The organism is Tateyamaria sp. ANG-S1, assembly GCF_000814025.1.
GTDB lineage: Bacteria > Pseudomonadota > Alphaproteobacteria > Rhodobacterales > Rhodobacteraceae > Tateyamaria.
Genome location: NZ_JWLL01000003.1, coordinates 280,969 through 394,998, shown reverse-complemented (window position 1 = coordinate 394,998; position 114,030 = coordinate 280,969). Strand labels below are relative to the sequence as shown.

Here is a 114,030-nt window from a genome sequence, read left to right as displayed (position 1 = left end):
GTGTTCCAATCCTACGCGCTCTATCCGCAGATGACGGTTGAGGGGAATCTGTCCTTTGGCCTGAAAAACGCGCGGATGCCGAAGGATGAGATCCAGAAGCGCGTCGCGCGGGCGGCTGAAATTCTACAGATCGAACCACTTTTGCAACGCAAACCCGCCGCTTTGTCCGGCGGGCAGCGTCAGCGGGTCGCCATTGGCCGGGCCTTGGTGCGTGATGTGGATGTGTTCCTGTTTGACGAACCGCTGTCGAACCTGGATGCCAAGCTGCGCGCTGACCTGCGGGTCGAGATCAAGCGCCTGCACCACAGCCTGAAAAACACGATGATCTATGTGACGCACGATCAGGTGGAGGCGATGACACTCGCTGACCGGATTGCGATCATGAAGGGTGGGATCATTCAGCAACTCGACACCCCAACCGAGATCTACAACCGGCCCAAGAACAAATATGTGGCCGGGTTCATCGGCAGCCCCGAGATCAACTTCTTTGAAGGCGTGATCGAGGGAGATGCTTTTGTCACCGGGGGCGAGCGCTTGTCGCTTGAGGGGTATGCGTTCCAGGGCACAGCAACCAGCGGTCCGGCCTGGCTGGGCATTCGTCCCGAACACATCGTGTCGGGCGAGGCGGCTGCGTCATTGCCTGTGACAGCAGAAGTCACAATCGATCTGGTTGAGCCGATGGGCTCAGATACGCTGGCGTGGGCATCCTTGGCGGGTATGCCGGTGCGCATCCGCATGGACGGGCAGGCGGCTGTATTACCCGGAGATCGGATCACGATCGGTTTTGATCCTGCCCGTGCCTCGCTGTTCGACAAGCAGACTGAGGAAAGGCTCTGAGCCGATGCTGGATCTGAGCGGCCCATGGCACCTGTCGGATGAGACAGGCCAATACACCGCGCCTATGGTGCTGCCCGGTGACGGGATCAGCGCCTTGCGCGATGCAAGGGTCATTCCGGATCCATATTGGGGCCGTAACGAACATAATCTGCGCTGGATCGGCGAACGGGATTGGCTGTTGACCCGCACCTTCCGCGCGACGGATCGGCATATGACGCTGGTTCTGTCGATGCTGGATACAGTGGTGGATGTGTCGCTGAATGGTCAGACCGTTCTGCGCGCGGACAGCATGTTCCGCGCCCACCGCGTCGATGTGTCGGACGCTTTGGTGCTGGGCGAAAACGTCATCACCCTGCACTTCAGATCCGCCCCGAGGATCGCCAAAGACCGGGCCGAGGCGCAGCCGTTTCCGGTGCCTTTTCAAGCGGAGAACTGCCCAATCCCGCACGGCAACATGCTGCGCAAACCGGAGTGTGATTTCGGTTGGGACTGGAACATCGCGCTGGCGCCCTTTGGTCTTTATGGCGACATCCGGCTTGAGCCGAAGGGGCCGCGTATCGCGGATGTGATCGTGGCGCAGCGCCATGGCGACGGCCATGTCGCAGTCGATTGCACCGTCCTGGGCGATGGGATCGCGGATGGAACCGAGGTGTCGGTTTCGTTGTGTGGGGTAAGTGCTCCCGCTCTTATGGACGCGGGCGAGGCGAAAGTGTCGCTGGAGATCGAAGCGCCGGAGTTGTGGTGGCCAGTCGGTCAGGGTGCTCAGGTTCTTTACGACTTGGTCGTCTCGGTCGGGCCAGCACAATCGACATATCGCATTGGCCTGCGTGACATCCGGCTTGTGACCACGCCGGATGATGCCGGTACAAGTTTTGCCCTTCACATCAATGGGCGTCCCATTTTCATGAAGGGGGCAAACTGGATACCGGCTGACGCGCTGGCCGGTGCGATCACGCCCGAGGCGTGCCGTGATCTGCTGCAATCGGCCGTCGATGCGAACATGAACATGATCCGCATCTGGGGCGGGGGGCGGTATGAGCCGGATTGGTTCTATGATCTGTGTGATGAGATGGGGTTGCTGGTCTGGCATGACTTCATGTTCGCTTGCCACCTCTATCCGGCGACCGAAGCGTTTCTGACCGACATCGACGCGGAAGTGCGCGAACAGGTCGCGCGTCTTAACCATCATGCATGCATCGCACTGTGGTGCGGCGACAATGAATTGCTGGGCGCGCTGACGTGGTATGAGGAAAGCCGGAACAACCGGGACCGTTACCTTGTGTCCTATGACCGGTTGAACCGCACCATTGAGGCGGCCCTGCGCGACACCGCACCGACAGCAATCTGGTGGCCGTCCAGCCCGTCGCCTGGGCTGATGGACTTCGGCAGCAACTGGCATGACGACAGCTCGGGCGACATGCATTTCTGGTCGGTCTGGCACGAGGGGCGCGATTTCGAGCACTACCGCGACGTGCGCCCGCGCTTTTGTTCCGAGTTCGGGTTTCAGTCCTATCCATCGATGGACGTGATCCGACGATTTGCCGACCCAGACGATTGCAACATCGCATCTCCGGTGATGGAGAGCCACCAGAAGAACGCTGGCGGCAATGCACGGATAGCCGAGACGATGTTTCGGTACTTCCGCTTTCCCAACGGGTTCGAGGATTTCGTCTATCTCAGCCAAGTGCAGCAGGCGCTGGCCATCAAGACAGCCGTGACCCATTGGCGTGGGCTGAAACCGCATTGCATGGGCACGCTTTACTGGCAGCTCAACGACACGTGGCCCGTGTGCTCTTGGTCCAGCCTGGATCACGGGGGTGGGTGGAAGCTGCTGCACCACGCGGCCCGACGGTTCTATGCGGACGTGACAGTGGTTGCTGTTCCAATGGGGGACGAGATTGAGCTGCGCATCGTTAACGACATGGCATCGGCTTGTGACGTGGTTGTTGCAGCTTTCGCCGTCGCCCCATCGGGAGAGTTGCGCCCGCTTGGGCAGGTATCGGCGAACGCAAAGACCGTTGAATCGTTCCGCGCCATGTCCATCGCGAGCGAAAAACTGGGCAAAGACGAAATCCTCTGGTTCGACTGGTCCGTAAATGGTGGTCCTACCTGTTCGGACCACTTCGCGCCGCATCGCTACAAGTCCTATCCTTTGGTCGCGCCGCAAATGACCGCTGATATCACACAGGACCAAGATGGATGGCAGATCACGCTGACAGCGCAGCATCTGGCGCTGTTCGTCGCTGTCGAGGCCGATCAGCCGGGTCGCTTCAGCGACAACTGCTTTGATGTGATCCCAGGCAGGCCCGTCACCATTCATTTTCAACCCAGCAATGCAGAAGCTCCCCCAAACTTCACGCTGCGCGATCTGCATTCTGCCACTTACCACACCTGAAAGGCCCCGACATGACCGCTTTGTCCTATCAGCTCTACAGCTCCCGTATGTTTCCGCCGCTCGAAGACACGCTCAGCATGCTGGCGGGGATCGGCTACGCGCATGTCGAAGGCTACGGCGCCCTTGTCGCCGATGCCGATGCCATGGATGCGCTGGAGCGTGGGCTTCAGGCCACTGGGCTGACGATGCCCAGCTGTCATGTGGGTCTGGCCATGTGCGAAAGCGATCCGGACGGCGTTCTACGCATTGCAGAACGCTTCGGCATCGAAACGGTTGTGATCCCATTCATCATGCCGGACGATCGCCCAACAGATGTTTCCGGGTGGCTGGCCTATGGGGCAAGGCTCTCTGCCGTGGCCGACAAGTTGGCCGCAGCCGGTCGCGGGCTCGCCTATCACAACCATGACTTCGAGTTTGTGCCACTGGCCGATGGCAGCCTGCCTATGGATCTGATCCTGGAAACCGCACCCGAGGTATTGTTCGAGTATGACGTTGCCTGGGCTGTGCGCGCCGATGCTGATCCAATCGCACCCATTGACCGCTACGGCGCGCGCATCGCCATCGCCCATCTCAAGGACATCGCGCCCGATGGCGAGGCCGCGGACGAGGACGGTTGGGCCGACGTCGGCCACGGCACCATGGACTGGCCCACGCTGTTCAATGCGCTCAAGGCTGCGGGCACCCGGTACTTCGCCGCCGAACACGACAACCCAAACGATCACCGGCGTTTTGCCCAACGGTCGTTTGACGCGACCCAGACGTTTTGAAGGAGACCGCCATGCAAGGCATTGGCATCATCGGATGCGGCAACATTTCGACCGCATATCTCACCCTAGCGCCCCTCTTCAAAGGGCTGGAGGTTCGCGCTGTCGCGGACATGAACCCTGCTGCGGCACAGGCGCAGGCGTCTGCATTTGGTGTGCGGGCAAATACGGTCGACGGTTTGCTTGCCGCCGATGACATCGACATCGTGGTCAACCTGACCATCCCGGACGCTCATTTCGAGGTGACGCGCGCCATATTGCGCGCGGGCAAGCATGCCTATTCGGAAAAGCCCATCGTGCTGACGCAGGAACAGGGTGAGGTCCTGCGCAGCCTTGCGGCCGAGAAGAACCTGCGTGTCGGTTCTGCCCCGGATACCTTCCTTGGCGGTGCACACCAGGCGGCACGCGCGGCCATCGATGCGGGCGAGATCGGCGAAGTGGTGGCAGGCACCGCCCATGTGATGAGCCACGGCATGGAACACTGGCACCCGAACCCTGATTTCTTTTTCCTTTCGGGGGCCGGGCCGATGCTGGACATCGGGCCCTACTACGTGACGAACCTTGTTCAGCTCCTCGGCCCCGTGAAGCGTGTCGGCGCGCTGACTTCGACACCGTCGAAGACGCGCACCATCCTGTCGGAACCACGGCGGGGCGAGGTGATCCCCGTCAAGACGCCGACCAACATCCACGCCCTGCTTGAGTTCGTGAACGGTGCGACCATCACGCTGTCGACCTCATGGGATGTCTGGGCGCATCGTCACGGGAACATGGAACTTTACGGATCAGAGGGCACGATGTTCCTGCCGGATCCGAACTGGTTCTCTGGCACTGTTGAGGTGACGGGCAAGGACGGTGAGACACGTGCGCTTGAGACGGAGAAGCATCCGCTCGGCGTGCCCAACCAGGACAACAACGGCGTGGCCAAGGCGAACTATCGCGCGGCGGGTTTGGCCGACATGGCTGCTGCCATGAACGAAGGGCGTCCGCACCGCTGTTCGCTGGAACTGGCGCTGCATGCGGTTGATGTGATGACCTCGGTCCTCAAGGCTGGTGAGACGGGCGAGATGGTCACGCTGAGCACCACCTGCACACGGCCGGAGCCGTTGACCGAAGACGACGCGAAAGCGTTGCTCAAGTAAGAGCAGGGGCGCGTCAGGCGCCCTTGCCCAGGTACTGGCCAAGGGCGGCGTCCACGCCCTCTGCCCATATCAGGGTGAGCCAAGCCGCGAAAGATGTACTGAACGCCTCTTCATTCTCAAGCTCTTGATAATACTGGTTTTGCGCGAGCCATGCCTGCGGGTCGGCTTTGGCCTGTTCGGCTGCCGTGACCAGCGTGTCCCAATGCGGGTCGTTCGGTTCGATCCGGCTTCCGTCCTGACGGGTGCCTGCACACATGCGCGCCCAGAGCGCTTCGACCAGGCTTAACCCTTCGACGCTGCCACCTGCTGCCCGCGCGTCGCGTAAAATCGGGAGCACAAAGCCCGTGTGGCGGGATGAGCCATCGAACGCCACGCGCCGCGTGGTGTCACGAATCTCCGGGTTAGAAAAACGGGCTTCAATCAGATCCACATAGGCACTGGGCGTAAAGCCCGGCACATCCGAGACATAGGGCGCGATCTCTTCCATTTGCACCTTGCGAAAGAACGCGCGCATCAGGCGGTGCGACATGCAGTCGGCAATCGTCGGTAGGCCCAGCAACTCACCCGCATTGGCAAGGACCTGGTGGCCCGCGTTCAGGATACGGATCTTCATCGCCTCATAATCGTGGACGCGGTCGGTGAAAATCGCACCGGCCTTGTCCCAATCCGGGCGGCCCGCGCAGAACGCGTCTTCGATCACCCATTGGCGGAAGTTCTCGTGGGTGACCGGGGCCGCATCGGCAATTCCGAACTGCGCTGCCAATGCAATCTCGCTGGGCCCTGTGGCGGGCACGATGCAATCCACCATCGAATTGGGAAAAGCTGCGTGCTTGGTGAGCCAATCGGCAAGGTCAGGTTCCGTTGCCCGTGCCAGCGAAACGATTACCTCCCGCAGGATGTCGCCGTTGCCCTGCAGGTTGTCACAGCTTTGGCTGGTGAACGGCGCGTGACCCGCCGCCATACGCCGCGACAGGGCTGCGACCATGGCGCCGAAGGCCGTGATCGGCGCACCGGGATGTGCGATGTCGTGGGCGATGTCCGGGTGTGTCAGGTCCAGCCTGCCCGAGGCTGCGTCGATGCAATAGCCGCCTTCAGTCACCGTGAGGGCGACAATGCGGATATCGGGCCGTGCCATGGCGTCGATCAGCGCGGCGTTGTCATGCTCAACAGGCAGGAAGTCGATCATGGAGCCGACGACCTCTGCCGAGGTGCCGCTGGGGTCCAGTTCGATCAACGTGGTCAGGCAATCCTGCGCCAGCAGCTTGTCCCGCATCACCGCATCACCGGGGCGCACGCCCGCGCCGATGATCGCCCAGTCCTGCGCCAGCCCCTCCTGCATCAACCGATGCAGATACCACGCCTGATGCCCACGATGAAAATTGCCGACGCCAATATGGACGATACCGGGGCGTAAGGCGCTCCGGTCATAGGTGGGACGCAGCACGCTTTCGGGCAGCGTCGCCAGGGTCGCCTCCGACAGCGGAAGGGCGGGGCGCTTTTCGGAACCATCTGCCATCAGCTCATCCATTGTCCGCCATCGACGTTGTAGCACTGCGCGACGATATACTCGGCCTCGTCACTCGCCAGAAACACGGCCATGCCGGTCAGATCCTCGGCCGTGCCCATACGACCATACGGCACCGCCTCGCCTACTTCACGTTTCTTCTGGCCCGATGCCTTGCCTTCGTATTTGGCAAAAAACGCATCTACCCCGTCCCAATGCTCGCCATCGACCACACCCGGGGCGATGGCGTTCACGTTGATGCCGTGCTGGATCAGGTTCAGACCGGCCGATTGGGTCAGGCTGATCACGGCCGCTTTTGTCGCGCAGTAGACAGCCACCAGTGGCTCGCCCCGGCGGCCTGCCTGGCTGGCCATGTTGATGATGCGCCCCTTGGTGCCCGTGTCGATCATGTGCTGCGCGACGGCTTGCAGGGTAAACAGGGTGCCCTTGACGTTGATGTCAAAGCAGCGGGCAAAGTCGTCTTCCGTGATCTCTGTGATGGGCGCTGCGGTAAAGATCGCGGCATTGTTGATCAGGATGTCGATCGGGCCGAAGCCCGCCGCTTCAACCGCGCCGATTGCGTCACGAATACTGCCGGTGTCAGTTACATTCATACGAACGGCCAGCACATTGTCCTTATCGATAGACGCAGCAGTTTCAGCGGCTCGGTCTACATCAATATCCGCGATGACGACGCGAGCGCCTTCGCGCACGTACGCCTCGGCAAAGGCTTGACCGATCCCGCGTGCGGCCCCTGTGATCAAAGCTGTCTTACCCGCAAGCCGGTTCATGCGATCCGCAACCCTTCAGCGTCAAAGCGATGGATCACATCCTCGCGCGGGGCGAGGCGCACGCGGTCGCCGTGCTTGAACCCGACCTCGCCGTCCGCTCGCACGGTGATGGTCTCTGCCAGGCCCGAGTTGTGGATGTGAAAGAACGTGTCCGACCCCAGATGTTCCGACACGCCCACGGTGCCTTCCCACGGGCCTGTATCTGCAGATACCGTGATGTGTTCAGGCCGGATGCCGATGGTCTTGGCGCCATGCTTCTCGGCCTCCGCCCCTTCGATAAAGTTCATCTTGGGCGATCCGATAAAGCCCGCCACAAACAAGTTCCGCGGCGTGCGGTAGAGGTCGAGAGGCGAGCCCACCTGTTCGATATGCCCGGCCCGCAGCACGACGATCTTGTTGGCCATGGTCATGGCCTCAACCTGATCGTGCGTCACGTATATCATCGTGGTCGCCAGCCGGTTGTGCAGCTCGGAAATCTCCAACCGCATGCCGACGCGCAGCGCTGCATCGAGGTTCGATAGCGGTTCGTCAAACAGGAATGCCGCAGGCTCGCGCACAATGGCCCGACCGATGGCAACCCGCTGGCGCTGACCGCCAGAGAGTTGCCCTGGCTTCTGCTCGAGGTAATCGGCGAGGTTCAGTATCTTGGCGGCCCCTTCGACCTTCTTGTCGATCTCGGCCTGATCCATCTTTGCCATCCGCAGGGGGAAGGCGATGTTCTTGCGCACGGTCATGTGCGGGTAAAGCGCGTAGGACTGGAACACCATGGCAAGCCCACGCTTTGATGGCGGCACTTGCGTGGCATCCTCGCCGTCAATCAGGATCTGGCCCGATGTGGTTTCCTCAAGCCCAGCAATCAGACGCAGCAGCGTGGACTTGCCGCAGCCCGATGGGCCGACAAAGACTGCGAACTCGCCATCCTCGATGGTCAGGTTCAGAGGCGGGATCACTTGCGCATCCCCGAAACTCTTGGTCACGTTTTCAAGTACGATACGTCCCATTGGTTTTCCTTTTATGCGGTTCCGCGTTGCGTGATGCGCGCGGGCATTCCTATTTCACGGCGCCGAAAGTCAGCCCTTGGACCAGTTGTTTTTGACAGAACCAGCCAAGCACGATGATCGGGCCAACGGCGGCGGCAGAGACGGCGGACAGGCGGCCAAAGAACAGCCCCTCGGGCGCGCGGTTGCCTTCTATCAGCTTGGACAGAGTGGCAGCCTCGGTCGTGGTCAGGCGAACCGTCCAATAGGCCTCGTTCCAGCAGAAGATGAAGCAGAGCAGAGCCGTCGAGGCGATGCCGCCCCAGGCCAGCGGGATCAGGATTTCCTTCACTTCACCCCAGGTGCTCACCCCGTCCATTTGGCCCGCTTCAATGATGTCCTTGGGGATTTCTTTGAAGTAGGTGAACAGCATCCAGATCACGATGGGCAGGTTGATCAGCATCAGCACCAACACAATCAGGAAATGGGTGTCGAAGATCCCTAGGCTCTTGGTCAAGAACGTCATCGGGTACAGCACCGCAGCTGCTGGCAGCATCTTGGTCGACAGCATCCACATCAGCACGTCCTTGGTGGAGCGCGACGGGTTGAAGGCCATGGCATAGGCGCACGGGATACCGACGGCGAGGGCAAAGATCGTTGCAAAGACAGAGGTGATGACCGAGTTCGTGGCAAAGCGCCAATAGTCGTAGTTCTCGGTCATGTTCAGGTAGTTCTCCAGCGTCGGCGTGAAGAACAACAGGAACTCGGGCTTCACCGCATCCGCGTCCGTCTTGAAGCTGGTCAGGATCATCCAGAAGATCGGGAAGAAGAACAGCAGACCTACGATCCAGGCCAAAACAGGCCGGCTGAGCTTTGAGAAGCGGGAGGTTTCAGCAACGATGGCCATAGTGCTTACTCCATCAATGTCTTGCCGATCATCCGCAGGAGGAAGATGGCAACGATGTTGGCGAGGATGACGGCGAAGATGCCCGTGGCGCTGGCCGCGCCAATGTTGTTGTTGGCAAATTCACCGATCAGATAGGGCAGGTTCTTGTTCCCGTTGCCGCGACTGACGATCTCGATCTCGGCATAAAGCGACAGGTGGAAAATGGCCTGGATCATCACCACGATAGCGATGGGCCGCGACAGGTGGGGCAGGGTAAGGAACCGGAATTGCGACCATAGCCCGGCGCCGTCCAGCACGGCGGCTTCCTTCTGCTGCTGATCCTCTGATTGCAGCGATGTCATGAAGATCAGGACGGCGAAGGGCGTCCACTGCCACGTCACCATGATGATGACCGCATAGGCCGAGGTTTGCGTGGCGCGAAATGAAATCGGCTCAAGCTGCGGCCACAGGGAGAAGAACCACCCGACAAGCGGCGCGTTCTGAAGCGAGGCGATCATCCCGTTGATGCCGTTGACGGCAAGGCCCTGCAGGCCCAGCACCGGGTCCAGGATCATGTTGATCCACAACACCGCGTTCACCGCAGGCATCACGAAAAAGGGCGAAATCAACAGAACCCGCACGATGCCGCGTCCCGGGAATGCTTTGTTGATCAGAACGGCGATCAACACGCCCAGGATTACGGTCAGGAACAGGATGCTGCACACGATCAGCAGGCTGTTCTGGATGGCAAACAAGAAATCCTTGTTGTTCAAGACAAATTCGTAGTTGCCAAACCCGCGCCAGTTGCTAAGCGACGGCGTCGTCCATTCCGGGCGGCGCAGGCTGTTCAGCACATAGCGGATGAACGAGAAGTAGAGCGTCATCCCCAGCGGGATCAGCATCCAGATCAGCAGCAGCAGAACGGCCGGTGTTTGGAGCAGGCGAGGAAGCTTTCTATCGGACATGACCCTAGACCCCGGCGCCGCGCGTCTCATGCGGTGCCAATTGAAATGAAGATGCGGTATCAGAGTGCCAGCTTAGGCCAATTCAGGTTTTGCGAAACCCGCTTGAGCACGTCGCTGGGAGGGTGGGAGGCCCGAACAGGCGGACCCCCCGTAAGTCTGGGAAGACTTAGTAGTAACCGGCTTCGCGCATGATGGCGTTGGCCGCATCCTGCGATGCCTCCAGCGCCTCATCCACCGACTTGGCACCGGACAGGGCCGCCGCCATTTCCTGAGCGACGGCGGAGCCGACCTCGGGGAATTCCGGGATCGCTGCGAACTGAACACCGACATAGGGCTTCAGATCAGTCGCTTCCGGAGCAGCGGATTCAATGGCTGCCAACTCCGCCGCAGCAAAGCCTGCTGCTGCCTGGAAGTCAGGGTTCGCGTAGGTGGACGCACGCTGACCGGTTGGAACGCTGCCCCAGCCAAAGTCAGGGTGATCCGCCACGGCCTGCACGTACTCTTTCGACGTAGCCCACTCGATAAAGGCTTTCGCCTCGTCCGCATTCTCGGTCCCCGCGGGCACGGCCATGGCCCACGCCCACAGCCAGTTCGCGCCAACCGGGTTCCCGGCATTCGGCGACTGCGCATAGGCCACACCGTCCACTTCCAGGAAAGACGCCGCGATTGTGGCGTCGATCCACATGCCGCACTTGCCTTCGTTATAGAGGGCAAGGATCTCGTTGAACGAATTGCCTTCGGATCCGGGCGGGCCATAAGTGCCCAGCAGATCAACGTAGAAGTTGATGGCCGCACGCCATTCGTCGCTGTCGATGGTCGGCTTGTAATCCGCATCGAACCATGCGCCGCCAAACGAGTTCACCATGGTCGTGATGAACGCCATGTTATCGCCCCAGCCCGGCTTGCCGCGCAGGCAGGCACCGTAGACACCGTTGTCGGGGTCGTGGATGGCTGCGGCTGCGGCCTTGACGTTGTCCCAGCTGTCATTGTCGGCGATGGTGACGCCAACCGCGTCGGTCAGGTCCTTGCGGTACATGACCATCGACGATTCGCCATAGAAAGGTGCCGCATACATCGTGCCCTCATGAGACAGACCTGCGCGCATGGCGGGTAGGATGTCGTCGACGTCGTACTCGGCACCGAACTCAAGCGGTTCGATCCAGCCTGCGGCCCCCCAGATGGGCGCTTCCTGCATGCCGATGTTGATGATGTCGTACTGACCGCCACCTGTGGCTGTATCGGAGGTCACTTGCTCGCGCAGCACGCCCTCTTCCAGCGACACCCAGTTCAGCTGCACGCCGGTTTCTTCGGTGTAGGCCTCGGCGACCTTCTGCATGTTGATCATGTGACCGTTGTTCACGATCGCGATGGTGAGTGATTTTGCGTGGCCGTCTGCCAGTGCGCCCGTTGCCGTGACCAGCGACAGCGCTGTCGCCGCACGAAGTGCGTTCTTAAGGTACATCCGACTCCTCCCTTGATTGGATGTTGTTCACAAACGCTACTGTCAGATCTGTCGCCGCGTCAAATAATTTTTTACGCGCGTAAAGAAATTAGGAGAAAGTATTCGCAGCCAGTATCTTAGGCGGAATCGCGCATGATAAGGCGTGCGGAAAACAAGGTCTCTTCCCGGGTCTGAAAGCGTCCGCCCGATTCGATCAGGCGGAACAGCGTCTCGACCGCATGGCCCGAGACATTGGCATAATCATGTGCCGCCGTGGTGAGTGACGGGCAGGTGTAGCGCGAAAACGGATGATCGTCATGCGAGGCCACGCGCAGATCATGCCCGGCCCCGCGGCCAACCTTGCGCCCAGCCTCGAAGCAAGCTGACATAAACCCGATGGCGAGCCGGTCGTTGCTGCACAACACTGTATTGGTGGGCAACGCATCCCGGCTTAGAACGTCATGCCCGCCCTTGCGCCCGATCTCTTCAAACGCCCAGCCGCTGCCGTCAATCTGCAACACATGCGGCTCCAGCCCCAGCCGTTCCATCATGTCCAGATAGGCGCGCCTGCGTTTGTTGGCATTGGGGTTCGCGGGGGTCTTCATCTCAAAGAATGAGGGCGGCTCACCGGTGCGGCTCAGATACTCTACAGTCTGGGATACAAAGCTGTAATTGTCCGATCCGACAAAGGCTTCGCCCATGCCGTCGATGTTGCTGTCGAACAGCACTGTGGGCACATCCCGGCAAAACGCCTCAATCGCCGACTTGTCTGACAGGCGTCCCAATGGCGCCAGCAGGACACCAGCGGGTTTCAGCGACCGTAACGTGTCAAGGATGTCACGTTCTTGCTCGGCTTCGCCATGCGAGCTGAAGAGGGATGGAGAAAAGCCCGCCTCGATACACCGTCGTTCAATGACACGCACAATCTCGCCAAAGAACGGATCCGCCAGATAGGGCACAACCACGCCGATGTTTTTCGTCAACTGCCGGTTCTGGTTCATCGCATAGATGTTGGGCCGGTACCCATACTGCTCGATAGCTGCCTCGATCCGCGCGCGGGTCGAGGCACGTACGCTTGTCGGGTCGTTAAAGTATTTCGAAACGGTCGGCCGTGAAATCCCACTGACAGAGGCGAACTCCTCCATGTTTTTGATCTTGCGTTCGCCCATGCTCTCCTCCGACCCGTGCCACTGCAGGAACAGGGTCACGATAAGCAAGAAAGTTTTCGCGCGCAAACTTTGCCGTGACTGGTCTTGCACGCATCACCGCACCATCCCCCTTGCAGAATTGCGCCTTTTCCAGCCGTGCCGCGCGTGCGTATCGTTTCTGTGTACGAACAGAGGGATGCTACTCATGCGGACGATCAACGATATTTTGGCCATCAGCGCTGAGCGCAAGGGCGGCGAAGCGGCAGTTTTGGAAAGTGTCGAGCTGTCAGCGGATGCTGCAACTTTGGCCGCGATCCCGGATGACAGGTGGCTGTCGCAAATGACCCGTTCGATCTTTCAGGCCGGGTTCAATTGGCGCGTTGTCGACAACATGTGGCTAGGATTCGAAACCGCATTCCACGGCTTCGACATCGGGCGCTGTGCGATGATGAGCGACGATTGGTTCGATGCGCTTTGTCGTGACACCGCAATTGTCCGCTACCCGCAAAAGATCAGATCCGTGCAACAAAACGCAGTTTTCATTCAGGAGCACAGCGCCAGACATGGCGGTTTCGGTCGCATGATCGCGGAATGGCCGGCCAGCGACTATGCCGCGCTGCTGGAATTGCTGAAGAAGGAGGGCAACCGGCTGGGCGGCAGCACGGGGCAATATTTCCTGCGCTTCATGGGCGTCGACGGTTACATCCTGTCCCGCGATGTCGTCGCTCGTCTCATTGCCGAAGGGGTGATCGACAAGCCCCCGACATCCAAGTCCGCAATGCGCGCGGTGCAAGCGGCGATGAACGAATGGCAGGTCCAGTCTGGCCGTTCGCTGAAAGAGATCAGCCGCATTCTCGCGACAAGCTGCGGCTAGGCGCCCGGATCGCCGGATCCGAAAATTTGAATGCAACCGGTTGCAAAATGCGGCGACTCGCATATCATCCTCCTCGTTGCCAGCCGAAGACTCAGCCCAGACAGAGGCGGTTTTCGGTCGGCAGTCCGGCGAAAAACGGCGTGATCCGGACACGCAACTTGGGAGGAAACCATGAAGAATTTTGTGACAGTGGGCGCGCTTGCCATGCTGATGGGTGGTACGGCCATGGCTGAAACCATCGGTGTGTCCGTGGCCCGGTTTGACGACAACGGCCTGACCATCATGCGCAACGGCATGACCGAGCACGTTGAAACGCTGGATGGTGTTCAACTGATCATGGAAGACGCGCAAGACGACGTGGCGCGCCAGCTTGACCAGATCAACAACTTCATCGCATCGGGTGTGGACGCGATCATCGTGAATGCGGTCGACACCAACGCGACCGAAGCGATGAGCCAGGCCGCCGCCTCTGCCGGTGTGCCAATGGTCTATGTGAACCGCCAGCCGATCAACATGGACACGCTGCCCGAAGGGCAGGCGTTCGTGGCATCGAACGAGATCGAAAGCGGCACGCTGAAAGCATTTGAGATCTGCAAGAACCTGCGCGCTGCGGGCAAGTCGGGTGGGGCAACCGCCTACATGCTGATGGGCCAGTTGTCGAACCAGGCGGCGGTGCAGCGTTCCAAGGATGTCGAGGATGTGCTTGGCATGGATATGTGCAACTTCATCACCCTGATCGACAGCCAGACGGCCAACTGGTCCCGTGACCAGGCGCAAGACCTCATGACCAACTGGATTTCCTCTGGTGAGCCCTTCGATGCCGTCTTTGCCAACAATGACGAAATGGCCATCGGCGCGATCCAGGCCATGAAGTCTGCAGGCATTTCGATGGATGACGTTCAGGTGGGCGGCGTGGATGCTACGCCCGACGCGCTGGTATCGATGCAGGCCGGTGACATGGATGTGACAGTTTTCCAAGACCTCGCAGGTCAGGGCGCAGGCTCCATCGACACGGCGATCAAGCTCGCGAATGGAGAGGATGTCGACAAGACCGTCTTCATCCCATTCAAGCTGGTCACGCCGGAAAATGTGTCCGAGTTCCTCCAGTAACTCTATGATCGGTCGGGCTGCGGTGATGCAGCCCGACCACCCGACACCCTGATGACAGAAGCGGCACTTTCGGCCGCTCAAACGGGAGGCATCCATGGCCGACGCATCGCATGGCACGGGCGGGCTGACATTTGACAGCAAGCGACGGGCCTGGCCAAACGAGCTCAACATCTTCTTCGCGCTGATCCTGATCATCTTCGCCTTCGAGGCGGCAGGGCAGCTTCTGCCTTACATGAACGGGCAGAGCTTTCTCTTCGACACGCGCGACCGGTTCGACAGCATCTTCAACGAAGCACGTCTGCGCATCATCATCCTGCAGGTTGCGATCATTGGCATCATCGCGCTGGGCGTGACGCAAGTCATCATCTCGGGCGGCATCGATCTCAGTTCCGGCCCCCTTGTCGGGGCGACGGCCATGATCGTCATGTCCTTTGCGCAAACCGAACTCGTTAACGGTGGCCCCAACCCGAAGGCGGTGTTCGGCCCTTGGGCGTTCGACTTGCCCGTGATCATACCGCTGCTCGTCGGTCTCAGTTTCGGCGCCCTGATCGGAGCCATCAACGGCAGTCTTATCGCCTATACCAAGATCCCGCCCTTCATTGCGACGCTGGGCATGTTCCTGATCTGCCGGGGCATCGCGCAAGCATGGACGCGGGGGCAGCCGGTGTCGTTCCCCACCGAAACCTATGCGTTGATCGGCAAGGGTATGATGCCCGTCTACCTCTTCCTCGCTCTTGCGATCCTCTTTCACTTCATCCTCAAATACACGGTCTACGGCAAACACACCTATGCCATTGGCTCGAACGAGGATGCAGCGCGCATGTCCGGCATCAACGTCAAACGGCACAAGGTGCTGGTCTACATGATCGCGTCGATGCTCGCTGCCTTTGCCGCCATCGTGTTGAGTTCCAAGAACCTCACGGCGCAATCCGGCATGGGCATCTTCTACGAGCTCTACGCCATCGCCATGGCCGTCATCGGCGGCGTCAGCCTGACCGGCGGACGCGGCTCGATCATCGGGACGGTGCTGGGTGCCATGGTCTTCGGCGTCATCCAATCCGGGTTCACATACATCAAACTCGACGCCTTCTACCAATTGATGGCGATGGGCGCGATCATCATCGGCGCTGTGGTGCTGGACAAGGTCCGGCAAGAACGCGCGGCCTTGCGAAGTTGACGGGGGAGATACCAATGAGCGACGACATCGTACTCGAGACGCGCGGGCTGACCAAACACTATGGCGGTGTGCATGCCCTCAACGACGCCAACTTCACTCTGAAAAAGGGTGAGCACGTGGCAATCATGGGCGACAACGGCGCGGGCAAATCCACCTTTGTCCGCCAGATCACCGGGGTCGAACAGCGCACGCGCGGTGACATCATGTTCTACGGCGAGCCGGTGAATTTCACGGGTCCTCTGGACGCACGTGAGGCTGGAATCGAAACCGTATTCCAGACGCTGGCTTTGGCTGATGACCTGGACGTCCCGGACAACCTGTTTCTTGGCCGCGAAAAGACCAAGTTCGATTGGCTCGGCCCCTTTCGCCTGCTGGACTACAAGGCAATGCGGCAGGCGACTATGGACGGGCTGGAAAAAACGGCCGTGAAAATCCCCAACATCCGCAACACCATCCGCAACATGTCGGGCGGTCAGCGGCAATGCGTGGCCATTGCGCGCACGGCGACCTTCCACTCGCGCCTGACTATCATGGATGAACCGACTGCGGCGCTGGGCGTTCAAGAAACCGCACAGGTCGAAAACATCATCCGCACGCTCAAGGAACAGGGCGAACCTCTGATCCTCGTTAGCCACAACATGCGGCAGGTGTTTGACCTTGTGGACCGGATCGTGGTTTTCCGACGGGGGCGCATCTGTGCGAACCTTCGCAAGGAAGATACCGATGGGCAGGACGTGGTGGCCTACATCACTGGTGCCAAGACGCAGGAAGGGTACGAGGACGCGGCCTGAGGCCGCGCACTCATGGACCTCGATCACGATTTTTTTGCTCAAGCCTGGCGACGGTATCTTACCGTCGCCGTGTGCATCTTTTGGGGACTGTTCGAATTGTCCACCGGCGCTGTCGGATGGGCTCTGTTCATCTTCGGCATTGGCGGCTATGCGCAATGGCAGTTTTCAAAGGTGGATTGGTCCAAATATGACGACGACGGGGCCTGAGCAGTGGCCGTAACCCTCAAAGATGTGGCCGAACGGGCAGGGGTATCGCGCTCCGCCGTGTCGCGCTGTTTCACGCCCGGCGCGTCGATCAGCGGCAAGACACGGGAGAAGGTCGAAAAAGCAGCCGCTGAGTTAGGCTACAGCCCCAATGCGCTCGCGTCCTCACTCACCACTGGGCGGACCAAGCTGGTGGGAGTCATTTCCAACAACTTCCACAACCCGATCTTTCTTGAGGTGTTCGACCTCGTCACGCGCGAGTTGCAAAAACGCGGTTTGCGCCCCTTGCTGGTGAACCTTTCCGACGAAACCGACCCCTCAAACTCCGTGCGCCTTCTCCGGCAATACTCGGTCGATGCGGTCATCGTAGCGTCATCTACCCTCCCAGTCAGCTTTGCCGAGAGCTTTCACGAGGCGGGCATGCGCGTCGTCCATTCCTTTGGTCGCCTTACCGACGCCCCCAAGATCAACGTGCTGGGCATTAACAACATCGAAGCGGGCCGTATCGCCGCGCGCGAGCTCATCAAACGCGGCTACCGGCGTGTCGGCTTTCTCGCCGGTCCGCTCAGCGCCACCTCGACCCGCGACCGCCACACTGGCTTTGTCGAGGAACTCAGCCGGCATCCCGACGTTGCCCTGTCTGTCAGCTATGCCAAGGCATATTCCTTCAACGCCGGGCGGGAGGAGATGGCGCGCTTGCTCGCCATGGGCCCGGCCGAGGCATATTTTTGTGGCGATGACGTCCTGTCCATCGGCGCCTTGTCCGCTATCAAGGATGCGGGCCTGTCGGTGCCGGATGACGTCGGCATCCTTGGTCTCAACAACATGGAAATGGCCGCGTGGGAGCTGATTGACCTGACCACTATTCACAATCCCATCGACGATATCGTGCGCACGTCCGTCGATCTGGTCGAGGCGATGCTCGACGGGGAAGAGACGATTGCCCAGTCGCTCAGTTTTGACTGCCACGTGGTCGAGCGTGGCACGCTGCGCCCCGTGCCCGGCTGATCTGGCAAAGCGTCGCCAATCCTTCGTCCAGTCTTGGTTCGGGTGTTGCCTGACAGTCCTGCAGCTGTCCTAAGTGGCTTATGGGATACGCGCCCCGATTGACCACGCAACGCCTTGTCCTGCGCCACCTGGCTCGGGATGATCTTCGGTTCTATTGCGAACTGGTCGCGCACCCGGACGTACGCCGTTACCTGGGCGGACCAGTGCAATGCAGCGCGGCCGTTTCCCGCTTTCGGCACAGTGTCGGTGCGCAGGGCAGATGGGTTGCGTGCTTGCGCGACATCGGTCAGCCGGTTGGTTTGGTGGAACTCGGCCCCCACAAGGACGGGCAAGACATCGAACTGTCTTACCAATTCCACCCGCGCGCCTGGGGTCAAGGACTGGCCCGAGAAGCAACAGCCCGTGTGGTCTCACACGCTTTCAACGACATGCAAGTTCCACGTCTTGTTGCAGAGACGCAGGCCGCAAATGCACGATCCTGCACTCTGTTAAGGCGTCTCGGATTTACAGAACACATGCGCCTTATGCGATTTGGGGCCGAGCAAGTGATTTTCTCTACCTCAGTCTCGCAGCAGGGAGTTGTCCTTTCAAAATAGCTTTGGCGACGTTCTACCTACCGAAACATCGGTGGCCGCGCATCCAGCCAAGCGCCGTCCTGCTTGCCGCTTTCAGCCACCGCAAAGACCGCTGCCATGGACCGCAACCCATCCTCGGCTCGCGGATACAGGTTTGCCGCCGGATCCATCAACCGCCCCTCCTTGCGCGCCCGGATCGCCTCGGCCAGATCTGTGTAGATGTTTGCAAAGGCCAGCGGCATCCCTTCGGCATGTCCGATAGTGACGCGCGTCGTCCGGTCGGCTTCGGGCGACAAATTCGCCTCGCCCCGTTCGATGACTTGCAGGCGGTCGTTCAGCGGCATGTAATACAGCTGGTTCGGCTGCTCCTGCGACCATCGCAACCCGCCGGTTTCGCCAAAGACCTGAATCCCCAACCCGTGCTGCCGCCCGATGGCCACGGACGAGGTCCAGAGCCGCCCAACGGCGCCGCCATCCGTGCGGAAGTTGACCATCGCGTCGTCTTCCAAGGTCCGCACATCGATGCAGGACACGGTATCAGCGCTCAGCTTCTCAACCTCTTGGCCCGTCACAAAAGACGCCATGTGCAGCGCGTGAATCCCGCAATCCGCAAACTGGGCTGACACCCCCGCCTGAGCCGGATCGTAGCGCCAGCGGACACGCGGATTGTCGGCATCTGTGGCGTCGGCATGGTGGCCGTGCGCAAACTCTGCCACCACGAGCCGCACCTTCCCGATGTCACCGCGCGCCACCATCGCGCGCATATGCCGGACCAGCGAGTAGCCGGTGTAGCCATAGTTCACGGCGCAGATGTTGCCGGTTTTGCGTGCGATCTCGACGATTTCTTCGCCTTCCTCGACCGTCATGGTCATCGGCTTTTCGCAGAGCACGTGAAAGCCGCCTTCGAGGTAGGCTTTGGTGATTTCATAGTGTGTGGCGTTTGGTGTGGCGACTGTGACCAGGTCGATTTTGTCGTCGCGCTTTTGCTCGCCCTCCAGCATCTCCTGCCACGACCCATAGGCCCGGTCACCAAGGCCCAGCCGCTGACCATAGTCACGTCCTTCCTCGGGTCGGTGGTCGAGTGCGCCTGCGGAAAACTCAAACAGCCCATCCAAGCCTGCGCCCAAACGGTGAGCCGGTCCGATCTGACTGCCTTCACCGCCGCCAATCATGCCCCATTGTAGCTTTGCCATGCTCAGGCTCCTTCAAATCCGATGGATTGCAGATAAGCGCGGTTCAGTTTCGCGTCGTCGATGGGCGAGGTGTCGCCCGCCGGGTCGCAATCCTGTTCGACCGTACACCAGCCGTCGAACCCGTTGTCCAGCAGCACCTGACGAACGGCAGGAAAGTCCACATCACCGTCGCCCAGATTGCAAAAGATCCCCTGTCCGCAGGCGTCGTAGAACCCGGTTCGGTTCGCGATCACGTCGGCTTTCACTTTGGGATCGATGTCCTTGAAATGCATGTAGCTGATGCGGCCAATATGCTTCTTCATAAAGGCCACCGGATCGAAACCCGCGTAGGAGTGATGCCCGGTGTCAAAGCAGATTTTCAGGATGCTCGCGTCCACCTCGTCCAGCAAGCGCTCCAATTCCGGCTCGAAGTCGATGAACCCTGCTGCGTGGGCGTGCATGCCGACTGTCAGCCCGTATTCCTCGGCTCCGATCTTGGCGACGGTTGCGATGCGGTCGCGAAAGGCGGTCCATTCGGACTTGTCCATCTGCTCGGCCTCATCGGCCCGACCGGCGGTAGGTGCGCGCCGTTCAGAGATGGAGTCGATCAGCACCAGATGCTCCGCCCCGTGTGCTTTCAGCGCCTTGCAGGTGCGCACTGCGCCGTCCATCACGTCGTCCCACTGATCCGGGTCGTGGAAGGGGCGGAACACGACGCCGCCTACGAGGTCCTGCCCGAACTCTTCAAGCGCGGCGCCCAGTTTGCCGGGGTCTTCGGGCATGAAGCCAACCGGTCCCAACTCGATCCCGGTGTAGCCTGCATCCGCGTTCTCCTGCAGCACCTTGCGCCACGATGGATTGCGCGGGTCGTCCGCGAACTCCACGCCCCACGAACAGGGGGCATTGCCGATTTTGATCATGTCTTGAACCTTTCAGAAATCCGCCACGTTGACCCACGTCTCCGCCCGAGACGATGCAAGGGCCGCAGCCACAACTTGATTGACGCGCAAGCCTTCCTCGAACGTTGGCCAGACGGGCTGCCCCGTATGGATCGCGGTGAGGAAGTCCTTGGCCTCTATGATGATCTGGTCCTGATAGCCGGTGCCATGACCGGGGCCCTGACAGAAGGGCAGGTAGTCGGGATGGGCGGGTCCGGTCAGGATCTTGCGGAACCCGCGCTCGGCCTCCGGCCCCTCGGCGGTGTAGAGCCAGAGGGTGTTCTGGTCTTCGCCATCAAAGCGGATCGCACCGCCGGTGCCGTAGATGTCGTAGGCATAGCCCATCTTGCGCCCCGTCGCGACGCGGCTGATGAACAGACTGCCGTTGATACCGGACGCAAAGCGCAGGGTCAGATAGGCTTGGTCATCGTTCGTGACCTCGACCCCGCCGCGCACGGGATGTACTGTTTCAACACGGGCAAAAAGCGCCTCGATCGGGCCCATGAGGGCCTGAGCGCAGTTGATGGGGTGGGGGGCCAGATCGCCCATGCAGCCATTGGCATCGCCTTGGGCGCGCCAGGTGCCCGGATCGTCGGGATCTGCAAAGAAATCCTCGGTCATCTCGCCGCGGAATGACGTGACCTGCCCAATGCGCCCCTCGGCCAACAGCTTGCGGGCGTATTGGGTGGCAGGGGTCTTGGCATAGTTGAAGCCGACCATGTTGGCGACACCCGCGGCCTTGGCCGCTGCCACCATCTCGCGGGCATGATCGGGTGTTTCAGCCAGCGGCTTTTCGCAGAGCACCGGCTTGCCTGCGGCAAAGGCCGCAAGTGCAATGTCGCGGTGGGTGTCCTGAGGAGAGGCGATGACGATGGCCTCCACCTTCGGGTCATCTACCAGCTTGCGCCAATCGTCGGTTGCGCGTGCGAAACCATAGGCGGCGCGGTACCGTTCTGCAGACGCCTTAGACGTCGCACAGATCATTTCCAGCCGTGGGCGCAACGCCGTGTCGAACACTGCGGCCACTGCGCCAAACGCAACCGAATGGGCCTTGCCCATATAGCCACCGCCAACGATACCTATCCCGATCTCGGCCATCCGGGCTCCTCCCCAAAAAGTGTTTGCAACCGGTTGCAATACCGGTATCGTCATTGCAACGGACGGGTCAATACAGAATCGTCGATAATTGAAATCGCGCAGCCATGGGAGGATTGAAATGGCGGGCAGCGACACGGTGCGTCTGACGACAGCGCAGGCGATCATCCGCTATCTTGCGGCACAGTACATTGAGATTGACGGGCAGGAGTGGCGCCTGTGTGGCGGCGGATTTGGCATCTTTGGCCATGGCAATGTGACCTGCCTCGGCGAAGCGCTTTACGACCACAAAACCGAGCTACCGCTGTATCGCGGTCAGAACGAACAAAGTATGGGATTCGCCGCAGCGGCCTACGCCAAGACTTGGCTGCGCCAGCGGTTCATGTTCTGCACGGCAAGTGCGGGGCCAGGCACCGCGAACCTGTTGACGGCCTCGGCCTTGGCCCATGCCAACCGGTTGCCCATGCTGATGCTGTGCGGTGATACGTTCATCACCCGCCTGCCGGACCCGGTGCTGCAACAGCTTGAGCATTTTGGCGATCCGACTTTTGGTGTGAATGACGCCTTCAAGGCGGTGACGCGCTATTGGGACCGCATCACGCATCCCGCGCAGATCATCCAGTCTCTGCCCAATGCAATTGCGACCATGCTGGACCCTGCCGATTCCGGCCCAGCTTTCCTTGGTCTGCCGCAGGACGTGCAGGGCTGGGCCTATGACTATCCGGTGGAGATGTTCGAGAAGAAGCTTCATCGCATCCGCCGTCAGTTCCCGGACGCGGCAGAGGTGGCTGATGCCGCCGCCGCGTTGAAAGCTGCAAAACGGCCCATGATCATCGCAGGCGGCGGTGTGCAGTATTCCCGCGCGGTCGAGGAGTTGACCACCTTTGCCGAGGCGACGGGCATTCCAGTGGTCGAAACCATCGCTGGCCGGGCCAACATGGTGGACACGCATCCGCTGAATTGCGGCCCCATTGGCGTGACCGGATCGGACAGCGCCAATGCGGTTGCCGAAAAGGCGGACGTCATCCTGTCGGTCGGGTGCCGCCTGCAGGACTTCACCACCGGGTCGTGGACGGCTTTTGCCAAAGACGCACAGATCATCGGCTTGAACGTGGGCCGCCATGATGCAGGCAAGCATCGGTCGCTGCCCGTGGTGGGTGATGCCAAGTTGGGGCTGGACGCGCTGGACGCTGCGCTGACGGGATATACGGCGCCGTCAAGTTGGTGCGACTTTGCCAAGGAAGAACGCGCCAAATGGGTGGCCTATGTCGCCGACAACGTGGCTCACGGCAACCGTCCCAACTCTTATGCGCAAGCCATTGGCGTCGTGAATGCAGCTTGCGATCCGCGCGACCGCGTGGTGGCCGCCGCAGGAGGCCTGCCCGCCGAAGTCACGGCCAATTGGCGCACGCTGGATATCGGTACGGTCGATGTCGAGTTCGGATTTTCCTGCATGGGCTACGAGATCGCGGGCGCCTGGGGCGCGCGCATCGCGCAGGCCGAACGCGAGCCGGATCAGGATGTGATCACCTTTGTCGGTGACGGGTCGTACCTGCTGATGAATTCGGACATCTACTCCTCTGTTCTGTCGCAGAAGAAGATGATCGTTCTGGTTCTCGACAACGGCGGTTTCGCCGTCATCAACAAGTTGCAGAACAACACCGGCAACGAAAGCTTCAACAACCTGCTGAGCGATGCGCCGACCATACCCGAGGCATTTGCCGTGGATTTCGAAGCTCATGCCGCCAGCATGGGAGCTACAGCCGAAACTGTGGAAAATCCTGCTGAACTGGGCGAGGCGTTCAAGCGGGCCAAGGCCAGTGACAAGACCTATGTCATCTGCATGAAGGTCGACGCATACGAGGGCTGGACCACCGAAGGTCACACATGGTGGGAAGTGGGCACGCCCCATGTAACCGACAACGAAAAGGTTGCGGCCGCCCATACAGACTGGGAAGCGACCCGGCCCAAGCAGCGTAAGGGCGTGTGATGAAGACCTTTACAGCTGACACCGCCGATCCTGTCGCGATCTGCGATGAGCTTTTGAACGGCCCCGGAGCGGTGCGGATCACCGGCCTGTTTTCGGCCGACCAGATCGCTGATGCCCGCACCCGCATCATGGCGCATTCGGATGGCGAAGCTGACAAGGTCACGCATTTCCAAGGCGCAGCTATGGAAGATGGCCGTGCCAACCTGCAGCGCCGGGTGTGGAACCTGCTGGCCAAGGGGGCGGTATTCTCGGACATGGCGACGCACCCGGTCATCATGGCCGTGCTGCGCCGCTGGCTGGGATCAGAGTTCATCATGGGCTCCATCGCCGCCAACCGTATCCTGCCCGGCGGGCCAGGACAGGAGCCGCATATCGACTTTCCCTATTGGGACTTTCACCAGCCCGACACGCATCCCATGGGCCTGAACGCCAGCTTCCCGATGAACGCGCAAGTGACCATTGCGCTTGACCCGTTCACTGAAGAAAGCGGGGCGACGGCCTATCTGCCGGGCACGCAGAAGGACATGCGCTATCCGACGGCACAGGATCACGACCACTTCTACGCCAACTGCGCGCGAATGACGGGCGCGCCCGGCGACACGATCATTTTCTTCGGAGCTGCTTGGCATTGTGCGATGCCCAACACCGCCGACCACGACCGCAACGCAGTGCTGATCAACTACATCCCGAAATTCGTCAAACCGCTGGAGGATATGCCGGGCGCGCTGCCTCAATCTTTTCTTGATGCGGCCAGCCCCAAGATGCGTCAGCTCTTGGGCTTCAACTACAAATACCCTGAAATCCTGGACGAGGCGGATGCCGTGAACGCTGAGGGCATCACATGAGCGCGCTTCTGGACGGGATCAAGGCCAACGACTTTGTCATTGTGGGGCGCGCAGGTATCGACTTTTTCACCGATGTCGGCGTGCGGGCCGAGGATGTGGAACGCTTGACCGTGGACCTTGGTGGGTCGGCGGCGAACATCGGAGCGGGCATTTGTAAGCTCGGTGGCAAGGCCGCATTGGTGACATCCGTCAGCGACGACTCGGTCGGCAGCTACTGTGTGAACCGATTGCAGCACTACGGCGTGAACACCGACCATGTGAGCCGTGTGGGGGGCGAATACCGTAACTCGCTTGCCTTCTACGAAAGCGTGCTCGAAGGGCACAGGAACGTCATCTACCGCAACGGCGCTGCCGACTTTCAGATGGCGGTCGAAGACGTGGAGGCTGTGGACTACGCCAAATACGGTGCGCTGATCACGGCTGGCACCGTCTTTGCCGCAGAACCCTCGCGCTCCGCCACCTTCCGAGCGTTCGAACTGGCCAAGGCTGCGGGTCTGCCCATTATCTTCGACGTGGATTATCGCCCTTATTCCTGGCCGTCGGCCGCGGTTGCCGCCGATGTTTTGAGCCGCGCGGCAGAGGCATCTGACATGATCGTCGGCAACGACGAAGAATTCGGCTTCATGGCCGGTGGCATGGAAAAAGGGCAGACCAAGGCCCGCGCCCTGTCCGAGACGACCGCCGAGATCGTCGTCTACAAAATGGGTGAAAAGGGCGCAGTGACCTATGCGGGGGGCGAAGAGATTGCCACCGGGATCTACCCTGTCACCGCTGTCAAACCCAACGGGGCTGGCGATGCATTCATGGCGGGGCTGATGACCTCTATTGCCGACGGACACGAGCTGAAAACGGCCATCCTGCGCGGGTCGGCTTGCGCGTCCATCACCGTCTCGCAACCAGGCTGCGCGCCTGCCATGCCCACACCCGATCTGCTGGATGATTTCCTGACCAATCATCCCGGCCCGACAACACCGTAAAAGGAGGCTCACCGATGCACATCGCGCCTTATGACAACCAGAACAAACCCATCGTGGACGCGGACGATCCGACTGTCCCGCTCAACTACTTCAATATCGTGAAGCTGAAAAAGGGCGAGGCGTTCGAATACGCCGTGCCCGGCTATGAGACGTGCATCGTCCCCGCGACGGGCACCGTTGACGTCAATGCTGAGGGGTTCAAGGCCGACGCCATCGGCGGGCGTGGTGTAGACGTCTGGGATGGTGAGCCAGAGGGCGTCTATGTCCCTACCGCCGCGAAGGCCGAGATGGTCTGCACCTCGGACGAGGCCGAGATTTTCGTGGCCGGCGCCAAATACGACAAGGTGCTCGACGCCTTCGCCGTCCGCAGTAACGAATTGGACCTCATCCAATACGGCTCGGACGACACGAAAACCCACCGCAAGATCAAGCACATCCTTGGTACCAAGTACCACGACAAGGTGGGCCGTCTGCTTGTGTCCGAACTCTTCACGGTCGGGCAGGGCGGGTGGTCCGGTTTCCCCAGCCACAAGCATGACACGGACCGGTCCGAAGGCGGCGAGATCATCGAAACCCGCCATGATGAGACCTACAACTTCCGCTTTCGCCCCAACCACGGCTCTGGCGTCCAGATGCTGCAGCGCGAAGACGGGAAAGCGGGGGATGCGTATCACATCGTCGATGGCTCCACGATCTGCCTCGACAACGGCTACCATCCCTGCGCGGTGCTGCCGGGGTATGAGATGTACTACTTCACCATCCTCGGGGGGCTCAGCCAGCGCAGTCTGGTGCAGTACTTCCAGCCCACCCATGCCTACCAGATCGAAACGATCCCTGGCATCAAGGACATGATCGCGAAGTTTAAATGACCCTGGCAACACTCGCAGAAGTGCTGGGTCCGGCCAAGGCCCAAGGCTATGCCGTGGCGGGTCTGGTCACGCTGGGCTGGGAAGATATGCGTGCCTACGTGGCCGCGGCAGAGGCTGAAGGGTGCCCGGTTATCTTACAAGCCGGTCCGTCCTGTCGGGCGCACACGCCGCTGCCCATCCTGGGCAAGATGTTTCGGCATTTGGCTGAAGGGGCTTCAGTCCCCGTCGTGGCTCATCTGGACCATGGCTACACGTTTGATGAATGCAAAGAAGCGCTCGACAGCGGCTTTACCTCGCTCATGTTCGACGGCTCGCGCAAACCACTGGCCGAGAACATTGCCGAGACCAAGGCCATCGTCGATGTGGCGCATGCGGCAGGCATCTCATGCGAGGGCGAGATTGGGTTCGTGGGCTACGACAACGGCGAAGCCTCTGCCGGGACCGACCCTGCGGAGGCTGCGCAATTCGCGGCGGAGACGGGCGTGGACGCGATGGCGATCTCGGTCGGCAACGTGCACCTGCAGACCGATCAGTCCGGAGGTCTGGACGAAGAGCGTATCGCGGCGATCCAGGCCGTTACGGACGTCCCGCTGGTGATCCACGGCGGGTCTGGCGTACCTGCTGCGCAGCGCCGCGCCCTCGCCACCCAAACCAGTATATGCAAGTTCAACATCGGGACCGAGCTACGGCAGGCCTTTGGTCAGGCTTTGCGGGACGCGGTGAGCAGCGACCCGTACCGATTTGACCGGGTGCAGATTTTGAAAGACACGCATGATCCGCTCGTCGCGGCGACGCGCACCGTTCTGCGCACAATGAAAGGCTAAGCCCATGATCAACATCGCACTTCTGGGTTGTGGCCGGATCGGACAGGTCCATGCCCGCAGCCTGATGGGGCTGGAGGGCGCGCAGGTTGCCGCGGTGGCCGACGCCATGCCGGAGGCAGCAGAGGCGCTGGCGAAACGGACAGGCGCGAAGGTCATGGAGGTCGAGGATATCCTCGCCGCCTCGGACATCGACGCGGTAGTGATCGGCACACCAACGACCACCCACTACGACTTAATCCATGGTGCGGCGCGGGCGGGCAAGGCTATCTTCTGCGAAAAGCCCATCGACCTGAATGCAGGTCGTATTCGCGACTGCCTCGCGGTGGTGCAGCAGCATGACGTGCCGTTCTTCATCGCCTTCAACCGACGCTTTGATCCAAACTTTCGCACGCTAAAAACCCAGATCGACGCGGGCCGCATCGGGCAGGTCGAGATGGTGACGATCCTGTCGCGCGATCCGTCGCCACCGCCCATCGGCTATATCAAAACCTCGGGTGGGCTGTTCCGGGACATGATGATCCACGATCTGGATATGGCGCGGTTTCTGCTGGGCGAAGACCCGGTCGAGATCTTTGCGCACGGCTCCTGTCTCGTGGACTCAGCGATTGGCGAGGCGGGTGATGTGGACACGGCGATGGTCAGCTTGCGCACGGCATCCGGCAAGCTCTGCCAGATTTCCAACTCGCGTCGCGCGACCTACGGCTATGACCAACGCATTGAAGTTCATGGGGAAAGCGGGATGCTGCGCGCCGATAACGTGCTGACATCCACGGTTGAGGTGTCGGATGCCAGCGGCTTCACCCGCGCCCCGACCGAGCCATTTTTCCTGGAACGCTACGCCGCCGCTTACACCGCCGAGATGACGCATTTTGTCGAGGTGCTGACTGCAGGCACGCCGCCGAACCCCAGCGGGATCGATGGCTACAAAGCGCAGGTGATGGCGGATGCGGCCCAAGCCTCGTTCGAGGTTGGCACACCGCAAGCGCTGACATTCGACTAGATCGCCGCGCTGTAGGTCCTCTTGTCGGCCTGCTCGGTCTGTTCTGTGGCCAGCGTGCCCGCGATCATCCGCACCAGTGGGTGTGCCCAGCGGGCGATTGTCAGTGTTTTGCCGTCCCACGACACTGCATCGCCGAACCTTTCGACGATGTGCAGAATGCTGGACAGGATCATCTGATCAGCCCGTTGCGACAGGGACAGAGTTGCCGCGTGATAACACATGAGCTGTTCGACGATGTCAGCGCGCATGTGATCGGCCTCTGTCAGCACGTAGCCGCGCCACATGGCGGGCTGGTCGGCTTCGACCTGGGCCGCGTATTTGCCTGTCACGGGGATATTCTGCGCAAAGCCCTGCGGATAGGTCGAGATCGCCGAAGCGCCGAGCCCCACAAGGTAAGGCGCGCTGTCGTCGGTATACCCTTGGAACGACCGCGTGAGGCGCTTGTTGAAGAACGCTTGCGCCAGCGCGTCGTCGGGTCGCGCGAAGTGGTCGATGCCGATCTGGACGTAACCGCGGCCCAGTAGCGTCCTGCGCGCAAGTTCAAACAGTGCAAGGCGTTTCTCGGGCGCGGGCAGGGCGTCGCTGGGGATCAGCGATTGGCGTTTCGACATCCAAGGCACATGGGCGTAGCCGAAAAGCGCGATGCGCCCCGGCTCCATCCCCAGTGCGGCGTCAAGCGTTGCGCTGAGCGTCTGCTCGGTCTGATAGGGCAGGCCGTAGAGCAGGTCGAAATTCAGTGCGTTCACATCCAATGCGCGCAACTGATCTACGACGTTTGCAGTCAGGTCGCGTGATTGTTCGCGCCCGATGGCCTGCTGCACTTGTGGATCGAAGTCCTGAATGCCGAGGCTGGCACGCGACAGGCCGTGCGCCTTGAGTGTCGCCAGCCGGTTGGGGCCAACATCCGTCGGATCAACCTCGACCGAGAATTCATCGAGCGCGCCGAAGTCCCAGATGTCATTCAGCCCGGTCAAAAGGTGATCGAGAACGGGTGCGGGCAGGATCGTCGGCGTTCCTCCGCCTAAATGAAGGCGCTTGGTGTTCACCCCGTTTGAAAAGCCGTCGCGCATTTGCTGGGCTTCGGTCAGCACACGCTCGACATATGGGGCAAGCGGGGCGTCGCTGCGCGTGCCTTGGGTGCGGCAGGCGCAGAACCAGCATAATCTGCGGCAAAAGGGAATGTGGACATAGAGCGAAATCTTTGCATCCTTGGGCGCTGTGGCCTGCCAGGTATGGACGCATTCCGCGTCGACCTTTTCGCTAAACCAATTTGCTGGCGGGTAGCTCGTGAAACGCGGTACCCGTGCGTCGAAAAGACCATGTTTGCGGAGTTCGGAAATGTGTTTCATGGGGCAAAAGTGAGTGAAGCGCTTGTTATGCGCATTGACCCAGATCAACGGAGGGCGGGATGAACAAGCCGCTGACGGCCATCGACAATTGCTCAAGCTGCCCGATCCGCCACCGGGCGGTGTGCTCGCGCTGCGATGATGACGAGCTGGTCGAGCTGAACGCGATCAAGTTCTATAAATCCTATTCTGCTGGTCAGACCATCGCCATGCGCGGCGATGCTTTGGATGTGGTTGCCTCACTGGTGAGCGGCACGGCCACGCTGGAACGCGCCATCGAAGATGGGCGCACGCAATTGGTTGGCCTCTTGCTGCCGTCCGATTTCATCGGCCGTCCGGGCCGGTCCACCCTGCAATATGATGTCACTGCTGTGACTGACGTGACGCTTTGCTGTTTCTACCGCAAACCGTTCGAGGACCTGCTTGTGCGCATCCCCCATGTGCAGGAGCGGATGCTTGAGATGGCGCTGGACGAGTTGGACGCCGCCCGCGACTGGATGCTGCTTCTGGGGCGCAAGACGGCGCGCGAGAAGATCGCGAGTTTCCTGATGCTGATCGCCAAGCGGACCGTGCATCCGGACGGACATGTCCTGGGTGACACCTCGCGAATCGAATTGCCCATAAGCCGCGAGGCGATGGCGAACTTCCTTGGTCTGACCATCGAAACCGTCAGTCGTCAGTTTACCGGTCTGCGCAAAGACGGCGTGATCGAGCTGGATGGCAATCGCAGTGTCATCGTGCCCGATCTTGAAACGTTGCTGCTGGAGAGTGGCGACGATTCCGATGGCGGCCCGCTGATCTGACCTGACCCTCTCTTGATCCACATCAACGCGGCTCTGCGCGTTGCGGCCTATCCCTTTTGACCGAAGAGTCGAAGGAGGGCTGCGTTATGTACAAGAACATTTTGATTCCGGTCGCATTCGGGGAAGATCGCGATCACCCGCGCGCCGAAAAGGTGGCCAAACACCTGTCGTCAGAGGGTGCGTTGATCACGCTGTTGCATGTGTTGGAGCAGATCCCGGTCTACGCGGCTGAATTTGTTCCGTCCGATCTGGTCATCGGTAACCGCGAGCGTCTGGCATCGCGCCTTCAGGTGATGGCGGCAGAGTTGCCCAACGCGCAAAGCGCGTTGATCGAGGGCGCGACAGGGCGCAGCATTACCGATTATGCAAAAGATCATGGTGTGGACCTGATCGTGATGCCGTCACACCAACCTGCGCTGTCGGACATTTTGCTGGGGTCGACGGCGGCCTGGGTGACGCGCCATGCGCCCTGTGCGGTGCATGTGATCCGGTAAATTTTCGTATCTTGATCCAGATCAACGCGCGCAAAACAGCGCTTCCCTAATCCACCAACATACGAACAGGTCTGTTGTCCCCGCGGGGACAGTGCGCAGACGCGCGCGGATCCCCAATGCGACGGCGATCAGTGCGAATTTGCAAAGGAAAGAGAATGTGGGACTACTTTAAACTCATTTTGCTTGGCCTTGTCGCCCTGTTCGCTGCCATTGCAGCGGATTGGGGTCACGATGCGGCCTACAAGCTACACGCCGCGCTGATCTTTGTGATCGCGCTGGGCATGTTCATCTGGCAGGTCCGCCAGATCGACACCGAAAAGCCGCAGGTCGACACCTCCGGATACATGGACGGTGTGATCCGCGCAGGTGTGATCGCCACGGGGTTCTGGGGCATCGTCGGCTTTCTGGTGGGGGTATTCATTGCCTTCCAGTTGGCCTTTCCCGCGCTGAACTTCGATTGGGGCCAGCCCTTTACGAACTTCGGACGTCTGCGCCCGCTGCACACAAGTGCGGTGATTTTCGCGTTCGGGGGCAACGCGCTGATCATGTCCTCATTCTACATCGTCCAGCGCACCTGTGGCGCGCGTCTTTGGGGCGGCAACACGGCGTGGTTCGTGTTCTGGGGCTACCAGCTGTTCATCGTGATGGCGGCGACCGGCTACTTGCTGGGGGCGACGCAGTCCAAGGAATATGCCGAGCCTGAATGGTACGTGGACATCTGGCTGACCATCGTCTGGGTTGCCTTCCTTGCCGTCTACATGGGCACGATCTTCAAACGGCAAGAGAAGCATATCTATGTCGCGAACTGGTTCCTGCTCGCCTTCATCATCACCGTGGCGATGCTGCACATCGTCAACAACCTGAGCATTCCGGTGTCGATCTTCGGCTCGAAGTCCGTTCAGATCTTCTCGGGCGTGCAGGATGCGATGACGCAGTGGTGGTATGGCCACAACGCGGTGGGCTTCTTCCTGACCGCGGGCTTCCTGGGCATGATGTACTATTTCGTACCCAAGCAGGCGGGCCGTCCCGTCTACAGCTACAAGCTGTCGATCATCCACTTCTGGGCGCTGATCTTCTTGTATATCTGGGCCGGTCCGCACCACCTGCACTACACCGCGTTGCCGGACTGGGCCTCGACCCTTGGCATGGTGTTCTCGATCATCCTGTGGATGCCGTCCTGGGGTGGCATGATCAACGGTCTGATGACGCTTCAGGGGGCCTGGGACAAGCTGCGCACCGATCCGATCATCCGGATGATGGTGATCAGCCTCGCGTTCTACGGCATGTCCACCTTTGAAGGGCCGATGATGTCCATCAAGGCGGTCAACAGCCTGAGCCACTATACTGACTGGACCATTGGTCACGTGCACTCCGGGGCGCTGGGTTGGAACGGCATGATCACCTTTGGTGCGCTCTACTTCCTGACGCCGCGCCTGTGGGGCCGCAAGCAGATGTATTCGATGGCAGCCATCGACTGGCACTTCTGGCTCGCGACCATCGGCATCGTGCTCTACGCGGCATCCATGTGGGTGACCGGCATCATGGAAGGCCTGATGTGGCGTGAAGTCGATGCCCAAGGGTTCCTGGTGAACTCGTTCGCCGACACCGTGAGCGCGAAGTTCCCGATGTATGTGGTGCGCGGACTGGGCGGGGTTCTGTACCTCACCGGGGCCTGCATCATGGTCTGGAACATGTGGATGACCATCCGGGGCGGCGCGCCCGTCAAGGTGGCCCCGCCGGCAGCGCCTGTTGCTGCGGCTCAACCTGCACAAGCTGCGTAAGGAGAGAGAACCATGAAACAAGGATTTCTTCAGCGCCACCAAGTGCTTGAACGCAGCCCGACGCTTTTGTTCGTCTTCTCGCTGCTGACCGTGTCCGTCGGCGGGATCGTGGAGATTGCACCGCTCTTCTACATCGAAAACACGATTGAAGAGGTGGAAGGCGTGCGTCCCTACAGTCCGCTCGAATTGACGGGGCGCGATGTCTACATCCGCGAGGGGTGCTATGTCTGCCACAGCCAGATGATCCGCCCCTTGCGGGACGAGGTCGAGCGCTACGGCCACTACTCACTGGCAGCGGAGTCGAAATACGACCACCCGCACCAGTGGGGGTCGAAGCGCACGGGGCCTGACCTTGCGCGCGTCGGTGGACGGTACTCCGATGCCTGGCATGTCGATCACTTCATGGACCCGCAATCTGTGGTGCCTGAAAGTGTGATGCCAAGATACGCCTTCCTCGCGGACGCTGTCATCGACGGAGAGCGGATTGAGGATTTGCTGCGCACTCACCGCTTTGTCGGCGTGCCATACACCGATGAGATGATCGCGCAGGCATCTGCCGACTTCCGGGTGCAGGCCGATCCTGACGGCGATTGGGATGGGTTGGTCGAACGCTATCCCGGTGCAGTGGTGTCGAACTTCGATGGTCAGCCCGAGCTGACCGAGATGGATGCGCTGATCGCGTATCTGCAGATGCTGGGCACGTTGGTCGACTTCTCGACCTTCACCCCGGATCCGACCCGATAGGAGGCTAACATGGAAACGACATACTCGATCCTGCGTGAATTTGCAGGCAGTTGGGCGCTGATCGCCATGATGCTCTTCTACATCTCGGCCTGCCTTTACGCAGTGCGGCCTTCGGCCAAGGCGGCCAATGAGGACGCCGCTGGCATCCCCCTGCGAAACGACACTGACGCGCATCTTGACGCGCAAGAACCGGAGGCCAAGCAAGATGGCTGACAAGAAAGACATTGATGAGGTCACCGGGACCGATACCACCGGTCACGAGTGGGACGGGATCAAGGAGCTGAACAACCCGTTGCCGCGCTGGTGGCTGTGGACCTTTTACGGAACCGTCGCTTGGGGTCTGGCCTATACCATCGCCTATCCGGCCTGGCCGCTGATCAACTCGGCCACGCAAGGGGTGCTGGGGCATTCGACCCGCGCCGAAGTGGCGCAGGAGATTGCCGAAGTCAACGCGCGCAATGCCGAGGTGTCCGAGCGTCTGGCGGCGGCTGATTTGTCCACGCTGTCGCCCGACGATCCGGCCCACCGCTTTGGCGTGGCCGGGGGGGCGTCCGTGTTCCTGGCAAATTGTTCACAATGCCATGGTCAGGGCGCTGCAGGTGTGCAGGCGGCGGGTTACCCCAACCTGCTTGACGATGCGTGGCTGTGGGGCGGGACGCTTGAGGACATTGAGTTCACCGTGCGCCACGGGATCCGGAACGATACCGACCCTGATGCTCGCTGGTCCGAGATGCCCGCCTTTGGCGACATCTTGTCGGATGAAGAGATCGCGCAGACCGTCGAACATGTGCTGGCCATATCGGGTCAGGAACATGACGCGGCCATGGCGCAGCAGGGCATGGTCTGGTTCGAGGAGCAATGCAGCGCCTGCCATGGCCTGAACGGCGAGGGCGACCGCAGCTTGGGGGCGCCGACGCTCAATGACGCCATCTGGCTTTATGGCGGCGACCGCGAGACCCTGATCGAGACAGTCACCTATTCCCGTTTCGGGGTCATGCCCGCCTGGGGTGAGCGTCTGGAAGAGTTCGAGATCAAGGCCGTCACGCTCTACCTGCACCAATTGGGAGGCGGCGAGTAGCACACTCGCGGCTTTCTCACCACGCCGCGCGTCGGGCGTATCTGCGCCCCTTTGGAGGCGATGCGCGGCGGTCCCGGTCTCTGTCCTGTTCGTACCATGCAGGGACCGGGATTTCCCCCTCCAAGCTTGATCCAGATCAAGGTTGATTGGCCCGCTGATGTGCAGTGTACGCCTACGAACAGGACAACCGAATATGACACAGTCTCCGGCTTCTCCGCCGCCGCTTTATGCGCCGCGCGAACCGATTTTCCCAAGGCGGGTGAAGGGCACGTACCGCACCCTGAAATGGTGGATCATGGGCGTGACCCTGGCCATCTACTACCTGACCCCGTGGATCCGCTGGGATCGCGGACCGAATCTGCCCGATCAGGCGGTTCTGGTCGATCTGGCCGGGCGCCGCTTCTACTTCCTGTGGATCGAGATCTGGCCGCACGAGTTCTACTTCGTTGCTGGCTTGCTGATCATGGCGGGCCTTGGGCTTTTCCTTTTCACCTCGGCGCTGGGCCGCGTTTGGTGCGGCTATACGTGCCCGCAGACCGTGTGGACGGACCTCTTTATCCTCGTTGAACGCTGGATTGAGGGGGATCGCAATGCGCGGGTTCGTCTGTGGAACGCGGAGTGGTCTTTTAAGAAGTTTCGCCTTTGGATGACCAAGTGGGTGGTGTGGTTCTTTATCGCACTCGCCACGGGCGGGGCCTGGGTGTTCTACTTTGCTGATGCGCCGACGCTGGCGCGCGATCTGGTGACCTTCGACGCGCCTTTGGTGGCCTATTCCACCATTCTGATCCTGACTGCGACGACCTTTGTTTTTGGCGGGTTCATGCGCGAGCAGGTGTGCAACTACATGTGTCCGTGGCCGCGCATTCAGGCCGCCATGATGGATGAAAGCACGCTGACCGTCGCCTATCGCCACTGGCGGGGCGAGCCGCGCGGCAAGCATATGAAGGCCGAGGACGCGGATCAGCGCGGCGATTGCATCGACTGCATGGCCTGCGTGAACGTATGCCCGGCGGGCATCGACATCCGCGATGGACAACAGATGGAGTGCATCACCTGCGCGCTCTGCATCGACGCCTGTGACGAGGTGATGGAGCGGATCGGCAAGCCGCGGGGCCTGATCGACTATTTGGCGCTCTCGGATGAAGAGGCGGAGACGAACGGGGCCAAGCCGCGTCCCATCTGGCAGCACGTGCTGCGCCCCCGCACGATCCTCTATACCGCGATGTGGTCGTTGATCGGTGTTGCACTTGTCTATGCGCTGTTCATTCGCTCGGACATCGACCTCACCGTCGAGCCGGTGCGCAATCCGCAATTCGTGACCCTATCGGACGGGTCCGTCCGCAACGCCTACACCTTGCGCATCCGCAACCTGACCGCAGAGCCACGGGCGTTCCGGGTCATGCTGACCTCGGAAGAAATTCTGCGCATCGACGTGGAAAGCGACGGGGAAGTTGCCAATCACGTGACTGTTCCTGCGAACGAGACCATGCAGGCGCGTGTCTACGTGATCGCGCGTCCTCAGGATCCGGCGGCTGATGCAGAAACCACTGACCTGCGCCTATGGGTCGAAGACGTCGAGACCGACGACCGGGCTGGCGTCGCCACAATCTTTAACGGAAAGGGCTGAGACATGATAAAGGAACTCAAGGGCTGGCACGTGCTTGCGATCTTCTGCACAGGCTTTGGCATCATCATCAGTGTGAACCTGACGATGGCGTTCCAGGCGGTCAGCACCTTTCCCGGGCTGGAGACCAGGAATTCCTACATGGTCAGCCAGGTATTTGACGAGGAACGTGCAGCGCAGGAAGCATTGGGCTGGGACGTCCGGCTTGAGACGACTGGCGATATCCTGGCGCTGTACATCGACGACGACATCGGCCCGGTTGTGCCGCATATCCAGGCGGCGACCTTGGGCCGCGCGACCCATGTGAACGAGGATATGATTCCCGTCTTCCGTCATGATGGCACAAAGTTCGTCGCGACCATCCCCGAACTGGCGCCAGGCAACTGGAACCTGCGTTTGGCGGCCGTGGCCCCTGATGGCACGGACTTCCGCCAGCGCGTGGTGTTGAGGGTGCGCCCATGACCGTTGCATCCTGCCCGGGCTGTGTCGCTGCCGGTGACGCGGCTGAAAACGTCGGGCGCGACCCAGGCCTGCCCACGCACGAGCTGATCCTGCCCGGCATTCACTGCGCTGCCTGCATTCGTTCGGTCGAAAGACTGCTTAACACCCGCACCGACATTGCCGCCGCTCGTGTGAACCTGAGCCGCAAGCGTGTCTCCATCTCGGCAGAGCCGGGCATGGACCCGTCCCCCTGGATCGCGGCCCTGGCCGAGATCGGGTTCGAGGCGCACGAGGCGCGCGATGCGGGCCGCCACGCACAGGACGACGGGCTGACCATGCGCCTTGGCGTTGCGGGTTTTGCCATGATGAATGTCATGCTGCTGTCTGTCGCCGTCTGGTCTGGCGCGACGGATGCGACGCGCGACTTTTTCCACTGGATCGCCGCCGCGATTTCGCTGCCTGCGGCTGTCTACTGTGCGCAGCCGTTTTTCTGGTCGGCGTGGTCCGTATTGCGCGTGCGGCGTCTGAACATGGATGTGCCGATTTCGCTAGCGATTATTCTGGCATGTGGACTGTCGCTTTATGAGACGACCCAAAGCGGCAAGCATGCCTATTTCGATGCGGCCTTGTCCTTGACCTTCTTCCTTCTGGGTGGGCGCGTTCTTGAGAAGCGGATGCGTCAGGCGGCTCGGTCGGCCGCTGCCGATCTGGCGGCCCTGGAGCCGTTGCGTGTGACCCGGCTGGACGGTGAGACGCGCGTGACCGTGCCCGTTGACGAAGTGGCGGAAGGGGACACGCTTTGGCTGGCTGCCGGGTCTCGGGTGCCGGTTGATGGCGTGTTGAACAGTGCGACGGTTCAGGTTGATCGCAGTGCCTTGACCGGTGAAAGCGATGAGATTGTCGTGGCGCAAGGTCAGGCTTTGACGGCGGGTGAGGTTGTGCTGACCGGTCCCGTGACCATGCAGACCACCGTCGCGGCCAAGGGATCGACCTTGCGCCGCCTGATCCAGATCGCGGCGCAGGCCGAGGGCGCGCGCAGCCGCTACACCAGCCTTGCCGACCGCGCGGGCGCAATTTACGCGCCTTTGGTCCATGGGCTGTCCTTTGCGGCTTTCGTGGTCTGGTCGGTGGCGACCGGTGATTGGTACAACGCCCTGAAGATCGCTATCGCTACGCTGATCATCACCTGTCCCTGTGCGCTGGGCCTTGCCGTGCCTGCGGTGGCGACTGTGGCGACGGGGCGCTTGTTCCGCATGGGGCTGCTGGTGAAGTCCGAAACCGCGCTGGAGCGGTTGGCGGAGGTCGATACCATCGTCCTTGACAAGACCGGTACGCTGTCTGCTGCGGCGCTGGTGCCGCCCGCCAACATGCCCGCGGAAGCGTGCGCCGTGCTCAAGGCCTTGGCGCAAGCGTCGGCACACCCGCTCAGCCGGTCGGTCCTGCCATTGCTCAAGGATGTCACCGCAGCAAAACTGGAGCAGGTGGCCGAGCATCGTGGCAACGGCGTTTCTGGCCTCTGGCAAGGAACCGAGGTCCGCTTTGGCAACGCCGCGTGGGCCGGTGTGGGGCAGGGGACTGTTCTGCGCATTGGCGGCACGCACTATGCGCTTCAACGCCGTGAGCAGGTGTTTGATGATGCCGATGAGACCCTGGTGCGTCTGCGGGCGATGGGCTTGGAAGTCCACATGCTGACCGGTGACAGCGCGCAAAACGCATCGCGCGTGGCCGCAGAACTGGGTGTGGACCATGTCCATGCCGAGGTGGACCCGGAGGCCAAACAGGACCTGATTGAGGCGCTGCAAGTCGACGGGCGCAAGGTTGTGATGGTGGGCGACGGGCTGAACGATACGCTGGCCTTGACGCGGGCTTGGGCCTCTATGGCGCCCGGCAACGCGCTGGAGGCGAGCCAGAACGCGGCTGACGTGGTGCTGCTGGGCCAACACCTGTCCGGCATTCCGGATGCCATCGGCATTGCGCGCAGTGCCCGGCGTCGGATTTTGGAGAACTTTGGACTCGCGGCGTGCTATAACGCTGTTGCGATTCCGCTGGCACTTTCCGGCTTTGCCTCGCCCCTGATGGCGGCGCTGGCCATGTCCACCAGCTCGATCACTGTGACTGTCAACGCTTTGCGTACGAGGGCGAAATCATGAATGTGCTTGTCATACTTGTTCCGTGCTCGCTGATCCTTGGGCTGGGGGCGCTCGTCGCCTTTGTCTGGACGTTGAAGAGCGACCAGTACTCCGACCCCGATGGAGACGCGCATCGCATCCTCTTGGATGACGACTAGAACGCGACCTTGTCGCCGCCCTTGAGGTCCAGCATGTCGCGGGCCTCGTCCGGGGTGGCGACTTCGCAGCCCAAGTCTTCGATGATCCTGCGGATCTTCGTCACCTGTTGTGCATTGCTTGTCGCAAGCTGACCGCGGCTGATGAACAGGCTGTCCTCAAGCCCCACGCGCACATTGCCACCCATCTGGCTTGCCGTTGTCGCAAGTGGCATCTGCGCTGCTCCGGCCCCAAGCACCGACCAGCGGTAGTCGGTGCCGAACAAACGGTCTGCGGTACGTTTCATGAAGATCAGGTTCTCCACCTCGGCCCCGATCCCGCCCAACACGCCGAACACGAATTGTAGAAAGACCGGGGCTTTGAACAGGCCGATCTCCATGCAGTGCTTGAGGTTGTAGAGGTGGCCAACATCGTAACACTCATGTTCGAACTTGATGTCGTGCCCAGCGAGCGCAGTGGCCGCTTGTTTGATGTCGGCGAACGTGTTCCGAAATATGTTCGCTTCGGATCCGGCGATGTACTCCCTTTCCCAATCGTATTTCCATGTGTCGTAGCGATCGGCCAGCGCATGAAAGGCAAAGTTCATCGACCCCATGTTCAGCGAGCACATCTCGGGGCTGAAGTGCAGGGCGGCCTGAATCCGTTCTTCGATCCGCATCGTGGGGGCGCCGCCTGTCGTGATGTTCAGCACCGCGTTCGTTGACTGTTTGACCCGCGACAGGATGCCGGAATAGTCGTTGGGTGCGACAGACGGACGGCCATCTACCTGATCGCGTGTGTGCAGATGTAGGATTGATGCGCCGGCTTCGGCAGCGGCGATGGCCTGTTCGGCAATTTCATTGTGCGTGATCGGCAAGTTGTCGGACATCGTCGGCGTATGGATGGCCCCTGTTACGGCACAGGTGATGATTGTCTTTTGCTTGGCCATGTCGCGGCTTCCTTTGATCAATCGACATCAGGGCACAGCCTGGGGTCTCGCGCATCCCCGATCCTGTAGCGATCGCGTTGCGGCAGGATGGCAATCCCATTGTGTCCTATCAAGGACCGTGCGCCACGCTTTTTCCGATACCAATCGCACAGCAACGGGTGGCAGCAAAATGATCGCATCGGTTGTCTGGATGACAGATTACGTCTCTTACGTGGACACCGGTCTTAACCTCTGCCGATGTGTTTCAGTGGCGCTTTCGCGGTCAAGGTCCGGCTCACCTGCAGAAAAATAACAAGTGAGCCGGGTATTGATGCAGGGCGGGAAGTCATCGAAATCGCGAGACGCCATCCTGCTGTTCCATGGCTAAGCCACCACTCACGGAACACAGTGACTATGCATTATTTACCAAATGTTAAAAAGTAAGGGATTCCGTAGTGTCCCCACTTCGCCCTATATCGCGAGGATTGGTATCCTGATCACAACCTGAGATTGGGCGATCCTTGTGTCGGCAGCCCTGCAACTATGGGATGTATGGAATGTAGGGTGCCGGTCCACAAACGAAGAGGTCCACCGACTTTGAAAGAAGAGATTTGGTGCAGTTGACCAGACGGATCTAGAACCCCCATCACTTGTTTCTTTGCTTGATGAATTGGAAGATTGGGGCGCTGTTCTCGAGGCGGAACCGGAGATTGTTCGTTGGTTGAATGAGTTCGAAGCAGCTGCAGCCCCGCCAACGGGAAGTCCAAAGAGCAAAGTACGAACGGCGTACACGCCGCGCAAGCGGACACGAGGACCGTCGCTATGAGCGGCACCCAGAAAAACGCCTCGAAGCGCACCACTATCTCGCCGGTAACGTTGCGCCTGACGCTTGCTGAACGCAAGCGACTGGAAGAATTGGCAACAGGTATGACGCTGTCAGCCTACATCCGGGCCTGTGTGTTCGCCACCGAAGAGAAGCGTCGAAAATCGCGGCCCAAGGATGTGGTGGCGGACAGGAAGGCTGTGGCAGAGGCTTTGGCACTGCTCGGGCAATCGCGGATCGCCAACAATCTCAACCAACTCGCGTATCACGCAAACATCGGCGCACTGGCGATTGATGAAGCTGAGAAAGCGCAGATTGCTGAGGCCTAGTGCCATGCGTAGATGCACTGCATCCCCGAGGCGTCGGGCTTATCGGCAATCCATCGCGCTGTGGCCAAGCCTTCAACCGTCCCTGAGAGATACGCAAAGCGCTCATCATCTCCCATCTGATTGAGAACGTCGTCTGCCGTTTGAGCGGCTGCAAATTGCGCGGCGCAACACATTGCAATCACAGATGAAAGCATAACCGAATATGGTAAATATTTACTTAATTTCAGTCTGTTACGATCCAACATAAAGGACCGTTTGTGCGTTAAATTTGTGCCAGAGCCGTGGACTTTGGTAAACTGGTATCAGATGAAGGGAATGCGCGAGTTAGAGCGGTTTCGATGGTCGAATTCAGCTCCTCGCGGGCAGCAACGCAGAAAGGGTCGTTTTTGTTGAATGCGGCCTCTTCGGAGCGGGTTGTTGCTAAGAACGCCTATGAGAATTGGATATCTACGTGTGAGCACAGAGGAACAGTGCATTGACCGCCAAGTCGATGCTTTGTCCCCTATTTGCGATGAACTGTGCATTGAGCGGTTATCCGCAGCCGCCAAGCACCGACCCATCTATGCGGACGTGATCAGCCGTCTCAACCACGGTGACACCTTGGTCATTCTCGACCTTGATCGTGCATTCCGTTCGGCGAAGGACGCGTTGACCGAACTCGATATGCTCACTGAGCGAGGCGTCGTGATAAAGATTGTGTCGATGCAGATCGACACAGCAACACCCCATGGCAAGCTGCTCTATACCTTCATCAGCGGCTTGGCAGAGTTCGAACGCCAGCTGCTCAGTCAGCGAACCAAGCAAGGTCTGGCCGCCGCGCGGAAACGAGGTAAACGATTGGGTCGTCGCCCCAAAATGACGGATCAGCAAGTCCGAGATGCTAAGCGTAGGCTTGCTCAGTCAAACATGTCTCTCGCCGACATTGCCAAGATATATAGCGTCCATCCATGGACCCTTACCCGGTCTCTCCGTCGCTTATTCCCTGAATAAGCAAGGATCTTTCGGGCTGTGCAACAAGCAAGCCTGGCCAGCCGCGCGACCACGGGGAGCGCGGCGCAGGAAAGCGTACCGTGAGACCCGCTGCGGCTATCCGCTCAGCTTGATCCCTTGCGTGAACAGGCTGCGAAAAGGCCGTTGTGACCCGCCTTGGGAGATCTGAGTGTATACGCTGCGGCAGCACCAATTGGAGCACTTATTGTAATCTGACTTTTTCTTGCATCTAACTTGCGCACTGCTTTCGGGGACAGGATTGTGGTCACTGTGGCCTACCTTAACGGCGTCTAAGTTACAGCTAGCTACAGTGTCTGACGGATATGAGTTACAACTCTCAACTCGGTGACTGGCTGTTAGGAAACTGCAGAAAGCCTTACCTCGAAGTCACTTCCATGCTGGTTATTTGACGACACTCATGTTCCCTTAAACTTTGAATTCGGAGCTATACGCGTGGAGGTCGGGATGAACCGGAAGGTTGTTGCTGGAGTTTACATCGAGCGCGATGGTGTAACTGTTATGTGCGCTTCACATGACGACTTTTTGTTGCCTAAGATAAACACCGACCATGTAATTCCGAGGATGGGACCAGAGCTTCGCGTTGAAGCCCTAGATGAGCGGAAATGGCATCCGAAGGATTCTGACTCGGCAATCGCTGCCGTACAGGAAACGGTAGAGGACATAGTAGACGCTTATCCTGATATACAGAGCATAGCAGTTGCGGGCTTCGGAACCTTTGTCTCGCTCATGCGCTCGAACAAGGAATTCTACGGAAAGGTGCATGAGAAGTTTGGTCATGACCCATTCAAAGGAATCAACCTACATAATTTGGTTCGAGAAAGATTGCTGACTTCGAACGCATCATGCTCAGCCAAGGTCAGTGTTCACACTGACGCTCATGCTTATACGCTAGGCGAGGCAATCAATCGTTCTAATGAAAAGAACCACCTACTCGTGGGAATTTTGTGCACTGAAGGAATAGGCGGAGGGATTGTCCGAGGAAACTCAACGTTTCAATCGGCTCTTCATCCAGAGTTTGGACTAATTACGCCACGTATTCACCATGGTGACGACATCCTGAAAAAAGCAGGAGCGGCAGATGACCCCTACTGGGCGTTCTCTAGAAGCTTCGGCGAAGTCGCAAGTACAGAAGCGATGCGCCAGCGTTTCGCTGAAGACGCTAACGTCTGCTATGAGAATGTTTCAAATGATGACTTATTGAAGCTACACGAACGGCATTGGGAATTTAGGTCGTACTACCTTGCGCAGCTATGTTTCATTTGCACCTCTTTGCTCGCTCCACATGGGATTGTGGTTGCCAGTGACCTCGACCCAAATGGCACACTACTGGATGAGGTTGTAGGGCACTTTGACCGTATCGCCGAAACGCGCGAACTTGATGGTCAGCCTATGCTTGACTATGAACAGTATAGAAAGAACCCAAGATTTGTTTCGGGCTTGTCCATGTACAGGCATGATAAACTGAAGTCGCGTAAACCCAGCATTCCTATCACAGGAGCCCTGGGTGCATGCTTGTTGGCAGCGAGGGTGAGCCGAGGTGGGCACGCAAAAAGCAACACAACCTAGCAGTCAGGTTCGCAATGGAACTCGATCCCGCCCAACTTCGGTGAAGGATCCAGATGTTGAAGATCCAATCCGGTTGCGTGACTTGGCGCTGCAGAGAAGGCAAGATCGAGAGCTGCGTGTAGATACCTATCTACTTGACAATAAACATGAAAATGGCAGTATAGGTAGCCCAGAAAGGGCAAAGAAGGGAGATGCTGCGGAGTCTAAATCAACCCTACCGCCATCAGCGAATGTGCCTAACGATGACAAAAGAAAGGCTTACGTCGAAAACCTAACGCCTGAGCAAATTCGAGAACGTTTCTCAGAAGGTTTAGCAAGTTCGTCGGACACCGGAATCGTAGCGGCGGCGAAACTGTTGGCTGCATCAAGACTAGGAATCGAGTTTGGGCTCATGACGCACCCATTAGGTGACGCAAACCTACCAGACAAAGCCCCGATTTTGTGGAAGGAACGAACCTCCGGGCGTGAAGTCAACGCTGCCCAGTTCATTCGTATCCATTACGCACCGTGGCTTGGAAACGGCCTTCTGAGAAAACATATTGGCGTTCTAGATCCATCTCTGGGCGAAGCGTACTCCCAAAGAATCAAGAACCACCCCGAAGACACAATTGACGAACTTCCATCTGAACCCAGAGTAAAGGTAGAAGACCCCGCCGAGGCACTTCAAAGAATCAAAGATCAAGCAAAAACAAGGCTTTCCAGGTTTCGCAAAAAATAACCGGAAACGTTTATTGTAAATAAAGATTTTGACGATAGATTGCTCCTTACCATCAAGCAAGCACTGCCGTGCGAGTACGTGGAACAATTAGGAGAAGCTCAATGAGCAACAATACAACTACAGGTTCACCAACCCTTGATTGGGTGCTTGGCTCCCAGGGTGCCTGGATTGGGTCGCCCTATGGTTTGCTTGGAGCGTCTACTCGCAAGTAGCCCGCATCCAACCAACACAGGTGAAGGAAATGTGTAACGCTCATCCAACCTAAAGAGCGCAACCGAACCTAAGAACCGGCGGCAGGCAAAACTGGTACTTTTGCCTGCTCGCCACTGAACACCAACGTCCACCTCGCGAAAGATCAACATAGGAGCTCGGCGCTTATGTATCATAGCTATGACTCATCGCACCAGCGAAATTGCCCTGTATGTGGCGGACTGATTGCTCACAGTTTCGACCATCATGGACACCTCCATCGATCAGATCATGTTCGGAGCCATCACATGCCATCCAGAATGGAAACCCACTGGGGGCAACAGATGACGCATGCAAAAACCATGAAGTGCCGTTGCGAACAACGATCTCACTGGCACGGTCGATAAAAACACTTCAAGCCACCCGCCTGTTTTTGCAGGTGGCTCCCAAATCCCAGTCCACATTCGATCTTCCTCAACGTTCTCAATTGAGGCGAACGGAGAAGCTTGGCCAAAACACGGAAAGGATCAGGCCAATGATGAACCAACTATCTGAAATAGCCCCAGCAGGAGCAGTCGCCGCGTCACTGGTATGGGCAGTAATTTCCTACGAGTTTTCCGGCCCAGAACTGGCAGACCGCATTTCGTATGCCGACTATATCGCAACCTGCGAACAACGCGTTGCGCAAGGTGCATCTCGTGCTGTCGAAGGATCGATCAACCAAACCAACCAAGTTTCGGATATGGAAAGGCGGGCACAGGCTGCTCGCAACTACGTCCGAGCACTGGAAAATGCCTACGGCGCTGAGAACATCCGAGGCTTCGATATGTTCATGGGCGGTGCGATTTCTCAAGCAGTCAACCAAGCCGAAGCGCTCGAAAGGCAGGCCCGTGACGCTCGCAATCAGGCGCGTCGCATGATCCAAAACCGTCGTGACGCTGTGATCGATACAGCGAAAGATCAATGTTCGTGCCAGGTTGCCGCGGCGCTCGGTGAGTCCCGCGTCGATTGGGCTGTCTTTGCGGGCACTTTTGGGATCATCGAAAAGGAAGGTGTAACCAACTTTTCTTCCCGCATGCGTGCCAACTCACGGATGTGTGCTGAGCGGGTGCTGTCATGAGCGAAGCACTGTTTAAAGGCGATGGTTTCCTCGTGACGCATGGAATACTCAGAACACCGCGCAGAACCTATGAGCTCAAGAACGTTGAAATTGTGACCGTTAAACAGCCACTGCTTCTGCTTTTTGGTGGGGTTGGCCTAGGATTGGTCGGCTTTACGGTCTCCTTCTTCAGGTACCTATACGTTCCGGAAGTGATTGCGCTGGTTGGCTTTGCGGCAGTCTCGATTGCTGTATCGGCGATGTTCGGGACTCTGAAGGTCCATTCTTTGGCGATGCGTTCCGACGAAGGCACACTTTATGGCAGGATCGGTACCTTACGCGCTGTCAAAGAAGCTGTGAGCGAAGCCCTCGATGCTCGTGACTGATCCAAGTGTGCGACCAGAACGGTCGCGCACTACCCCACCTTCCAGCAGATTTCGAAAAGGTGTTTCCATGTTCAAGATCAAGTCCAAGAACACTGAAACGTCCGGCACTTTTTCCGAATTTGGTACCGTGCTGAAAGTCAATGGCCGGTTTCTCTTGGCAGCCACATTAGCACATTTCGCGTGGAGAGCTTGGCCATCCGAAGCCGAACACTGGGGCTTTGTGTTCGTTTCTTTCTGCTTCGGCGCAGTGGCAATTGGGCAAGTCGTCCATGGTCTGCGAGACCTGATCGCTTTGTTGAAGCGCGAAAGCGTAATCGGAAAGCAGGTCAAAGACGCCATGACCGCGAAACACGCCCGCGAAGTCACCCGAGACGTCCTCGAAGATGCGGGGATGAAGTGATGACCAAACCGCCGATAATCCGTAGAGCGATTGCCCTTGATGATGACGATAAGGCCATCATGGAGCCGGACAACACGTCATCTGCACTCATCATTGGGGGCATTGGATCGGGCAAAACAACGACCGCTATTCTACCTGCCATTCAAGCGATGATCGCCGACCGCAATCGCGGAATCATCATAAATGACGTAAAGAACGGCGAGATCGGATCTCAAATAGCTGAGATGGCCGAAAAGCTGGGCCGCAAATTTGGGGTCATTGATCCGTGCAACCGACTAGGCGCTGATTTTCCTTGGAAGAAGCGTGTGAACGAGCTTTCCGGCTTGGTAACAGCTTATCAGCAGGGTGATCCCGGACTTCTGTTTATTGTCGACAATGTGGCGAAGACGCTTGTTCCGGATCGAGACGATCCCAAGAACCATTATTGGTATGAAGAACAGCGCATTCGCATCCGTTTTGGGCTGCGTTTCTTGTTGGAACGAAGCCCTTCGCTTTGCACCCTTGGGGGGCTATCGCATTTCATTTCGGACATACCCCGGTTCGATAGTTTCGTCGACATCGCTGCTGAGGAGGCAGAGGCTCGCACGCTGCGGGTACTTGCTTCGCAAATTCGCGAAATGCGAGATCGCAACCCAGAACATCACTTCCAGCATATGGGCTCGGCCATCTCGGCTTTGCATCTCTTCGATGAAGGGCCGTTGCATCATGCTGGATTTGATCCTGACCTCACGCACGAAGAAATTATGCGTGACAACTGGATCATCTGTTCCGTCCTACCTGCACGTTTCATGGAGCAGACCGCATCCACTATGACCGAAATAAGGGACCTAGAACCGCCCAAATCGGCTTACCATTCAAGGCTTTAAAGGTGTTTGAGGGTAAGGATGTCTGTTTTGGTGCCGCTGAAGGGACTTGAACCCCCGACCCCATCATTACGAATGACGTGCTCTACCAGCTGAGCTACAGCGGCCTGAGCGGGCGTTATACCCGATGCTCGGATCAGGGCAAGACCGGTGAGAATGAAAACATGCCGGCACCTTTAATCCGTCCTTAAGGCCTGATGTCGTATCGCAGAGAAGGCAGCTTTGAGGGTGCTTCATGAGATTTTTGACCCGTCTCTTTGGTGTTTTGACGCTGGTGCTTGGGCTTTGCGGTCCGGCGGCACGCGCCGATACGCTGACCGTGAGAGACTGGGCAGATCAGGCGGTATTGGTGCACCGGGTCACAAAGTCAGTATGCCTTCTGTTCGTTGGTGCAACGATGGAGGTGCATTTGAAAGATGTGGCGGATTCCTCTGCGCGGCTGATGGCGCGATCCGGGACCCTTGGCATTGTCGCCGCTGCGGACTTGTCGTTGTCGGCCGACATTGCAACACTGACGAGCTCTGCCAGACAGATCGCTGCAGGTGACCGGCACTCAGTAGCAGTCAGGTTACTTCTGAGAAAAAACCCCGTGCTGTCATCACGTTACGCGGACAAAAGGACGGACGCTTTGTCTGGTGTCGCTGATCAACTTGATGGGTCATATGCACTTCTTCAGGAAATGAGGGTACTCTCGCAAAAGTTTCAGCGCGATCTGTGTCTCTTTCTGACGGACCTGGCACCGGCCGACGCCGCGGGTGCGGTATCCAGCGACATCGCGATGTTTGAAAAAGCGCTGGATCAGCTTGTGAATGGGGATGCGGCAGCTGGGCTCGTCGCAGCCCCGAACATTCACATCAAGGTCACTCTTGGAAAGGTCATGGCCAAGTGGCAAACGCTCAAACCCATCCTGACCGCTGCCGCGGCGGGCGAGGTGCCTGATCCGCGGAACGCCCAGCTTGCTTCGGTGCTCGGTGACGCGATACTTGTCAATCTAGACGACGTGTCGGACAGGTTTGAGGCTTTGTGACGCTTATCCCTGAAGCGCTTTGACGCCCACATCACCCTGTGCCTGCTCGCGTATAGCCAAGGCTGCGGCATAGGCACCGGCAGCGGTGGTGAAGTACGGTATCTTGTCGTAGAGCGCGATGGAACGGATGGACTTACTGTCCTCGACCGCTTGTGCCCCCTCGGTGGTGTTGAAGACCAGCTGAATACCGTTGTCCTTCATCATGTCGGTCACGTCCGGGCGGCCCTCATAGACCTTGTTGACCACACCGCAGGGAACGCCGTTTTCCTGAAGCCAGTCCGCAGTTCCGCGCGTCGCCACTGCCGTGAAACCAAGATCGTGCAGGATATGCGCGGCCTCAAGCATCTGTGGTGTCTTGTCCATGTCCTTGATGGAAATGAAGGTACAGCCCGCATTGGGCAGCACCATACCGGCCCCCATCTGCGCCTTCAAAAAGGCGCGCGCAAAGGTGCGGTCCCACCCCATGACTTCGCCAGTTGAGCGCATTTCGGGGCCAAGGATCGTATCAACACCCGGGAAGCGCGCGAAGGGCAGCACAGCCTCTTTGACCGAGAACCAGGGCATGTTCGGGTCTGCGAGCGTCATAGGATCGGCTAGGGGCAGGACGCTGTCATAGCTTGCATCGGCATCATAGGCCGGACGTTGCGGGAAGTTCGACAGAGGTTCACCTGCCATGACGCGCGCGGCGATAGACGCGATGGCACTGTCGGTCGACTTCGCCACAAAAGGCACCGTGCGCGAGGCACGCGGGTTCACTTCAATCAGGAAGATGTCTTTGCCCTTGATCGCAAACTGAACATTCATCAGCCCCACGACATTCAATGCCTTGGCCAGCGCATGGGTCTGTGCCTCGATCTCCGCAATTACTTCGGAGGTGAGAGAGTAGGGAGGCAGCGAACACGCGCTGTCGCCCGAGTGCACGCCAGCTTCTTCGATGTGTTGCATGATGCCTGCGACATGCACGTCCGTGCCGTCACATAATGCGTCCACATCCAATTCAACGGCACCCGCCAGATAACTGTCGAGCAGAACGGGGCTGTCGCCCGAGACCACCACTGCCTCGGAAATATAGCGCTCAAGGCTGGCCTGATCGCGTACGATTTCCATCGCCCGTCCGCCCAGCACGTAAGAGGGGCGGATCACCAGCGGGAAACCGATATCACCAGCAATCTCAAGCGCTTCGGCGTCGGAGTGCGCAATCCCATTCTTCGGTTGCTTGAGACCCAGTTCGTTGACCAGCGCCTGGAACCGTTCGCGGTCTTCTGCCAGATCAATGGCGTCGGGCGTGGTTCCGAGGATCGGAATGCCCGCATCCTCTAAGGCGTTGGCCAATTTAAGTGGCGTCTGCCCGCCGAACTGCACGATCACCCCATGCAGCGTCCCGTTGTCCTGCTCGACCCGCAGGATTTCCATGACGTGTTCAAAAGTCAGGGGCTCGAAATACAAGCGGTCCGATGTGTCGTAGTCGGTCGAAACCGTCTCGGGATTGCAGTTGACCATGATGGTTTCATAGCCCGCATCCGTCAGCGCAAAGCAGGCGTGACAGCAGCAATAGTCAAACTCGATCCCCTGGCCGATGCGGTTGGGACCACCCCCAAGGATGACCACTTTCTTACGCTCGGACGGCCGTGCCTCGCACTCGACAGCACCGAAGACTGGCGTTTCGTAGGTGGAGTACATATAGGGTGTTTGCGCCTCGAACTCTGCGGCGCAGGTGTCGATCCGTTTGAACACTGCGCGCACGCCTAGATTTTCGCGCGCGCGGCGCACCTGCGCTTCGTCCCGACCGGTCAGTTGACCCAGTCGCGCATCGGAAAAGCCCATCATCTTGAGCGCGCGCAAACCTTCTTCGGTCACCGGCAGGCCAGCGTCACGCACCTGCGCTTCTGCGTCCACGATTTCGCGAATGCGGGCAAGGAACCACGGGTCGAACTTGGTTGCGGCAAAGATGTCGTCGTCGCTCAGGCCATGGCGCATTGCTTGCGCGATCAGGCGCAGGCGGTCCGGGGTCTGGGCCGAAATGGCCTTGACCACGGCGGCCTTGTCCGGCGCGCCGGGAATGTCGATGTCGTCCAGACCGACAAGGCCCGATTCCATCGACGTCATCGCCTTTTGCAGCGACTCGTGGAAGGTGCGGCCAATGGCCATCACCTCGCCCACGGATTTCATAGCAGTGGTGAGCGACGCCTCGGAGCCTGGGAACTTTTCAAACGCGAATTTAGGGATTTTGGTGACGACGTAGTCAATTGTCGGCTCGAACGAGGCCGGCGTAACCTTGGTGATGTCGTTGTCGAGCTCATCCAGTGTATACCCGACCGCCAGCTTGGCCGCGATCTTGGCGATAGGGAACCCAGTCGCCTTCGACGCAAGGGCCGAGGACCGGGACACGCGCGGGTTCATCTCGATCACCACCATGCGCCCGTCTTCCGGGTTGATGGCCCATTGCACGTTGGACCCGCCGGTCTCCACCCCGATCTCGCGCAGGACCGCGATCGAGTGGTTGCGCATGATCTGGTATTCTTTGTCCGTCAGCGTCAGGGCAGGGGCCACAGTGATGCTGTCGCCCGTGTGCACGCCCATCGGGTCCACGTTTTCGATGGAGCAGACGATGATGGCGTTGTCGGCAGTGTCGCGCACCACCTCCATCTCATATTCCTTCCAGCCCAGCAGCGATTCATCGACGAGGATCTGGCCAACAGGCGAAGCGTCCATGCCAGACCGGCAGATCGCCTCGTAGTCGTCGCGGTTATAAGCCACGCCGCCGCCCGTGCCGCCCAGGGTAAAGGCCGGGCGAATAATGGCAGGCAGGCCGATCTCTTCCAACGTCTCTAGGGCGATGGCGACGCCCGCATTCAGGTCTTTGTTGCCCTTGTCGTCCTTCGGCGCTGTAACGATGGCGGCGCGCGGGTTTTCAATGCCGAGCCGGTCCATGGCTTCGCGGAACAGCTTTCGATCCTCAGCCATCTCGATAGCGTCGCGTTTGGCGCCGATCATTTCGACACCGAACTTGTCCAGCACGCCCATCTCTTCCAGTGCAAGTGACGTGTTCAGCCCAGTCTGTCCACCCATCGTTGGCAGCAGCGCATCGGGGCGCTCCTTTTCGATGATCTTGGCGACGACCTCGGGTGTGATGGGTTCGATATAGGTGGCGTCGGCAAGCCCGGGATCCGTCATGATCGTGGCCGGGTTCGAGTTGACCAGGATCACCCGGTACCCTTCTTCGCGCAGCGCCTTGCAGGCCTGGGCGCCGGAGTAGTCAAACTCGCAGGCTTGTCCGATGACAATGGGACCCGCGCCGATGATCATGATCGACTTGATGTCGGTACGCTTTGGCATCTTGGCCCCCCAAATGTGCAAATTGTCCTGCCTTATAGGGATGGCGAAGGAAGGTGCAAGAGGGCGCAGGCGCGTGTCGGTGAAAAAGGCGGCAAGGGGGGTGGAACTCTTTGTTCCTTGAAACAGTTTCCCGCATGTGCGCGGCCACAATCACTCACATGGGAAACGGAAATGTCCTATTCTGCACTGCTTTTGGGTTCTATCGGCGTTCTGGCGGAAACATCCGATATGCAACGACGCGCCTTTAACACCGCGTTCGAGATGAATGAGCTGGACTGGCACTGGGATGACGAGACGTACCACGCCTTGCTTGAGGTTCCCGGCGGGAAAGCCCGTTTGAACTATTATGCTACGGCGCAGTCGGTCGAGATCGATATTGATGCGATTTACGAGGCGAAACTGGATGTGCTTGAAACCGTTCTGGCCGACGGCGTTGATCTTCGCCCGGGCATCGCGGACCTGATCGCAGAGGCACGGGCGCAAAACATGAAGATCGGGTTTGTCACGGCAACGGACCCGCGTCAGGTCGCTGCATTGCTCAAGGGGCTGGAAGCAAACGTGGACCCGTCCGTGTTTGACTTTATCGGTGACCGCACGATTGCTGCCCGCACCAAACCGGCGCCCGATATCTACAATGAGGCATTGCGCCAACTGGGGGTCACAGCCAATGCGGCATTGGCAATCGAAGACACACCTGAAAGCGCACAAGCCGCAGTCGCAGCGGGCATTCGCACCTTGGCCTATCCGGGCGCGCAGGCGCGCAGCCGATCATTCGGCGACGCAGTGGAAGTCATGGACATCCCTCATGTCTCGCTCTTGCGTGGTGCTGCTGTGGCCGCTTAAGCGTCTTCGTTGATCCGCTGCTCTGCAACAGTGTGGTCGGTCGCAGCGGTGCTGTGCAGGTAGTCCCGTGTCAGCGGGACCGCATCGCGCCGATGCGCCAGTTGCAGGTGGTAAACGCCCTGCATCTGGTGTTCGAACGCCATGATACAGACGGTCAGGTAATAACGGAACATACGGACAAATCGGTCGTCATAGCTGCGCGTGATCTCATCCAGATGTGCTTCGAACCGGTCGCGCCAGTGGCGGATGGTCTTGGCATAGTGCAACCGCCATACCTCGATATCGGTTTGCCAAAGGCCTGACCGCTCCACCGCGGGCGACAATTCGGACAGCGAGGGAACATAGCCGCCGGGGAAGATGTATTTGTTGATCCAGGACGAATGTGCCATCGGCGGTGCGGACCGGCCGATGGTATGGATGAGTGCGACGCCATTGGGGTCCAACAGTTCGGCCACGCGGCCGAAATAGGTATCGAAATTCGGCACGCCGACATGTTCCAGCATCCCAACCGACACAATCCGGTCGAACGTGCCCTCGGTGTGCCGATAGTCTTGAAGCCGAAATTCGATCTGCCCTGATAACCCGGCCTCTTCCGCACGCCGGCGCGCCGTAGCAAGTTGGTTCTCACTCAGCGTGATGCCCGTCACATGACAGCCATAGTCCCGCGCCAGCGTCAGGGCCATGCCGCCCCATCCGCACCCGATGTCCAGTACCCGCATGCCCGGCTCAAGTAGCAGCTTGCCCGCGATATGCTGTTTCTTGGCGATCTGCGCCTCTTCCAGCGTCATGGCATCGTCGCGGAAATAGGCGCAGGAATATTGCATGTCCTCGTCCAGAAAGAGCCGGTAGAGGTCGTCGGAGATGTCATAGTGGTGCGCCACATTCTTGCGCGACGCGCTCGGGGCGTTGTTCTGAATGAAGCGGCGCATGTGAAAGCGGGCGCGGTTCGCCATCACGATCCATGAGGGAATATGCCCCTTGAACCGGTTGCGCACGACAATCTTCAGCGCATCATCAAGGGTACAGTTCCGGGGCGTGATGGTGCCGTTCATGTATCCTTCGCCAAGGCCCAGGTCAGGGTTCACAATCAGCGCTCGCAGCGTCGCGGTATCTGCGATTGCAAGATGCGCGAAGCCGCCTGTGTCGGGGCCATAGTCGCGCGTTGTACCATCCGGATAGGTCAGGCTCAGTCGGTCCTCGACCATCATACCGGTCAGAAAACGGTCAAGCAGTTTCTCCCACATGATCGCACCCTTGCAGTCACTCCCTGCATAAAATTTGGGGCGGTCAAAGCGGTTACGTCAAGGGTCAGGCGGCCGGAGCATCCAGATAGGCGCGTACGGTGCCCTCGAACGCGCGCGGATCGTCCGCGTGCAGCCAGTGCCCTGCGCCAGGAATCTTGACGAAACGGGCAGCGGGAAACAGTGCGCGTATGGTGGGCCGATAGTCAGGTGTGACATAGTCGCTTTGCCCGCCCGACAGGAACAAGGTGGGGCCGTCAAATGTCTCAGACACATCGGGAAAGCCAAGGATCGCAGGCATATTGGCCGCCAGCGCGTCCACGTTCAGCCGCCAGCGCCGTTCTGCCACGTCCAGCGACTGGGTCAGAAAACTGCACAACGCGGGCTCTACTCCGTGTGCAGCAAGTTGTGCATTTGCGTCCGACCGACGGGTGACCGAACTCAGATCAACAGCCCGCATCGCCTCAATGTACTGTATTTGACTGTGTCCATAGCTGACCGGCGCAATATCGCCGACGACAAGCCTGTGCACGGTATCCGGGCGCGACAGGGCAAGCATCATTGCCGCCTTACCCCCCATAGAGTGGCCAACCACATCCATAGGGCCGCCCAGCGTATCGATCACTTCTGCCAGATCACCGGCTAAATCGGCATAGCTATGATCGTCGGACCAGAAGCTGTGGCCGTGATTGCGCATGTCCACCGTGATGACCCGGCGCGTGTCGGAAAGACGCTTGGCGATCACACCCCAGTTCCGCCCCGAACCATAGAGGCCATGGGCAATCAAAAGCGGGGTGCCGTCTCTGTCCCCATATTCGGAATAGCTGAGCATGGGCCAAGGCTTAGCGACATCGCACCGCGCAGGCCAGAGGCATTGAGCACCGCCGGGTGCCGGGATAGAAACCCATATGGAAACGGAACACAGCATTCAGGCGCGGGCGAACCGCATTCAAACCGCGCTACACGCCGCTTTCGGTGTGCGTGGCAAGACCCTGTCTGCGTCGCTGCGCAAGACGGGCCGCCGCTTGCCCAAACGCCTTCGGGCTGACGCGCGCCAGATCCTGGATGCCCAGGGGTTCGGCGGGCACCCCAAACTCATGCGACAGGTGGATGGTTCCGCGTTGAAAGCGGCCGAGGATCGTGTGCTGACGTATCTTGACGGGATCGACCGCGCGGACCGACGCAAGGGGTTTTGGCTGGGTGTTGCGGGTGCCATCGCCTTCAACATCCTCTTGGTGTTGGCCGGTGTCGTTTTCTGGATGTGGTGGGCCGGCCATGTCTGAGTGGCGGACGAAACGGTGACCGACGGCGACGGGTCGAACCCAACCGGCTCTAAGCGGGTTTTGGTCTTTGGTGCCACTGGCACCATCGGTCGCGCGACAACCGCTGCACTGGTCGCCCAAGGCTATGAAGTGACTTGCTTCCTCCGCAAACCCGCCGAAACGCCTGCGTCTCTGTCCGGTGCGCTGCTGCGATACGGGGACGTGACAGACAAGGCGTCGATCCGCGACAATGCGTTTGGTGATGCGCCGTTCGATGCCGTGATTTCCTGCCTCGCCTCACGCACGGGCGCACCCGCCGATGCCTGGGCCATCGATCACCGCGCAACCGTCAACATCATTGAAGCCGCGCACGCCTCTGGGACACCCCAGATGGCTCTGCTTTCCGCTATCTGTGTGCAAAAACCGCGCCTCGCTTTCCAGCACGCGAAACTCAAGGCGGAGGAGGCCCTGATCGCCTCTGGCCTGACCTATTCTATCGTGCGCCCGACGGCTTATTTCAAATCACTGGCCGGACAGATCGCGCGTGTGCAGCAGGGCAAACCGTACCTTCTGTTCGGGGACGGAGAATTGACGGCCTGCACCCCGATCAGTGATCGGGACTTGGGAACGTACATGGCCGAGTGTCTCACGGCAAAAGAGCGATGGAACCAGATCCTGCCAATCGGCGGACCAGGCCCCGAACTCACGCCGAAGGCGATGGGCCAGCACCTTTTTGACCTGTTGGGGCAAACGCCAAAGTTCAAACATGTGCCGGTCGGCATGATGCGCGCTATTGCAGGCGGGCTGGGTGCGGCCAGCCACATCGTTCCGCCACTGGCGGCGAAGGCCGAATTTGCACGGATCGGCCTCTACTACGCAACCGAGTCAATGCTGGCGATCAACCAGGACACCGGTGAATATGATCGGGATGCGACGCCCTCGACCGGGCGCGATACACTCTTCGACTATTACGCCGCTGTCCTACGCGGGGACGCAACAGTCGAGCGCGGGGATCACAGCGTGTTCTGAGACCCCCGTCGCAATCTTACAGGTTGGGATACAGCGGGAAGCGGGCGCACAGTGCGCTGACTTCGGCCTTCACCTTGGCTTCGACAGCGCTGTTGCCGTCTTCGCCATTCCCGGCCAGCCCATCGACCACCTCAATGATCCAGTCGCCAATCTGACGGAACTCTTGCTCACCAAAGCCGCGGGTCGTCCCGGCAGGCGATCCCAACCGGATGCCCGAGGTGATCGTCGGCTTCTCATCATCAAACGGCACACCGTTCTTGTTGCAGGTGATATGTGCGCGGCCCAACGCCTTTTCGGTTGCGTTGCCTTTCACGCCTTTGGGGCGCAGGTCGACAAGCATCACATGCGTGTCGGTGCCGTGGGTCACGGTGTCCAGCCCACCTTTATGCAATTGATCAGCCAGCGCCTGCGCGTTCTTGATCACCTGCTGCTGATACAGCTTGAAGGACGGGTCCAGCGCCTCGCCAAAGGCCACGGCCTTGGCCGCGATCACGTGCATCAGCGGACCACCTTGAATGCCTGGGAAGATGGCCGAGTTGAACTTCTTCGCCAGCGCCTCGTCATTGGTCAGGATCATGCCGCCACGCGGGCCGCGCAGGGTCTTGTGCGTCGTCGTTGTTGCCACATGCACGTGGGGGAAGGGCGAGGGGTACTCGCCCGCAGCAATCAGGCCCGCAAAGTGGGCCACATCCGCCAGCACCCATGCGCCGACCTTGTCGGCAATCTCGCGTATGCGGGCAAAGTCGATGACGCGCGGGATGGCAGAACCACCGGCAATGATCATCTGCGGCTTGTGCTCAAGCGCCAACGCTTCGATCTGGTCGTAGTCGATGTCGAGCGTGTCACGGCGCACACCGTATTGCACGGCGTTGAACCACTTGCCCGATTGGTTGGGGCGCGCGCCGTGGGTCAGGTGACCACCAGCATCCAGCGACATACCCAGGATCGTGTCACCGGGTTGCAGCAGTGCTTGGAACACACCCTGGTTTGCTTGCGAGCCTGAGTTCGGCTGCACATTGGCAAAGCCGCAGTTGAACAGTTGCTTGGCCCGTTCGATGGCAAGGTTCTCGGCGACATCCACAAAGTGGCACCCGCCATAGTAACGACGACCCGGATACCCTTCGGCATATTTGTTGGTCATCACGCTGCCTTGCGCTTCCAGCACGGCGGCAGACACGATGTTTTCGGACGCGATCAGCTCGATCTCATCCCGCTGGCGGCCCAACTCGTCCCGGATCGAGCCGAAAAGCTCGGGATCACGGTCGGCCAGGGACTGGGTGAAAAAGCCGTCGGTGCGATGGGGCGCATTCATGGGAACTCTCCTGCGTGTGGACTGAGTCGATGTGGTTGGCCGTTTCGTATCGGAAACCGACCGTTTGAGCAAAGGATGTATCCCGACCATCCATCCACCGCCAGCGACAAAGCGCGCTGGGTGCTGGTAAGGGGTGAAAAGATATGGTTCTTTCGGCGCAGAACGCACGCCATAGGAAACTGGAATGTCTATGAAGATCGCCTTTGCGGCCAGCCGCGCACCTGTGGCCCAAACCGCGCGGGCTGCCCTGATCGGGCGCTATGGCGATGCGGAACCCGAACAGGCTGATGTGATCGTGGCGCTCGGTGGCGATGGGTTCATGTTGCAAACCCTGCATGGCTCTCAACATCTGAACAAGCCGGTCTATGGCATGAACCGTGGAACCATCGGCTTTCTGATGAATGAATATGGAGAGTCCGATCTGGTAACCCGGCTTGAAGCGGCAGAGGAGGCGGAGCTGAACCCCCTCTCTATGACCGCCTGGACGCCGGAGGGTCAAAGCCACAAGGCGCTTGCCATCAACGAAGTGTCCCTTCTTCGCGCAGGCCCGCAAGCGGCCAAGCTGCGGATCACGGTCGACGGGCGGCTGCGCATGGATGAACTGGTGTGTGACGGGGCCCTGGTCTCCACGCCGGCAGGTTCGACGGCCTACAACTACTCGGCCCACGGACCCGTGTTGCCCATCGGCTCCGACGTTCTTGCGCTCACCGCTGTTGCCGCATTCCGTCCACGCCGCTGGCGGGGGGCGCTTTTGCCCAAGACGGCCAAGGTCCGGTTCGACGTGCTGGAAGGGGACAAGCGCCCGGTGATGGCCGAAGCGGACTCGCGCTCCTTTTCCAATGTATCGGCGGTCGAGATCGAATCCGACCCGTCCATCGTCCATCGCATCCTGTTCGATCCCGGCCATGGCCTCGAAGAGCGGCTCATATCCGAACAGTTCAACTGACGTAAACGACACGAGGCTAGATCAGACCGTTTGCCAACGCCGTGCCGTCCTTGCTTGGCGTAGACCGCCTGGTCTGTTATCGTCTAGCCCACTCAAGAGGCAGAAAACAAAGCCCGCAGACCAACAGGAATGACCGCACTCAGCAAATACGACAGGCTCGAAGCAACGGGCCTTTGGCGCGCATCCTCTGATGCCCAACGGCGTGAGGTGATTGTATCCGTGGGCGATGCAACGCTGGTTATCTCGGACTTGAACGACCGGGCAATCACCCATTGGTCACTGGCGGCCGTCGAAAAGGGGGAAACCCCGGTCAAGGGCGGCGCGGCGTTCCACCCAGATGGCGACCCGGATGAAGTGCTTGAGCTTGGTCCTGATGAAACTGCAATGATCGATGCGATCAATACATTGCGCCGCGCCGTTGCGCGCACGCGCCCGAAACCGGGCCGTCTTCGGTGGCTGGGGGCCGCCATCTCGATCTCTGCGGTTGCTGCGCTGGCGGTCTTCTGGTTGCCCGGCGCGCTGGTAGATCATGCCATGCGTGTCGTGCCTCCGGTCAAAGAGGCCGAGATCGGGACCGCGCTTCTGGCACATATCGAAAGGATGTCCGGCCAGCCCTGCGGCAGCATGGAGGCGCGCGCAGGCCTTGTTGCCCTCGCCGGACGAACAGGAGCGGCCCGCGTTGTCATCCTGCCCGGAGGTGTGCGCGAGGCGCTGTCACTGCCGGGCGGCACGGTGTTGCTGAACCGCGCGCTTGTCGAAGACCACGAAGAGCCTGATGTGGCCGCGGGCTACATCCTGGTCGAGCAGGTACGCAGCGGTGGAAAGCCGCCCCTGAGAAAGCTCCTGGAACATGCAGGCCCGCGCGCGACGGGAACGCTTCTGACGACCGGTTTCCTGCCGTCTCAGGTGCTGGAGCGCTATGCGGAAGATCAGCTTTCGAGCGTCGCCGCTGACCTGCCTGTGGATACACTCATTCCAGCCTTCGCAGCCGCGGGCATCCGAAGCACGCCCTACGCCCGCGCGCGCGACATTTCGGGCGAGGCGACCTTGCCGCTGATCGAAGCCGACCCAATGGCAGGCAACTCACCGACGCCAATCATGGCCGACCGCGATTGGCTGCAACTTCAGGCCATTTGCGAAAGCTGACGCTTACTTGCGCACAAACGCATCTGAAAATCCGACAGCACGGCTGCGCTGCAACCCGCGCGACAGGTCAGAGGACGAAGCGAACGGTCCCGCCAGCACCACCTGATACGACTTGCCCCCGCGCGTGATCCGCCCGATGCGCGCAGGCAGGCCTGCCTGCGCGATGCGCTGTGCGGCGGCTTGAGCATTTGCGGGCACACCGAATGTCCCGACTTGCACGTAACGGCCTTGCGTCGTGGCTTCGGGCGTGGTGCGTGCAGGCGCTTTCACAACCGGTGCCGGGGCTGACCGTGTTGAGACAACGGGCACCCGCGCTTCAGCCGATGGCTTGCGCTGTACGCGCTTCATCAGCTGCCCATTCCTGCGCACCAAGGTCACGGTGCCCAGTCGCCGTTCTTGCGTGGCGATGTCGGTGTAGGGATAGACCAGCGGTACGGTTGCGGTCACGTCGCGTCCTGTGATGCGGTCGATCAGGCGGCGCGGTACGGTTCGCGTCCACACCAGTCGCGTCTGCGCGATCCCGTTCAGCGACTGCTCGGCACGGTGCGGGTTCAACCGGTCATCCTTCCACACCGGGACATACCCCTCGGGCACGCGGGCCGGTCTTTTCAGCGTCCGACCCTCGTAAACATGGCGCGGCACGACCCGTGTCTCAGGACCAACAGCGGCTGAAGACGACTGAACAGACGTCCCTTGAACCGGGGCACCGGCTTGCGGTCCACAGCGCACCGGGCCGTACTGGCCCGAGTTGATGTAGCGCGAACTCACAGCCGAACCGCCTTGGCAGGAGGGGGCCGCCTGCTGCGCCGTTACAGTGCGCGTAGGCGCGGTCCTCGGCGTCACTTGCACGACCGTTGTCTGCGCTGGCGCTGCGGGTGGTGCGACCCGGCGCACCACTGGTGCCGGTGTTGCCTGGGTGGGACGCCGCACGATGACGCGGGGCGTAGGTTGCGGCGCAGGCGTTGCAGTCGCAACAGGGCGTGTCGGCGCTGGCGCGGCGTCAGCCGTAGCGGCCGGACGCGCCGAAGGGGCGATCGTGATCTGTTCAGGCACACCGCGTGTCGTCTGGGTCGGTGTCGCGCGCGCAGCAGCTGCCGCGTTCGCCGACAGGCTGGGTGTCTGGCCACAAATCAACTGCCGCTGGCGATTGACACGCGGCACCCAGGTGACATTGCCGTCAATCCCGGCCCGGATGAACACGCAGCCATTGCTGTCGATATATTGCGTTCCGGTGAACGAGGCAGGCGGAAACTCTGCCGGTGTCTGCGCATTCCGCAAGGACTGCGCCTCACCCATACCCACGGTCAGTGACGCAGCAAGCGCAGCCAAAGCTGCAATTCTGGTAAAATTCATTATATCCCCCACAAGATATGGGAGGCACGATGCCCGAACCCCGACGCTGAGTAAAGCGGCGATGACCGCTATTTGGTGCCAAACATCCGATCACCCGCATCGCCAAGGCCCGGTACGATGTAGCCGATGTCGTTCAACTGGTCGTCAACGGCTGCGGTCACGATAGGCACGTCTGGATGGGCTTCCTTCATCCGGGCGATTCCCTCAGGCGCGGCCAGCAGGCACAAAAAACGAATGTTGGTCGCGCCAGCCTCCTTCAGCTTGTCGATGGCCGCTGCCGACGAGTTACCGGTGGCCAGCATCGGATCAACAGCGATCACCAAACGATCCTCCAGCGCTTCGGGCACCTTGAAATAATACTCCACCGGCTGAAGCGTCTCCTCATCCCGATACAGCCCGACAAAGCCAACGCGCGCCGAAGGGATCAACTCCAGCACCCCGTCCAACAGCCCGTTGCCTGCCCGCAGGATCGAGATCAGCGCCAGCTTCTTCCCATCAAGCGTGGGCGCATCCATCGCCTGCATTGGCGTTTCGATCCGTTTCGTGGTCATCGGCAACCCGCGTGTCACCTCATAGGCAAGAAGTTGTGAAATCTCGCGCAAAAGCTGTCGGAACACCGCTGTCGGCGTCGCCTTGTCTCGCATGATGGTCAGCTTGTGTTGCACAAGCGGGTGGTCGACGACAGTCAGGTGATCGGACATGGGGCAGCTCCTCGGTGATACCTCCTTCTGCCCGGCCCGGACCCTATCGACAATACCCATTTCTTCTGGCCGGAAATACCTCTGGGCTTGGGGCAGCGCCCCAACGCGCGTCAGCGCCAAGAAATCGTTTGCGCCTTTAGGCGCTCATTTTGGTGATACCCCGAGATGGCGCGCGACCAGATGGGCGACATCCTGAAACCCCATCAGACCCAGCGGACCTTGACCACCGCCTTGCACCAGCACCGGCACCCGCTCGCGAGTGTGGTCGGTACCGACCCAAGTGGGGTCATTGCCATGATCGGCTGTCAGAACCAGCAAATCGCTCTCACGCAAACGCGGCAAGATTCGTCCGATCTGCGCATCGAACCATTCCAGATGACGGGCATAACCCGACACATCCCGACGGTGACCATATAGGCTGTCGAACTCCACGAAATTGGCAAATGTCAGGCTGCCGTCAGCGGTATCATCCACGAGGTCGGACAGATGATGCATCAGTTCAACGTCGGCCCCTTTGCGCACCTCGTCAAAGCCCTGCATGGAAAAGATGTCGCCCACCTTGCCTACGCCGTAAACGCGGCGCCCCGCATCCTGCACCCAGTTCGTCAGGATCGGCGCGGGCGGGGTGATGGCAAAATCGCGGCGATTGACGGTGCGTTCAAACGCACCTTCTGACCCGACAAAGGGGCGCGCGATCACGCGACCGACGCGCATCTCATGCAGCACCGGGGCCACGGCACGGCAAATGTCCAGCAAACGCTCCAGCCCGAAATGCGCTTCATGCGCCGCGATCTGAAATACGCTGTCGGCAGAGGTGTAGCAGATGGGCCGGCCGGTCCGCACATGCTCCGCGCCAAGCTCTGCAATGATCGTGGTGCCCGAAGCGTGACAATTCCCAAGTATGCCATCCGTTCCCGCGGCGCTGCACACGGCATCGACCACAGCGTCGGGAAAGGCCGGTGTGGCGTCCGGAAAGTAGTGCCAATCCCATGGCACGGGCACGCCTGCCAGTTCCCAATGACCCGAGGGCGTATCCTTGCCTCGGGACACCTCCGTTGCGGCACCCCATGGACCCTGTTTTCCGTCCCGATCATGTGCAAGCGCCATGGCCTCGAACAGACCAAGCTGTTCCAGATGCGGCACCGCCAAGGGCCCGCTGCGCCCCTGTTCGGCCCGACCTGCGGCACAGGCGTCGGCAATGTGACCCACGGTGTTCGCGCCCGTGTCCGGCACGTCGCCATTGAAATAGTCGCCCGCATCAGGGGCCCCGCCAATGCCCACCGAATCCATGACGACAAGAAACGCGCGCGCCATCAGCCGATCCGTTCCGCAATCAGGTCTGGCGCAGGCTTGGGTTGCGGTCCCATTCGGATCGCCGCCCGCACAGCGGCCTCCGCACGGTCCGCATCAGCAAAGCGGGCCGCATGGATCACGCAAAGCGGCTGGCCCTTGGCGACCTTGGTGCCCAAGCGTGCCACATCCGACAGGCCGACAGCGGGGTTGATCACATCGCTTTCCACTTTGCGTCCGCCACCCATATCGACAACGGCCAAGCCAAGAGCCTCACCGTCGATGGCAGTGACATATCCGGAGGACGGCGCGACAATCTCAAGAATGACAGTCGCTTCGGGCAAAAAGCGCGACCAATTCTCGACAAACTGCATCGGTCCACCCATCGCCGCGATCATGGTGCCGAACCGCTCTGCCGCGCGCCCATCCGCGATGGCGCCTACGATGGCGTCGGCACCGCTTTGCACGTCCTTGGCCAGCCCGCCATTCGACAACAGGATGCCACCCAGCGCGGCACAAATCTCGACCAGCGGCCCTTGCGCCGAACCGGTCAGGACGCGCATGACTTCCGCCACCTCAAGCGCATTGCCAAGGGCAGGGGCCAAGGGCTGCGACATGTCAGTGATCAGAGCCGTGGTCTTGCATCCAGCAGCATTGGCGGTCTTGACCAGCGCGTCGGCCAGATCGCGGGCATCCTGTGCGTCTTTCATAAAGGCGCCAGAGCCGACCTTGACGTCCAGCACCAAGCCATCCAGCCCGGCGGCCAGCTTCTTTGACAGGATGGAGGCGGTGATCAGATCCATACTCTCGACCGTCGCCGTAACATCACGGATCGCATAAAGCCGCTTGTCCGCAGGCGCGACCGTGGCCGTTGCACCAACGATAGCGCATCCAGCCCGGGCCATCACATCCCGCAGCCTGCGGTCGCTCAGTTGTGTCGACACACCCGGAATGGCATCGAGCTTGTCCAGCGTCCCGCCGGTATGCCCCAGCCCGCGGCCCGAAATCATCGGGACATAGGCACCGCAGGCGGCAAGGGCAGGGGCAAGCACAAGGCTCACGCAGTCGCCGACCCCGCCGGTCGAATGCTTGTCCAGCACAGGGCCATCCAACTGCCAATCCAGCACCTGACCACTGTCGCGCATGGCGATGGTTAGGGCTACGCGCCCCACATCGCCCAGACCGTTCAAACATACGGCCATGGCAAAGGCACCGGCCTGCGCATCGCTGACGGACCCATCGGCCAGCCCTTGGGCAAACCACGCCAATTCGTCCCGCGATGGCGTCTGACGCTGGCGCAGCTTGGCGATAATCGATCGCGCGTCGCTCATGCGTCACCGTCCATATGTGCGGCTCCAAACGCGCCGGGCAAGAGCTCGGCCAGGGTCATCACCTGCTCGACACCACCAGTTGTGGCCATGGTGACCCGAACATCACCTGCACCGAATTCAGCCAGCTTCTGACGGCACCCACCGCACGGTGTCACTGGCATGGGGCTGCCTGCGACGACGTAGGCCTCGGTAATCCGGTTCTGTCCTGCGGCGACCATGGCTGCAATGGCTCCGGCTTCTGCACATGTACCTTCGGGATATGCTACGTTTTCAACATTGCAGCCGACAAACACGGTGCCATCCTCGGCCCGCAACGCCGCGCCCACCTTGAAATTCGAATAGGGCGCATGCGCATTTTCCCGCACCTTCAGCGCCGCCGCTTTCAGCTCGTCCATTGATACCCTCATTTCCGGACCCCGACCCTAGCCAAAGGGCGCCAGCTTGACCACTCAATAAAACCGCGATCCTGGTCAGACATGTTGCACGGTCTCTGGCCGTCTGCACGTGCGCGAGCCGGGTGTGTGACCAAACGTCAATTGGCGCGCCATTGAAAATAGTTTAACGCTAAACCAAATTTGAATGGCTCAAGGGGGGAATCCATGTCCGACACACCGAACTTGCGGGACGCAGCGCTCGCTTACCACGAATTCCCCAAGCCCGGAAAACTCGAAATCCGGGCAACTAAGCCGATGGCAAACGGGCGTGACTTGGCGCGTGCCTACTCCCCCGGCGTGGCCGAAGCCTGCATAGAGATAAAAGATGATCCGTCCAATGCCGCCCGCTACACCGCGCGCGGCAACCTTGTGGCGGTGGTCTCGAATGGTTCAGCCGTCCTCGGCCTCGGCAATATCGGCGCGCTCGCCTCCAAGCCGGTGATGGAGGGCAAGGCGGTGCTCTTCAAGAAATTCGCCTCCATCGACTGCTTCGACATCGAGGTGAATGAAAGCGATCCGGAAAAACTGGCCGACATCGTCTGCGCACTCGAACCTACCTTTGGCGCCATCAACCTTGAAGATATCAAAGCACCGGACTGTTTTATCGTCGAAAAACTGTGCCGCGAGCGCATGAACATCCCCGTCTTCCACGACGACCAGCATGGCACGGCCATCGTTGTCGGGGCTGCGGCCAAGAACGCACTGCACGTCGCCGGAAAGCAGTTCGAAGACATCAAGATTGTGTCTACGGGCGGCGGCGCAGCGGGCATTGCCTGCCTCAACATGCTGCTCAAACTTGGGGTCAAACGGGAAAACATCTGGCTCTGCGACATCCATGGCCTCGTCTACGAAGGCCGGACAGAGGACATGAACCCGGCCAAGGCCGCTTTTGCCCAAGCCACGGACAAACGTACGCTCGATGACGTGATCGACGGCGCGGACCTCTTCCTCGGCCTCTCCGGTCCCGGTGTTCTGAAGCCGGATCATGTGGCCAAGATGAACAAGCAGCCCATCATCTTCGCCCTTGCCAACCCGACCCCTGAAATCCTGCCAGATGATGCGCGCAGTGTCGCCCCCGATGCCATCATCGCCACGGGACGCAGCGACTTCCCAAACCAGGTCAACAACGTTTTGTGCTTTCCCTTCATCTTCCGTGGCGCGCTCGACGTCGGTGCGACAACGATCAACGATGAAATGCAACTCGCGTGCATCGACGGTATCGCAGCCCTGGCACGCGCCACCACCAGTGCCGAGGCTGCCGCCGCCTATCAGGGGGAGCAACTGACCTTCGGCCCCGAGTACCTGATCCCAAAACCCTTTGATCCGCGCCTTGTGGGCGTCGTCAGTTCCGCCGTGGCCAAGGCCGCGATGGAGACAAGCGTGGCACAGCGTCCCATCGCGGACCTCGATGCTTACAAGACGTCCCTCGACGGTTCTGTCTTCAAGTCGGCGCTCCTCATGCGTCCGGTTTTCGAGGCCGCGCGGGCCAAGGCGCGCCGCATCGTCTTTGCCGAAGGCGAGGACGAGCGGGTGCTGCGTGCAGCCCAAGCCATGGTCGAGGAAACCACCGAACGGCCCATACTGATCGGACGGCCCGAGGTGATCGAGGCGCGCATCGCGCGGGCCGGACTGACGATCAAGCTGGGTGACAGTGTCGATCTCGTGAACCCCGAAAATGATCCACGTTACCGCGACTACTGGGGCACCTATCACGACCTGATGTCCCGCCGCGGCGGAACACCCGATATTGCGCGCGCGATCATGCGGACCAACACCACGGCTATTGGTGCCGTCATGGTGCACCGGGACGAGGCCGACAGCCTGATCTGCGGCACGTTCGGCGAGTTCAGGTGGCATCTGAATTATGTCACGCAAGTCCTTGGTAGAGATAGCTATAATCCCGTCGGTGCGCTGAGTATGATGATCCTGGAAGATGGGCCTCTCTTTGTTGCGGACACGCAGGTTCACCTGCATCCGGATCCCAACCAGATTGCCGAGATCGCAGTGGGCGCTGCCCGCCACGTGCGCCGTTTCGGGATCGAACCCAAGATCGCCTTCTGCTCGCAAAGCCAGTTCGGCAACCAGGGCAACGGGTCGGGCAATCGCCTGCGCGAGGCGATCCGGATGCTGGACGCTCAAGGCCATGACTTCTGCTATGAGGGCGAGATGAACATCGACACTGCCCTTGATCCCGAACTGCGCGACCGCCTGTTTCCTGGTAACCGGATGGAAGGGGCCGCCAACGTGCTGGTCTTCGCCCATGCCGATGCGGCATCGGGCGTGCGCAACATTCTGAAGATGAAGGGCGGCGGACTGGAAGTGGGTCCGATCCTCATGGGCATGGGCAACCGCGCCCATATCGTATCACCCTCAATCACGGCCCGCGGGCTTTTGAACATGTCCGCCGTCGCGGGCACGCCAGTCGCACACTATGGCTGATCGGCCACGATGATCGTCGGGGGCTCTGCCCCCGGCCTGCGGCCTCCCCCGGGATTTTTTGAAACAGGGAAGAGGGTGGCGTGAACCCCGCACTGGTGCGCCTATATGGGAGTAATACCGTCATAGGAGCCCGACGCGCCATGAAGTCCCTATCCCTTTTTTCCATCTGCCTGCTTGGTCTTGCCGCCTGTAGCGAAACCGTGTCCGAGACAACCGGCACCTTCACCGCCCGTGGCGAGACGTACCCGACCATCACCCGACAATTTCAGCGTGCCGATGGCAGCACCTATTCGCGTATGACCATTCAGGTCGGAGCCGAGCGCGTGAGCTGTATTCCGGGCAACCGCGCAGATTGCGAAACCGCGCTGATCGACACCTACAACCGCGACCGCAGCAATTTTTAGGGCAGGGATCAGGATGATCCGGATCACTGCGGTACCTTTCTGGCCTCTGTCGCTTATCAGGTGCACTGGGCCGGGCTCCGAATAGGCCATGTCATGCGTGCAATACAGGAACGGCCATGGCTGTCCCAAACGTACCGTCCACTGTTCGGCTGCGGGCGTCTGGACAGCAATGACTGACAAATTGTCCCTGCCAACGTGATATTCTGCCACTGTTGGCGCTCACGGCTCTTGCCCCTCCTGCCTGTCGCCGCGTAACCCTGCGCAGGATTATGACGGAGGAGTACGGGCCATGGGCTATCGCGCGGAATATGACAGCTGGAAAGCCGATCCAGAAGGGTGGTGGATGCAGGCGGCTCAGGCCATCGACTGGATCAAACCCCCGACCAAGGCGCTGAGCCAGCGGGGCGAGCATCTTTATGAATGGTTCGCAGAGACGGAAGTGAACACCTGCTGGAATGCGGTGGACAGGCACGTGGAAGCCGGGCGCGGCGACCAGACGGCGATTATCTACGACAGCCCCATCACCGGCGCGAAGTCCAAGACCTCCTATGCTGAGCTGCAAGGGCAGGTGGCATCGCTTGCCGGTGCACTGACGGCCCAAGGCGTGGCGATGGGCGACCGGGTCATCATCTACATGCCCATGGTGCCCGAAGCGCTGGTTGCCATGCTGGCCTGTGCGCGCATCGGTGCCATCCACTCGGTCGTGTTCGGTGGCTTTGCGGCCAACGAGCTTGCCGTGCGCATCGACGACTGCACGCCCAAGGCGATCATCGCGGCCTCCTGCGGTCTCGAACCGGGGCGGACGGTTGAATACAAGCCGCTCCTCGACGGCGCCATCGACCTCGCGGATCACACACCCGATGTGTGCCTGATCCTGCAACGCGATCAGTGCCCCTGCGATCTCGGCCCCCGCGACGTGGACTGGCACGAAGCGCAGCAAGGCGTCACACCTGCCGACTGTGTGCCAGTTGCAGGCAACCACCCGGCTTACATCCTCTACACCTCCGGCACGACCGGTGCGCCGAAAGGCGTCGTTCGGGCCACGGCCGGTCACCTCGTGGCCCTCAACTGGACCATGAAAAACATCTACCAGATGAACCCCGGTGAAGTGTTCTGGGCCGCCTCCGATGTGGGCTGGGTCGTGGGCCATTCCTACATCTGCTACGCGCCGCTGATCCACGGCAACACCACAATCGTGTTCGAGGGCAAGCCGGTCGGCACTCCCGACGCAGGCACCTTCTGGCGTGTGATCGAAGAACACGACGTCAAATCCTTCTTCACCGCGCCCACCGCTATCCGTGCGGTCAAGCGCGAGGACCCCAAAGGCGAATACCGCGCCAAATACGACCTGTCGGGCCTGCGCGCGCTCTACCTTGCCGGTGAACGTGCCGACCCCGACACGATCGAATGGGCGGGCGAGCTTCTGGGCGTGCCGGTCTACGACCACTGGTGGCAGACCGAAACCGGCTACACCATTGCGGGCAATCCTGCGGGGCTCGAAGCGCTGCCGGTGAAAATCGGGTCCCCCACGGTCGCCATGCCCGGATACGACGTGCAGATCCTCGACGATGCTGGCCACCCCGTCGCGCCCGGCGAGCTTGGCGCCATCGCGGTCAAACTGCCGCTGCCCCCCGGCACGCTGCCCACGCTGTGGAATGCCGAGGAACGCTTCATTAAATCCTACCTCAACACCTTCCCCGGCTATTACGAGACCGGCGATGCGGGCATGATGGACGAAGACGGCTACCTCTACATCATGGCGCGCACCGATGACGTCATCAACGTGGCAGGCCACCGGCTGTCGACCGGTGCGATGGAGGAAGTGCTGGCAGGCCACCCGGACGTCGCCGAATGCGCGGTGATCGGGGTCAGCGACCAACTCAAGGGGCAAAGCCCCGTGGGCCTTCTCTGCCTGACCTCCGGCGTGGACCGCGCCCATGATGAGATCGTCACGGAATGCGTCAAACGGGTACGCGACCAGATCGGCCCTGTTGCGGCCTTCAAACAGGCGGTCGTTGTGGACCGTCTGCCCAAGACACGCTCGGGTAAAATCCTGCGCGGCACGGTCGTGAAAATCGCGGACAACGAAGCGTACAAGATGCCCGCCACCATCGACGATCCGGCCATCCTGGACGAGATCAAGGATGCGCTGCAGACCATCGGGTACGCCAAGGGCTAGGCGGATCAAGATCCGCCTTGCGAGGCGTCGCCAAACACATGCACGGGCGCACTCAGCCCGCGCAACTCCACAGGGCCCAGATCGGCAAGCCCGGTCTGGCCCGCCGCCACCTCATCGGTGACCATGATCGCGCGATCATGGCCTTTGCCCGCATCGCACAGCCGCGCAGCCACGTTTGCAGCCAACCCAATGACGGTAAAGTCCAAACGCGTGCTCGACCCGATATTGCCATAGGTCACGCTGCCAAAGGCGATACCGATGGCGCAGGCGGTCTGGGCCGTCACGGCGTCGCCCGCCACCTGATCCACAATGGCCCGCGCCGCATCCAAGGCCGCTGCGCAGGCCGCCGCCGCATCCTCACCCGCCGGGAACACCGCCAGCACCGCGTCGCCAATGAACTTCAACACCTCGCCCCCGCGCTGATCCACGATGGTCGAAGTGATCTCAAGAAACGCATTCAACAGCGCGATGTATTCATCGCGCGGCAATTCCTGCTCCAAGCGGGTCGAGCCGCGCAGATCACAGAACATGATCGCCGCATCAATCTCGTCCCCATCCCCGCGCCGGATCTCTCCGCCCAGCACCCGCGCACCGGATCGCTTGCCCACGTAAGTCTCAAGCAGTGCCTGCGCATTCTCGCGCTGCATGAACACCTCGTAATACCGGCTGATGACGGTCGCACACTCAAAGACCAGCCCAAGGTTCTCGGTCGTGAACCCATCCGGATGGTCCGACGTCAGCGTCAGCACATTTGTTCGCCCATCGGAAAAGGGTAGGGGCATCGCGACATAGTCCGTCGCACCCTCGGCCCGCAGATCGTCCATGATGGGAAAGCGCGATGCCTCGTCGGTATCCGCCAAGCGCTGCCGCACCCCGCCCAAGCAGTTCGACACATGCTGAAGCGGGCTGTTCACAAAGCCCGGAAACTGGTGGATGTCGTAGGAGGGGCTGAAGGTCCGCACCTCGTCCGTATCCGCCCGCCAGATGTAGTTCTTGCCCGCAATCATCGGATGCAGCGACCAGATCAGGATCGACATGCGCGACACGGCAATCCCGTTCTCGCGCATCTTGGTGGCCACGGTACGGGTAAAGGTCTCGGGGTCGGGCAATGTGCCCGCCTCGCGCATCAACCAATCGACCAGCGGCCCTGTGATGCTCGGATCACTACCCGTCCGGAACTCATTCTCGCCCAGATCAACTCGGGTCGCAGCACTGGGCATGAAACCGACATAGCCCTGTATCCCCTTGCTCTCGGGTAGGGCCGAGACATAGCTCCACACACCGTTCTCAATGGTGCCGGTGTCCAACAGCACATCATGATAGCTTGCGGTTCCCTTGAACGGGCAAAAGGTTTGAAGGTCCGTCTTCGGCCCCATTGGCACGCAGATATCCTCGCGCGGCACGTAGATCGCAACAGGCAGCCGGGTCTCGTACATGGCCCGCGCACGGGTCGTCTCGGCCAACAGGATGTCATTGTGAAAGATACGCACCGGATGCGGCAATGGCACCACGTCAATACGGTAGCCCGGCGGGGCAGGGGCGTCATCAAGGCTCATCATCGATCCCTTTCTGCACCCATCCTACATGGGCGTATGCACAGGGACTACCAAGAGCGTTTGGTGCATACCCGCCAACCGAAGGCCCTTGGCCGTCAGCATGTTAATTTTTCATGGAAATTCGGTAAGCGAACCGTGCGATGCCTCAAAGTATTGAATTAACATATAAATCACAAAACGGCTAAGATCGGGCAAAGCCTCAGAACGCCTTGTCCCCGCGGGGACAAATCCCGCGGGGACAAATCCCGCGGGGACAGGTTCTGACTGCAACCCGGCTACAAATCAGCCGCAGTTTTGCGCAACTCGAACTTCTGGATTTTCCCGGTCGAAGTCTTGGGCAGTTCCTGAAACACAACCTTCTTTGGCGCTTTGAACCCCGCCAATGTCTCGCGGGAAAACGCGATCAAATCCGCTTCACTCGGCGCGGTGCCGGGTTTCAACTCGACAAAGGCACAGGGCACCTCGCCCCATTTCTCGTCCGGCTTGGCAACAACGGCGGCAAGGTTCACATCCGGATGCGCCATCAGCACGCCCTCCACCTCGACGGAGCTGATGTTCTCGCCCCCCGAAATGATGATGTCCTTGGCCCGGTCTGCGATCTGGATATAGCCATCAGGATGCTGGATCGCGATGTCGCCAGAATGGAAATACCCTCCGGCAAATGCTTCCTCCGTTGCCTCCGGGTTCTTCAGATACCCCTTCATGACCGAGTTTCCACGGATCATGATTTCACCCTGCGTCGCACTGTCCATCGGCACTTGGCCCATGTCGCCGTCCATAACGGTAATATGCTCCATCATCGGGAAGGCCACACCCTGCCGCGCCTTGATCGCCGCCGTATCCTCGGCCCCGTCCCACGCGCTCTTCCAAAGGCACTCGGTCACGTGGCCATAGGTCTCGGTCAGCCCATAGACCTGCGTGACGTTGAACCCCAACGCCTCGATCTTCGCCAGCGTCGCGGGGGCAGGGGGTGCGCCTGCGGTGAACACCTCGACCCGGTGGTCAAAGGTCCGTCGGTCCTCGTCCAGTGCGTTCACGATCATGTTCAAAACAATCGGCGCGCCACCGAAATGTGTCACGCCATCGTAATGGATGGCGTTGTAGATGGCCGTCGCCGTCACATCCCGGCAGCAGACCAGCGTGCCACCGACCAAGGGCATCATCCAGGTGTGGTTCCAACCGTTGCAGTGAAACAGCGGAACAATCGCCATGAACACCGGGTGCAGCACCATGCGCCACGACACCACGGTGCCCATCGTCATCAGATAGGCCCCGCGGTGATGATACACCACGCCCTTTGGCCGCCCCGTCGTGCCCGAGGTATAGTTCAGCGATAGGCTCTCCCACTCGTCCTCGGGCATGATCCACTCAAAGGATGGATCGCCTGATGCCAACAGACCGTCATAGGTTTGATACCGCCCCGACGCCGGGAAGCCGGCATGTGGGTCCGGACATTCGATCAAGGTCGGCGCAGCACCTTCCATCGCTTCGGCGGCGGCTTCCGCCAACTCCAGAAACTGCGGATCCACCAGCACGACCTTCGCCCCGCCATGGTCGAAGATGTAGGCAACGGTATCCACATCAAGCCGGGTGTTGATGGTGTTCAGCACCGCTCCGCAGGCGGGCACGCCAAAATGCGCCTCAGCCTGCGCGGGCAGGTTGGGAAGAAGCGTCGCGACGACATCGCCGGGCCGCACGCCAAGCCCAATCAGGCCCGAGGCCAGACGCGAACAGCGCGCGTGATATTCCGCATAAGTCACGCGATGCGCACCATAGATCACCGCCGTCCGCTCGGCAAAGACCGAGGCCGCGCGCTGTAAATGCGACAAGGGCGTCAACGGGACACAGTTCGCAGGCGTCTTGCCCAGGCCCGTTTCATCTGCCATCCAACCCATATCTGTCCTCCCCATGACGCAATGCGCAGTGATGTTGCGCCGTTATGGCGAGTGGCGCAACCAATGGAAAGACCAGATGACGCCCACCGCATCTCACCGCCCGACATCGGCTGCGCTGAACATGGTTGGCGCCATGGCGGTGATCGGGGCCATCGACATCTACGTGGCGGTGATCGCGCAGACGATCTCGCTCTGGCAGTTCCTGATCATGCGGCTTTTGCTGGCGGCCCCGATCGTGCTGGCGCTGTCGGCCATGGGCTTCGGCACGGTGCGTCCCCGCAGGGTCGGGGCGGTGACCTTTCGCTCCACTCTGATCGCGACAGGCATGTTCTGCTATTTCGGCGCGCTCGCCTTCATGCCCATCGCCATGGCGCTGGCGGGGCTCTTCACCTCGCCGATCTTCGTGCTGCTGCTCACCGCGTTTGTCCTGCGCCAGCGGATCGGGCCGTGGCGGATCATTGCGGTGGCCGTCGGGTTCCTGGGCATCCTCGTGGTCCTCGGCCCCTCGGGCGGCAGCCTAGGCTGGGTGATCGTTCTACCGGTGCTGGGCGGGATGCTCTACGCCTCGGGCGTCGTGGCGACACGGGCGCTCTGCGAAGGCGAAAGCACGCTGACCCTGCTCCTTGGCATCTTCGTGGCGCAGGGCGCGCTGGGTACGGTGGCCCTCGTTGCCATCACAGCCCTGCAACCCGAGGTCGGCGCGGGCGGCATCGCCTTCCTCACCCGCGGCTGGGTCTGGCCGATGGACGAGGCGTGGCCCTACCTTCTCCTTCAAGTCTTTGGCTCCGTGCTGGGCGTGAGCCTTCTGAACCGCGCCTATCAGTTGGGTGAGGCCAGCCATGTGGCGGTGTTCGAGTATTCGGTGATGATCTTCGGCCCCTTCTTTGGCTGGTGGCTGCTGGGTCAGCCGGTCACGTGGATGCAGGGGGCGGGGATTGCTCTGATCGTACTGGCAGGAGTGATCATCGCGGTGCGGAGCAAGGATGCAGGACAGCGCCCGACCGACCCGGAGGGCCGTTCTACAACGTGACCCGTATCCGCGCGCGGCGCATATTCGTTCAGCGCAGATGTTGATGTAGCGCCCGCCCTCCGGGGGGAGGTCGGGCGGGCGCTGGCCGGGCTGGGTGCCCGGCCCTTGGGGTGCAGGTCAAATGGCGTGGACAGGAACCGCATCGTTGCTAGTGTGCCCCATATGATCCTCAGCACCGGCCGCAACTACGTTTTCATCCACGCCCCCAAGACCGGTGGCACGGCAATGGCCCTCGCCCTCGAAGACCGGGCGATGAAGGATGACATCATGCTGGGCGACACGCCCAAGGCGTTGAAACGCCGCCGGCGCGTGCAGGGGACCAAGACGCACGGGCGGCTGTGGAAACACTCCACCATGGCTGACATCGACGGGCTAGTGCCTAGCCTTGATGGGTTTTTCGCCTTCACCCTCGTGCGCAACCCCTGGGACCGGATGGTCAGCTACTATCACTGGCTGCGCGATCAGGAGTTCAACCATCCGGCGGTAGCACTGGCGCAGCAATTGGACTTCACCGACTTTGCCTGCTCCGCACACACGCGGTCGTCCATGAAGTCGAGCCCCGCGCGCCACTACATGACAGACGCCCAAGGGCACGAGCGCTGTGATCTCTATATCCGGCTGGAGCAGTTTCAGACGGATGCGGCCCCGCTTTGGGATCATCTCGGCTTTGAACTGGCGTTGCCACAGGCCAATGCGTCTCGGCGCGATGCGGACCACCGTGGCTATTATACAGACGCCAGCCGGTCCGCAGTGGCGGACGCGTGCGCGGAAGACATCGAGAGATTCGACTACAGGTTCGACTGACAGGTCAAATCCTCTCGCATTTGACGAAAACTGTTCACGTTTTTCGATCAATGCGTCACGCGCGCCACAATTGACGACAACCGCGTGGCCAATGCCCAAATTCGGCCTCGTTCACGACCCGTCTTGGCCGTGGGAATCGCTTCAATTGTAGCTATCGAATGCAAACCGGCGCGCTGCCAGCGCTGCACCATGGGGATGGATGATATGTTTGGATGGATGAAAATGGACGCACCGCGACGTATGCCCGAAATGTCGGCCGCCTGGGACGGTGGGCTGATGACCACCCAGGGGTTGCTGGCCGGAACGCGGGTTGCGACGGCTATGGGCTGGCGCGCGGTCGAGGCATTGGCACCCGGTGATCTGGTCCTGACCTTTGATGCGGGCCTTCAACCGCTTGTCGATGTGCGCCGGGACACGTTCTGGACAGCCGAGGCCACCGTGCCCGCCGCCTATCATTCGGTCTTTGTCCCTGCGGGGGCGATTGGCAATTCCTCCGATCTTGAGCTGCTGCCGGATCAGCCGGTGCTGGTGGAAAGCGATGCGGCTTGTGATGCGCTGGGCGATCCCTTTGCCGTGCTGTCTGCCCGTGCCTTGGACGGCTATCGCGGCATTTGCCGTGTGACACCGCGGACCCGGATCGAGGTCGTGACATTGGTTTTCGCCGACGAGCAGGTTGTTTATGCCGAGGGTGGGGCGCTTGTTCATTGCCCGCGCGACCCTCAACCGATTGGCACTGTGGGCGCACTGGAACCGGGATACGAGGTTCTGCCCCCGCGCGCTGCGGCGTTTCTGGTGGAGTGCATGAAGGTCGAGGATCAGACCTTGTTCAACGCAGCCTGATACGAATGGTGGGCGCGCGACCTGGAGTCGCGCGCCCACTCGGCTCTGCATCCTGCATGCTTTCCAGTTGTCGAGAGAGTGGCAGGATGCGGAGGGCAGTCTCACGTGCCCAAACGGGTCCAGATATCCATGCCGCACCAATCTCGCAGGAAGTTGTAGGGGTAGGGCAGGCCAGACAGCGCTGAGGCGGAGGTCAGGGTCTGCATCTGTGCGTCAGTCAGCGCAAGATCGGCGGCGTTCAGATTGTCTTGTAACTGCGTGACCGTGCGTGCGCCCAGCAGGACAGAGGCAACACCGGGCCGTGCCCCAAGCCAGGCCAGCGCAACATGGGCTGCCGGGCGCCCTGTTTCTTGCGCGACCTGTGACACGGCGTCGAGCACGGTGTATGTGCGTTCGGTGTTGCGCAGGTCATAGGCTTCCACGCCGCGCTTCGGATCTTCGCCCAGCCGCGTTGCACCTGATGGTCGCGCGTCGGCCTTGTACTTGCCGGTCAGCCAGCCACCGCCCAGCGGAGACCAGGGCACCAGTGAGATGTCCGCCTCAAGACAGCACGGCATAAGCTCCAGTTCGATCCCGCGTTCCAGCAGGTTGTATTGCGGTTGCACGGCGATGGGTTTTGGCAGGTTGTACTGGTCGGCGACAGACAGCAGCTTTTGCAACTGCCACGCGCTCAGGTTTGACCAGCCCACGTGGTGCAGCTTGCCCGCCGCGCGCAGGTTGGCCAGCGCGCCAAGCGTGTCTGTGATGTCGGTACGCGGATCCCAGCCGTGCACGTAATAGAGGTCAATCGCCTCGACCTGCAGTCGTTTCAGGCTGGCGTCGATCGACCGGACAAGGCTGCGGCGCGACGCGCCCGCGCTGCCGGGTACTGGTGCAAAGCGGCCCTTGGTGGCGATGATCAGGTCCTCCACCCCGCCCCGTGCGCGACCCCACTCGCCAATGATGGTCTCGGATGCGCCTGCGCCGTAGCCATCGGCCGTGTCGATCATGGTGCCGCCCCGGTCCACGAACAGATCAAGCTGGCGGTGGGCGTCCGCCGCCGCCGTCTCAACCCCGAATGTCATCGTGCCCAGCCCCATGCGCGAGGCGATCAGGCCGCCGCTGCCAAGCGGTTCTGTCCCCATGGGGACAGGCTGTGTGTCTGTCATCGGTTTGCCTCCTCCTGCCGTCTGGGTGATCCTAGGGGCAACGGGGGGCTCTTGCGCGTCGTCGCGGATGCAACCCGATTTGCACAAATGCAAGGGCGCAGGTTTCGGGCACGCCCACCTGGTGCATCGTGCCGCAGGGACGCGGGTGCGCAGCCCATTGCAGTTGCACCACTTTCACGCCATGTGCGTTTGGACCGACACTCTATGCAGCAGGCCCGGCATGACCCATCCCTCGCGACTGTCTGACCACCCGGACTGGACCTATGTGCTGCGCGACAGCTACGACTTCTATCGCCGCCAGTCCGCGGGCGGCAGTGCCAAGATCCGGACCCACCAGCGCAGCGTGCGCGAGCGGATCAACCGCGTGATCAAGGCCAATGCCGAGGTGCGCTTTCCCGAGCCTGCGGACAAACCCGTGACCAAGCACCTGCGCCGGGCACTCGACAACGGGCGGATGGAACGGCACGCGCCGTTTATCCGCTCACTCGACGCGATCCGCCACCGGCTGACCTGGCAATATGGCTATGAAAAGGTGCCGCGCGGGCTGGAACGCAAGTTTGCCTACGCCGAACTTGTGGGCCCAAGCGGGCCGGTGATCACGCATGAGGTGATCCTGGGGCTGGTCCTCTTTGCGCCAGCCTGCACCTATCCGGCGCACGCCCATGACGGGATCACGGAAAGCTATATCTGCCTGTCGGGTGCCGTGTCCGAGAACGATCAGGGCGTGTACGGCCCCGGCTCGCTTATCTTCAACCCGCCGGAGCAGTTGCACCGGATCACGGTTGCCGATCATGTGCCCGCGCTTCTGTTTTATGCGTGGGAAGGTGCGCCGGAGAAGCTGGCGGAACAGAAGATGGTGTTCACGCGCAAACCGCGGTGACTGTGCGCAGTGAATGCGCACCCTACGGGCCTTCGGCTGGTCTTTGCCCGTTCATTTGGTCCATGTTCCCACCCCTGCTGTCGGTCGGTACACAAAGTGCAACGCACGCATATCGGGACCGACAACCATGTTCACATATCGCACGCTCACGGGCGAGGATGCGCCCGCCTGGCTGGACTTGCGGCAGGAAGGGGCGCGGGTTGCGCCCAATGGCTTTCTTGTCACGCTGGACGAAGCGCTTGCAATGGACACGGACCGCGCCCGGCAGATGCTGGAGTTTGGTGCCATGCGCGGCGTTTTCGAGGACGAGACGCTTGTGGGGTTTTGCGGCTATCGCCCCCAGCAACGACAGCGCATCCGGCATCGGGCGGAGTTGGGGCCTTTCTACGTGACTCCTGACCGGCAGGGGTCGGGGGCCGCACGGGTGATGATGCAGGGCGTGCTGGCCGAGGCGCGCGCAGGCGGCGTGGCACAGATCGAGCTGACCGTGGCGCCGGACAATGCGCGGGCCATCGCGTTCTACAAAAAGCAGGGGTTCCAGAAATACGGTGTCCGCCCGGATGCCATCCGCGAGGGCGGCGTGCCGGAACACGAGCTTCTTTATCTGCTCTGGGTCAACTGAACGGGCGGGATTGCATAGAAAAAGGGCCGCGCGATGCACGGCCCTTTGTGTTTTGGATGCGGTGCGCAGAGACTGCGCAACCTACATTTAAGCGGCTTTGGCGGCGTCCGGGCCGAAGCGACCGTAGAAGCTCTGGTTCTTCTCCGCCATCTCGCGCAGCAGAGCAGGGCACTTGAACCGCTCGCCATACTTGGCTTCCAACTGGTCGCACCGTTCGGCAGCGTAAGGCGCGCCAATGATGTCGAGCCAGCTGAGCGGGCCACCGGACCATGGGGCAAAGCCCCAGCCAAGGATCGCGCCCACGTCGCCTTCTCGGATGTCCATCAGCACGCCTTCTTCCAGCGCGCGGACAGCTTCGAGGACTTGGGAGAAGAGCAGGCGATGCTGGACTTCGCCGAGTTCCGGCTGGTCGTCCATCAGCGGGTACTTGTCGTGCACGCCGCGCCAGATGCCCTGGCGTTTGCCCTTCTCATCGTAGTCGTAGAAGCCCGCGTTCGCCTTGCGGCCCATGCGGCCCAGCTCTTCCATCCAGAAGATCAGGTCGTCGGAGGGGCTGTCGGGATAGGCGTCGCCCATGGCCGCCTTGGTCGCGCGGGCGATCTTGGCCCCCAGATCAATGGCCGTCTCATCCGTCAATTGCAGCGGACCCAGCGGCATGCCGACCATCTTGGCGGCGTTTTCGATCAGCGCAGGTTCGACCCCTTCGGTGACCATCCGCGTCCCTTCGTTGATGTAAGGGATGATGCAGCGGTTGGCGTAGAAGAAGCGCGCGTCGTTGACCACGATGGGTGTCTTGCGGATCTGGCGCACATAGTCGAGCGCCTTGGCCACGGCCCGGTCGCCGGTGTTTGCACCCTTGATGATCTCGACCAGCAGCATCTTTTCGACGGGCGAGAAGAAGTGGATGCCGATGAACTGCTCTTGGTTTTTCGACGCTTTCGCCAGATCCGAGATCGGCAGGGTCGAGGTGTTGGAGGCAAAGATGCAGTCCTCGGGGATGATCGCCTCTACCTTTTGCGTGATCTCGGCCTTGACCTTGGGGTCTTCGAATACGGCTTCGATGATCAGGTCGCAGCCTTTGAGGGCGTCGAGATCAGGTGTGGCCGTGATGCGGGACAGGAGCGCTTCGCCCTTTTCCTGCGTGGTCTTGCCGCGTTTGATGCCGCCCTCGACGTACTTCTCCGAGTAGTTTTTGCCGCGATCCGCGCTTTCCTGGTCGCGGTCGATCAGCACCACTTCGATACCCGCCTGAGCGGAGACGAGGGCAATGCCCGCGCCCATCAGGCCAGCCCCCAGCACGCCGAGCTTCTTGACCCGTTGGTCTTCGATGCCTTGGGGCCGCACGGCACCCTTTTCCAGCGCTTCCTTGTTAATGAACAGCGAGCGGATCATAGCACCGGAGGAGGGGTTCAGCAGCACATTGGTGAACCAGCGCGCTTCGATCTTCAGCGCGGTGTCGAAGGGCACAAGCGCGCCTTCATAGACGGCACTCAACAGCGCCTTGGCGGCGGGATAGACGCCTTGGGTCTTGCCATTCACCATCGCGGCCGCACCAACAAAGGTCATGAAGCCAGCGGGGTGATAGGGGGCACCGCCGGGCATTTTGTAGCCCTTCTGGTCCCACGGTTTTACAAGGTCCGCGTCGGTCGCATTCAGCACCCATTCACGGGCGGCAGCAACGGGGTCAGCGACGACCTCATCCACCAGCTTGCCCTTGGCCTTGGCGGGGGACACCATCTTGCCTTCCAGCAGGAAGGGCGAGGCGTCCATCGCGCCCAACTTGCGTGCGAGGCGCGTTGTGCCACCGGCACCGGGGAAGATGCCAACCAGGATTTCGGGCAGGCCGACCTTGGCCTTGGGGTTGTCGGCGATGAAGGTGCGGTGCGTGGCCAGCGGCAGTTCCAGACCAATGCCAGCCGCGGTGCCGGGCAGGGCAGCGGCAATCGGTTTGCCGCCCTTGTTGGTCTTGGGGTCCATGCCCGCGCGCTCGATCTTGCGCAGCAGACCGTGCATTTTCATCGTGCCTTCGAACAGGCCCTTGGCGGGGTTGTCGCCCGCCTCCTCCTTCATCTTGGCAAGCAGGTTCAGGTCCATGCCGCCAGCGAAGGTGTCCTTGCCGGAGGTGATCACGACGCCCTTGACGTCGTCATCGGCCAGCACGTCGTCGATCATGTCGTTGAGCAACTCCAGCCCTTCGAAGGACATGACGTTCATGGTCTTGCCCGGCACGTCCCATGTGATGGTGGCGATGCCTTCGGCGTCTTTGGTGAGTGTGAAATCAGCCATTGGTTTCGCTCCTTACACGCGTTCGATGATTGTGGCGGCACCCATGCCGGAGGCAACGCAGAGGGTGGCAAGGCCGGTTTCCTTGTCGGTCCGCTCCATCTCGTCCAGCAGCGTGCCGAGGATCATGGCACCTGTAGCTCCTAGCGGGTGGCCCATAGCGATGGCACCGCCGTTCACGTTCACCTTGCCGTGGTCGACGTCAAAAGCCTGCAGGAAACGCAGGACGACGGCGGCGAAGGCTTCGTTGACTTCGAACAGGTCGATGTCGCCGATGTTCATGCCATTGTCGCGCAGGATTTTTTCGGTGACGGGCACGGGGCCGGTCAGGTTGATGGTGGGATCGGTGCCGATCTTGGCGGTGGACTTGATGCGCGCGCGGGGCTTGATGCCCAGCTTTTCGCCCAGTTCCTTGTTGCCAATCAAAAGCGCTGCCGCGCCGTCCACGATGCCGGAGGAGTTGCCGGCGTGGTGGACGTGGTTGATGCGCTCAAGGTGCGGGTACTTCATCAGCGCCACCTTGTCGAAGCCGGGCATGACCTTGCCCATGGCTTCAAAAGCGGGGTTAAGGCTGCCCAGAGACTGCATGTCGGTCTGAGGACGCATGTATTCGTCGTGATCGAGGATCGGCAGGCCGTTCTGGTCCTTGACGGTAATGACTGACTTTTCGAACCGCTTGTCATCCCACGCCTCTTTCGCGCGGCGCTGGCTTTCGACCGAATACTGGTCAACGTCATCGCGGGAGAATCCATATTCCGTTGCGATCAGGTCCGCGCCGATGCCTTGGGGGGCAAAGTAGCTTTCCATGGCAATCGAAGGGTCTGCCGCGATGGCGGCACCATCGGAGCCCATGGCGACACGGCCCATCATCTCGACACCGCCCGCGATGTAACCGTCACCCGCCCCGCCGCGCACCTGGTTGGCTGCGATGTTCACCGCTTCCAGACCGGAGGCGCAGAAGCGGTTGATGGCGATGCCGGGGATCGCTTCATCCAGATCCGACGCCAGCACGGCGGTCCGCGCGAGGTTGCCGCCCTGTTCCATCACCTGCGTGACGTTGCCCCAGATCACATCCTCGACCACGTGGCCGTCGATGTTGTTACGCTCTTTCAGCGCGTTCAGGGTCAGGGTCGACAGGCGCAACGAGGTCACCTCGTGCAGCGCACCGTCCCTGCGGCCCTTGCCGCGCGGCGTGCGGATCGCGTCGTAGATATAGGCTTCGGTCATCGGATTGGTCCTCCTGCCAATGGCGTGTCTTTGGTGTCAGATGGGGTAGACCGGATGGTCTAATCAAGGGTGACGTTGCGGCGGTTTAGGTAAAGTGGGCGGATCATGGACTACAACTACAGGCATCGTAGGCGTCGCATCCATCGCCTGTCGATTTTGAAGCTCTGCCCGAGCCCCCGCAGGGTACAATTTCGCTACAGCACCCCGCGACGTCACAAGAGTCGTACCAACGCGACTTCCGATCCTTGCTTTTCTGCTGATCCGTCTCCTCGCGAAGCAACAACGCAGCTGCCTTGCAGTCTGCAAAACGGGTGCGCATCGCAGGCAAGGCTGCAACCAAACCACGATCCCTGATCAGAGCCTTGGCGTAACCTGAACAGCCTGTGCCACCATGCACAACCCGGTAGGCACAGGCGTATCCCTTGCGCGGCGACAGATACCTTTGATAGGCCCAGATGACGCCGAACGCTGCAGCCTTGAGCATAGGTTAGGCGCGATCTGCCGGGGAGCCGGGCATGAGGTCATACGGCGCTTTCCAGCCGGGCGTGTTCGAGATGTTGGTCAGCCAGCGGTCGATATTGGGCCAGTCGGCACGGTCAAAGCCGAAGGGTTCGGGGTAGTAGAGGTATCCGCAGCAGGAAATGTCAGCGTTGGTGATCCCATCGCCCACGATCCAGTCGCGCCGCTCAAGATGAGCGTTCAGCACGGCATAAGCCGCCTTGAGGCGCCCCTGATTGAAGCCAATGACCTCTTGCGGCCGTTTATCTTCGGGCAAGAAGTTCATCAGGAAGCGCGTCACGCCGCACATGGAGCTGAGCTTATGATTGTCCCAAAGAACCCAGCGCAGCATCTCGTACCGATCATCACCCTCACCGCCGAACTTGCCGGTTTTGTCGGTGATGTATTGCTGGATGACGCCGGACTGGCTGATGCAGCGATCCCCGTCTTGCAGCAAGGGGGCTTCACCCATGGGGTTTAGGGCGCGATACTCATCTGTCCGGGCGGCCCCTCCGAAAAAGTCGACGAATACAGGTTCCCAATCAAGACCTGACAATTGCAGTGCGAGTGCAGCCTTGTAGGAGTTCCCGCTTTCACCAAAGCAGTGCAGTTTGAGGGTCATGAGCGCAGGCCTTTCCGGTCTTGAGTTTTGAAATGGCAGGACCGGTGGGTTTCACACCCCCCGGACCCCCCGTGGAGTTTGTTTGGCAAGATGAAGTTGGATCTGTTCACCAAGCATTAAGGTTAACATGCCTAGGTTGAAGGCGCATGGCAGGCTGGAGAGCTGAGCCATGTGCAAGGTGAAGCCCCAACGTCCCGCTGTCACAGGCCGGATGGCGGGGTGGATCTCGCTCAGTGATCCAGTCTTCATCTTGCCAAATAGACTCCCCCCGGAGGGCCGATGCGCCACCCGCCGCTCGGCAAGGAGTATCAAAACGCCCTCGCAATCAGCTCTTTCATGATCTCATTGGTCCCGCCGTAGATCCGCTGCACCCGCGCGTCGGTCCACATTCCGCCGATGTCGTAGTCGTTGGTGAAGCCGTAGCCGCCATGGAGTTGCAGGCACTCGTCCAGCACCCAGGCTTGCGTGTCCGTCGTCCAGTATTTGCACATGGCGGCCTTGTCGACGGTCAACTCGCCTCGGATATGCTCGACCATGCACTCATCAAAGAACGCCCGGCTGACCATCGTTTTCGTCTTGGCTTCGGCCAGCTTGAACCGGGTGTTCTGGAATTGCAGGAGGTTGCCGCCAAAGGCTTCACGTTCCTTGCAATACGCAACCGTGCGATCAACGGCCCCTTCCATGGCGCCAACAGCCGAGCAGGCAATGACCAATCGTTCCTGCGGAAGCTGTTGCATCAGTTGGTAAAAGCCCTGGCCTTCAGCCCCGCCCAGGACGTTTTCGGGCGCAATCTCGACATTGTCGAAAAACAGCTCGGACGTGTCAGAGGCGTGCATGCCGATCTTGTCGAGGTTGCGGCCACGGGCAAAGCCAGTCGCACCGTCGGTTTCGACGACAACCAGAGACACGCCCTTGGACCCTTGCGTCGGATCGGTCTTGGCCGCGACCACGATCAGGTTGGCGTGCTGGCCGTTAGTGATGAAGGTTTTGGAACCGGTCAGCTTATAGGCGTTGCCGTCCTTGATGGCGCGGGTCTTGATTGCTTGCACGTCAGAGCCGGTGGAGGGTTCGGTCATCGCCAATGCGCCGACCAACTCGCCTGTCACCAGCTTGGGCAACCAGCGCTGTTTTTGGTCTTCAGTGCCGTAGGCCAGCACATAGTGCGCAACGATGCCGGAATGGATGCCGTGCCCCCAGGCCGCGAGGTTGGCGCGCGCTGCTTCAATCAGAATGGCCGCCTCGTGGCCGAAATCGCCGCCCGCCCCGCCGTATTCTTCGGGGATCGAAGGGCAGAGTAGGCCCAGCTCACCCGCTTGCGCCCAGGTTTCGCGGTCCATCTCGCCCTGCTTGCGCCAACGTTCGAAATGGGGCGCCCATTCATTGGTGATGAATTGCGCTGTCATGTCGGCGATCATTCCGTGTTCTTCCGTCATCCAGGTGGATGACCCGGCAGCCATGTCTTTCACTTGTTTCCTCCCAAAACCGAATTGCCCAAAAATGCCAATAGGCAGATCACAAAACACAAAATGAACAGCAAGAATGCCAGCCCCATAAAATAGCCTGAGGCAATACCCGAATATACGAACCCTCCAACCTGTATCCCCAACAAGGTGCAGTCGGGTTGCGCAGCGGCCGTTACGCGTCCGCACCCTGCCATTTTGCCTACGGCCGAAGTCGCTCCAAGGTGAAGCAGGGTCAAGCCCATTGGCAGCAGCCCAAGGCCCAGAATCCAGCGTGCGGCGGCTTGCATTACCTTTTGCGCGCCTCCAACTCGGAATTGAACAGCCGCAGGCGGGCTGTCAGGTTTTCCTCGTTCAGCACGCTATCGAAATTCTCGAACAGGAACGACAGCGCCTCGCCCTCGTCCAGACCCGCATCGGCGGCAAACCGCTTGAGGCGGCGATAGCCGTCCTCGGTCATGGCGACGGGAAAGCGGCGGGTCAGGCGAAAGCGTTTGGGCAAGGTGGTCTCCTAAAAGCGGTAGGGCGGGGTTTTACCCCGCCGCTACCTTAGAAGTTTGCCGCTTCCAGTGCCATCACAGGATCGGCACCGGACTGAATGCGCGTCAGGTGCAGCGCCGTGGCGGGCAATTGGCGCGCCATGTAATAGCGGCCCGTTGCCAGCTTGGTTTCGTGGAATTCAGGGTCCGAGGTTCCATTCGCCAGCGCTTCACGGGAGGCTTTGCCCATCTTGGCCCACATCAGGCCGAGGCAGACATGGCCGAACATGTGCATGAAGTCGTAGCTTCCGCTCAGCGCGTTGTTGGGGTTCGTCATGCCGTTCTGCATGAAGTACATGCCAGCGGCTTGCAGGTCCTTGGAGGCCGCTTTCAGCGGGTCCAGGTATTCCTTGTCGAACGCTTCGTCCTGACCGGCGTTCTCCTTGATGAAGCTTTTGACCAGTTCAAAGAAAGCCATCACGTGCTTGCCGCCGTCCTGCGCAAGCTTGCGGCCGACGAGGTCCAGCGCCTGAACGCCATTGGCCCCTTCGTAGATCATCGCGATACGGGCGTCGCGGGTGTATTGCGACATGCCCCATTCCTCGATGTAGCCGTGACCGCCATAGACCTGCTGGGCCTTGATGGTGTTGTCGTAGCCGACATCCGTCAGGAAACCCTTGATGATCGGGGTCAGCAGCGACACGAGGCCGTCAGCGTCTTTGTCATCCGAGCGGTGGGCCGCGTCGATCATGGTCGCGCCCCACAGGATGAAGGCACGCGCCCCTTCAGCAAACGACTTCTGGTCCATAAGCGAACGGCGGATGTCGGGGTGCACAATGAGCGGGTCGGCGGGCTTTTCAGGCGCTTTTGCACCGGTCACGTCACGGCCTTGCAGACGGTCTTTGGCGTATTCCAGAGCGTTCTGATACGCGACCTCTGCCTGCGACAGACCCTGCATACCCACGCCCAGACGCGCTTCGTTCATCATGGTGAACATGGCGCGCATGCCTTTGTGCTCTTCGCCTACCAGATAGCCGACTGCCTCGTCATAGTTCATGACGCAGGTGGAGTTGCCGTGAATGCCCATCTTCTCTTCGATGTTGCCGACGGCGACACCGTTGCGGGCGCCCAGCGAGCCGTCTTCGTTCACTATGAACTTGGGCACGATCAACAGCGACACGCCCTTGATCCCCTCAGGCCCGCCAACGATTTTCGCCAGCACCAGGTGGATGATGTTGTCGGCCATGTCGTGCTCACCGGCAGAGATAAAGATCTTTTGGCCGGAGATTTTGTAGGTGCCGTCGTCCTGTGGTTCGGCCTTGGTGCGCATCAGGCCCAGATCGGTGCCGCAATGCGGTTCGGTCAGGTTCATGGTGCCAGTCCATTCACAGGATACCATCTTGGGCAGATAGGTTGCTTTCTGCTGGTCGGACCCGTGCGCCAGGATGGCGGAGGCCGCGCCGTGGGTCAGGCCCTGGTACATGGTGAAGGCCATGTTGGCGGACGAAAACATCTCACCCACGGCGGTGCCCATGACGTAAGGCATGTTCTGGCCGCCAAACTCTTCGGGCATGTCCAGACCGGGCCAGCCGCCTTCTTTTACCTGCTCGAAGGCGTCCTTGAACCCGGTGGGGGTGTAAACGACGCCGTTTTCGAGACGGCAACCTTCCTTGTCGCCGACCACGTTCAATGGCGCCAACACTTCCGAGGTCAGCTTGCCCGCCTCATCAAGGATGGCGGAGGTAAAATCGGCTTCCAGCTCGTCATAGCCTGGAATGTCGGAGCCGGTGACGTTCAGCACGTCGTGCAGGATGAATTGCATGTCCTTGGTGGGGGGCGTGTAGCTTGGCATAAGTCTCTCTCCCTGGGTCTGCCGCTTATTCAGCGGCTTTTTTTGGTGTGTTCATCGAGGCGATCATCTTCTCGCCCCACTTCAACTGATCTTTGAGGTCGTCGATGGCCTCGGTCAGCTCGTCGCGCTGGCGTTCCATGTCGGCCAGGCGGTCGCGGGCAATGTCATATGTGCGGGCCAGCTGGGTCTGTTGCTGGTCGCCCATGTCATAGAGGTCCAGAAGCTGGCGGATTTCCTCAAGGCTAAAGCCAAAGCGCTTGCCGCGCAGGATCAGCTTCAGGCGGGCGCGGTCCCGCTTGGTAAACAGGCGCTTCTGGCCCTCGCGGATCGGGAACAGCAATTCCTTGGCTTCGTAAAAGCGCAGGGTCCGCGGGGTGACGTCGAAGGCGTCGCACATCTCGCGGATGGTCATCGTTTTCTCGGTCATCAGATCACTCGCATCTTGTGGTGTGGCAAGGACATGGGACAGTGGCCGGTGTGATGCAACAGCCACCTGACGTTGACGTAAGTTCTACGTTGCGTCACTTCTCAGGTTGACGTGATCGCAAGGTGCGTCAAGCATTATTTCCCACACTCTTTTCCCGAAACTGCATCATCGCGGCTGTTCTTTCGCCTCCTGTTCGCCTCGTGGCTGCGTTGATGCAGGTCAAGGATGGCGTCGCCGCAATCTCCTAGCGTGAAGGCCTAGGCGAACGGAGGAAATATCATGTTCAGTAAAATCGTGGTTGGCGTCGACGGGTCCGAAACGTCAGACAATGCGGTGCGGATCGCCTGCGATCTGGCCGGGAAATATGGCAGCGAAATCCACCTCGTGCACACGCCGCAGCCGCAAACCGTGGCCTTCGCACTTGGGGCAGTGGCGGGCTATCACGCGGTCACTACCATGCCCACCCACGACGAGGTGGTCAAAGCGGCACAAAAGATTGTCGACGCGGCGACAGACGTTGCCACGACCTGCGGCTGCCCGGTGGTCAGCACGCAGATTGAACAGGGCGATCCGGGCACTGAAATCACGAGCTTTGCGCAGAAGCTTGGGGCCGACCTGATCGTCACCGGGCGGCGAGGGCTGGGCAGCATCGGCTCGCTTGTGCAGGGCAGCACCAGCCAGCAGGTCAATCACCTTGCCAAATGCGCAACGCTGTCGGTGATCTGACAAGCGGTCGCCCAATGGCGCGCCGATCTGTTTCCGGGCGCGCCGGAACTTAATCAAAGCATCCGCGGTTGTCTTTTCATTCCAAGTGAAGTGAGGCGAGGGAGCCGCGATGCACCGTATTATTCACATGGTTGGGCTGGTTGTCATTATTATGGCGATTGTGAACTTTGTCTCTTGATGCCCCCGGGCACGAGATGCCCGACGTCCCTGTGCAGGAAACACGACCGACACATGCACCGCTCGCCGCCTTTGGTGGGCCGGTGGGGCCGCCATCATCCTGCTGGCCTGTCTTGCCCTGCTGACCGCCCTTTCGGTGGCCAGCGTCTTTGTTGTGCCAGTCATCCTGTCGATCCTGCTGGCGCTGGTGTTCAGCGGACCCTGCCGGTGGCTCAAACGACGCAGAATTCCGGAGCCTTTGAGTGCCGCAGCCATCGTGCTGTCCTTGCTCAGCGCGGTTGGCTTTTTCGCGGCAGCCCTTGCCATTCCAGCCGCAGGTTGGATCGAGGATGCGCCGCGCATGGCGCAGGAGGTCGAATGGAAACTGCGCAACCTATCGGGTGTCGCCGCCGCGGTGGTCGAGGCCGAGGAGCAGATCACCGAAGCCGCCGCTGCCGCCGCAGATCAGACCAATGCCCCACTTGAGGTCGTGGTCGAACAGCGCGGCCCCCTGACCGAAGTGGCGCTTGGCGCACCGCTGATCGTGGCGCAGACCGTGTTCGTGTTGATCCTGACCTTTTTCATACTGGCATCAGGCAGCCTGTTTTACGAACGGCTGGTGGCGGTCATGCCGAACTTTGCCGACAAGCGCCGCGCCATCAGCATCGCCTATGATGTTGAACGCGAGGTTTCCCGGTATTTGCTGCACATCACGCTGATCAACGCGGGCTTGGGCGTGGCGGTTGGATTGGCGCTGGGCGCGCTTGGCATGCCGAACCCGATGGCCTTCGGACTTCTGGCCTTTGCCATGAACTTCGTGCCGTTTGTGGGGGCCATGGTGGGGGTTGTCCTGTCGTTCGCAGTTGCCCTGATGAACCTGCCCAGCCTTTTTGATGCCGCTGTGGTGGCGGGCGTTTACTTCCTGCTCACATCCATCGAGGGGCAGGTGGTGACACCCTGGCTTGTGGGCCGCAAGCTGCGCCTGAACACGGTTGTGATCCTGATCGCGGTGGCGTTTTGGGCGTGGCTCTGGTCGATCATGGGGATGATCATGGCCGTGCCGCTGCTGGTGACGATGTCGGTGCTGTGCAAACACATCGACGCGCTGCGACCACTGGGTGAGTTCCTGTCCGGCCCGGGCGAGGCGCGATCCTAACCGTTCAACTCGGCAGCCACACTGTCGCGCAGCCCTTGCAATTCGTCGCGCGCCTCGTCCAGCTGCTTGCGCTGCTCGTCCAGTTCCTTGAGCTGCCCGTCGGCCAGTTCGATCCAGGCACGCATCTGCGCCTCGGTGCCCTCATGCTCGTAAATGAGCAGCCACTGCCGGATATCCTCAAGCTGGAAGCCGAACTTGCGCCCGCGCAGGATCAGCTTCATCCGGGCGCATTCGCGGGGGCCATAGAATCGGGATCGCCCTTCCCGGTCCGGTTGTAAAAGCTCGATATACTCGTAGTAGCGCAACGTGCGTGGGGTCACGTCGAACTCCGCGCACATCTCCTTGAAGCTCAAGCGGTCGTCTGCCATGGCTTGCCTTGTCTCCATCCCTGACCTTCAACCTAAGGCGCGGGGACGGGCCGCGCAACAGGTGCCTTGCCCGCTGGCTGCGCAATGCTCATAACTTGGGTCAAAGACCGCATGACGAGACCACATGACCGACCCCGACAAACTCAAGTTGGCGCGCCAATTCATTGAAGCCATTCCACATTCCCGCGATCTCGGGATGGAGCTGACCGAGATGGACGACGGCGTGGCCGTGATCACGATGCCCTATGATGAAAAGCTGATTGGTGATCCGGAAACGGGGGTGATCAGCGGCGGCGCGGTGTCGGCCCTGATGGACACATGTTGCGGCGCGGCGGTGATGAGCCACCCCAAGAACCTCGCGGGCACGGCAACGCTCGACCTGCGCATCGACTACATGCGCGCGGCCACGCCCGGCCAGCAGATCACCACCCGCGCCACGTGTTATCACGTCACCCGCTCGGTCGCCTTTGTCCGTGCGACTGCTTATGACGAAGACGCTCAGAACCCCGTCGCCACAGCCACAGGCGCCTTCACGGTGGAGGGCAGCGCATGAAACGGCCCGAACCGGTGCAAGTGGTCAAGCAACGCCGCGACGCCGCCCTGCGCGCGCTGGTCGATGGCGTCCCCTACATCCAGTATCTGGGCGTCACCTTCGACCGGCGCGGGGATGAGCTGACGGGCGTGCTGCCCTTTGATGAAAAGCTGATCGGCAATCCGCTTTTGCCCGCTTTACACGGCGGTGTGACGGCTGCCTTCATGGAGATGACGGCGGTCATCACCCTATCGTGGTCGTATCTCTGGGAAGACATCGAAAGCGGCAGCCTCGATTTTGATCCCGGCGGCGGCACGCGGATGCCGCGCCTGCCCAAGACGGTGGATTTCTCGGTCGACTACCTCCGCTCTGGCCTGCCGCGCGACGCCTATGCCCGCGCGCGGATCAACCGCTCCGGTCGGCGCTATGCTTCGGTGCATGTGGAGGGCTGGCAGGACAACCGCGACCGGCTTTTTGCGCAGGCCACGGGGCATTTCGTCATGCCGCAACGGCGCTAGTTTGGACGCCGTCGATCCCAAGGCCGCACCCGCCCCGCTGACGCACAAGCGGGTGCTGAAAATTGCGCTGCCGATCGTTCTGTCCAACGCCACAGTGCCGATCCTCGGGGCGGTAGATGTGGGCGTCGTCGGCCAAATGGGCGAAGCGGCCCCGATCGGCGCCGTTGCCATGGGTGCCATCATCCTGACCACGATCTACTGGATCTTCGGTTTTCTGCGCATGGGCACGGTCAGCTTGGTGGGCCAAGCGGCGGGGGCAGGGGACGACGATGAAGTCTCCGCCTGGCTCACCCGCGCGCTTCTGGTCGCCGCAGTGGGCGGCGCGGGCCTGATCCTGCTGCAAATCCCGATATTCTGGGCGGCGTTTGAACTCTCTCCGGCGAGCGACGAGGTCGAAAGCCTGACCCGCGACTACCTCTTCATCCGCATCTGGACCGCGCCCGCCGCCATCGCGGTCTACGCGCTCACCGGCTGGCTGGTGGCCATGGAGCGCACCGGCGGGGTGTTTTGGGTCCAGCTCGTGATGAACGGGATCAACATCATCCTGAACTTCGTGTTCGTGCTGGGCTTCGGTTGGGGCGTCGCAGGCGTCGCCATCGCCACCGTGATTGCCGAGGTGATCGGCGCGGCCCTCGGCCTCTGGTTCTGCCGCGCGGCCTTTGTAGGTCCGGCATGGCGCGACTGGCCCCGCGTGCTGCGCCGCGCGCAACTGATCCGCATGGCGCTTTTGAATACTGATATCCTGCTGCGCTCGCTCATGCTGATGATCATCTTTTCCAGCTTTGTCTTCCTGGGCGCGCGGTTTGGCGACGTGACGCTGGCGGCGAACGAGGTGCTGATCCAATTCATGTACATCACCGCCTACGCCATGGACGGTTTTGCCTTTGCAGCTGAAACCCTGATCGCCCGCGCCTATGGCCGCCGCGATCCGGCCCGCGTGCGCCGCTCGGCGGCGATGACAAGCATGTGGGGCATGGCTGTGTGTTGTGTCACGGCGGGCGCGTTCTTGCTCGCTGGTCCTTGGCTGATCGACGTGATGGCCAAGGACGCGCAGGTGCAGGCGGAGGCACGGGATTACCTGCTCTACATGGTCGCCGCCCCGCTGCTGGGCTGTGCGGCATGGATGCTCGACGGCATTTTCATTGGCGCAGGCCGGGGCCGGGACATGCGCAACATGATGGCGATCTCGTTTGTGCTGTATTGGCTCGCGGTGCTGACGCTGTTGCCGGTTCTGGGCAATCACGGGCTCTGGGTCGCGATCCTCATTTCGTTCGTCGCGCGAGGGGTGACACTGGGTGCGCGGTATGCGGCGTTGGAGCGGGATGCGGCGTGAGGAACTGGGGGCCAGCCCCCAGACCCCCGAGGTATTTCCAGCCAGAAGAAAGGCCTAGAGCCAGTCTTTTGTTTCTGTGCCGATCGCTTCGGTGATCGACTGGAAACCGTCCTGTTGCAGCTGCACGTCGAGGCCCTTGGCAATGCGCGCAGCAAGGCTGAGGCCGCCATAGACGAGGCCGGTGTAAAGCTGCACGGCAGAAGCCCCCGCCCGAATTTTGGCATAGGCATCGCGCGCGTTCGAGATGCCGCCGACGCCGATGAGCGGTATCTTGGTCAGGCTGTGCAGCTTCGCCAGTACGCGTGTGGACTTTTCGAACAGAGGTGCGCCGGAGAGGCCCCCTTTTTCATTTGCATGCGCACTGCGCAGACCGTCGCGGTCGAGCGTCGTATTCGTAGCGATGATCGCCGCCACCCGCGCGTCTTCGGCGACCTTGGCGATGTCGGCAAGGTCCTGATCCGTCAGGTCCGGCGCGATCTTCAGGAAGACGGGGATGTCGCCCCGTACCTGCATGACCCCGTCCAGCAAGGCCGCAAGCGCCATAGGCCCCTGCAAATCCCGCAGCTTTTCGGTGTTGGGGCTGGAGACATTGACCGCGGCAAAGTCGATATGCGGCGCGCAGTGCTGCAGTACCTTGGCGAAGTCCTCGGCCCGGTTTGCGCTGTCCTTGTTGGCCCCAAGGTTCAGGCCCACCGGCACGCCCTTGGGCCGCTTGGCAAGCCGCGCCGCAATCGCTTCCATCCCGTCATTGTTGAAGCCGAAACGGTTGATCGCGGCAGCATCTTCGGTCAGCCGAAAGAGCCGCGGTTTAGGGTTGCCGGGCTGGGGCAGGGGGGTGGCCGCGCCCACCTCAATCCAGCCAAAGCCCGCACGGCTGAGCGGGGCGATGGCCGTCGCATTCTTGTCGAACCCAGCGGCAAGGCCAAGCGGGTTGGGCAGGTCCATGCCCGCAAGCGTTGTCCGCAAACGCGGGCTTGTCACGGGGCCGGGCAGGGCGGCAAGCGGCGTGTGCAACGCCTTCAGCGCCAGCCCGTGGGCGGTTTCGGGGTCGAGCCTGCGCAGCGCGCGCGTGCCAATGCGTTCGATAGCCTGTTTCATCCGAAGGTCGCGCCCCCGTCTGCCGGGGCGCAGCGGATCAGGCGCGATGTTTTCACTGCCGCCTGTCGGTGCACCACCGCCCGTTTGTAGTCGGGGTCGGTCACCATGGCGAGGAACGCGCCCGCTTGTGGGTAGCGGGCGATGAACATGGCATCCCAAGCCTCCTCCGCAGTGCCGATCAGCGTCGTTTCAAACCCGCCGCGCCAGACAATGCTGCCGCCCACTTTCCCCAGAACCGGGCCGGACTGCTTGCCATAAAGCGCATAGGCCTGCGCGCCGGTCAGCCCGTCGCGGGCCAGTTCATGATCACCGGGGTAATTCGCCAGATCGCGAAAAGCCACGAGGTTGAGCATCTCGATGGGCGTATCGCGGGGCAGGTCCTTGAACGCCTCGAACTGGTCGCGGGTGGGGTCCACGTGGCTCATCCATCGAATCCGGCGCCTGCGGGGAATTGATGCGCGCCGTTCTTCAGCGGCAAGGGCTGCGCCCAGTGCACATCGGCCAGCCGCATCTCGCGATAAAGATGCGGAAACTCAGCACCGCCGCGCGACACCTCCCACTTCAGGTCATCGCCCAGGGCGTCCGCCTCGACCGCGATCAGGAACAGGTCATCTTCGCCTGCGAAATGCTTGGCGGCTGTTTCGGCCGCCTGCGTCGCGGTGGAAAAGTGGACATATCCGTCCTGCACATCAATCGGCGCCCCCGGTGTCGCGCCGTTCTCGCGCAAGGCGGCCCATTCGGGGCCACGGAAAATCTTGTAAATCAGCATGGGCGGGTGATGCCCATTGCCCAAGCGCTGGTCAAGTGCGCGCTGTCACCGAAATGTTGCGGACCTTCCCTAAGGAACCGCTTTGACTCGTGGCGCGGATTGCTGTCACGTTACTGTCATATTCAACAAGGGAGACACCGCATGACCCGGTTTTTGATGGGCACGGCCGCCCTGGCGCTGAGCGCTGGGATGGCATCCGCCGAATACACGCTGCACATCCTGCACACCAACGACATGCACAGCCGCATTGAATCGATCAACCGCTTCGATTCGACCTGCAACGCCGAAGGCGAAGCAGAGGGCGAATGCTTTGGCGGCGTGGCGCGGGTCAAGTCGGCCATCGACGCCAAGAAGGCGTCGCTCGACAATCAGAACGTCGTCGTATTGGACGCAGGCGACCCGTTCCAGGGCTCGCTCTTCTACACCACCTACAAGGGCGCGGCTGAGGCCGAGTTCATGGAGAAGATCGGCTATGACGCCATGGCCGTGGGCAACCACGAGTTCGACGATGGCCCGCCCAAGCTGGCGGAGTTCATCGACGCGGTGAGCTTCCCCGTCATCTCCGGCAACCTCGATCTGTCTGCCGAAGAGATGCTGAACGGAAAGGTTGAAAACCACGTTGTGCTTGAGGTCGGCGGCAAGAAAATCGGCATCGTCTCGGCGCTGGCTGTGGACACGGTTGAAACATCATCGCCCGGTCCCAACGTCGTCTTCCAGGACGAGATCGAGGCGCTGCAGGCAGACGTCGCCACGCTGCAGGAAGAAGGCGTCGACATCATCATCGCCCTCAACCACGTGGGACTGAACAAGGATCTCGCCATTGCCGAGGCGGTCGACGGCATCGACGTGGTGATCGGCGGGCACAGCCACACGCTGATGACCAACGACGACGCCGAAACGCCCGCGTACCCGACCATGGTGGGCGACGCGGCAGTGGCGCAGGCCTATGCCTACACCAAGTACCTCGGCCACCTGACCGTGACTTTTGATGACGATGGCAACGTGACGGCAGCCTCGGGCGACCCGATGCTGCTGGATGCGTCGGTCGAACCTGATGCCGACTTCATCGCTCGCATCGCCGAAATGGGCGCGCCCATCGAAGAGATGAAAAACCGCGTTGTCGCCGAAGCAGCCGAAGCTATTGAAGGCGACCGGTCCGTCTGCCGGGCGCAGGAATGCCCCATGGGCTCGCTCATCGCTGACGCGATGCTCGCTCGGGTCGCAGACCAGGGGATCGAGATCGCCATCCAGAACGGCGGTGGCATTCGTGCCTCCATCGACGCGGGCGAGATCACCATGGGCGAGGTGCTGACGGTGCTGCCCTTCCAGAACACGCTGTCGACCTTTCAGGTGCCGGGCGCGGCCATCGTCGCAGCGCTTGAAAACGGCGTGGGCCAGATCGAGGACGGTGCAGGCCGCTTCCCGCAAGTGGCGGGTATGAGCTATGCGTTTGATGCAGCGAAGCCTGCGGGTGAGCGGGTCAGCGACGTCATGGTGGGCGGCACACCCATCGAGATGGACAAGCTCTATGGCGTGGTCAGCAACAACTATGTCCGCAACGGCGGTGACGGGTATTCGATGTTCGTGGACGCGGAAAACGCCTACGACTTCGGGCCGGACCTCGCCGATGTGACGGCGGAGTACCTGGCCGAGCAGGGGCCGTTCACGCCCTACACCGACGGTCGGATCACGGCGAAGTAAGGACAGGGGCGCAGGACACCTGCGCCTTACGATCTTGAGAAGGCGGGGCAAAGCTCCGCCTTTTTTATGCCCAATCGTAAGGCGGATCCTGATCCGCCTTACATCGTCTCTCTTGGCGATGTAGCGTCACCGCATGTGCGGACGTTTTTCGATCTCCCTCGCCCCCGAAGACATGTCGGAGCTCTTTGCAGCCGTGGCGGCAAACGACATGCCGGATGTGCCCAACTTCAATGTCTGCCCCACCGATGCGGTGCACACGGTCACCACCCAACGCGGTCAACGATGGCTCGCGCCGATGCGCTGGGGCTTCATCCCGCATTGGTACAAGTCGCCGACGGACGGTCCGCTACTGATCAACGCGCGGGCCGAGACGATTGCGGACAAGCCCGCCTTTCGCATGGCGTGCCGCGAGCGACGGGCGGTCATCTTGGCCTCGGGGTTCTATGAATGGACGCGGGACGGGGACACGCGGCTGCCATGGTACATCACCCGCAGTGATGGCGCGCCGCTGGCCTTCGCGGCGGTCTGGCAAAATTGGCACACCCCCGGCGCGCCGGAGACGCGGCAGCGTACGGCGGCCATCGTCACAACGGCGGCCAACACGCCCATGTCATCCATCCATCACCGCATGCCGGTCATTCTGGAACCGGACGACATCGCATTATGGTTGGGCGAACAAGGCAAAGGGGCCGCCACGCTGATGCGGGCCGCCCCGGATGATGCGCTCACATGGCATCGCGTGTCAAAAGCCGTCAATTCGAACCGGGCCGCGGGCCCGGGCCTCATCGAACCAGCAGAGGATTAGTCGAGGGGCGCCTCGGCAAAGCTCATCCGGCCTTCGACCAGAAACGAGCCATCCTCTTCCGACACGGCATTCGCATCGTAAAAGGTCGTCTGCGTGCCCTTTTCGACAACCATCGAAACAGACGCCTGATCGGCAATCGGCCCGATGGCCCAACTGTCGTTCTTGGCCACGATGCTATGCTCGGACCCGGTCAGGTTGGTGAATTTCACGGTGTCGCCGTCATCAATGTACAGGATGGACGGGAAGTAAGCGTCCGGCAGGATCAGGATCTCGTGTTCGGCGGCGGACACAGCGGTCGCCGTGGTCAGCATGGCCAGAACGGCCCCAATTTGCATCATGCGCTGCATGCCAGCACTCCTTTTGCTTCGGCCCCACCCGGAAGACAGAATCGTATATGCTGTGTGTGCGCGACGAATGCGGCTGAAATGAGGCGGTGGGGCAGCACCGGCGCGGCGGGTGCTTCGGATACATCCGATCCGCCGTGGCAATGTCGCATGGCCTTGCACGCGCACCCGCACTAGATAAAGCTCAAACGAGGTGCCACCGCGGCGCATCGCCCAAGGGAGACGCATATGAACATCGAGACGAAGATCCTCAAAGCCAAGGATGCCCCCGACCTCGGCTCCTTTGCCTGGGCCGACCCCCTGCGCCTGTCGGACCAGCTCTCCGAAGACGAACGGATGATCCAGGCGTCGGCGCACGCCTATGCCCAGGAAAAACTGGCCCCGCGCGTGGTCTCCGCCTTCGCGGATGAGGCCACGGACCCCGACATCTTCCGCGAAATGGGCGACATGGGCCTTTTGGGCGTGACCCTGCCCGAGGAATACGGCGGCTTGGGTGGCTCCTACGTCTCCTATGGCCTTGTCGCGCGTGAGGTTGAGCGGATCGACAGCGGCTACCGGTCGATGATGTCCGTGCAATCGTCCCTCGTCATCTACCCCATCTACGCCTACGGTTCCGAAGAGCAGCGCCAGAAATACCTGCCCAAGCTCGCCTCCGGCGAATGGATCGGCTGTTTCGGCCTGACCGAGCCCGACGCAGGCTCCGACCCGGCGGGCATGAAGACCACGGCGAAGAAAGCCGACAGCGGCTATGTCCTGAATGGCTCCAAGATGTGGATCTCCAACGCCCCCATCGCAGATGTCTTCGTGGTCTGGGCCAAGTCAGAAGCGCATGACGGCAAGATCCGCGGCTTCGTTCTCGAAAAGGGGATGAAGGGCCTGTCCGCGCCGAAGATCGAAAACAAACTGTCCCTGCGCGCTTCCATCACGGGCGAGATCGTGATGGAAGGCGTCGAGGTGGGCGAAGACGCGCTTCTGCCCGACGTGCAGGGTCTGAAGGGTCCGTTCGGCTGCCTCAACCGCGCCCGCTACGGCATCTCCTGGGGTGCGATGGGCGCCGCCGAGTTCTGCTGGCACGCCGCCCGTCAATACGGGCTCGACCGCAAGCAGTTCGGGCGGCCGCTGGCGCAGACGCAACTTTTCCAGAAGAAGCTGGCCGACATGCAGACCGAGATCACGCTGGGCCTGCAAGCCTCGCTTCAGGTCGGCCGTCTGATGGACGCTGCACAAGCCGCGCCCGAGATGATCTCAATCGTCAAGCGCAACAATTGCGGCAAGGCGCTCGACATCGCCCGCGCCTCCCGCGACATGCACGGCGGCAACGGCATCTCCGGCGAGTTCCAGGTGATGCGACACATGGTGAACCTCGAGACGGTAAATACCTACGAAGGCACCCATGACGTGCACGCCCTGATCCTCGGGCGCGCGCAGACCGGTCTGCAGGCGTTTTTCTAAAGCCAGGACCGGGGGCTGTCTGCCCCCGGACCCCCGATGGTATTTTCAGTCAGAAGAAACGGCTTGGGCGTTTGATTTGGCAATCAGGTCAATGCCCATCTGGTGGAACAGGTCCATGTAGTCGAGCATGACCCAGTTCTCGGCGATCTGACCGTCTGCGCAGCGGTAGAAGTCCATCACCCGCAGCGTCAGCGATTTACCCGTTGGCTCTACGCCCAGATAAGGGCCGCGATGCGTCATCGTCATGGAAGGCCAGCCCGAGATGGCGGCGTAGTTGCCTTGTCCAATCCGCGCGTAGTGATTGCCGCCCTTGCGGTCGGGAAAGGCGGCAAGGAAGGGCGCACGGTGATCTTTGACAAACCCCTCCCAGCGATAGTTCGACCCGATCCCGCCGGGCCCGTACCACAACATGTCATCGGCCCAGTATCCGCCCTCTCCGGTCTGACCCTTGGAGGTACCGGTTTCGGGGTCGTAGATATGCAGATCACCCAGCATCGCTTCGATCAGGTCCAGGCTTTTGACCCCATCGCCCGCCGGCAGGATCCCGTCATGGGTGGCTGGCCCCGGAAACAGCATCTCGGTGCCGAGCAATTCACCAAATGGATCATGCCCCGCCTGCCGCATCAGGTCCGGCAGGTCGAGGATGATCCGCGCCTCGATGATCTGGCCGCCCTCGACCCGGTAAAACTCGCCTGACCGCAGAAAGGCCAGCCGATTCGACGGCGCAATGTTCCACAAAGGCGCGGCAAACGTGCCCGCATAGTGCGTGAATGCGGCGATCCACTGACCGCCAACCTCCCGCCTGTTGGCCCCTGCGATGAAAATTTCATCGCGCCGCCGCGCATGCGGCAGTGCAGCACGCAATGGGGCGTAAACCTCGGCCCAGGCATCACGTGGCTCATTCGCGGGATGCGAGAAATAAAAGGCGCAATCGTGCGCAAAGCAGCCTTCGAAGGCCCGCCGCGCCGCAGCATCATCATCTGCCCAAAGCGCATGCAGTGCCGCCCGCAGCGCAGGAATAACGGAGGTCATGGGTGCAGTCCTGAAGTCGTTTTGCACACGTGTGCAAAAAACAGTTGCCAAGTCAAAGCCCGGATGTCTAGCCTATTTCATCAACCTATGGGTCGGGGGTCCACATGGCAGAAATCCAGCTGCGCAACATCAACAAACGGTGGGGCACGTTCGTGGGCGTCGACAATTTCGACCTGACGATCGCGGACGAGGAGTTCTTGGTGCTGCTCGGCCCCTCGGGCTGCGGCAAGACCACGACGATGCGCATGATCGCGGGGCTGGAGGACGCGACCGAAGGCGACATTATGATCGACGGCAAGCGGGTCAATGATCTGGACCCCAAGGACCGCGATGTGGCGATGGTCTTCCAGTCCTACGGCCTCTATCCGCACCTGAATGTCTACGAAAACATCCGCTTCCCGCTGAAGGTCCGCAAGGTTGACCCGGCCACCCATGACGACCGCGTGCGCCGCGCCTCGGCCATGGTGGAGCTTGATGATTTCCTGCACCGCAAGCCCGCCGAACTGTCGGGTGGCCAACGCCAGCGCGTAGCCCTTGCCCGCGCCATCGTGCGCGAACCCAACGTGTTCCTGATGGACGAGCCGCTGTCGAACCTCGACGCCAAGCTGCGCGTCTCGACCCGCGCCCAGATCAAGAACCTCAGCCACGAGCTGAAGGTGACAACCGTCTACGTGACCCACGACCAGATCGAGGCGATGACCCTCGCCGACCGCGTGGTGGTGATGAAGCAGGGCAAGGTGCAGCAGGTGGGCACGCCTACGGAAATTTACGACCGCCCCGCCAACACCTTCGTGGCCAGCTTTATTGGCTCCCCCGCCATGAACCTGATGGAGGGGACGATGGCGGGCGGCACCTTCACCGGCGACAACGTATCGATCAGCGGCCTCACCGCGCCCGATGGCCCTGCCACGCTCGGCTTCCGCGCCGAAGACGCCGCATTGGCGGAGGATGAGGCGCAGATCACCGCCCCCATCTACACCATCGAGCTTTTGGGTGACGCCACCATGCTCACCGTCCGCGCAGGCGGGCAGCTTGTGTCGATCAAGGCGCACAAGGAATTCCGGGCCGAGATCGGCGACACCGTGTCCTTCTCGGTCCCGGCAGAAATCTGCCACGCATTCGATTCCTCTTCCGGCGAACGTCTCGCCTGAGGAACCCGGCCGCGCGGGGGCACCCAGAGCGCGGCCCAACACCGGCCAGTGCAGACTTGCAAGATGCACTGGCGCAAAACGCAACAGGGAGTTTGCACATGTATCTGAAAAAACTGGCACTTGCGGGCGCCGTCTCGCTTTTGGGTAGCACGGCCTTTGCCGCGTGTTCCTACGAAAACGAGGTGCCGTTGAAGTCGCTGACCGCGGGCTTTGAAGCCTGGAAGGCCGTCACTGATGCCATGGCCGAGTGCGGCAATTTCCAGGCCGAGCTGGACCAGGAATTCCGCACCAAGCAGCCCGCTGCGTTCGAAGCGAACCCGTCGCTCTACCACATCGGCGGCGTGTCGAACGGCACCATCACACCGCTCCTGAACGCAGGCACGATCCGCCCGCTGGACGATCTGGTCGAAAAGTACGGCCAGAACCTGTCGCCCAACCAGCTGATCCGCGTGGATGGTCAGATCATGGCCGTCGCCATGATGGTGAACACGCAGCACCTGATGTACCGCAGCGATATCCTTGCCGATCTGGGCATCGAGACGCCCAGCACATGGGACGAGGTGTTCGCCGCCGCCGAGAAGATCGAAGAAGCGGGCGTCGTTGACCACGCCATCGGTGCGACCATGAAGTCCGGCTGGAACCTCGCGCAGGAATTCGTGAACATGTATCCCGGCTTTGGCGGCGCGTTCTTCAACGCCGACAACACCACCGCCGTAAATTCCGAGGCGGGGATGAAGGCGCTCGACACCATGAAGCGCACGCTTGAGTTCACCGACCCGGAGGTTCTGGTCAGCGACTCGACCTACGTGCAGCAGCAGTTCCAGCAGGGCAAGATCGCCATGGCGAATCTCTGGGCCAGCCGCGCGGGTGCGATGAATGACGAAAACGAAAGCACCGTTGTGGGCAAGGTCTCCATGGCCGCAGCCCCGATGGCGATGGACGGCGGCGCGCCGGCCACCACGCTCTGGTGGGACGGTATCGTGATCGCGGCCAATATCACGGATGAGGAAGCAGACGCCGCCTTCCGCCTCGCGATGGAAGGCATGGACGCCGAAATGGTGCAGGGCGCCAATGAGGCCGCCATCTGGCTGGTGCAGGGCTATGAGCCCGGCCCGCTCGCCGAAGGTGCAGTTGCAACGGCCACCGCCAACCCGGCCCCGCCTGCGTACCCGTCGACCACGCAGATGGGTCTGCTGCACACGGCTCTGGGCAATGAACTGCCCGCCTTCCTGACCGGTGAGCGCGGGGCAGAGGCCACGCTGGTCGCCATCGAAGAAGCTTACACCACGTCGGCCAAAGAGGCCGGTGTGCTCGAATAAGTCACCACTCGGCTGGCCGGGGCTCCCTCGGCCAGCCACTCACCCTGGGGGACAGATGACACGTGAATACGATCATATCGTTGTGGGCGGTGGCTCTGCTGGATGCGCGGTGGCCGCGCGTCTTGCCGAACGACCGGGCGCAAAGGTGTGCGTGGTCGAGGCGGGGCCGTCCGATCGGGACATCCGGGTCAAGGTGCCCTTTGCTCTTGTGAACCTTTTGGCCTCCGACCGCCGCAACTGGAAGCGGCAAACTGTACCCATGGCATCGGCTGGCAACCGGCAAGTGTCCGTCCCGCGCGGCAAGATGCTGGGCGGGTCGGGCTCGATCAATTCTATGGTCTGGTTCCGTGGCACCCGCGCTGATTTCGACACCTGGGGCCTGCCCGGATGGGACAGCGCGGCGGTCTGGCGGGCTTTCGACGCGGTCGAGGCGCGGATGACACCCGACCGCCTGCCGCACCCGCACCCCCTGTCCGAAGCGTTCGGCCGCGTCTTCCCAGCCAACGACCCGCACGCCCCGCCCACGCCGGAACGGAAAAGCGCGGGCGTGTTCCACACCAACATGAGGGGCGGCGCGCGCTGGTCAGCCGCCGACGGGTTCCTGCGGCCATCCGGTGCGGACGTGATCACGGACGCCGAGGTAGACCACGTCACCTTCGACAGCACCCGTGCTACGGGCGTCGTTCTGCGCGACGGGCGCACCTTGACTGCGCGGGCGAGCGTTGTCCTGTCGGCAGGCAGCATCGAAAGCCCAATGATCCTCATGCGCTCCGGCATCGGACCGGGCGTAGACCTGAAAGCCGCAGGCATCGACGTGCGCATCGACACGCCCGGCGTGGGTGCAAACCTGCACGACCACCCAGGTTTCGGCCTGCATTTCAAGGGGCAGGGGTCGGGTTATGGTCTGACCCTTGGTCAGCTCCCGGCATGGGCACTGTCCCCATTCCAATGGCTCTTCGCGCGCTCCGGGCGGCTCAGCTCCAACACGGTCGAGGCGGGCGCCTTCTACAGCGTCACCGACAGCGACGCGCCTGACATCCAGACCCATTTCCTGCCCTTCCTGATGGGCTGGCAGGGCCGCGCGATCATCTGGGGATCGGGCTACTTCGCCGATGTCTGCCTGTGCCAACCCCGCTCACGTGGCCGGTTGCGCATGGGCACCGACCGTTTCCAACCCCTTATCGACCTCAACCTGTTCGGCGACGACTGGGACCTCGGCATGATGGTGAAGGGTGTCGAACGCCTGCGCGCGCTGCTTGATGCCGCTCCCTTCGAACACCGCCGCGCACCCGAGGGCTTCCCGGGCACCCATATCACCGGCGCCGCCCTCCGCGAAGTGATCCGCACGCGAGCAGGCACCGCCTACCACCCCGTCGGCACCGTCGCCCTCGGTGGCCCGCTCGATGCGCAGGGTGCGGTCAAAGGCGTGGACAACCTCTGGGTAGCCGATGCCTCGGTCATGCCGCGCATCACCAGCGCCAACACCAACGCCCCATCCATGATGATTGGCTGGCAGATCGGAGGCCATGTGGCCGCCGCAGCGACAAGGAAAGCAGCATGAAGTTCAAAACCTTCTTCTGGTTCGTGGCCCCGTCGGTCTTCATGATGCTCTTGTTCATCGCGGCCCCCCTGATCTCGGTTTTCATCCAGTCCTTCCAGATCACCCAGCCCGTGATGCAGCAGATCGAGGTCGAGACCTGCACCCCGGGCTTCCTCACCCAGACCTGCGTGACCGAGGTCAAGACGGTGCCCGTCATCAATGAAGAAACCGGACGCACCGAAACCACCACCGCCTGGGTCGGCTTTCAAAGCTACCAGAACGTGCTGCAAATGGATAAATTCTGGTCCGCCATCGGGTCCGGCAATTGGGGCGAGATCCTGCAAATCGACTTCTGGAAGGCCCTGCGGTTCACCCTGATGTTCACGCTCGTGACCTTGCCGCTGGTGATCGGTGTGGGTCTCATGATCGCGCTCGCAGTCAACAACGCCGCCAAGTCCTTGCGTGGCCCAGTGATCTTCGTCTCGCTGCTGCCCTTCATCATCACGCCGGTCATCGGGTCACTGTCGATCTACTGGCTCTTCGTGGGTGACGGCATCCTCACGGCCACGCTCGAACGCTGGACGGGCCAGGACATCGCCATGTTCGCGCAGGCTTGGACCATCGAACTGCTCATGTATTTCTACCGCGTCTGGCACGTCGCGCCCTTCGCCTTCGTGATCTTCTACGCGGGCCTGCAAACGGTGAACATGGACACGCTGGAAAGCGCGATCATCGATGGCGCCAGCCGCTTTGAACGGCTGCGCTATGTGATCGTGCCGCACCTGATGCCGCTGATCATCTTCATCGCACTGATCCACCTGATGGACTGCTACCGCGTCTTCGACGAGATCATCGGCTTCCGCAGCCAGGCGCATGTCATCTCGCTGCAATGGCTGACCTTCGACTTCCTGACACCGGATGACGCGGGCAACCGGGCGATCAGCCGGGCCGCCGCCAGCGCCATGCTGACCATGGTGGGCATCGTGATCCTGCTGATCCTGCCGCTGCGCCGCACCTGGCGCGACCACAAAGGGGGGGCACACTAGATGTCAAAAGCCACCGCACAGCCGCTGTCGCTCAAGCTTGCATCGGGCGCGTTCCTCGCCTTCTGGTGCCTGATCGCAGCCTTCCCCATCGCCTGGATCGCGGTGATGAGCGTGAAGTCCCCGCGCGACGCCTTCGACGCCAGCGCGTGGAACGTGATCACCGGACCCGCCACGCGGGCGGCGGGCAACGGGCTCAGCTTCCTCGACATTCTGCTGGGGCTGATCGTGCTGTACTTCGCGATCCGCTGGGCTTTCACAAAGCTGTCCCGGTTGGTCGAGCAATTCTCGCCCCCCGGCTTCATCGTGTTGGGCTGGCTTGTTGGTGCAGCCGTCTACGGCCTGCTGTTCGTGCTAATCTTCTTCGGCGCACTGCCCGTGATCTTCGGCGCACTCAACAGCATCGCGGGGCCGCTTGGCACACCCATCCTCGGCCTGACGACCGAGCACTACGTGGCGGTCTGGGCGGAAAACCAGTTCTACCGCAACTTCATCAACTCCATGATCGTGACGGCAGGCGTGGTGACCGTATCGCTCACCGTGGGCACGCTGGCAGGCTACGGCCTCGCGCGCTCCGGCTCGAACCTCGCCTTCTGGCTCCTGATCATCGCACTTGTCTTCCGTGCCCTGCCGCACTCTGTGCTAGTGGCCGGCTATCTGCCGTGGTTCATCAACTCGGCGGAAATCCTGCGTCCGATCCTGGGCGACCTCAGCCCCACGCTTTACGGCCAGCCCTGGGCGATCATCGCGGTGCTGGTGGCGATCAACCAGCCCTTTACCATCTGGATGCTGCGGTCGTTCTTCCAGAACATCCCGTCCGAACTGGACGAGGCGGCGCGCGTTGACGGCTGCTCGCATTTCCAGGCGTTCCGCCGCGTGATCATGCCGGTCATGTGGCCGGGGGTGATCACCACGGGCCTCTTCAGCTTTCTTCTTGGCTACAACGACTTCCTCGTCACGGCCCTGCTGCTCGACGCCCAGAACCAGACAATGGTCCCGGCCATCGCAGGCTACTTCAACCGCGAAACCACCACGACGGATCAGGTCGAAGCGGTGGCGGCAGCGGTGTCCATCACCGCCCCATTGTTCCTGCTGGTCATGGTCTTCCAACGCCAGATCGTATCGGGCCTCACGGCAGGTGCGGTGAAGGGATGAGACGCTCTTCAAGCCCATCTGGGCTTTCATCGCTGGCCCAAACGAAGACAGCCCAAAGGGGTGGATGAGAGATGAAAGGTTCCCGACCGGAACAGGCGGTTCTGACCCGCGATACGGATATGTCCAAAACGGAAGACACCCGCGCTGTAATCGAAGGGATGGTCGATGGTCTCAACGACCACCGCATTGACGATATCGGCCAGTTCTTTGCCGAAAGTTTCCGCTGGATGGGCAACACCGGCTGCGGCACCAAGACGGGCCTGCAGCAGTTCCAGGACAACTGGCAGCGCCCGTTCCAGGCCGCCTTCGCCGACAAGGTCTGCGTGGACGAAGCCCGGCTGTATATGGGCGAGTGGGCCGCCGCCTTTGGCCGACAGGAGGCCACCCATGCTGGTGAGTTCATGGGGATTGCGCCCACCGGCAAGCGGATCGAGATCCGGTACATGGATTTCTGGAAGGTCGAAGACGGCCGCATCACCGACAACTACGTGATGGTCGATTTCCCCCACGTGCTCGCCCAGCTGGGGCGGGACGTTTTTGATGGTGAAGGCTGGGAAGCCTTCGATCGCGGCGACAAGACACCGCCGCGCCCCGACAACTGAGGTGACGAGATGACGATTGAATATCTGAAACGCGGCAAGCCCGAAGCAGAGCGGGCCGAGGACGATGCCAAAACCCGCGCCATTGTTGAAGCGACTTTGGCCGATATCGAAAAGCGCGGGGATGCTGCCGTGCGTGAGTTGTCGGAGAAGTTCGATGGTTACAGCCCCGACAGCTTCCGCCTGACCCAAGCCGAAATCGACGCGCTGATCGCCGAGCTGACCCCGCGCGAGCTGGCCGACATCCAGTTCGCCCAGCAGCAGGTCCGTGACTTTGCGCAAGCCCAGCGGGACTCGATGCTGGATATCGAGGTCGAGACGATGCCGGGCGTGATCCTCGGCCACAAGAACATCCCCGTGCAGTCCGTCGGCTGCTACGTACCGGGCGGCAAGTTCCCGATGGTCGCATCCGCCCACATGTCGGTCGCCACGGCCAGCGTCGCCGGTGTGCCCCGCATTATCGCCTGTACCCCTCCGTGGCAGGGCAAGCCGAACCCGGCGGTAATCGCAGCGATGCATCTGGGCGGCGCGCACGAAATCTACGTCATGGGCGGCATTCAGGCCGTGGGGGCCATGGCCATCGGGACCGAGACGATTGATCCGGTCCACATGCTCGTCGGGCCCGGCAACGCCTTTGTGGCCGAGGCCAAGCGTCAGCTTTTCGGCCGCGTGGGCATTGACCTGTTTGCAGGTCCGACCGAGACGATGGTGATCGCGGACGAGACGGTGGACGCAGAGATGTGTGCCACCGACCTGCTCGGGCAGGCGGAGCATGGCTACAACTCGCCTGCCGTTCTGCTGACGAACTCGCGCAAGCTGGCGGATGAGACGGCGGCAGAGATCGAGCGCATCCTGGGCATTCTGCCCACTGCCGACACGGCCCGCAAAAGCTGGGAGGACTATGGCGAGATCATCCTCTGCGATACTTATGATGAGATGTTGCAGGTGGCTGATGATGTGGCCAGTGAGCACGTGCAGGTGATGACCGACCGCGATGACTGGTTCCTGGAACACATGACCTGCTACGGCGCGCTGTTCCTTGGGCCGCGCACCAATGTCGCCAACGGGGACAAGGTGATCGGGACCAACCACACCCTGCCCACGAAAAAGGCGGGGCGGTATACGGGGGGTCTGTGGGTCGGCAAGTACCTCAAGACCCACAGCTATCAGAAGGTCACCACGGACGAGGCGGCGGCGGAGATCGGGGCCTATGGCTCGCGTCTGTGCATGCTGGAAGGGTTCGTGGGCCATGCCGAGCAGTGCAACCTGCGCGTCCGCCGCTATGGCGGGATCAACGTGCCTTATGGTGAGGGGGCCCCTGCGCGCGACGCAGCGGAATAGCCGTGACCGACCAGAACCAACGCAACAAGGCCACGGCGCTGACGCTGTGGGCGGCCTTGGATCGCGACCCGGAGAGTGCGGCGGCGCTGCTGCCCGCGCTGGACGGGTGGCATGGGCCTGCGCCCATCGGGATGCAGGGCAGTGCCGATGGGATCATCGGTGGGCTCTTTGCCCCTCTGCGCGCGGCCATTCCCAATTTGAGACGGCAGACGCATATTTTCATGGGCGGTGCATCCTCGGCGCATGAAAGCGGCGCGGGGGATGGGGCGCATTGGGTGGCGGGCACCGGGTACTATACCGGGCGTGCGACATCGGAGGTGTTTGGCATCCCTGCCACGGGTCATGATTTGCGCATTCGGTGGGGTGAGTTTCTGCGGTTTGATGAGGCTGGGAACATCACCTATGCCCAGACGATCTGGGACTTTGTCGATTGGTTTGACCAGATTGGATTGCCCGTTCTGCCGCGCCCGCGCGGGGCGGCGCATGTGTACCCGGCACCCACTGCGTATGACGGTGTTTTGACAGCCGTGCAACTGGAAGTTGAGTCTATAAAATCAATGACTTTGGGGCGCGCGTTAATATTTGGCGGGCTCAACAGTTTTGATGAAAATGACCTGACCAGCATGGGCATGGCGCGGTTCTTTCATCCCAATATCAAATGGTACGGGCCGGGCGGCATCGGCGCCTGCCTGTCGCTGGCCGAGTTCGAGACGCGGCACCAACAGCCGTGGCTGACGGCCTTTCCCGACCGCAAGGTGATGCATTTGGAAAGCCTCTTTGCCGAGGATCGGATGGTCGCCGCCTCTGGCCCGAAGGGCGTGGTGGGCACCCATGGCGGGACGTATTTGGGGCACGCGGCTACGGGTGCGCCGATCGAGGTGTCAGGCCTAGATTTCTGGCTGCGGACGGACGGGAAGTTCTCCGAGAACTGGGTATTCGTGGATATGATCCACCTGTTCCAGCAGATGGGCGTCGATCTGTTTGTCCGGATGGAGGTGCGGGCATGACCGACCGGCACACCAACCACAAGGCGCTGATCGCGCCGCTGCGCGCTGCGCTTTACGACTATGATGAGGCTGCCGTCCGGGCGGTGTTGCGAGATGTATGCGCCCCGGACGTCGTATTTCGCCTCGCCTTTCCCTTTGAAAGCATCGCGGGCGTGGATGCGTTTGTGGATGCGGGCTTTGCCCTGCTGGTGGCGGCTATCCCCGATTTGGAGCGGCGCGATTACATCGTCATGGCTGGTCCCACACCCGAAGGTGCGGATTGGGTCGGGTGTGGCGGGTACTACACCGGCACCTTCACCGCCCCGTGGCTCAACATCCCGCCGACCGGGCACATCGTGCATATGCGGTTCCATGAGTTCTATCGCTTCGAAGACGGCAAGATCGTCGAGATGCAGGCGCTGTGGGACATCCCCGAGGTGATGATGCAGGCGGGGGCGTGGCCGATGGTGCCGTCCTTGGGTCGCGAATTGCATGTGCCGGGCCCTGCGTCCTGCGATGGGTTGGTGCTGGGGCCCTACGATGCGGAAGTGTCCGCCGCGTCCTGCCAGCACATCATCGACATGCTGACGCATATGAAGAAGCACCCCGGTCAGGGCGGGCCTGAGGTGATGGAGATGGAGCGGTTCTGGCACCCGAAGATGATGTGGTATGGGCCCAGCGGCATCGGATCGGGGCGCGGGATTGCGGGCTTTCGCAACTGGCACCAGATCCCGTTTCTGAACGGGATGCCGGACCGCGGTCAGTATGTGGACGAGATCGTCTATCACTTCTTTGGTGACGCAAACTATGCTGCGGTCACGGGCTGGCCGAACATGTACCAGACGGTGACGCATGGAGGGTGGCTGGGGCTGCCGCCGACAGATAAGCGGATTGAGATGCGGTCGCTTGATTTTTGGCGGCTGGAGAACGGGTTGATACGGGAGAATTGGGTGATGGTGGACATGCTGCAGATGTATGACCAGATGGGCGTCGACGTGCTGGCGCGGATGCGCGAATTCAACAAGGCGCGTGCGGGGTTTGACCCGGAGACGGGGAGGGCGGCATGAGCCTGCCGAAGACCCCTTCGTTTGATCTGTCGGGCAAGCGGGCGTTGGTGACGGGTGCTTCGTCTGGCATCGGGCTGGGTTGTGCCGTCGCTTTGGCTGAGGCGGGTGCGCATGTGGTCTGTGCCGCGCGGCGGGCTGATGTTTTGGCGGACGTGGTTGGGGCCATGACTGAACAGGGCTGGAGCGCGGAGGCGTTGCAGTTCGATCAGTCGGATATGGCGGCCATTGAGGCCGCTTTTGATCGGCCATGCGACATTGTCTTGAACTCGGCTGGTCTGGCGCGGCATGGGCCTTCGATGGAGACGCAACCCGAGGATTTCGATGCGGTTGTCGGCATCAATCTGAAGGGCGCATACTTCCTTTCCACCGCCGCTGCGCGAGCGTTGACCGAGGCAGGCAAGGGTGGGTCGATCATCCATATCTCATCGCAAATGGGTCATGTGGGTGGCATCGACCGGGCTGTCTATTGCGCCACGAAACACGGGGTCGAGGGCATGGTGAAGGCCATGGCCATCGAGTGGGGCAAGGCGAATATTCGCATCAATACGGTCTGCCCGACCTTTGTGCGCACGGCCTTTACCGAGAAGTCGTTTGAGGACCCCGAGCGCTATGCCTGGATCATGGACAAGATCAAGTTGCCGCGCGTGGCAGAGGTCGAGGACATCATGGGGGCGGTGCTGTTTCTGGCCTCGGATGCGTCTGCGATGGTTACCGGCACCTCGATGCTGATCGACGGGGGTTGGACAGCGGACTGATGCCCGACAAGGTGACAGCACTCGATGTGGCTGAACGCGCGGGCGTGTCCCGCTCGGCCGTCAGTCGTGTCTTCACCCCCGGTGCGTCGGTGTCGAAACGCACCGCGGATAAGGTGCGTCAAGCGGCGGATGATCTGGGGTATCGGCCCAATGTGCTGGCGCGGTCGCTGATTACCGGACGGAGCCGTATTGTGGGGTTGCTGGTTGCTTACTTGGAAAACCACTTCTACCCCGAAGCTATCGAGCGGTTGAGCCGCAAGCTGCAGGAGCAGGGCTACCACGTGCTGGTGTTCATCTCGTCGAACTCGGCGGATGATGCGGATGAGGTGATGCGGGAACTGCTGGACTATCAGGTGGATGGGATCATTGCGGCCAGTGTCGGCATGTCGAACGACCTGACCCAGCGCTGCGAGGCGGCGGGCATTCCCATTGTCCTGTTCAACCGGGCGCAGGATGATGACCGGCTGTCCTCGGTCACCTCTGACAACTACCACGGTGGGCGCAAGCTGGCGGAGTTTCTGGTGGCCGGTGGGCACCAACGCATTGCGCATGTGGCCGGGTGGGAGGGAGCCTCGACCCAGCGGGACCGCGAGGCGGGCTTTGTCGCGGGGCTGGAGGTGGCGGGGCGCCGCCTGTTCGCACGCGGGGGCAGTGACTTCGACTTTGAAACCGCCAAGGATGTGGCGCGCGAGATGTTTGTGGGGCCGGAACGGCCGGATGCGGTGTTTTGTGCCAATGATCACATGGCCTTTGCCGTGATGGATGTTTTGAGATTTGAGTTGGGGCTGAGCGTGCCGGGCGACGTGTCGGTTGTGGGCTATGACGACGTGACCTTGGCCGCCTGGCCCAGCTATGACCTGACCACCGTGCGCCAGCCTGCCGGGCAGATGGCGGATGCCACGGTTGATATTCTGATGGACCGGCTTGCCGATCCTGACACCAAACCCCGCCGCGTCGCGCTGGATGGACCACTCATCCTGCGCGGGTCGGCCCGCATACCCAAAGGATGGACCGCATGAAGGGTTTTTCGAACCGGTGGAAGGACTTCCCCGACTATATCATCGGCATCACCAAGGAGATCTGGGAGGATCGCGGCATCGCGACCCTGCATCACTATTACAGCCCGGGCATCGTGGTGCGGTCGCCCGGTTCGGTGGTGATTGGGAACGAGAAGGTGATTGGGGCCACCATGGCGACGCTCGCCGAATTTCCGGACCGGACGCTGCTGGGTGAAGATGTGATCTGGAGCGGGACGCCGGAAGAGGGGATGCTGTCGTCGCACCGCATCCTGTCGACGGCGACGCACATGGCGGATGGTGTCTATGGCAAGGCATCTGGCAAGACGCTGCAGTACCGAATTATTGCGGACTGTCATGCCATCAATGATCAGATCAACGATGAGTGGTTGATCCGCGACCAGACGGCCATCGTGAACCAGATCGGGTGGGAGGCGAAGGCCTATGCTGCTGATCTGATCGAGCGTGAGGGTGGGATGGAAAACGCGGTGCGTCCTCTGAGCCATGCGACGGATCAGCCTGGGCCCTACAAGGGGCGCGGCAATGACAATGAGTGGGGCGCGAGGTACGCCGACATTCTGACGCGGATCATGGGGGCCGATATGGCCGTCATTCCCGGCGAGTATGACCGGGCGGTGCAGTCGGAGTATCCCGGCGGGCTGACCGGGCATGGGACAGGGCCGGTAGATCGTTTCTGGATGGGACTGCGGGCGTCGTTCCCGGATGCAACGTTCACCATTGATCACCAGATTGGGCGGGATGATGAGATGATGCCGCCCCGGGCCGCCATCCGATGGAGCCTGCATGGCAAACATGATGGGTGGGGGTATTTTGGCGCGCCGACGGGGGCTGAGGTCTATGTTCTGGGCATTTCTCATGCCGAGTTCGGGCCTTGGGGCCTGCGCCGGGAATATGCGCTCTTTGATGAGACGGCGATCTGGAAGCAGATCTTGTTGCAGACCGGCTGAGGTCGCATTTGCATATTTGAGGAACAATGAAAGGTCAGGGCCGTGCGCCGCTATGACGAGGTGATGTTTACCGATGCCGTGAAGGCGCTGCAGGAGGCGGATGGATCTGCCGAGATGTACGCGCGCAGCTATGGGGCGCGGACGCATGCGCTGAATGCGGATGAGGTGGCGTTCATCACGTCGCGCACGTCGTTCTACATGGGCACGGTGTCGGAGACCGGTTGGCCATACATCCAGCATCGGGGCGGGCCTGTCGGGTTTCTGAAGGTGCTGGATGATCACACGTTGGGTTTTGCGGACTATCGCGGGAACAAGCAGCACATTTCCGAGGGGAACCTGGCCGGTGATGACCGGGTGTCGCTGTTTCTGATGGATTACCCGCGCAAGGCCCGGATGAAGCTGCAGGGGCGTGCGACGTTTGCGAAGGCTGATGATGAGCCCGAGCTGGCCGAGCAACTGGCTGTCGAGGGGCAGGGTCGGGTTGAGCGGGTGGTGACGATCCGGATTGAGGCCTTTGACTGGAACTGTCCGCAGTTCATCACGCCGCGCTTTGATGCGGGTGAGATCGCGCAGCTTGTGGCACCGGAGATGGACAAGCTGCAGGCGCGGATTGCCGAGTTGGAAGCGGAGAATGCTGCGCTGAAGGGGCAGGCATGACCGACATCTACCGCGCTGCCGAACGTCTGATGGGGATGAAGGACGTTGATTGGCGGCGGCACGCAAGCCCGTGGAGCTTTTGGACGCGGTTTTCTTGCCTGCCTTTGATCGCGCTGGCGATTTATGCGCGGCAGTGGATCGGGGGGTGGGCGCTGCCGCTTTTTCTGTTGGCCGCAGCGTGGACATGGGTGAACCCGCGTGCGTTTCCTGCGCCCCGTGACTTTGGCAGTTGGGCATCGCGTGGGACACTGGGGGAGCGCATTTTTCTGGCGCGGGACCGCTATGACATCGCAGCGCATCACATGCGGCCGGCACATGTGTTGGTCGCCCTATCCGTCATCGGTCTGTTGCCCCTGATCTATGGCCTGATCGTGCTGAACCCGTGGACGACAATCCTTGGGCTGGTCGCCACCATCCTGCCGAAGGTCTGGTTCGTGGACCGCATGGTCTGGATCCACACCGACATCACCAATTCCAAACCGGGCGATCCGTTGCCCGATCCAACCCTCCCACATGAAAGGACCCCCACATGACCCCCGCCGAGATGGAGCCGCGCATTGTGCGTTATGGCGATCTGATGCCCTGCAAGACCGCGTTTATCGACGCGCACACGCCGGGGTCGGACCAGAAGGAGAACTTTACCATCATCGGGGGCGGGGTGTCGGAAAGCCCTGATCAGCACGTGCATATTTCGATCCCGCACGGCTTCAACATCGGGGCGGCGGGGCAGCCGCCGAAGTGCCGGAATTCGCTGCATTCGCACCGCACGGCAGAGGTATTCTTTGTCCTGTCGGGGCGTTGGCGGTTTTTCTGGGGACGCTGGGGGAAGGCCGGGGAGGTCGTGCTGGAAGAGGGGGATATCATCAACATTCCCACAGGTATTTTCCGTGGTTTCGAGAATATCGGCACCGACTACGGGATGATCATGGCGATCCTTGGCGGCGACGATGCGGGCGGCGGCGTGATCTGGGCCCCGCAAGTGATCGAGGAGGCGGGCGCGCATGGGCTGGTTCTGGGCGAGAATGGCAGCCTTTATGACAGCAAGAAGGGGGAGAGCCTGCCTGATGGCGTGGGGCCCATGCCGTTGCTGACCGCGGAGGAGTTGACGGAGTTCCCCGAGATGTCGCCGATGCAGGTCGTCGGCATGGGCGTGCGCCGGTATTGGGACATGGTGTGTCTGGCTAAGGACGCGCCCTGCAAGGTGATTGGCGAGACGGGAATTATTCGGGACAAGCCGGGGTTTGAGGTGGATCTGGTGACCCGCTCGAGTGCCTGCGATGACATGCACGCGCATGACAAGCCATCAGTCCTGATGCCGGTGAAAGGGCATTGGAAGGTGACGTGGGAGGGTGGCAGCACGACGC

At 61.1% G+C, this 114,030-nt stretch carries 108 protein-coding genes and 1 tRNA gene (2 of these 109 cut by a window edge); 71 read left to right on the top strand and 38 right to left on the bottom strand.

Annotated features, from left to right (window positions below; all coding sequences use genetic code 11):
- The 4 genes in view from RA29_RS03780 to RA29_RS03765 are tightly spaced (at most 11 nt apart) and all read left to right on the top strand, a layout consistent with a single transcriptional unit that may run on beyond the window.
- Positions 1-837: the 3' portion of an ABC transporter ATP-binding protein gene (locus tag RA29_RS03780; RefSeq protein ID WP_039683044.1), read on the top strand. The gene continues 237 nt to the left of window position 1, outside the view; the window shows 837 of its 1,074 coding nt (coding positions 238-1,074); the start codon falls outside the window, past its left edge; the stop codon is at positions 835-837.
- A gap of 4 nt (positions 838-841) precedes the next feature.
- A complete protein-coding gene (locus RA29_RS03775; RefSeq protein WP_052249451.1) occupies positions 842-3,232 on the top strand; it encodes a glycoside hydrolase family 2 protein in 2,391 nt (796 codons plus the stop codon).
- Between the two features lie 11 nt (positions 3,233-3,243).
- The gene (locus tag RA29_RS03770) at positions 3,244-3,999 is read left to right on the top strand and encodes a sugar phosphate isomerase/epimerase (RefSeq protein ID WP_039683042.1); all 756 of its coding nucleotides are present in this window, start codon (positions 3,244-3,246) and stop codon (positions 3,997-3,999) included.
- 11 nt (positions 4,000-4,010) lie between these two features.
- On the top strand, positions 4,011-5,135 hold the full coding sequence (locus RA29_RS03765) for a Gfo/Idh/MocA family oxidoreductase (protein ID WP_039683920.1): 1,125 nt from the start codon (positions 4,011-4,013) through the stop codon (positions 5,133-5,135).
- Between the two features lie 13 nt (positions 5,136-5,148).
- Here RA29_RS03765 and RA29_RS03760 read toward each other — a convergent pair whose 3' ends face one another.
- The 7 genes from RA29_RS03760 to RA29_RS03730 all read right to left on the bottom strand — a co-directional run bounded on the left by RA29_RS03760 (position 5,149) and on the right by RA29_RS03730 (position 12,868).
- Positions 5,149-6,651: a mannitol dehydrogenase family protein gene (locus RA29_RS03760; RefSeq protein ID WP_039683918.1), complete on the bottom strand. Its 1,503-nt coding sequence runs from the start codon at positions 6,649-6,651 to the stop codon at positions 5,149-5,151.
- Positions 6,651-7,430, bottom strand: coding sequence for an L-iditol 2-dehydrogenase (locus RA29_RS03755; protein WP_039683040.1), 780 nt, complete (start codon positions 7,428-7,430; stop codon positions 6,651-6,653). Before RA29_RS03755 ends, RA29_RS03760 begins: the two co-directional genes overlap by 1 nt.
- Entirely contained in the window at positions 7,427-8,431 is a 1,005-nt protein-coding gene (locus RA29_RS03750) for an ABC transporter ATP-binding protein (protein WP_039683038.1), read from the bottom strand. Before RA29_RS03750 ends, RA29_RS03755 begins: the two co-directional genes overlap by 4 nt.
- Before the next feature lie 49 nt (positions 8,432-8,480).
- Positions 8,481-9,314: a carbohydrate ABC transporter permease gene (locus RA29_RS03745; RefSeq protein WP_039683036.1), complete on the bottom strand. Its 834-nt coding sequence runs from the start codon at positions 9,312-9,314 to the stop codon at positions 8,481-8,483.
- A gap of 5 nt (positions 9,315-9,319) precedes the next feature.
- Positions 9,320-10,258: a sugar ABC transporter permease gene (locus RA29_RS03740; protein ID WP_039683034.1), complete on the bottom strand. Its 939-nt coding sequence runs from the start codon at positions 10,256-10,258 to the stop codon at positions 9,320-9,322.
- 166 nt (positions 10,259-10,424) lie between these two features.
- Complete coding sequence (locus RA29_RS03735; protein WP_039683032.1) at positions 10,425-11,720, bottom strand: sugar ABC transporter substrate-binding protein; 1,296 nt, start codon at positions 11,718-11,720, stop codon at positions 10,425-10,427.
- A gap of 116 nt (positions 11,721-11,836) precedes the next feature.
- Positions 11,837-12,868 carry a LacI family DNA-binding transcriptional regulator gene (locus RA29_RS03730; protein WP_039683916.1) on the bottom strand — a complete coding sequence of 344 codons (1,032 nt, stop codon included), beginning with the start codon at positions 12,866-12,868 and terminating at the stop codon, positions 11,837-11,839.
- Here RA29_RS03730 and RA29_RS03725 point away from each other — a divergent pair.
- The 6 genes from RA29_RS03725 (at position 12,843) to RA29_RS03700 (ending at position 18,011) form a co-directional block, all read left to right on the top strand.
- Positions 12,843-13,721, top strand: coding sequence for a DNA-3-methyladenine glycosylase I (locus RA29_RS03725; RefSeq protein ID WP_342666379.1), 879 nt, complete (start codon positions 12,843-12,845; stop codon positions 13,719-13,721). The two genes, RA29_RS03730 and RA29_RS03725, sit on opposite strands and share 26 nt — an antisense overlap.
- A 171-nt stretch (positions 13,722-13,892) precedes the next feature.
- Entirely contained in the window at positions 13,893-14,831 is a 939-nt protein-coding gene (locus tag RA29_RS03720) for a sugar ABC transporter substrate-binding protein (protein WP_039683027.1), read from the top strand.
- 94 nt (positions 14,832-14,925) lie between these two features.
- A complete protein-coding gene (locus tag RA29_RS03715) occupies positions 14,926-16,008 on the top strand; it encodes an ABC transporter permease (protein WP_039683025.1) in 1,083 nt (360 codons plus the stop codon).
- Between the two features lie 14 nt (positions 16,009-16,022).
- A complete protein-coding gene (locus RA29_RS03710) occupies positions 16,023-16,799 on the top strand; it encodes an ATP-binding cassette domain-containing protein (RefSeq protein WP_039683023.1) in 777 nt (258 codons plus the stop codon).
- A gap of 12 nt (positions 16,800-16,811) precedes the next feature.
- Positions 16,812-17,006, top strand: a complete 195-nt coding sequence (locus tag RA29_RS03705) for a hypothetical protein (RefSeq protein ID WP_039683022.1) — start codon at positions 16,812-16,814, stop codon at positions 17,004-17,006.
- A gap of 3 nt (positions 17,007-17,009) precedes the next feature.
- Positions 17,010-18,011, top strand: a complete 1,002-nt coding sequence (locus tag RA29_RS03700) for a LacI family DNA-binding transcriptional regulator (protein ID WP_039683020.1) — start codon at positions 17,010-17,012, stop codon at positions 18,009-18,011.
- Positions 18,012-18,624: 613 nt separating this feature from the next.
- Here the strand turns inward: RA29_RS03700 and RA29_RS03695 are convergent.
- Genes RA29_RS03695 through RA29_RS03685 form a run of 3 tightly spaced genes read right to left on the bottom strand, consistent with a single transcriptional unit; the run spans position 18,625 to position 21,794 of the window.
- Positions 18,625-19,779: a Gfo/Idh/MocA family oxidoreductase gene (locus tag RA29_RS03695; RefSeq protein ID WP_039683018.1), complete on the bottom strand. Its 1,155-nt coding sequence runs from the start codon at positions 19,777-19,779 to the stop codon at positions 18,625-18,627.
- Between the two features lie 2 nt (positions 19,780-19,781).
- Positions 19,782-20,678: a TIM barrel protein gene (locus RA29_RS03690; RefSeq protein ID WP_039683016.1), complete on the bottom strand. Its 897-nt coding sequence runs from the start codon at positions 20,676-20,678 to the stop codon at positions 19,782-19,784.
- 12 nt (positions 20,679-20,690) lie between these two features.
- Positions 20,691-21,794 (bottom strand): Gfo/Idh/MocA family oxidoreductase, encoded by a 1,104-nt coding sequence (locus tag RA29_RS03685; RefSeq protein ID WP_039683014.1) that lies wholly within the window; start codon positions 21,792-21,794, stop codon positions 20,691-20,693.
- A gap of 118 nt (positions 21,795-21,912) precedes the next feature.
- Here RA29_RS03685 and iolD point away from each other — a divergent pair, with 118 nt between their 5' ends.
- Genes iolD through iolG form a run of 6 tightly spaced genes read left to right on the top strand, consistent with a single transcriptional unit; the run spans position 21,913 to position 28,296 of the window.
- Positions 21,913-23,781 (top strand): 3D-(3,5/4)-trihydroxycyclohexane-1,2-dione acylhydrolase (decyclizing), encoded by a 1,869-nt coding sequence (iolD, locus tag RA29_RS03680; protein ID WP_039683012.1) that lies wholly within the window; start codon positions 21,913-21,915, stop codon positions 23,779-23,781.
- A complete protein-coding gene (locus RA29_RS03675; RefSeq protein WP_039683010.1) occupies positions 23,781-24,626 on the top strand; it encodes a phytanoyl-CoA dioxygenase family protein in 846 nt (281 codons plus the stop codon). Before iolD ends, RA29_RS03675 begins: the two co-directional genes overlap by 1 nt.
- A complete protein-coding gene (gene iolC / locus RA29_RS03670) occupies positions 24,623-25,603 on the top strand; it encodes a 5-dehydro-2-deoxygluconokinase (RefSeq protein WP_039683008.1) in 981 nt (326 codons plus the stop codon). Before RA29_RS03675 ends, iolC begins: the two co-directional genes overlap by 4 nt.
- A gap of 14 nt (positions 25,604-25,617) precedes the next feature.
- Complete coding sequence (locus tag RA29_RS03665) at positions 25,618-26,472, top strand: 5-deoxy-glucuronate isomerase (RefSeq protein WP_039683006.1); 855 nt, start codon at positions 25,618-25,620, stop codon at positions 26,470-26,472.
- Positions 26,469-27,296: a class II fructose-bisphosphate aldolase gene (locus tag RA29_RS03660; protein ID WP_039683004.1), complete on the top strand. Its 828-nt coding sequence runs from the start codon at positions 26,469-26,471 to the stop codon at positions 27,294-27,296. The genes RA29_RS03665 and RA29_RS03660 overlap by 4 nt, the downstream gene beginning before the upstream one ends.
- 4 nt (positions 27,297-27,300) lie before the next feature.
- Positions 27,301-28,296, top strand: a complete 996-nt coding sequence (gene iolG, locus RA29_RS03655; RefSeq protein WP_039683002.1) for an inositol 2-dehydrogenase — start codon at positions 27,301-27,303, stop codon at positions 28,294-28,296.
- On the opposite strand, the gene hemN is transcribed toward iolG, so the two are convergent.
- Positions 28,293-29,645 (bottom strand): oxygen-independent coproporphyrinogen III oxidase, encoded by a 1,353-nt coding sequence (hemN, locus tag RA29_RS03650; protein WP_039683000.1) that lies wholly within the window; start codon positions 29,643-29,645, stop codon positions 28,293-28,295. The genes iolG and hemN overlap by 4 nt on opposite strands.
- A gap of 59 nt (positions 29,646-29,704) precedes the next feature.
- Here hemN and RA29_RS03645 point away from each other — a divergent pair, with 59 nt between their 5' ends.
- The 10 genes from RA29_RS03645 to ccoS all read left to right on the top strand — a co-directional run bounded on the left by RA29_RS03645 (position 29,705) and on the right by ccoS (position 38,894).
- The gene (locus tag RA29_RS03645; RefSeq protein ID WP_039682998.1) at positions 29,705-30,445 is read left to right on the top strand and encodes a Crp/Fnr family transcriptional regulator; all 741 of its coding nucleotides are present in this window, start codon (positions 29,705-29,707) and stop codon (positions 30,443-30,445) included.
- A gap of 86 nt (positions 30,446-30,531) precedes the next feature.
- Positions 30,532-30,939 carry a universal stress protein gene (locus RA29_RS03640; protein WP_039682996.1) on the top strand — a complete coding sequence of 136 codons (408 nt, stop codon included), beginning with the start codon at positions 30,532-30,534 and terminating at the stop codon, positions 30,937-30,939.
- A 155-nt stretch (positions 30,940-31,094) separates the two neighbouring features.
- Positions 31,095-32,720 carry a cytochrome-c oxidase, cbb3-type subunit I gene (ccoN, locus tag RA29_RS03635; RefSeq protein WP_039682993.1) on the top strand — a complete coding sequence of 542 codons (1,626 nt, stop codon included), beginning with the start codon at positions 31,095-31,097 and terminating at the stop codon, positions 32,718-32,720.
- Positions 32,721-32,732: 12 nt separating this feature from the next.
- Positions 32,733-33,464 (top strand): cytochrome-c oxidase, cbb3-type subunit II, encoded by a 732-nt coding sequence (gene ccoO, locus RA29_RS03630; protein WP_039682992.1) that lies wholly within the window; start codon positions 32,733-32,735, stop codon positions 33,462-33,464.
- A gap of 9 nt (positions 33,465-33,473) precedes the next feature.
- Positions 33,474-33,677 (top strand): CcoQ/FixQ family Cbb3-type cytochrome c oxidase assembly chaperone, encoded by a 204-nt coding sequence (locus RA29_RS03625; RefSeq protein WP_039682990.1) that lies wholly within the window; start codon positions 33,474-33,476, stop codon positions 33,675-33,677.
- Positions 33,670-34,542, top strand: a complete 873-nt coding sequence (ccoP, locus tag RA29_RS03620; protein WP_039682988.1) for a cytochrome-c oxidase, cbb3-type subunit III — start codon at positions 33,670-33,672, stop codon at positions 34,540-34,542. Before RA29_RS03625 ends, ccoP begins: the two co-directional genes overlap by 8 nt.
- Before the next feature lie 193 nt (positions 34,543-34,735).
- Positions 34,736-36,169, top strand: coding sequence for a cytochrome c oxidase accessory protein CcoG (ccoG, locus tag RA29_RS03615; protein WP_039682986.1), 1,434 nt, complete (start codon positions 34,736-34,738; stop codon positions 36,167-36,169).
- A 3-nt stretch (positions 36,170-36,172) separates the two neighbouring features.
- Entirely contained in the window at positions 36,173-36,628 is a 456-nt protein-coding gene (locus RA29_RS03610; protein WP_039682984.1) for a FixH family protein, read from the top strand.
- Positions 36,625-38,757, top strand: coding sequence for a heavy metal translocating P-type ATPase (locus RA29_RS03605; protein WP_039682982.1), 2,133 nt, complete (start codon positions 36,625-36,627; stop codon positions 38,755-38,757). Before RA29_RS03610 ends, RA29_RS03605 begins: the two co-directional genes overlap by 4 nt.
- Positions 38,754-38,894, top strand: coding sequence for a cbb3-type cytochrome oxidase assembly protein CcoS (gene ccoS / locus RA29_RS03600; protein ID WP_039682980.1), 141 nt, complete (start codon positions 38,754-38,756; stop codon positions 38,892-38,894). Before RA29_RS03605 ends, ccoS begins: the two co-directional genes overlap by 4 nt.
- Here the strand turns inward: ccoS and RA29_RS03595 are convergent.
- The gene (locus RA29_RS03595) at positions 38,891-39,820 is read right to left on the bottom strand and encodes a 3-keto-5-aminohexanoate cleavage protein (RefSeq protein WP_039682978.1); all 930 of its coding nucleotides are present in this window, start codon (positions 39,818-39,820) and stop codon (positions 38,891-38,893) included. The two genes, ccoS and RA29_RS03595, sit on opposite strands and share 4 nt — an antisense overlap.
- Positions 39,821-40,621: 801 nt before the next feature.
- Here RA29_RS03595 and RA29_RS03590 point away from each other — a divergent pair.
- The 8 genes from RA29_RS03590 to RA29_RS03560 all read left to right on the top strand — a co-directional run bounded on the left by RA29_RS03590 (position 40,622) and on the right by RA29_RS03560 (position 47,186).
- Complete coding sequence (locus RA29_RS03590; protein WP_052249449.1) at positions 40,622-40,951, top strand: hypothetical protein; 330 nt, start codon at positions 40,622-40,624, stop codon at positions 40,949-40,951.
- 393 nt (positions 40,952-41,344) lie between these two features.
- Positions 41,345-41,941 carry a recombinase family protein gene (locus tag RA29_RS03585; protein ID WP_082029418.1) on the top strand — a complete coding sequence of 199 codons (597 nt, stop codon included), beginning with the start codon at positions 41,345-41,347 and terminating at the stop codon, positions 41,939-41,941.
- Between the two features lie 465 nt (positions 41,942-42,406).
- Positions 42,407-43,528: an ROK family protein gene (locus RA29_RS03580; protein WP_152612912.1), complete on the top strand. Its 1,122-nt coding sequence runs from the start codon at positions 42,407-42,409 to the stop codon at positions 43,526-43,528.
- Positions 43,500-44,246, top strand: a complete 747-nt coding sequence (locus RA29_RS22710; RefSeq protein WP_152612911.1) for a hypothetical protein — start codon at positions 43,500-43,502, stop codon at positions 44,244-44,246. Before RA29_RS03580 ends, RA29_RS22710 begins: the two co-directional genes overlap by 29 nt.
- Before the next feature lie 724 nt (positions 44,247-44,970).
- Positions 44,971-45,555 carry a hypothetical protein gene (locus RA29_RS03575; protein ID WP_039682972.1) on the top strand — a complete coding sequence of 195 codons (585 nt, stop codon included), beginning with the start codon at positions 44,971-44,973 and terminating at the stop codon, positions 45,553-45,555.
- Entirely contained in the window at positions 45,552-45,920 is a 369-nt protein-coding gene (locus tag RA29_RS03570; protein WP_039682970.1) for a hypothetical protein, read from the top strand. Before RA29_RS03575 ends, RA29_RS03570 begins: the two co-directional genes overlap by 4 nt.
- Positions 45,921-45,987: 67 nt before the next feature.
- On the top strand, positions 45,988-46,320 hold the full coding sequence (locus tag RA29_RS03565) for a hypothetical protein (protein WP_039682968.1): 333 nt from the start codon (positions 45,988-45,990) through the stop codon (positions 46,318-46,320).
- The gene (locus RA29_RS03560) at positions 46,320-47,186 is read left to right on the top strand and encodes a type IV secretory system conjugative DNA transfer family protein (protein WP_039682966.1); all 867 of its coding nucleotides are present in this window, start codon (positions 46,320-46,322) and stop codon (positions 47,184-47,186) included. The genes RA29_RS03565 and RA29_RS03560 overlap by 1 nt, the downstream gene beginning before the upstream one ends.
- A 28-nt stretch (positions 47,187-47,214) precedes the next feature.
- Here the strand turns inward: RA29_RS03560 and RA29_RS03555 are convergent.
- Positions 47,215-47,290 (bottom strand) — tRNA-Thr (locus RA29_RS03555).
- A gap of 128 nt (positions 47,291-47,418) precedes the next feature.
- On the opposite strand from RA29_RS03555, the gene RA29_RS03550 reads away from it, so the two are divergent.
- On the top strand, positions 47,419-48,210 hold the full coding sequence (locus RA29_RS03550) for a type IV pili methyl-accepting chemotaxis transducer N-terminal domain-containing protein (protein ID WP_039682964.1): 792 nt from the start codon (positions 47,419-47,421) through the stop codon (positions 48,208-48,210).
- A 3-nt stretch (positions 48,211-48,213) separates the two neighbouring features.
- Here the strand turns inward: RA29_RS03550 and carB are convergent, their stop codons facing one another.
- On the bottom strand, positions 48,214-51,546 hold the full coding sequence (gene carB, locus RA29_RS03545) for a carbamoyl-phosphate synthase large subunit (RefSeq protein ID WP_039682962.1): 3,333 nt from the start codon (positions 51,544-51,546) through the stop codon (positions 48,214-48,216).
- A gap of 171 nt (positions 51,547-51,717) precedes the next feature.
- Between carB and RA29_RS03540 the strand changes: the two genes are divergently transcribed.
- A complete protein-coding gene (locus RA29_RS03540; protein WP_039682960.1) occupies positions 51,718-52,389 on the top strand; it encodes an HAD-IA family hydrolase in 672 nt (223 codons plus the stop codon).
- Here the strand turns inward: RA29_RS03540 and RA29_RS03535 are convergent.
- Positions 52,386-53,633 (bottom strand): cyclopropane-fatty-acyl-phospholipid synthase family protein, encoded by a 1,248-nt coding sequence (locus RA29_RS03535; RefSeq protein WP_052249448.1) that lies wholly within the window; start codon positions 53,631-53,633, stop codon positions 52,386-52,388. The genes RA29_RS03540 and RA29_RS03535 overlap by 4 nt on opposite strands.
- Before the next feature lie 64 nt (positions 53,634-53,697).
- Positions 53,698-54,462 carry an alpha/beta fold hydrolase gene (locus RA29_RS03530; protein WP_039682958.1) on the bottom strand — a complete coding sequence of 255 codons (765 nt, stop codon included), beginning with the start codon at positions 54,460-54,462 and terminating at the stop codon, positions 53,698-53,700.
- Positions 54,463-54,538: 76 nt separating this feature from the next.
- On the opposite strand from RA29_RS03530, the gene RA29_RS03525 reads away from it, so the two are divergent.
- Both RA29_RS03525 and RA29_RS03520 read left to right on the top strand, forming a co-directional pair.
- Complete coding sequence (locus RA29_RS03525) at positions 54,539-54,913, top strand: hypothetical protein (RefSeq protein WP_052249447.1); 375 nt, start codon at positions 54,539-54,541, stop codon at positions 54,911-54,913.
- 15 nt (positions 54,914-54,928) lie between these two features.
- Positions 54,929-55,921: an NAD(P)H-binding protein gene (locus RA29_RS03520; RefSeq protein WP_193743453.1), complete on the top strand. Its 993-nt coding sequence runs from the start codon at positions 54,929-54,931 to the stop codon at positions 55,919-55,921.
- 16 nt (positions 55,922-55,937) lie between these two features.
- On the opposite strand, the gene glyA is transcribed toward RA29_RS03520, so the two are convergent.
- Entirely contained in the window at positions 55,938-57,233 is a 1,296-nt protein-coding gene (glyA, locus tag RA29_RS03515) for a serine hydroxymethyltransferase (RefSeq protein ID WP_039682956.1), read from the bottom strand.
- A gap of 184 nt (positions 57,234-57,417) precedes the next feature.
- Here glyA and RA29_RS03510 point away from each other — a divergent pair, with 184 nt between their 5' ends.
- Both RA29_RS03510 and RA29_RS03505 read left to right on the top strand, forming a co-directional pair.
- On the top strand, positions 57,418-58,179 hold the full coding sequence (locus RA29_RS03510; RefSeq protein ID WP_039682954.1) for an NAD kinase: 762 nt from the start codon (positions 57,418-57,420) through the stop codon (positions 58,177-58,179).
- A 129-nt stretch (positions 58,180-58,308) separates the two neighbouring features.
- Entirely contained in the window at positions 58,309-59,325 is a 1,017-nt protein-coding gene (locus RA29_RS03505; RefSeq protein WP_039682952.1) for a hypothetical protein, read from the top strand.
- Between the two features lie 3 nt (positions 59,326-59,328).
- On the opposite strand, the gene RA29_RS03500 is transcribed toward RA29_RS03505, so the two are convergent.
- The 5 genes from RA29_RS03500 to RA29_RS03480 form a co-directional block, all read right to left on the bottom strand.
- The gene (locus RA29_RS03500; protein WP_082029417.1) at positions 59,329-60,678 is read right to left on the bottom strand and encodes an SPOR domain-containing protein; all 1,350 of its coding nucleotides are present in this window, start codon (positions 60,676-60,678) and stop codon (positions 59,329-59,331) included.
- A 68-nt stretch (positions 60,679-60,746) separates the two neighbouring features.
- Positions 60,747-61,379 carry a uracil phosphoribosyltransferase gene (gene upp, locus RA29_RS03495; RefSeq protein ID WP_039682950.1) on the bottom strand — a complete coding sequence of 211 codons (633 nt, stop codon included), beginning with the start codon at positions 61,377-61,379 and terminating at the stop codon, positions 60,747-60,749.
- Between the two features lie 144 nt (positions 61,380-61,523).
- Positions 61,524-62,693 (bottom strand): phosphopentomutase, encoded by a 1,170-nt coding sequence (locus RA29_RS03490; RefSeq protein ID WP_039682948.1) that lies wholly within the window; start codon positions 62,691-62,693, stop codon positions 61,524-61,526.
- A complete protein-coding gene (locus RA29_RS03485; RefSeq protein WP_039682946.1) occupies positions 62,693-64,000 on the bottom strand; it encodes a thymidine phosphorylase in 1,308 nt (435 codons plus the stop codon). The genes RA29_RS03490 and RA29_RS03485 overlap by 1 nt, the downstream gene beginning before the upstream one ends.
- Positions 63,997-64,395, bottom strand: a complete 399-nt coding sequence (locus RA29_RS03480; RefSeq protein ID WP_039682944.1) for a cytidine deaminase — start codon at positions 64,393-64,395, stop codon at positions 63,997-63,999. The genes RA29_RS03485 and RA29_RS03480 overlap by 4 nt, the downstream gene beginning before the upstream one ends.
- Positions 64,396-64,599: 204 nt before the next feature.
- On the opposite strand from RA29_RS03480, the gene RA29_RS03475 reads away from it, so the two are divergent.
- The 3 genes from RA29_RS03475 (at position 64,600) to RA29_RS03465 (ending at position 69,456) form a co-directional block, all read left to right on the top strand.
- Positions 64,600-66,873, top strand: coding sequence for an NADP-dependent malic enzyme (locus RA29_RS03475; RefSeq protein WP_039682942.1), 2,274 nt, complete (start codon positions 64,600-64,602; stop codon positions 66,871-66,873).
- Between the two features lie 140 nt (positions 66,874-67,013).
- On the top strand, positions 67,014-67,277 hold the full coding sequence (locus RA29_RS03470) for a hypothetical protein (protein ID WP_039682940.1): 264 nt from the start codon (positions 67,014-67,016) through the stop codon (positions 67,275-67,277).
- 289 nt (positions 67,278-67,566) lie between these two features.
- Positions 67,567-69,456, top strand: coding sequence for a propionyl-CoA synthetase (locus RA29_RS03465; RefSeq protein WP_039682938.1), 1,890 nt, complete (start codon positions 67,567-67,569; stop codon positions 69,454-69,456).
- Positions 69,457-69,461: 5 nt separating this feature from the next.
- On the opposite strand, the gene RA29_RS03460 is transcribed toward RA29_RS03465, so the two are convergent.
- Both RA29_RS03460 and RA29_RS03455 read right to left on the bottom strand, forming a co-directional pair.
- Positions 69,462-71,012 carry a DUF427 domain-containing protein gene (locus RA29_RS03460; protein WP_039683904.1) on the bottom strand — a complete coding sequence of 517 codons (1,551 nt, stop codon included), beginning with the start codon at positions 71,010-71,012 and terminating at the stop codon, positions 69,462-69,464.
- A gap of 275 nt (positions 71,013-71,287) precedes the next feature.
- Positions 71,288-72,907, bottom strand: coding sequence for an AMP-binding protein (locus RA29_RS03455; RefSeq protein ID WP_039682936.1), 1,620 nt, complete (start codon positions 72,905-72,907; stop codon positions 71,288-71,290).
- Positions 72,908-72,938: 31 nt separating this feature from the next.
- Here RA29_RS03455 and RA29_RS03450 point away from each other — a divergent pair, with 31 nt between their 5' ends.
- The 3 genes from RA29_RS03450 (at position 72,939) to RA29_RS03440 (ending at position 75,581) form a co-directional block, all read left to right on the top strand.
- A complete protein-coding gene (locus tag RA29_RS03450; protein WP_241462540.1) occupies positions 72,939-73,937 on the top strand; it encodes a DMT family transporter in 999 nt (332 codons plus the stop codon).
- A 162-nt stretch (positions 73,938-74,099) separates the two neighbouring features.
- Positions 74,100-74,741, top strand: coding sequence for a sulfotransferase family 2 domain-containing protein (locus RA29_RS03445; RefSeq protein ID WP_039682934.1), 642 nt, complete (start codon positions 74,100-74,102; stop codon positions 74,739-74,741).
- Between the two features lie 222 nt (positions 74,742-74,963).
- Positions 74,964-75,581 carry a Hint domain-containing protein gene (locus RA29_RS03440; protein WP_193743452.1) on the top strand — a complete coding sequence of 206 codons (618 nt, stop codon included), beginning with the start codon at positions 74,964-74,966 and terminating at the stop codon, positions 75,579-75,581.
- A gap of 101 nt (positions 75,582-75,682) precedes the next feature.
- On the opposite strand, the gene RA29_RS03435 is transcribed toward RA29_RS03440, so the two are convergent.
- Positions 75,683-76,729, bottom strand: coding sequence for an aldo/keto reductase (locus RA29_RS03435; RefSeq protein ID WP_206540134.1), 1,047 nt, complete (start codon positions 76,727-76,729; stop codon positions 75,683-75,685).
- Positions 76,730-76,949: 220 nt separating this feature from the next.
- On the opposite strand from RA29_RS03435, the gene RA29_RS03430 reads away from it, so the two are divergent.
- Positions 76,950-77,609: a dimethylsulfonioproprionate lyase family protein gene (locus RA29_RS03430; protein ID WP_039682929.1), complete on the top strand. Its 660-nt coding sequence runs from the start codon at positions 76,950-76,952 to the stop codon at positions 77,607-77,609.
- Between the two features lie 127 nt (positions 77,610-77,736).
- Positions 77,737-78,231, top strand: a complete 495-nt coding sequence (locus RA29_RS03425; RefSeq protein WP_039682928.1) for a GNAT family N-acetyltransferase — start codon at positions 77,737-77,739, stop codon at positions 78,229-78,231.
- Positions 78,232-78,318: 87 nt separating this feature from the next.
- On the opposite strand, the gene RA29_RS03420 is transcribed toward RA29_RS03425, so the two are convergent.
- The 7 genes from RA29_RS03420 to RA29_RS03380 form a co-directional block, all read right to left on the bottom strand.
- A complete protein-coding gene (locus RA29_RS03420; RefSeq protein ID WP_039682927.1) occupies positions 78,319-80,517 on the bottom strand; it encodes a 3-hydroxyacyl-CoA dehydrogenase NAD-binding domain-containing protein in 2,199 nt (732 codons plus the stop codon).
- Positions 80,518-80,529: 12 nt separating this feature from the next.
- Complete coding sequence (locus RA29_RS03415) at positions 80,530-81,741, bottom strand: acetyl-CoA C-acetyltransferase (protein ID WP_039682926.1); 1,212 nt, start codon at positions 81,739-81,741, stop codon at positions 80,530-80,532.
- Positions 81,742-82,228: 487 nt separating this feature from the next.
- The gene (locus RA29_RS03410) at positions 82,229-82,861 is read right to left on the bottom strand and encodes a glutathione S-transferase family protein (protein WP_039682924.1); all 633 of its coding nucleotides are present in this window, start codon (positions 82,859-82,861) and stop codon (positions 82,229-82,231) included.
- A 308-nt stretch (positions 82,862-83,169) separates the two neighbouring features.
- Positions 83,170-84,318, bottom strand: a complete 1,149-nt coding sequence (locus tag RA29_RS03400) for an acyl-CoA dehydrogenase family protein (RefSeq protein ID WP_039683898.1) — start codon at positions 84,316-84,318, stop codon at positions 83,170-83,172.
- A 292-nt stretch (positions 84,319-84,610) separates the two neighbouring features.
- Positions 84,611-84,823, bottom strand: coding sequence for a hypothetical protein (locus RA29_RS03390; protein WP_039682918.1), 213 nt, complete (start codon positions 84,821-84,823; stop codon positions 84,611-84,613).
- A gap of 47 nt (positions 84,824-84,870) precedes the next feature.
- Complete coding sequence (locus RA29_RS03385; RefSeq protein ID WP_039682917.1) at positions 84,871-86,652, bottom strand: acyl-CoA dehydrogenase C-terminal domain-containing protein; 1,782 nt, start codon at positions 86,650-86,652, stop codon at positions 84,871-84,873.
- A 25-nt stretch (positions 86,653-86,677) separates the two neighbouring features.
- Positions 86,678-87,079 carry a MerR family DNA-binding transcriptional regulator gene (locus RA29_RS03380; RefSeq protein ID WP_039682915.1) on the bottom strand — a complete coding sequence of 134 codons (402 nt, stop codon included), beginning with the start codon at positions 87,077-87,079 and terminating at the stop codon, positions 86,678-86,680.
- Positions 87,080-87,358: 279 nt separating this feature from the next.
- On the opposite strand from RA29_RS03380, the gene RA29_RS03375 reads away from it, so the two are divergent.
- Positions 87,359-87,805, top strand: a complete 447-nt coding sequence (locus RA29_RS03375) for a universal stress protein (protein WP_039682914.1) — start codon at positions 87,359-87,361, stop codon at positions 87,803-87,805.
- 271 nt (positions 87,806-88,076) lie between these two features.
- Positions 88,077-89,117, top strand: a complete 1,041-nt coding sequence (locus RA29_RS03370; protein WP_039682913.1) for an AI-2E family transporter — start codon at positions 88,077-88,079, stop codon at positions 89,115-89,117.
- Here RA29_RS03370 and RA29_RS03365 read toward each other — a convergent pair.
- The gene (locus RA29_RS03365; protein ID WP_039682912.1) at positions 89,114-89,485 is read right to left on the bottom strand and encodes a MerR family DNA-binding transcriptional regulator; all 372 of its coding nucleotides are present in this window, start codon (positions 89,483-89,485) and stop codon (positions 89,114-89,116) included. The two genes, RA29_RS03370 and RA29_RS03365, sit on opposite strands and share 4 nt — an antisense overlap.
- Positions 89,486-89,609: 124 nt before the next feature.
- Between RA29_RS03365 and RA29_RS03360 the strand changes: the two genes are divergently transcribed.
- Genes RA29_RS03360 through RA29_RS03350 form a run of 3 tightly spaced genes read left to right on the top strand, consistent with a single transcriptional unit; the run spans position 89,610 to position 91,868 of the window.
- Positions 89,610-90,038, top strand: a complete 429-nt coding sequence (locus RA29_RS03360; protein ID WP_039682908.1) for a PaaI family thioesterase — start codon at positions 89,610-89,612, stop codon at positions 90,036-90,038.
- Positions 90,035-90,535, top strand: coding sequence for a PaaI family thioesterase (locus RA29_RS03355; protein ID WP_039682907.1), 501 nt, complete (start codon positions 90,035-90,037; stop codon positions 90,533-90,535). The genes RA29_RS03360 and RA29_RS03355 overlap by 4 nt, the downstream gene beginning before the upstream one ends.
- Before the next feature lies 1 nt (position 90,536).
- Complete coding sequence (locus RA29_RS03350; RefSeq protein WP_052249443.1) at positions 90,537-91,868, top strand: MATE family efflux transporter; 1,332 nt, start codon at positions 90,537-90,539, stop codon at positions 91,866-91,868.
- Positions 91,869-91,922: 54 nt separating this feature from the next.
- Here the strand turns inward: RA29_RS03350 and RA29_RS03345 are convergent, their stop codons facing one another.
- The 3 genes from RA29_RS03345 to RA29_RS03335 are packed head-to-tail and all read right to left on the bottom strand — an operon-like array spanning position 91,923 to position 93,735.
- Positions 91,923-92,966, bottom strand: coding sequence for a quinone-dependent dihydroorotate dehydrogenase (locus tag RA29_RS03345; RefSeq protein ID WP_039682906.1), 1,044 nt, complete (start codon positions 92,964-92,966; stop codon positions 91,923-91,925).
- Positions 92,963-93,391 (bottom strand): DUF1330 domain-containing protein, encoded by a 429-nt coding sequence (locus RA29_RS03340; protein ID WP_039682901.1) that lies wholly within the window; start codon positions 93,389-93,391, stop codon positions 92,963-92,965. The genes RA29_RS03345 and RA29_RS03340 overlap by 4 nt, the downstream gene beginning before the upstream one ends.
- Positions 93,388-93,735, bottom strand: a complete 348-nt coding sequence (locus RA29_RS03335) for a DUF952 domain-containing protein (RefSeq protein ID WP_039683894.1) — start codon at positions 93,733-93,735, stop codon at positions 93,388-93,390. Before RA29_RS03335 ends, RA29_RS03340 begins: the two co-directional genes overlap by 4 nt.
- Positions 93,736-93,876: 141 nt before the next feature.
- On the opposite strand from RA29_RS03335, the gene RA29_RS03330 reads away from it, so the two are divergent.
- Together RA29_RS03330 and RA29_RS03325 are read left to right on the top strand one after the other, a co-directional pair.
- Entirely contained in the window at positions 93,877-95,436 is a 1,560-nt protein-coding gene (locus RA29_RS03330) for a 5'-nucleotidase C-terminal domain-containing protein (RefSeq protein WP_039682900.1), read from the top strand.
- 133 nt (positions 95,437-95,569) lie between these two features.
- Positions 95,570-96,241 (top strand): SOS response-associated peptidase, encoded by a 672-nt coding sequence (locus RA29_RS03325; RefSeq protein ID WP_039682899.1) that lies wholly within the window; start codon positions 95,570-95,572, stop codon positions 96,239-96,241.
- Here the strand turns inward: RA29_RS03325 and RA29_RS03320 are convergent.
- On the bottom strand, positions 96,238-96,588 hold the full coding sequence (locus RA29_RS03320; protein ID WP_039682897.1) for a hypothetical protein: 351 nt from the start codon (positions 96,586-96,588) through the stop codon (positions 96,238-96,240). The two genes, RA29_RS03325 and RA29_RS03320, sit on opposite strands and share 4 nt — an antisense overlap.
- 225 nt (positions 96,589-96,813) lie before the next feature.
- On the opposite strand from RA29_RS03320, the gene RA29_RS03315 reads away from it, so the two are divergent.
- Positions 96,814-98,037 carry an acyl-CoA dehydrogenase gene (locus RA29_RS03315; RefSeq protein ID WP_039682896.1) on the top strand — a complete coding sequence of 408 codons (1,224 nt, stop codon included), beginning with the start codon at positions 96,814-96,816 and terminating at the stop codon, positions 98,035-98,037.
- A gap of 45 nt (positions 98,038-98,082) precedes the next feature.
- Here the strand turns inward: RA29_RS03315 and RA29_RS03310 are convergent, their stop codons facing one another.
- Entirely contained in the window at positions 98,083-99,069 is a 987-nt protein-coding gene (locus tag RA29_RS03310) for an ester cyclase (protein WP_082029412.1), read from the bottom strand.
- A 104-nt stretch (positions 99,070-99,173) separates the two neighbouring features.
- On the opposite strand from RA29_RS03310, the gene RA29_RS03305 reads away from it, so the two are divergent.
- From RA29_RS03305 to RA29_RS03235, 15 genes are all read left to right on the top strand, one after another.
- Positions 99,174-100,220, top strand: coding sequence for an ABC transporter ATP-binding protein (locus RA29_RS03305; protein ID WP_039682895.1), 1,047 nt, complete (start codon positions 99,174-99,176; stop codon positions 100,218-100,220).
- A gap of 98 nt (positions 100,221-100,318) precedes the next feature.
- Complete coding sequence (locus tag RA29_RS03300) at positions 100,319-101,539, top strand: extracellular solute-binding protein (RefSeq protein ID WP_039682894.1); 1,221 nt, start codon at positions 100,319-100,321, stop codon at positions 101,537-101,539.
- A gap of 55 nt (positions 101,540-101,594) precedes the next feature.
- Complete coding sequence (locus RA29_RS03295) at positions 101,595-103,100, top strand: GMC family oxidoreductase N-terminal domain-containing protein (RefSeq protein WP_039682893.1); 1,506 nt, start codon at positions 101,595-101,597, stop codon at positions 103,098-103,100.
- Complete coding sequence (locus RA29_RS03290; RefSeq protein WP_039682891.1) at positions 103,097-104,125, top strand: sugar ABC transporter permease; 1,029 nt, start codon at positions 103,097-103,099, stop codon at positions 104,123-104,125. The genes RA29_RS03295 and RA29_RS03290 overlap by 4 nt, the downstream gene beginning before the upstream one ends.
- The gene (locus tag RA29_RS03285) at positions 104,126-105,277 is read left to right on the top strand and encodes a carbohydrate ABC transporter permease (protein ID WP_039682889.1); all 1,152 of its coding nucleotides are present in this window, start codon (positions 104,126-104,128) and stop codon (positions 105,275-105,277) included. It abuts the gene before it with no gap.
- Positions 105,278-105,348: 71 nt separating this feature from the next.
- A complete protein-coding gene (locus RA29_RS03280; protein ID WP_039682887.1) occupies positions 105,349-105,879 on the top strand; it encodes an ester cyclase in 531 nt (176 codons plus the stop codon).
- Positions 105,880-105,888: 9 nt separating this feature from the next.
- On the top strand, positions 105,889-107,217 hold the full coding sequence (hisD, locus tag RA29_RS03275; RefSeq protein WP_039682885.1) for a histidinol dehydrogenase: 1,329 nt from the start codon (positions 105,889-105,891) through the stop codon (positions 107,215-107,217).
- A 2-nt stretch (positions 107,218-107,219) separates the two neighbouring features.
- The gene (locus RA29_RS03270; protein ID WP_039682883.1) at positions 107,220-108,224 is read left to right on the top strand and encodes an ester cyclase; all 1,005 of its coding nucleotides are present in this window, start codon (positions 107,220-107,222) and stop codon (positions 108,222-108,224) included.
- Entirely contained in the window at positions 108,221-109,270 is a 1,050-nt protein-coding gene (locus RA29_RS03265) for an ester cyclase (protein WP_039682881.1), read from the top strand. The genes RA29_RS03270 and RA29_RS03265 overlap by 4 nt, the downstream gene beginning before the upstream one ends.
- Complete coding sequence (locus tag RA29_RS03260; protein ID WP_039682879.1) at positions 109,267-110,025, top strand: SDR family oxidoreductase; 759 nt, start codon at positions 109,267-109,269, stop codon at positions 110,023-110,025. Before RA29_RS03265 ends, RA29_RS03260 begins: the two co-directional genes overlap by 4 nt.
- Entirely contained in the window at positions 110,025-111,044 is a 1,020-nt protein-coding gene (locus tag RA29_RS03255; RefSeq protein WP_039682878.1) for a LacI family DNA-binding transcriptional regulator, read from the top strand. The genes RA29_RS03260 and RA29_RS03255 overlap by 1 nt, the downstream gene beginning before the upstream one ends.
- On the top strand, positions 111,041-112,009 hold the full coding sequence (locus tag RA29_RS03250; RefSeq protein WP_039683890.1) for a polyketide cyclase: 969 nt from the start codon (positions 111,041-111,043) through the stop codon (positions 112,007-112,009). Before RA29_RS03255 ends, RA29_RS03250 begins: the two co-directional genes overlap by 4 nt.
- A 42-nt stretch (positions 112,010-112,051) precedes the next feature.
- Positions 112,052-112,666 carry a pyridoxamine 5'-phosphate oxidase family protein gene (locus RA29_RS03245; protein ID WP_241462539.1) on the top strand — a complete coding sequence of 205 codons (615 nt, stop codon included), beginning with the start codon at positions 112,052-112,054 and terminating at the stop codon, positions 112,664-112,666.
- On the top strand, positions 112,663-113,199 hold the full coding sequence (locus RA29_RS03240; RefSeq protein ID WP_039682876.1) for a DUF6653 family protein: 537 nt from the start codon (positions 112,663-112,665) through the stop codon (positions 113,197-113,199). Before RA29_RS03245 ends, RA29_RS03240 begins: the two co-directional genes overlap by 4 nt.
- Positions 113,196-114,030, top strand: the 5' portion of a protein-coding gene (locus tag RA29_RS03235) for a cupin domain-containing protein (protein WP_039682874.1). 131 nt of this gene lie beyond the right edge of the window; only the first 835 of its 966 coding nucleotides appear in the window; its start codon is at positions 113,196-113,198; its stop codon lies beyond the right edge, outside the window. The genes RA29_RS03240 and RA29_RS03235 overlap by 4 nt, the downstream gene beginning before the upstream one ends.

What these genes read in the sequence shown, in the direction of transcription:
- RA29_RS03775 (WP_052249451.1), top strand. Translation starts at nt 842, where the DNA reads ATGCTGGATCTGAGCGGCCCATGGCACCTGTCGGATGAGACAGGCCAA.
- RA29_RS03770 (WP_039683042.1), top strand. Translation starts at nt 3,244, where the DNA reads ATGACCGCTTTGTCCTATCAGCTCTACAGCTCCCGTATGTTTCCGCCG.
- RA29_RS03765 (WP_039683920.1), top strand. Translation starts at nt 4,011, where the DNA reads ATGCAAGGCATTGGCATCATCGGATGCGGCAACATTTCGACCGCATAT.
- RA29_RS03760 (WP_039683918.1), bottom strand. Translation starts at nt 6,651, where the DNA reads ATGGCAGATGGTTCCGAAAAGCGCCCCGCCCTTCCGCTGTCGGAGGCG.
- RA29_RS03755 (WP_039683040.1), bottom strand. Translation starts at nt 7,430, where the DNA reads ATGAACCGGCTTGCGGGTAAGACAGCTTTGATCACAGGGGCCGCACGC.
- RA29_RS03750 (WP_039683038.1), bottom strand. Translation starts at nt 8,431, where the DNA reads ATGGGACGTATCGTACTTGAAAACGTGACCAAGAGTTTCGGGGATGCG.
- RA29_RS03745 (WP_039683036.1), bottom strand. Translation starts at nt 9,314, where the DNA reads ATGGCCATCGTTGCTGAAACCTCCCGCTTCTCAAAGCTCAGCCGGCCT.
- RA29_RS03740 (WP_039683034.1), bottom strand. Translation starts at nt 10,258, where the DNA reads ATGTCCGATAGAAAGCTTCCTCGCCTGCTCCAAACACCGGCCGTTCTG.
- RA29_RS03735 (WP_039683032.1), bottom strand. Translation starts at nt 11,720, where the DNA reads ATGTACCTTAAGAACGCACTTCGTGCGGCGACAGCGCTGTCGCTGGTC.
- RA29_RS03725 (WP_342666379.1), top strand. Translation starts at nt 12,843, where the DNA reads ATGTTTTTGATCTTGCGTTCGCCCATGCTCTCCTCCGACCCGTGCCAC.
- RA29_RS03730 (WP_039683916.1), bottom strand. Translation starts at nt 12,868, where the DNA reads ATGGGCGAACGCAAGATCAAAAACATGGAGGAGTTCGCCTCTGTCAGT.
- RA29_RS03720 (WP_039683027.1), top strand. Translation starts at nt 13,893, where the DNA reads ATGAAGAATTTTGTGACAGTGGGCGCGCTTGCCATGCTGATGGGTGGT.
- RA29_RS03715 (WP_039683025.1), top strand. Translation starts at nt 14,926, where the DNA reads ATGGCCGACGCATCGCATGGCACGGGCGGGCTGACATTTGACAGCAAG.
- RA29_RS03710 (WP_039683023.1), top strand. Translation starts at nt 16,023, where the DNA reads ATGAGCGACGACATCGTACTCGAGACGCGCGGGCTGACCAAACACTAT.
- RA29_RS03705 (WP_039683022.1), top strand. Translation starts at nt 16,812, where the DNA reads ATGGACCTCGATCACGATTTTTTTGCTCAAGCCTGGCGACGGTATCTT.
- RA29_RS03695 (WP_039683018.1), bottom strand. Translation starts at nt 19,779, where the DNA reads ATGGCAAAGCTACAATGGGGCATGATTGGCGGCGGTGAAGGCAGTCAG.
- RA29_RS03690 (WP_039683016.1), bottom strand. Translation starts at nt 20,678, where the DNA reads ATGATCAAAATCGGCAATGCCCCCTGTTCGTGGGGCGTGGAGTTCGCG.
- RA29_RS03685 (WP_039683014.1), bottom strand. Translation starts at nt 21,794, where the DNA reads ATGGCCGAGATCGGGATAGGTATCGTTGGCGGTGGCTATATGGGCAAG.
- iolD (WP_039683012.1), top strand. Translation starts at nt 21,913, where the DNA reads ATGGCGGGCAGCGACACGGTGCGTCTGACGACAGCGCAGGCGATCATC.
- RA29_RS03675 (WP_039683010.1), top strand. Translation starts at nt 23,781, where the DNA reads ATGAAGACCTTTACAGCTGACACCGCCGATCCTGTCGCGATCTGCGAT.
- iolC (WP_039683008.1), top strand. Translation starts at nt 24,623, where the DNA reads ATGAGCGCGCTTCTGGACGGGATCAAGGCCAACGACTTTGTCATTGTG.
- RA29_RS03665 (WP_039683006.1), top strand. Translation starts at nt 25,618, where the DNA reads ATGCACATCGCGCCTTATGACAACCAGAACAAACCCATCGTGGACGCG.
- RA29_RS03660 (WP_039683004.1), top strand. Translation starts at nt 26,469, where the DNA reads ATGACCCTGGCAACACTCGCAGAAGTGCTGGGTCCGGCCAAGGCCCAA.
- iolG (WP_039683002.1), top strand. Translation starts at nt 27,301, where the DNA reads ATGATCAACATCGCACTTCTGGGTTGTGGCCGGATCGGACAGGTCCAT.
- hemN (WP_039683000.1), bottom strand. Translation starts at nt 29,645, where the DNA reads ATGAAACACATTTCCGAACTCCGCAAACATGGTCTTTTCGACGCACGG.
- RA29_RS03645 (WP_039682998.1), top strand. Translation starts at nt 29,705, where the DNA reads ATGAACAAGCCGCTGACGGCCATCGACAATTGCTCAAGCTGCCCGATC.
- RA29_RS03640 (WP_039682996.1), top strand. Translation starts at nt 30,532, where the DNA reads ATGTACAAGAACATTTTGATTCCGGTCGCATTCGGGGAAGATCGCGAT.
- ccoN (WP_039682993.1), top strand. Translation starts at nt 31,095, where the DNA reads ATGTGGGACTACTTTAAACTCATTTTGCTTGGCCTTGTCGCCCTGTTC.
- ccoO (WP_039682992.1), top strand. Translation starts at nt 32,733, where the DNA reads ATGAAACAAGGATTTCTTCAGCGCCACCAAGTGCTTGAACGCAGCCCG.
- RA29_RS03625 (WP_039682990.1), top strand. Translation starts at nt 33,474, where the DNA reads ATGGAAACGACATACTCGATCCTGCGTGAATTTGCAGGCAGTTGGGCG.
- ccoP (WP_039682988.1), top strand. Translation starts at nt 33,670, where the DNA reads ATGGCTGACAAGAAAGACATTGATGAGGTCACCGGGACCGATACCACC.
- ccoG (WP_039682986.1), top strand. Translation starts at nt 34,736, where the DNA reads ATGACACAGTCTCCGGCTTCTCCGCCGCCGCTTTATGCGCCGCGCGAA.
- RA29_RS03610 (WP_039682984.1), top strand. Translation starts at nt 36,173, where the DNA reads ATGATAAAGGAACTCAAGGGCTGGCACGTGCTTGCGATCTTCTGCACA.
- RA29_RS03605 (WP_039682982.1), top strand. Translation starts at nt 36,625, where the DNA reads ATGACCGTTGCATCCTGCCCGGGCTGTGTCGCTGCCGGTGACGCGGCT.
- ccoS (WP_039682980.1), top strand. Translation starts at nt 38,754, where the DNA reads ATGAATGTGCTTGTCATACTTGTTCCGTGCTCGCTGATCCTTGGGCTG.
- RA29_RS03595 (WP_039682978.1), bottom strand. Translation starts at nt 39,820, where the DNA reads ATGGCCAAGCAAAAGACAATCATCACCTGTGCCGTAACAGGGGCCATC.
- RA29_RS03590 (WP_052249449.1), top strand. Translation starts at nt 40,622, where the DNA reads ATGAGCGGCACCCAGAAAAACGCCTCGAAGCGCACCACTATCTCGCCG.
- RA29_RS03585 (WP_082029418.1), top strand. Translation starts at nt 41,345, where the DNA reads ATGCGGCCTCTTCGGAGCGGGTTGTTGCTAAGAACGCCTATGAGAATT.
- RA29_RS03580 (WP_152612912.1), top strand. Translation starts at nt 42,407, where the DNA reads ATGAACCGGAAGGTTGTTGCTGGAGTTTACATCGAGCGCGATGGTGTA.
- RA29_RS03575 (WP_039682972.1), top strand. Translation starts at nt 44,971, where the DNA reads ATGATGAACCAACTATCTGAAATAGCCCCAGCAGGAGCAGTCGCCGCG.
- RA29_RS03570 (WP_039682970.1), top strand. Translation starts at nt 45,552, where the DNA reads ATGAGCGAAGCACTGTTTAAAGGCGATGGTTTCCTCGTGACGCATGGA.
- RA29_RS03565 (WP_039682968.1), top strand. Translation starts at nt 45,988, where the DNA reads ATGTTCAAGATCAAGTCCAAGAACACTGAAACGTCCGGCACTTTTTCC.
- RA29_RS03560 (WP_039682966.1), top strand. Translation starts at nt 46,320, where the DNA reads ATGACCAAACCGCCGATAATCCGTAGAGCGATTGCCCTTGATGATGAC.
- RA29_RS03550 (WP_039682964.1), top strand. Translation starts at nt 47,419, where the DNA reads ATGAGATTTTTGACCCGTCTCTTTGGTGTTTTGACGCTGGTGCTTGGG.
- carB (WP_039682962.1), bottom strand. Translation starts at nt 51,546, where the DNA reads ATGCCAAAGCGTACCGACATCAAGTCGATCATGATCATCGGCGCGGGT.
- RA29_RS03540 (WP_039682960.1), top strand. Translation starts at nt 51,718, where the DNA reads ATGTCCTATTCTGCACTGCTTTTGGGTTCTATCGGCGTTCTGGCGGAA.
- RA29_RS03535 (WP_052249448.1), bottom strand. Translation starts at nt 53,633, where the DNA reads ATGTGGGAGAAACTGCTTGACCGTTTTCTGACCGGTATGATGGTCGAG.
- RA29_RS03530 (WP_039682958.1), bottom strand. Translation starts at nt 54,462, where the DNA reads ATGCTCAGCTATTCCGAATATGGGGACAGAGACGGCACCCCGCTTTTG.
- RA29_RS03525 (WP_052249447.1), top strand. Translation starts at nt 54,539, where the DNA reads ATGGAAACGGAACACAGCATTCAGGCGCGGGCGAACCGCATTCAAACC.
- glyA (WP_039682956.1), bottom strand. Translation starts at nt 57,233, where the DNA reads ATGAATGCGCCCCATCGCACCGACGGCTTTTTCACCCAGTCCCTGGCC.
- RA29_RS03510 (WP_039682954.1), top strand. Translation starts at nt 57,418, where the DNA reads ATGTCTATGAAGATCGCCTTTGCGGCCAGCCGCGCACCTGTGGCCCAA.
- RA29_RS03505 (WP_039682952.1), top strand. Translation starts at nt 58,309, where the DNA reads ATGACCGCACTCAGCAAATACGACAGGCTCGAAGCAACGGGCCTTTGG.
- RA29_RS03500 (WP_082029417.1), bottom strand. Translation starts at nt 60,678, where the DNA reads ATGAATTTTACCAGAATTGCAGCTTTGGCTGCGCTTGCTGCGTCACTG.
- upp (WP_039682950.1), bottom strand. Translation starts at nt 61,379, where the DNA reads ATGTCCGATCACCTGACTGTCGTCGACCACCCGCTTGTGCAACACAAG.
- RA29_RS03490 (WP_039682948.1), bottom strand. Translation starts at nt 62,693, where the DNA reads ATGGCGCGCGCGTTTCTTGTCGTCATGGATTCGGTGGGCATTGGCGGG.
- RA29_RS03485 (WP_039682946.1), bottom strand. Translation starts at nt 64,000, where the DNA reads ATGAGCGACGCGCGATCGATTATCGCCAAGCTGCGCCAGCGTCAGACG.
- RA29_RS03480 (WP_039682944.1), bottom strand. Translation starts at nt 64,395, where the DNA reads ATGGACGAGCTGAAAGCGGCGGCGCTGAAGGTGCGGGAAAATGCGCAT.
- RA29_RS03475 (WP_039682942.1), top strand. Translation starts at nt 64,600, where the DNA reads ATGTCCGACACACCGAACTTGCGGGACGCAGCGCTCGCTTACCACGAA.
- RA29_RS03470 (WP_039682940.1), top strand. Translation starts at nt 67,014, where the DNA reads ATGAAGTCCCTATCCCTTTTTTCCATCTGCCTGCTTGGTCTTGCCGCC.
- RA29_RS03465 (WP_039682938.1), top strand. Translation starts at nt 67,567, where the DNA reads ATGGGCTATCGCGCGGAATATGACAGCTGGAAAGCCGATCCAGAAGGG.
- RA29_RS03460 (WP_039683904.1), bottom strand. Translation starts at nt 71,012, where the DNA reads ATGAGCCTTGATGACGCCCCTGCCCCGCCGGGCTACCGTATTGACGTG.
- RA29_RS03455 (WP_039682936.1), bottom strand. Translation starts at nt 72,907, where the DNA reads ATGGGTTGGATGGCAGATGAAACGGGCCTGGGCAAGACGCCTGCGAAC.
- RA29_RS03450 (WP_241462540.1), top strand. Translation starts at nt 72,939, where the DNA reads ATGTTGCGCCGTTATGGCGAGTGGCGCAACCAATGGAAAGACCAGATG.
- RA29_RS03445 (WP_039682934.1), top strand. Translation starts at nt 74,100, where the DNA reads ATGATCCTCAGCACCGGCCGCAACTACGTTTTCATCCACGCCCCCAAG.
- RA29_RS03440 (WP_193743452.1), top strand. Translation starts at nt 74,964, where the DNA reads ATGGACGCACCGCGACGTATGCCCGAAATGTCGGCCGCCTGGGACGGT.
- RA29_RS03435 (WP_206540134.1), bottom strand. Translation starts at nt 76,729, where the DNA reads ATGACAGACACACAGCCTGTCCCCATGGGGACAGAACCGCTTGGCAGC.
- RA29_RS03430 (WP_039682929.1), top strand. Translation starts at nt 76,950, where the DNA reads ATGACCCATCCCTCGCGACTGTCTGACCACCCGGACTGGACCTATGTG.
- RA29_RS03425 (WP_039682928.1), top strand. Translation starts at nt 77,737, where the DNA reads ATGTTCACATATCGCACGCTCACGGGCGAGGATGCGCCCGCCTGGCTG.
- RA29_RS03420 (WP_039682927.1), bottom strand. Translation starts at nt 80,517, where the DNA reads ATGGCTGATTTCACACTCACCAAAGACGCCGAAGGCATCGCCACCATC.
- RA29_RS03415 (WP_039682926.1), bottom strand. Translation starts at nt 81,741, where the DNA reads ATGACCGAAGCCTATATCTACGACGCGATCCGCACGCCGCGCGGCAAG.
- RA29_RS03410 (WP_039682924.1), bottom strand. Translation starts at nt 82,861, where the DNA reads ATGACCCTCAAACTGCACTGCTTTGGTGAAAGCGGGAACTCCTACAAG.
- RA29_RS03400 (WP_039683898.1), bottom strand. Translation starts at nt 84,318, where the DNA reads ATGGCTGCCGGGTCATCCACCTGGATGACGGAAGAACACGGAATGATC.
- RA29_RS03385 (WP_039682917.1), bottom strand. Translation starts at nt 86,652, where the DNA reads ATGCCAAGCTACACGCCCCCCACCAAGGACATGCAATTCATCCTGCAC.
- RA29_RS03380 (WP_039682915.1), bottom strand. Translation starts at nt 87,079, where the DNA reads ATGACCGAGAAAACGATGACCATCCGCGAGATGTGCGACGCCTTCGAC.
- RA29_RS03375 (WP_039682914.1), top strand. Translation starts at nt 87,359, where the DNA reads ATGTTCAGTAAAATCGTGGTTGGCGTCGACGGGTCCGAAACGTCAGAC.
- RA29_RS03365 (WP_039682912.1), bottom strand. Translation starts at nt 89,485, where the DNA reads ATGGCAGACGACCGCTTGAGCTTCAAGGAGATGTGCGCGGAGTTCGAC.
- RA29_RS03360 (WP_039682908.1), top strand. Translation starts at nt 89,610, where the DNA reads ATGACCGACCCCGACAAACTCAAGTTGGCGCGCCAATTCATTGAAGCC.
- RA29_RS03355 (WP_039682907.1), top strand. Translation starts at nt 90,035, where the DNA reads ATGAAACGGCCCGAACCGGTGCAAGTGGTCAAGCAACGCCGCGACGCC.
- RA29_RS03345 (WP_039682906.1), bottom strand. Translation starts at nt 92,966, where the DNA reads ATGAAACAGGCTATCGAACGCATTGGCACGCGCGCGCTGCGCAGGCTC.
- RA29_RS03340 (WP_039682901.1), bottom strand. Translation starts at nt 93,391, where the DNA reads ATGAGCCACGTGGACCCCACCCGCGACCAGTTCGAGGCGTTCAAGGAC.
- RA29_RS03335 (WP_039683894.1), bottom strand. Translation starts at nt 93,735, where the DNA reads ATGCTGATTTACAAGATTTTCCGTGGCCCCGAATGGGCCGCCTTGCGC.
- RA29_RS03330 (WP_039682900.1), top strand. Translation starts at nt 93,877, where the DNA reads ATGACCCGGTTTTTGATGGGCACGGCCGCCCTGGCGCTGAGCGCTGGG.
- RA29_RS03325 (WP_039682899.1), top strand. Translation starts at nt 95,570, where the DNA reads ATGTGCGGACGTTTTTCGATCTCCCTCGCCCCCGAAGACATGTCGGAG.
- RA29_RS03320 (WP_039682897.1), bottom strand. Translation starts at nt 96,588, where the DNA reads ATGCAGCGCATGATGCAAATTGGGGCCGTTCTGGCCATGCTGACCACG.
- RA29_RS03315 (WP_039682896.1), top strand. Translation starts at nt 96,814, where the DNA reads ATGAACATCGAGACGAAGATCCTCAAAGCCAAGGATGCCCCCGACCTC.
- RA29_RS03310 (WP_082029412.1), bottom strand. Translation starts at nt 99,069, where the DNA reads ATGACCTCCGTTATTCCTGCGCTGCGGGCGGCACTGCATGCGCTTTGG.
- RA29_RS03305 (WP_039682895.1), top strand. Translation starts at nt 99,174, where the DNA reads ATGGCAGAAATCCAGCTGCGCAACATCAACAAACGGTGGGGCACGTTC.
- RA29_RS03300 (WP_039682894.1), top strand. Translation starts at nt 100,319, where the DNA reads ATGTATCTGAAAAAACTGGCACTTGCGGGCGCCGTCTCGCTTTTGGGT.
- RA29_RS03295 (WP_039682893.1), top strand. Translation starts at nt 101,595, where the DNA reads ATGACACGTGAATACGATCATATCGTTGTGGGCGGTGGCTCTGCTGGA.
- RA29_RS03290 (WP_039682891.1), top strand. Translation starts at nt 103,097, where the DNA reads ATGAAGTTCAAAACCTTCTTCTGGTTCGTGGCCCCGTCGGTCTTCATG.
- RA29_RS03285 (WP_039682889.1), top strand. Translation starts at nt 104,126, where the DNA reads ATGTCAAAAGCCACCGCACAGCCGCTGTCGCTCAAGCTTGCATCGGGC.
- RA29_RS03280 (WP_039682887.1), top strand. Translation starts at nt 105,349, where the DNA reads ATGAAAGGTTCCCGACCGGAACAGGCGGTTCTGACCCGCGATACGGAT.
- hisD (WP_039682885.1), top strand. Translation starts at nt 105,889, where the DNA reads ATGACGATTGAATATCTGAAACGCGGCAAGCCCGAAGCAGAGCGGGCC.
- RA29_RS03265 (WP_039682881.1), top strand. Translation starts at nt 108,221, where the DNA reads ATGACCGACCGGCACACCAACCACAAGGCGCTGATCGCGCCGCTGCGC.
- RA29_RS03260 (WP_039682879.1), top strand. Translation starts at nt 109,267, where the DNA reads ATGAGCCTGCCGAAGACCCCTTCGTTTGATCTGTCGGGCAAGCGGGCG.
- RA29_RS03255 (WP_039682878.1), top strand. Translation starts at nt 110,025, where the DNA reads ATGCCCGACAAGGTGACAGCACTCGATGTGGCTGAACGCGCGGGCGTG.
- RA29_RS03250 (WP_039683890.1), top strand. Translation starts at nt 111,041, where the DNA reads ATGAAGGGTTTTTCGAACCGGTGGAAGGACTTCCCCGACTATATCATC.
- RA29_RS03240 (WP_039682876.1), top strand. Translation starts at nt 112,663, where the DNA reads ATGACCGACATCTACCGCGCTGCCGAACGTCTGATGGGGATGAAGGAC.